We start from the raw sequence: 115,343 nt of genomic DNA on the forward strand, positions 1-115,343 counted from the left end.
GAAGCTCTGCAATGAAATTGCACACAAATTAAATACGCGCCCACGCAAAAGACTTGGGTATAGGACACCAACGGAGTATATTCATGCGCATCTGTAGCAAGTGTCGCACTTCAAACTTGATACTAAGGGTTGCTAATACTACGCCCGCAGCATTGCTTAGTCCAAGAACGCCACTTTCTACCGCAACGAGGAACGCTTCAAGTTCGGTTAGGTCAGCAATAATTCTATCGTCATTAATCATTGGATTAGTCTCTGTCTACTTCTGTTTTTACGACCACATTGAATCAACGGGTGGTTTAATCTTGCCGCTACTTTAACGATCATAGTGCTTAAATGCTACCGCCGCACCTTCATCAATGGCTTATACCTTAACCATTTAATCCTCTTTTCGACCATTCACTCCCGATTTTTTCCATTTGTCACATAGTGCTGCAGTCTTTTTGTTGTCTAGTTAGTCTTTCACTATCAAAACAGGCAAGGGAATAGGCAAATGAATTCAGCAAAATTAGCAAGTATCTTGGGTGTGAGCTTACTTATGGCGGCACATGTTATGGCTGCCCCAAGCGAAGAGTTGATCGCGCAATATAATCTCGCCGCAGAAGGCGATGAAGACAAAGTTGAACAGGTGTATCAGCAACTCGAACAACAGATTTCACAGCAAGGTGTTGATCCATTGAGCTTAGTTTATTTGGGCAGTACCCAAACCCTAATGGGCCGAGACGCGTTTATGCCTTGGAACAAGATGAAGTACACCGAGCAAGGGCTTGCGACCATCAGCAAAGGGTTGGACTTATTGCACGCTCAAGCCACACCTATTGAACAGCAAGACTATCGTCAGGGGTTACCTGAGTCGTTGCTTGCGAGATCGATAGCGGGCTCAACCTTTGCTTCTTTACCCGATATGTTTAATCACTTTGAACGTGGTTATGACATCTTCCTTGATTTGTTAGCCGATAACTCATTCACCACGCAGCACTACGACGCGATCTCTTGGGTTTATATTTACGCCATTCAAGCAGCACTTAGAGCGGAAGATAAGCCTCAAGCAAAAAAATGGGTAGCGGAGATGCAAGCTCGTAACCCTAACCACCCGATGACATTACAAGCAACAGCCATTTTAGATTCGGCTGCTTAAGGAGGCGTTATGATTCGTTTCGAGCAACTCAGTAAGACATATCAAATAGGGCAGCAGCAAGTTGAAGCCTTAAGCCAGGTCAGTGGTGAGATCAATAAAGGTGAGATGGTCGCGTTGTGTGGTCCTTCTGGTTCAGGAAAAAGTACTCTGTTAAATATACTAGGGCTACTGGATATGGACTATCAAGGCTCAATAGAGTTATCTGGCATCGCATACCCAAAAGATAACCTAAAAGCCGCTCAAATGCGTCGAAATCAACTGGGGTTTGTATTTCAGAAGTTCAATCTAATACCTGTGATGACGGCGTGGGAAAATGTTGCGTATCCACTGATGTTGAATGGTTACTCTCTTCAAGATCAGAAACGAAAATCCATCGAAATTTTGGACAAAGTTGGTTTGAAAGAATTTGCCAACCATCGCCCAGATAACCTCTCTGGTGGGCAACAACAGCGAGTTGCAATTGCCAGAGCATTGATACACAAGCCACAAATGGTGATCGCCGACGAACCAACCGCAAGTTTAGACAGCCACACCGCCTCGGTCGTTATTGATCTGATGAAAAGCCTTGGGCACGAGTTTGACACAACTTTCATTGTTGCCACACACGACCCACGTATGGCGGTGCAGTGTGACCGAAGCATCGACCTACTAGACGGTACGATTAATAAGGAGCCAATGAAATGGGCAAGCTAATTCCACAATCATTGCGTATTGCGTATCTTAACCTACAGCGAAATAAACGTCGTAGCGTTTTGTCGTTATTGATCATTGCGATCGCTATTTTTGCTTTAACATCGGCTGGTGGATTCGGGCTTTATACCTATGACTCTCTGCAAGAGTCGACGGCAAGAGATACCGGCCATTTGACTATTAGCCAGCCAAGATTTTTTGAGAAAGATGAAGAGATGCCACTCGCAAATGGTTTAGCTGACGGGACTCAACTTACTCAACGCATTTTAGCTAATAACAACGTTCGTGGGGTTCAGCCGAGAATTGAGTTTACAGGGCTTGTGTCTAACGGCAGTAAATCAACCATTTTTGTTGGCACTGGAGTCAATGAGCGTGAATTTGATATGAAGGGGCCATTTTTGGATGTGCGCCAAGGCAAAACGTTGTCGAGCATTCAATCATCACGTTACGACCCAAGTGAGCCAGAAGTGATGCTAGGTGTGGATTTGGCGCGCAACTTAAGTGTTGAACCCGGAGACTGGGTGACGTTATTGGCAACAACAAGCGATGGTGCGCTCAACGCCTATGACTATAAAGTAAGAGGCATTTACTCAACGGGTGTTCCTGAACTCGACAAGCGTCAGCTTTATATTCACATTAAATCTGCCCAAGAGCTTTTGAGTAGCGACAGGGTAAGTACATTGTCGGTATTCTTGTTCGACACAGAGCAAACACTGCCAATGAAACAATGGGTAGAAGAGCAACTTGCAGCGATGGATCTTAAACAACCTGTAGAAATCACGCCTTGGCAAGATCGCGCGTTTTTCTATACCAAGGTGAAAGATCTTTATGACCGTATCTTTGGCATCATGGGCGCGGTAATGGCTTTGGTCGTGTTTGTTGCGTTGTTTAATACCATGACAATGTCGGTCACTGAACGCACAAGAGAGATTGGAACACTTTCGGCTTTAGGTACTTACCCAGGTGAGATTGTATCTGGGTTTGTTAGAGAATCTGCTCTGCTTGCCATGATTGGAGCCTCGATTGGTGGGGTGTTGAATTTTATCGTTAGCTTATTGCTTATGGTGGTGGATGTGCAAATGCCACCTCCTCCTGGTCGAAGCGAGGGTTATCCGCTTAATATCTATTTTTCACCAGAGCTACTTATCACAACGGCAATAGGTGTGTTGATCATTTGTGTTGTCGCAGCATGGTTATCGGCATCGAAAGGAGTTAAGAAACCAATCACGGAGGCACTGATTTATGTTTAGTTCGATTAAAAAGATAGCTATTGGTATGTTGCTTGCCGCAGCGGCATCAACGGTGATGGCCAAAGATGTGGTGACTATGGTTAAAAATGCTGACCAATATCGCCTTGATACCGATGCAGCGAAAGTAGTCTCGTTGGTCAGTTTGTTTGAAAATGGCGAGCTAGATAAAACGCGTGAATACAATGTTTACACTCGCCCTAACCGAGAGTCTTTAGTCTTGTTTAAGTCACAGGTTGAAGCGGGGCAAAAGATGTTGATGTTGGGAGACAACTACTGGCTAGTGATGCCGAAAAGCCGCCGCCCGATTCGAATTACACCGATGCAAAAGTTGCTGGGTGAAGCCTCTGTAGGAGATATTTCAACGCTAACCTGGAGCGAAGATTACCACGCGACTTTTGTAAAACCTGAGCAGTTGGATGTAGATGGTGAATCGTTGCAAGTGAATCACTTACGCCTAAGAGCAACAACTAAGGGCGCCAGTTATTCCAAAATCGAATTGTGGCTAGATGAAAGTAATGATTTTCCGATCACAGCTGACCTTTACCTGCGTTCAGGAAAATTGGCCAAACAAGCTTGGTTTACCCCAGGAGAGCGTGACGGTCAGCAGCGTGTTGTCGCTATGATCTTACTCGACCAAATTCAGCCTGCGAAAAAGACGGTGATTGAGTATCAAGAAATCATGCCTTTTGAGCTTGAAGACAAGTACTACAATCCTGCCTATCTTACTCGTAATGCAGTATCGGAGTTGTAGATGAAACTGTGCTTTGCGTTAATCAGTTCAATGGTGCTTGCCACATCGGTAATCGCTGATGAAATCCGCTTTGATTGGGACTATACGCTAAGTGCCAACACAGCTGAACATCGTGATTCGGCGTTGCTAGGTTCTCCGGACGAAAAAAGCACCCAAATCGTCGATGCGCTTCTAGATTTACAACTAGAAGGGTATGGTTTTACTGGTCTGATTGCTGCTAAAGCAAACCAAATCTATAGCTCGGATTCATCTCAATCTTATGATGGTGAGCTGATAATCCAAGAACTATTTTGGCAAGGTGGTGTGGATTTGTTTAACACCCCAATAGATTTGACCTTAGGCAAAGTACGACTCGATTGGGGGGTAGGTTACGGCTATCGCCCACTTGATGTCTTTAAACCTTATCGAAGAAACCCAGTTGGGATTCAGGTGGAAGAAGGCACCGGTGTTGCGATGGCTTCGTACTTTGACATGTCAGGGGAATGGAGCCTTGTATACAGCGACTCTTCATGGACGCAGCAAAAGGGCAGCGAGCTAGAAGACGCGTCGGAGCAACAAGGTTTAGGCTTCCGGCGTTATGCTCTTTGGGGTAATAGTGAGTGGCAAATGCTTGCTTACTATGATGATGTTAGACAAGGTTTGCTCGGTGGTTCATTTGTTACGGTGCTCAATGATGCCTGGTCTGTTCACAGCTCCGTACTCTATCAGCGTAAGTACCATAGTTATGCACAAGGTGAAAGTAATATCCCTGTCAATTTGGTTGAGGAAAAGGATGGCTTTCAAGCGTTAGTTGGACTCAACTGGGCAAACGCAGTGGGTAATAACATCATCTTAGAGTATTGGTATGACAGTCGAAGTTGGAGTAAAGGGGAGTGGAATAATGCGTATGATCGCGTTGCTTCACTTTCTAACCATAATGAACTTAAGCCGCTGGCATCTTCTTATGCTCAGGGTTTAAACAATGCTAACCTCGTACAACACAACGTGATGTTCCACTGGTCTCTAGATTCTACAAGCTGGAGTCAGTGGGTATGGACGAACGAGATTCTATGGCTTGATAACCTGACCCCAACCTTTGATCTTTTATATTCGCCACAGGATCAGGGTATGATTGCTACCCAATGGTTAAATTATCGAGTCTACGATTCTGGCTCTGCGTCATTTTCTGTGGAACTTGCAGCCCGTTTTATGACAGGTGACAGTGAGTCTCTATATGCAAATTTATCTGATAAGCGTATGATTTTTCTTAATCTAAGAGGGAAATTCTAATGACCCAATCGACGACTGACACAGTAGGTGCTTTAAAAAGTTTTGGTTACACGAGCATCTTCTGTGCAGTGATTGCTGTGGTTACGAAAACAATCTGGCCGAGCGCGTATCTTGAACACCTCGTGATCAGTTTAGGTTTTGGTTATAGCTCGGTGGTAAGTTCTTTAGTTGTATACAGGTTTTGGCCGCAGCTATCAAAGCTAATAGTTACGGGGATAGCGATTACTTGTGCAATGGTAATTGGTACAGCCAATGCGTATTGGTGGTTAAACGACTATGAGACTTTCTCTGATCTCAGTCAGATGAAATCTGTTGTGATTCTTGGCTTTATATTTTCCGCGATCTGCTTTTTCTATTTTTATAATCACGAGCAGAAACTGATTGCTCAAAAGGAGTTAGAGACCGCTAAGCGTATTCAATCTGAGCAAGAGAAGGCTTTGGTGATGAGCCAACTACGCCACTTGCAAAGTCAGATCGAACCACACTTTTTGTTCAATACACTCGCCAATGTTAGTGCCTTGATTAGCCAAGATCCCAAGGCCGCTCAGCATATGTTAGAAAAACTAACGGATTTGCTTAGAGGGACGTTACAAAACAGCCGTCAAGAGACATCGACCCTAGGCGCAGAATTAGAATTAGTCGACGCCTACTTAGCCATTCAGACGATACGCTTGGGTGAGCGTTTGAGCTACACCATAAATAACTCGGTCAATGAAGAGGTCACTTTTGCCCCTTTGTTACTCCAGCCTTTAGTCGAAAATGCCATTCAGCATGGAATCGAACCCAAAGTTGATGGAGGCGAGATCTCTGTCGAAGTCTCGCAAAAAGAACAGCTTATGGTGATTGAAGTGGAAGATTCTGGTGTAGGGTTTGCGAATGCACCGAACAGTACTGGTCATGGGATTGGATTAGAAAATACCAAAGAGCGACTGAAAGCACTTTATGGCCCTCAAGCGAGTCTTACCATTAAGCAGTCGACATCGGGTGGTGTTCAGGCGGTGATCCAAGTGCCATTTGCTAGAGTCAGTTCTTAACAGGAAGGTTTCATGACGAATAAGGGATACAGCGCAGTAATTGCAGATGACGAGCCGCTATTGAGACATCATCTAAACAAAATGCTCGCCGACGTTTGGCCGCAACTTGAGATTGCTGGTCAAGCGAAAAACGGTAAAGAAGCTTTAGAGATGATCGAGCAATCAAAGCCCGATGTTGTTTTTCTAGATATAAAAATGCCTCAATTAGATGGTATGTCTGCTGCGAAAGCGTTAGGTAAAATGGGCAGCTGCACTCAAGTTGTGTTTATCACTGCATATGATGAGTATGCACTGCAAGCATTTGAGGCTAACGCACTTGACTATCTATTAAAGCCTTTATCCGAGCAGAGACTAGAGCAGTGTATATCAAAGATAAAGCAGCGCCTTGAGAGTGCATCTGCACCTCACCAGCCAGATATGGCGACATTGCTTACTCAAATTCAGCAACTTGGAGATCAATCGATACCGAGTTATTTGAGCTGGCTACGAGCCAGTAAAGGGGAGGATATCCATCTTATCTCTATCTCGGATGTGCTCTACTTTAAGGCGGAAGATAAGTATGTTTCAGTATTTACCAAAGAAGAAGATAAAACTGTTGAATACCTATTGAGAACGTCATTAAAAGAGTTATTGCAACAACTTGATCCAAAGAATTTTTGGCAGATACACAGATCAACCATTATCAATGTTTCGGCCGTCGAGAAAGTTAAAAAAGTCATTACCGGCAAAATGGTGGTTGTAATTGGTAACGCCAAACTGCCTGTCAGTCGAGCGATGCAAAGCCAGTTTACAAACCTTTGGTGATCTTGCTGTAAATTTGCTCACTGGAATTTAGTGCAATTTGATGGCAAGCGATTATGCTTAAAGCTATCAACAACACTCCGGAGCAAAGTGGATGGCCGAAAATAAACTCTACTACATTTATGATCCTATGTGTTCTTGGTGCTGGGGTTATAAGCCTGTGTGGCAGCAGATTTGCCAAATTTTAGAGGGCAAGATCGAAATTCAGTACGTAGTGGGCGGTCTAGCCCCAGACTCTGATCTGCCAATGCCAGCTGAAATGCAGCGACAAATAGTCTCGCATTGGCGAAAAATTGAAGACTTCCTCGGAACTCAGTTTAACTATGAGTTTTGGAACACTAACCTTCCTAGGCGTTCCACTTACCCTGCATGTCGAGCGGTATTGGCTGCGCGCAAACAGGGTGCGGAGAAACAGATGCTCAGTGCCATTCAATCAGCTTATTATCTAGAAGCGCGAAACCCAAGTGACAGTGATGTACTGATAGATCTTGCCGACAGCATAGGCTTGGATATCGAGCGGTTTGAATCCGATTTCGGCTCGGTCACCTTAAATGAAGAGTTTATGCGCGAGGTAGATTTCGCACGCAGCATAGGTGGTAATAGCTTCCCCTCGCTGTTTGTGCAAACGGCTGAAGGCATCGTAGAACTTCAAGTCAATTATCAGTCAGCCCAAACCACTATTAGCCAGATTGAACAATTGATCTAATTAGCGAGACTCAGTGGCCTCGCTAAGTGGTATCAAAATTGGGGAGTCTACCTGTTACTCTCTAACTGCAAATACTGGTAAGCAATATTGAGAACCCTTTTGTAAAGAAGTTCTCCTTCTTCATTCATATACTCTTGTGCTGTGATGTATGTACCTTCATCCAAACTAATGCTCTTATGCACTAGATTTATGGCATAAACGTCCAATTGCTGTTTGAGTTCAATAGATGAGCTTGCTTTAAGCTCTGTCAGCATTGACATTGCTTCTTCGTAAGCACTTTCCTTACTTTCAGTGCTTTCTGTATAAAGAGTAGTATTTCTTTCAATAAGTCTCTCAAGCGGGTGAGCTAGTGCCTGTGTACTAACGATGGATAATACTGAAGTAAGAAAGATAGTTGATAGTTTATTCATTTTGCATGTTTCCGGTGTTGTTTAGTTGAAGCAATAATAACGGTACTAACCTGACAGAAAAGGGTCGCAAAGATGACATTTTTGTCATCTTATAAAAGAGACCAAACTAAATAGCGATATAGGAAAGTTGACTTACAGCGGGGCTCATTGAGTTTGACATTCTCAGAATAGATCGGGTTTAACGTGTTTCTAAATCTTTTAAAGAAAGCGTGAAAGTCGTGTTGTTGTGCTCCGATGTTACAGATACGTCACCGTTATGTAGCTGAGCAATAGAACGGGCTATAGGCAAACCTAACCCTGAACCAGAACTGGTTGAATGAGCTCTCGACTTGTCCACCCGATAAAATCGACTGAAGAGATGAGGGAGCGATTCAGTGGGAATAGGATCACCCTCATTAGATATTGAAATTTCTGTTATGAGCTTAATCCTTTGTATCTTGATGGTGATAGTTGAACCTTCATTGCCATGCCTCACGGCATTTGATAGTAAATTGCTTATGGCTCGCTTAATCATCGTCCTATCACCTACTACTTCAGCATGGCCGACTAATTTAAAAGATAAAGATTTATCTTCACCTGCCAGTTCGTAATATCCAATAAGTTCTTCAGACATATTGGCTAAGTCAAACCTTTCAAGAGATTTCATAAGAAGGTTGTGATCGGATTTCGCTAGGTACAGGGTATCTGAAATGGTTTTATTCAATCGGTTTAGCTCTTCTGAGCTAGATACTAGAATATTTTGATACTCGTTTATCGAACGTACTTTAGATAGTGCTACATGTGTTTGTGTCATCATGTTCGCCAAAGGAGTTCTCAATTCGTGAGCAATATCCGATGAAAAATCAGACAGCCTTTCAAACTCACATTCTAATCTAGTAAGCATTTGATTCACTACATCAACAAGAGGTAGCAGCTCCTTAGGAAATGAAACTAGAGGGATTCGAATGTCGAGCTTATTGGTGGATATCATTTGCATATGAGCTTCTAGCCTTTTCAAGGGAGCTAGCTCTCTGCTAACGATTGTAAAGCCTAAAAAGCCACTGACTAGGCTAGCGATAATGGTTGAAAGCAAAAGCACTTGACCAAAGCTTTGCAGATATGCGCGATGATGGTCGATTCCTATACCTAAGATTGCGTATGTGTCTGGGCTATTTTCGAGTTTAAATAGCTGACCTCTATAGTAATTATTGCCAGTTGACCACTCTAACAGTGGGCTTTCAAGTGAGAAGTCGTTTGGAAGGGGAACTGGTTGAGATCGATAAATCAGCTCGTTATTAGAGATTAGCCAAAGCTTGGTTTCACTGGAAGAAAAGAAGCTGCCAAACTTACTAATAAAGTCTCCTTCTATGCGCAGTTTGTCAATTGTTGCAAACTTCTGAGTCAAGACATGGTGATCCTGTTGGTAGAAATGATGTTCGATTGAAAGAAATAGGACAGTATTAACACAGCACAATACAAGTAGGGAGGCGCAAAAATAAGAAACATTGAGTCGGCCTGATATCGAGTTGAACCATTTTTTTTTACTCATATTCGTTATCCAATAAGTAACCCATCCCGCGTATGGTATGGATAAGTTTGGGGTAAAAGTCGTTGTCTACTTTTGAACGTAGCCGCTTTACTGCAACATCAATAACGTTGGTATCACTGTCAAAATTCATATCCCAAACGGAAGAGGCGATTTGCGAACGAGACATCACTTCGCCCTGTTTTTTCATAAATAGCTCAAGCAATGCGAACTCTTTGGCAGTAAGATTTATCGCACATTGGTCTCGTGTGACCCTTCTACGAACGAGATCCATTGAAAGGTTGGCAACGGTAAGAGTTGTGCTCGCGTTCAAAGGGGTTGATTTTCTAAGTGCATTCCGAATTCGGGCAAGGAGCTCAACAAAAGCGAATGGTTTTAAGACATAGTCATTGGCACCCATTTCCAGTCCTTTCACTCGATCTTCAACGCGATCTTTGGCCGTTAGCATGAGCACTGGGACGTGAATATTACTACTTCTTAGGGTTTTCAATACTTGCCAACCATCGAGATTTGGCAGCATTACGTCCAAAATGATCAAATCAAATGGCTCACTTGTGGCTTTATACAAGCCATCCACACCATCTGGGGAATACTCACAATTAAATCCCGCTTCTGATAGCCCTTTAGCTAGGTAATTACCTGTCTTTACTTCATCTTCGACGATCAGTATTTTCATCATCATCCTCTCAATTGTCAGGTTATAGGCTAATTTCACCAAATTAAGGATGTATAAATAATGAATGGCACCATGAAATTAGGTGCCACGATATTTTTACAATTACGGGTTATGTAATTAAAAACGACTTCGAAACGTCAACCAGGTGTTATTATCTGAGTCACCGCTTAGCAATATAATATTGTCTTTGTTTACCTTGTACCCAAGTTGTACTTCAGCAGATAAGTCGCGAGTTTCTTCGCCATTCAAACCGTATGTATATTGGGGGACCAGTTGAAGGTAGAATTGATCTGCAAAATCGTATTTCAGGTAGTTAACGCTTGTTACGATATCCGTTTCTTCAAATAGGTCGTTCTCTTCCCAAGTCTTTCCATAGGTCAAAGCGCTATATAAATTCCATTTATCGGATAACTTAAATGCTTGCATTAAACCCACAGTCGCATAGTTCGTGGTTTTGTTTGGGTCAGAAAAATCATGTCCGGCATCAACAAAAAGGCCTGTGCCGGTTGTTCTGTTTGGTGCAAAAAAACGTGCACGGTAATTTTCAAAGTTGTTTTTGCTTTCGATTTTTCCTAATAGACCCCAATCCCCTTTATTTAGGCCGAATTGAAAGGTTGCACCAAGACCCTTATTTCCAGCAATGATCTCTCCCCCGGTATAAACCGCCATAGGATCAGACATATCTTGCTCACTGGTTTCGTTAGCATGCAAAGAAAAAGCAGATAACAGACCAGATATTATAATTAAATATTTTTTTATCATGAGTTTTTTCCTAGTATGGCAAGCAATATACCCTAGCCATGTGAGAGAGGTGGAATGCTTCTGATTACACCTGTTATTAGGTCAACTATGGCAACTACTACCACAGACATTATCCATTACTGACGACTCTCCACTTACCAACGAAAACTTATTTACTCTGTACTTTGTGTGGTCTGCTGAAATCTGTAAGTTGATGATTGCCATGCGATCTCTTGTTGCTAGCCTTACGGACTTATTTATGAGTAAATTTTCCACCACGACATTGGTTGATATCGGAAAAATAGAAATAATTTTTTCTATTTCTTGCCATGAGTAGATTTCCTGAGCCAGTCTTTGTTGCTTAAGGCCATCACTGGTTACTGCTTCAGAAAGGCAAGTAGCTTGAGTACTAGTCGCGTGATCCTGACACTCACTTAATGCTTGCTCTAGAGCGCCCACTGAGTCGTAAGTCTTGGCGGAGGTACTCATTGCTAATAGTGTAAGGCATGCGCCCAAAATCCAGCGGTAATCGATGTGCATAGTTGAGTTCCTGAGTTGCGCCCTGATTCTTAGGGCGCTCATTTAGGTTAAGCCTTTACTGGAACTTCGTAGACAATGGTCGGCTTCATCGTGTCTATCTCTCGAACGTCCTGAGGTGGTCTCCAGGTGTATAGAGAGCATGTAATTTTTTCTGGCGTAATATCCATGATGGTAAAACCATTCTTTTCCGTCGGTGGTAGAGCTGTGTTTACACCAATCATTCCCGACGCCTGACTTTCAATGCTGCGGATAAACGATGGGAATCCTAAATCTCCGGTTCCCAACGCGCCAGATGTAATTACATGAACTGGATTGTCTGATAAATCCAGACTACCGCTACGATGAATGCTACCTGCTGCACTGGCATGAAAGTCTCCCTGAACAATCAGTGGGGTGCGTTTCTTCTGAGCTGAAATAGCTTTAATTAATCGTTGGTGCTGAGCGAACCAACCTGCCTGCCAGCCTTGCTTTTGTTTGTACAATACGAGTTTGTTCGCCTGGGCATCTAACGCATCCGGATACCAGTCTCCTAACTTTCCGCTAGAGTATGCAAAAGGTAGTGAAGGACAGTGCATAAAGTGCTTCGTATCTTCAGAGTGGGTTCTGTTAATAAGCCAGTCTTCCGTCCACTGAGGCAATAACTGAGCATGATTCCCCTTATAGTCTGCATATCGGCGGCAGTCATAGAGAACCGCTTCAATCAGGTCACCGTAACGTATGGTTCCGAATACTGAGTTTGAACCTTCAGCAATATTTCGGTGATCCGCTCCTTGCAGCCACTCCGGCTGGTTGGCATCAGGCAAAAACTCTGGATAGTAGAGGGATTGAGTTTCCAGTCTGGCGCTTAACCCGTAGTCGTCTGGTGGCATAACGGCAAGATCGTTCGTGTACTCATCATTCTCAAAGTAATCGTGGTCGTCAGTGATGAAGAACGAAGGTGTCGAACGAAGCGTCACTCCATATAGCTCTGAGATTTGGTAGTCACATATGGCCAGAAACGTATTGATATTCTCTTTCGACAGCATAGGTCTGGAATAATCAATAGGGTCACCATACTTAGGCCAGAACTCGTTTTTCAAATAGTTGGCAGCAAACTCTTTGTTTAGAAAAGTTTTCATATCCCAATAGATATGGTCACCATTAGAAATCACGAGATCAGGTTCAAATGACATGGCCTTAGCTAAGAAGTGTTTGCGCACATCCATGTTAAGCCAGCTAGTTTTGCCTGGAATTGGAGACATATTGTCATCACCACCAGCACAGGTGTAGGCAAGTATTCTCACTTTTTCAGGCATTGAACCGTGTGCTGGGAATGTTTTCAGTGGCCAGGAGTCACATAAAACCGTACCACCGCTATTGACAAGCTGTAACTTGTACTGGGTATCTGGTTTCAGGTCGGTAATGTCAAACTGCCAGAATCGTCCGATGGGATCGCTCTGTTTACCTGGGATTTTTCTGCCGTTTATAGCCATATATGGCTGGCTCTTTTGCCTGCTATGAAACGAGACTTTAATTAAAAAACGATCAGCATTAGCTGTAGGAATAATGTGCTTAACATCACCAGCGTTCCATGCTTCAGTGCTATTATCCTGAGCGATTGCATTACCAGCTATAGAGCTACTTATGATCGTAGAACCCGCTGCAATTCCTGCTGCTTTGAGTAGGTTACGTCTGCCAATATCAATAGTTGAATTGCTCATGTCAAACTCCGAAGTTAATTGGTTTATTTATGGTTATTTCTGGTTTTAGTCTATAGACGAATATTGGTTCGCAGCCCAAATAAGAGGTTACTTGTATCGTCCATCGATTCGATGTATTGGACGTCTGCCGTGATGTTGACAGCAGGAGTCAATGCGTAGCTGTAGTAGATCTCCACTCCATTCTCATCTTCCAGACTTGAGGGGAGTTGTTCGATCTGCAATGAACTTTGTAGTTCATCTGAAACGTTGTTCTTGAAGTAACCAATTCCCCACTGATCTTGATGCCTGTCCGCAATAAATGACTTTCCACCTATTCCAGCAGTAAACGTACTTTCAAGAGCATTGGGGTTGCCATCGGCAGTTGCTGCGCGGGCATACACTCCCCATGAATGAGCCGGGTTGCTTTCTGATTCGAACAGATTGTGGGAAGCCTGCACTCGGAAGTTATATTTGCCATCTACTTTAGCGGTTCTATCAAACAATCTATCAAGGTCTTTCCCCTCTGAGTTTGAATAGGAACCGCTAACACTGAAATTACTGGTTCGTCCAAAGAGCTCTCGTGTATGTGAGACAGTAATAGACGCGGCAACACCATCAGAAAACGGGTTTGAAAAGCTATCTTCTGAGTAGCGATTTTTGGGGTCAAAAACCATGGCAGACCAGTCAAGTTTGTCTGTTTTCCAGTTAACCATCGCACCCAGAAATGCGGGTGGAATGATGCCGCTCGGAGGAGCAGAAAAAGCGAGATTCATGAAGCCATATCGCCCAGCACCACCATAGAATGTGCCATCTTTAAGTAGTTCAAAGGCATCAATTTTACCTACTAATAAACTGGCGCTTTCAAAATGATGGAGGTAATAGAAAGAAGAAAGAAATAGATCATCTCCCATAAAGCCAGCTGTATTAGAGTGGATGTATGGGCTGGAAACAAAACCGCGTTGACCGTTTTCACCATGATGTGCCTGTACCTGAAAATGCAGGCTGCCATCATTCCATAACCCCATCTGTGAGAGATTAAGTGTCGTCTTCAGATCAAGTCTGCCAAGAAGGGTATTTGTTGAGTCATCAGTATTGTCTGCCTGAAATACTGAAGTGTATTCCACATCAAAATATACGCCTAAGCTCTCGGTCTCTTTTTTCAACCCGCCCATATCTCCAAGAAGGCGATCTCTTTCTAAGATATCTTGCGCATACGCGTTATTCACAGCGAGTGATATAAGAAGTGGAAGGGAATATTTTGGTACTGTCATTGATGAGTCTCAGGTTTGTTTTGCTGCTGAGAACTCTAACAAATGCAGGGTATAAAATGGCTGATAGCGCGAATCAGGATAACTGATTCGCATATTGCTGAAACGCTAAACTAAAGCGTCGATGATCGTTTTTATTTCCTCGTATAACCAGTCTGCTATTGGGTTATTGCGATTTCTCTGGCTAGAGAAAAAAGAGAGGTTTTTGTTTAATATTTTTGGGTTTACTTCTGGAGGCGTTGCCATAGTGCGGATTCCTGATGGAAGGCATTTGGTGTGTAGCCTCGACGTTGAACCGATAAAGTCTGAATCTTGCAAAAGCTCAAACATTAAACTCATATTACTTACCCTCGCACTAATCTTCTTCTCAAGCTTATATCGTTTAATAAACATTTCCATCCTAGAACCTTCGGCAAACCCAGGAATGATAGTTACGCAGACAGGGTATTGCGAAACCTCACTTAACTGATTGTTTTGTATAGGATGGTCTTCGCGCATTACCAACATAAATCTATCTTCGTACAACAACTTGCCGATAAGGTTTTTACTGCTTTGAACGGGCTCATAACACACGCCCCAAGCGTTCGGGGATTGTTCTAGTTGGCGTACGGTGTTTTCAGTCCAAACAGAGCACTCAACTGTCGCGTTCGGTGCACTAATACAAAGCTTATTGACTAATGAGGGAGCGATTATATCAATCAGAGGAGAGGGCAAAAATATCTGTATATCTCCTTCCACACTGCTGATGTCCCATGAGTCCTTATCCAGATATAGGTTATCTAATCGTTCAAATAGCTCGGGTAACTGAGCAAGTATTTCTTCACATCTAGGGGTGGGTTCTAGAATGTTTTTATTCCTAATGAAGAGATTATCGTCAAACTCAACTCGCAACTTTTTCAGCATTGCACTCACTGTAGGCTGACTAATTTTTAGCTGCTTCGCTGCAAGTACCGTTTGCTTTTCTTCACTCAGCACCTTCAAAAACTTTAGTAAGTTAAGATCTTTTTCAATCATAGTAATTCTGGCCAGCTTAAACCTAGATTATGTACTGTGAGTAGCGATGTTTGAAACGCGTCGTCCCCAACTACCATACATTACGTAAGTCATACTTTTTAGTATTGGGTCATCATGGTACATTTTTTACATAGATTTATATAAATATTGCAACATGAGTTTTAGGATATTGATAAACGTCGCGTTTCTGAACTCATCTCAGATATTACATAGCCTACTAATTTATAAAACGATTGACTAGAGCTTAACTACGATAGATTCGAATGGTTCGAGGTCTATTTCATTGCTGAGCGACTCGAGTGAGTGACCGTTGCTGATTAAGGTCTTGACCTGCTGACCAACCAAGTGGTTGGGTAGCTCAACACTGATGGATTCAGCACTGAAGTTACTAAATACCACAATGTGCTCTTCAAGCCCCTTGCGTTCATAGGCGAACAGTTGTGGGTGATCTTCCAGTAGCGGGATGAAATCGCCATAGACAATCACTGGGTGTGCTTTACGCAGCGAGATAAGTTGCTGATAGTGATAGAAGATTGAGTCTTTATCGGCAAGTGCTTTAGCGACATTGATTTCTGTGTAGTTTGGGTTGACCTCTATCCACGGAGTACCATTGGTAAAGCCGGCATGATGGTCACTATTCCATTGCATTGGGGTACGCGCGTTGTCACGTCCATTTTCATGGATGGCTGTCATCATATGTTCATGACTGACACCGGATTCGGTTTTCACTTTGTAGAAGTTGAGTGTTTCAATATCTTTATATTGTTCAATGGTTTCAAATGCAACATTGGTCATGCCAATCTCTTCACCTTGATAGATGTAGGGCGTCCCTTTCATAAAGTGTAGGGTTGTTGCGAGCATTTTGGCTGATCGGACGCGGTAGTGTTTATCACAGCCATATTTTGATACGACACGCGGCAAATCATGGTTGTTCCAAAATAGCGAGTTCCACCCTTGGTTTTTTAACTCAACTTGCCACTTGGTCAGCACTTGCTTAAACGTATTTAAGTCGAGTGGAATAGGTTGCCATTTGTCGCCGTTTTGCCATGTGAGGGTGATGTGTTCAAATTGAAACACCATGGACAATTCTTGCCTTTCTGGATCACTATACAGTTTGGCAATGTCTGGTGTCGCTCCCCAGGTTTCGCCAACGGTAAGTAAGTCTTTGTTACCAAAGGTTGCTTGATTCATTTGTTTCAGCAGTGGGTGTAAACGTTCGCCATTGCCGGTGATCCCTTTATCGATTTCTTTTCCGATAAGGTCGATAACATCTAAACGAAATCCCCCGATGCCTTGATCAATCCACCAGTTCATCATCTCGAACACTTTATTGTGCAGATTGGGATTTTCCCAGTTAAGATCGGGTTGGCGTTTTGAAAATAAGTGGAAAAAGTACTGCTGATTTTCTTCGTTCCATTGCCAAGCGCTGCCACCAAAGATCGAGTCAATAGCACTTGGAGGCGTACCATCTTGATTGGCATCGCGCCAGATGTAGAAATCGCGATACTCACTGTTTGGATTACGTTTGGCTTCTATAAACCAAGGGTGCTCGTCGGAGGTGTGGTTCACCACTAAATCCATGACAATACGGATACCACGCAGTTTGGCTTGTTCAATAAGCTGTCGCATATCATCCATGGTGCCGAATTCAGGTGCGATGTCCTGATAGTCGGAGATGTCATAACCGTTATCATCCATTGGTGATTGATAAACCGGAGAGAGCCAAATGACGTCTATACCTAGATTCTTTAGATAGTCGAGCTTACAGATTATGCCTTGTAGGTCACCAATCCCATCGTTGTTTGAATCACAAAAGCTGCGTGGGTAAATCTGATATACCACACTGTCATGCCACCAACGCTTTTCCATTTTATACGCCCTAATTGAAATGGTTAACGATCCAAACTATAGCGAATGAACGTGAGTAATAATAATTGATTGTTTGAATTGGGCTATAGAAAAAATCAATATCACGCGTTACGCTTCTAGCTAACGAAAACTTCCGCGTAATATTATGGACAAGCAGTATCGCTATTTTTACGAAGTGGCTCGTCAGGGCAGCATTAAAGCCGCATCTGATAAGCTTTTTATCAGCCAGCCATCGCTCACTACCGCAATAAAAAAGCTTGAAGAACAACTTGGTACTGACTTGTTTGTTCGAAAGTCGAAGGGTGTGGAGCTTACCGAATATGGTTGGGTTTACTTTCGCTATGTTCAAGAAGTGCAAGAAAAGCACACCCAGATGATGCACCAGCTCTCTGACATGAAGCTTAGAAGTGGTGGCAAGGTCAAGTTGGGTATCGGTGAGGCGTGGTGGGAGTGCTTTGGGGCAGATGCCGTACAGCAATTCACCAGACAGTTTCCGAATAGTTCGATGCACATTGAGTTCGGCAATGGTTTATCAATGCTACATCATTTGATTCACGATGAAATAGATTTGTTTGTTGGCCATGAAGTGATAGGGATTAACTCACGTCACCGTGTGCGATTTATTCCGCTCTTTCAAGAAAGTGAAGCTTGGTATGTGAGACCACAGCACCCTCTAAGGGCAAAAGCCAGCATTGTCGAAAAAGCCACCGACTATCCATTAGTCAAGGTGACACCGGATCACGCGCGTCATGGTGATGTGCTGACAGAAGAAGGTGCAGAATTGTTTACGGTGGCTGCGCAAAACACCCAAGTTACCTACGAATTAGACTCACTTTCGGCCAGTATTGATGTGGTTAAAATGAGCAATGCCATTATGCCTTATACATCAAAGCTGGAAGAGTACTTTGTAAACCAAGGTCTAGCCTTACTGTGGCTAAATGAAGAGCAACTTGGTCAGGTAGGAATTTACACCAAAGTTGGGGATTTTACTCAGCCGACTCAAGCTTTGATCGATTTAATTGTAAAAAAAGCCGAGAGTTAAACTCTCGGCAAAAGGACTGAACAAGTCAAAATTAAAAAGTAGGTTGTTAAGATTCGCTATTTGACGATTTGCTTCGCCGCCGTATCAAGCGCTTGTTTAACGGTTTGTTTGCCTTGCATCGCATTGTCAATCGCTGCGCCTTCAGCGAACCAGTAAGCAGTCATTTGTGGAATGTTTGGCATGATCTCGCCATTTTCTGCGTTGGTCATGGTTGCTTTTATTCGCTCATCACTTTCAAGGATCTTTTGGAAGCTTTTCAGCGTTACAGCGCCAAGCGGTTTATCATCGTTCATTACTTTTAGAGCCTCATCGACAAACAAGTAGTTTTCCAAGAACTCTATAGCCAAGTCTTCATTTGGGCTGGCGGCATTAATGCCTGCACTCAGTACACCAACGAATGGATTCCCTTTACCTCCATTCAGGGTTGGCAGCTTAGCGACACCATAGTTGAGCCCCATTTTATCGAGGTTTCCCCAAGACCAAGGGCCGTTAATGGTCATGGCGACTTCCCCTTTACTAAATGCAGCCTCAGATACCGAGTAATCCATGTCCGGATTCACGACACCCTGATTGACCATGTCAACCAGAAACTGAAGCCCTTTAACGCCAGCTTGGTTATTAACGCCGGTTTTTTGTCCGTTATAGCCGCCTTCTATTTTCTCAAATGCGTAGGCACCTCCGGCTGAAATCATTGGCCAGGTAAAGTAGGCATTTTTCACATCCCACATGATTGCTTGCTTGCCTTGCGCTGCCATTTGTTTGTGAATACCGGCTAGCTCTTCCCATGTTCTTGGTGGTTCTGGCAATAAGTCTTTGTTGTAAATGAGTGACGGTGTTTCTACCGCCATTGGATAACCCATGATCTTGCCATTGACAGTGACGGCATCCCAACTAAAGTCGACAAGCTTATCTTTAAATTCTTGGCTTGGGTTGAGTTCTTTCAATAGCCCAGCCTCTGCATAGCCGCCGAATCGGTCGTGCGCCCAGAAGATAACGTCTGGCCCCATACCTTTTGCAGCGACTTTTTCGAAACGTTCTTCTAATGACTCTGGATGTTGAACAATGACTTTCACCCCAGTATCTTGTTCAAACTGTTTACCGATTTTCGCTAAGCCTTCATAGCTCTTATCACCGTTTATCCAAATCGTAATTTCGCCTTCGGTCATCGCTGCAACAGGGCTAGATGCGAGTATAGCCAGAGTTAGAATAGAAAGAGGTTTTAGGTACTTGTTCATCACTATCAATCCATGTCATTAACTTTAGTGCCAAGTTACCCCTGTTCTATCCAATGGGAAAATAGATATTCGAGAGTTGGCTATAGAAAAAAGCTATACCACAGATTAAAGGTGTGCTTGTGGTCAAATAAAGCGGCCCATTGTTTCCAATGTGCCGCTTGTGTGATTGTCAATAGTGTGAACTTAACTGGTTACGTATCCGCTGTTAGCAGTAGGCTAGAGCGAGGAGGGATAGACAGGTCTAACAATCCATTTGCAGCGTATGTCCTTTCTCCGCATAGCTCACCATGAAACTCGCAAGTGTGAATATCTGCCCGCCAGACAGGAAGCTTACGATGGACAGTTTTGTCGCTCAGGTTGAAAGCGCACAATAGGATGTCTTGGCCAAGTGTTCGCGCAAAGACAAAGCACTCATCATCATGATGAATGGGGATGTAGTCACCCTTTTGTAGTGCAGGGTGAGCCTTTCGAATCGCAATCAACTGTTGAAGCCAATCGAAGTACTGTGAGCTTTCCACTTGCTCCCATGGCATAGTACGTCGATTGTCTGGGTCATGGCTGCCCATCATGCCGAGTTCGGTACCGTAATAGATACAAGGCGTACCTACGTAGCTAAACAACAAAACACAGGCGAGCTTAAACAAGCGAGGATCGTGTTTTACCAGTTCAAGAAAGCGTGCAGTGTCGTGGCTGTCTAGTTGATTAAGTTGGGCCAACTGGTTTTGCCACGGCAGCTTGGCGCGTGCTTCCGCCTGCCAATCAATAAACTCGTTAATGCTGATATCGATAGGGTCAAAAGCAATATCGAGTTTGGCTAACAGTGCTCTTAGCGGATGAGCAAAACCGTAATAGTTCATCGCGCCATCTTCCTGATCACCTTGTAGCCACTGGGTAGCTTCAAAGAAGTGTTCACCTAACACATAGCAATCTGGGTTAACTTGCTTGGCCGAATCTCGAAACGCTTTTACATAATGGGCGTTGTTTGCTGCACCTTCACCTTCACCAAGCATATGGATCACATCAAAGCGCCAAGCATCAATTTGGTAGGGTGGTTTCAGCCAGTGCTTGATAACAGCATCGTTGGTGGCATATATATAATCTTTCACTTGTTGGTTTTCAAAGTTGAGTACGGGTAATGAACGTATTCCCTTCCAGCCGACGTACTCTTGGCTATCACCGTTGAAGAAATAGTAATCACGGTATGGAGATAGAGGGGATTGATAGGCACCAAGAGAATCTTGTCGCCCTTGCAAGTTAAACCACGGGTGTTCGGTTGAGGTGTGGTTGAACACTGCATCAAGCATGATCTTCATTTCTCGTTCATGCAGTTGTTGGCAAAGGTGAGCAAAGTGCTCATTGCTGCCTAAATGAGGATCAACCTCTAGGTAATTTGAGGTGTCGTATTTGTGATTACTTGGCGCAGTAAAAATCGGGTTAAGGTACAGCGCTGTTACCCCCAACTGTTGCAGATAGTCTAGTTTACTTTCTACGCCGTATAAATCTCCGCCATAGAATTCACAGCCGCCGTTACCACCGCTTGTATCTACAGGCTCTCCCCATTGTTTGGTAACGACAGGTTTTCTCCCACCAGATACCAAATACTCGCCATCTTTAACGCTGATTTCTGGTCGTCCATTACAGAAACGGTCAGGGAATATTTGGTAGAAAACTTGTTCTTGCACCCAACTTGGAGGTTGATGCTCGGCGTTGTATTTAAAGTGTGTTTCTTTAGGTGCAACTCGCTTTGAAATGCCTTTGGCATCAAGCCAATATTGTCCATTTTCAGTTAACAGTTTAAACACATAGTGAGTGACATCTCGATCTCTGTTGAGTTGAAAGCTAGCTTTCCAGTAGTTTAAATGGGCACTGCTTTTGCTTAACGTCAGCTCAACCAGATACTCTTCATTGTCCGGCTCATGTCGCAGCATAACTTTGGTAAAGTTAACCGCCTTCTCTGTTGCTAAGGTAACGGTAAGTTTTTTGTCTTCTAACGTTAGCCAATCAGAAGACTGTCCGTGATAGATAAATGGAAGTGACTTCATCTTAATCCCTCAACTGATTGAGATTATCTAAACATAGAAAATGGGTCGCGAGTGGGGCAAGGTCGATTTCAAGCACTGACTGTTCATTACTCACCTTTAATGAGTAGGTTTGATCATTAAGTTTATCAACCAATGGGTAAACCCCTATTTTCAGTTGCCACAAGTCCACTAATTCTGTAGGAATAACTAGCTCGACCTGTTTAGACTGTTGATCGCTAAAGTTAGTTACAATGATGATAGCTTGGTCGTCATTGGAGCGGGCAAAGGCATATAGCTTATCTTGCATTTCAGCAAAGTTAGCGAAATTGGCGGCATACAAGTCATGATAGTCACCGCATAGCGCAGGGGTGTTCAACGTTAGGTTAAGCAGCTTGCTGTAGAAGGTTCTCAGTTCAAGTTCTGATCTTGAAAGTTGTCCACCGTCAAAAAGGCCATTGTTCATCCAGCGTTGGTGGGCAGGGACACCAATATAATCAAAAATTGAGGTTCGCGAAGGTTGGCCAAATCCTGCCATTTCTGCACCCTTTTCTCCGACTTCTTGGCCAAAATAAATCATCGTTGGTGAGCTTGATAAACAAGCAGAGACAAGCATGGCAGGCTTGCCTTTTTCGCCGCTTCCAGCAAATTCTGGAGAAGCAACACGCTGTTCATCGTGGTTGTCGAGAAAGTGCAGCATTTGGTGCTCAATATCGCGTAGCTGATGCTGAATTCGGCCAATCTCTTTGGTTGAGCCTTTATCTTGGATGATATCTTTCAAAGCATCATAAAGGTCGACTTTATCGTATAAGTAATCCATCTTGCCCAATTGTATGTAATCACGATACAGGTGCGGTTGGTAAACCTCCGCCATAATAAAGGCCTCTGGGTTAACGTGTTTAATTGAGGCGTTCATAAAGCTCCAGAACTCAACGGGAACCATTTCTGCCATATCGTAGCGGAAACCATCGACGCCTTGTTCTAACCAATAAATAGCGATATCGCGGAACTTAACCCAAGAGTCTGGGACCTCTTTATCTAACCAGAACTGGTAGTGCTCACTGGCAGACTTAAATCGATAATTTTCAGGTAGCGCTGCAAAGTCTTTGCTGCCATCGGGTCTTACCCCATAGTTGACTTTAACGGTTTCATACCAATCATCGTGATTGGGCTTGGCAAGACGCGAACCATTGCCTGTCCATTTTGCTGGGTATTCATCAAATGGGTTAAGTAAGTTAGGGTGTTGTTCTCCCCCTAGTGGTGGTTGTTCAATTAAAGTATCAGGAAGTTCAAACGCTTGGTCTGGGATATAGTAAAAGTTGTTATCTTTAGCGTAGGTAAGGCTAGTATCATCATTCGCACCGAAGTCACTCACGCCAACTGGATTGTTCAGCCCTGTGTAAACGCGCGCAACATGGTTGGGTACAATATCAATGATTACCTTCATACCTGCGTCATGTGTTCGGGCAATTAGGTCGGAAAATTCTTGGTTACGATGGCTAGGATCATCGGCCAGGTCAGGGTTGACCGAGTAGTAATCTTTTACCGCGTAAGGTGAACCAGCTCGACCTTTTACAACGCTAGGGTGATCATTGCTAATGCCAAAATCACTGTAGTCACCAATGACAGCATGGTGAGGAACGCCAGTATACCAAATATGGGTGATGCCGAGCTTTCGGATCTCTTGCAATGCCTTTTCGGTGAAGTCGCTGAATTTCCCCACGCCGTTTTGCTCAATGCTTCCCCAAGGAGCATTGGTTTGATTAGTGTTGCCAAACAGTCGGGTGAAGACTTGGTAGATGTTTTGTTTATTCATTATGTAGGGTAGCCAATTGTTGTTTTGTCAAAGGCTAAAACAAGCTAAGAGGAGCGAACTCATCCCTTGTTAAACTATAGGGGGCGTAGAAAAGGAAAGTGTGATTTTAGTTAAACAATTTCTCCTGACCTACAAGATATTCATATTGATATCATGCATTGTATTGGCTGCGTTTATTGCATTGGCACTCGCATATACGAGTGGCAAATAACTTTAATAACAAATAGTTAATTACAATGGGGCATTCGCACACATCGGGAGTCAGAATGATGGTTACATTCAAACGAAATCGGTTTCTCAAGGTATTGTCAATAGCAACTTGCGCTGCTCTGCTTTCCTCAAATTCCAGTGCAGAGTTGCTTACGGCGCACCACGGAATGTATGAAGCAGAAAATGCTGACGCACAGAATATGTTCTTCTACGAGCAAGAGGGCAAGCAGTATCTGTATAGCTCATGGGGAGTTGTGCCGATTGAGGTCAATGAAAAGGGTGAGTTCAAAGCTGTCGACCCGAATATTCCGCTCACTGGCTCCTTTTATCACAAAGATGATCAGCAGTATCAGTCGGGGCGCTTTCAATACAGCCAGTTTACTAGTTCGTTTGGCCGAGCAGACAAGAGTAGCATTGAGCCTGACGTAGCTCTGCTGTTTGATGATTATTGGTGGAATTCGTTGGCCGACGTCAACAACTGCGACAACAAAGAGTGGCAAGCAGACACACATACTCGCTACAATCGTGAAGTTATTGAGTCACTAATTGCTACGAGCAAAGACCCGAATTCTAAGTATGCGAATACCGACAGTTTGTTGATCGCTAAAGACGGCAAATTGGTGATCGAAGAGTATTTCGGTGGCTGGCGGGCTGAGTTTCCCCATACCATTCAATCGATCAGTAAAAGCTTAACTTCTTTAGCAACAGGTACAGCTATCAAGCAAAAGTTTATTGGCGGTTACCAAACGAAAATTGCCGATCTAATACCGTCCTACAGCAAGCTTCTTCAAAACGAAAAATCACAGTTAACTTTACATCACTTCCTATCGATGGGAGCAGGACTGAATTGGGATGAATGGTCGATACCTTACGAAAACCCAAATAATGTGAGAGCCATCGAAATGGCAAGTCTTGATCCAGTTGAGTTTATCCTTGATCGCGATGTTGCCGTACAACCTGGTACTCAGTTTCAGTACAACGGTGGTTTAGTTACTGTGGTGGGCGACATTATTGCGAAGAAGAGTAGTACAAAGAACCTCGCGGACTACTGGCAATCTAGCCCAATTAATGCGCTTTGTTTCCGAAATGCCTATATGTCGATGCAAGCAGGTGGTGTAAGCAATGCAGCAGGTGGGGCTTATATGCGCCCTAGAGATATGTTAAAAGTTGGCCAGCTTGTTGCTCAAGATGGTGTCTGGCAACAAGAACGGATCTTGCCTGAAGGATGGATCGAGCGATCGACTGAGAAGTATCTAGATACCAACGATACAGATGTAAGTTATGGATATTACTGGTGGCTAAGTGATGCAGAGGTCAATGGGAAAACATATAGTGTCACTTATGGTTTGGGATATGGCGGTCAGATCGTCGCTGTGGTGAATGAACTAAACTTGGTTGTTGCGCGAACTGCTTGGCAAATGGCGGGGCCAACACCTTACCAAGAAATGATGCAAGACTATATTATTCCCGCATTCACTTCAGTTGAATAAGTCAGTAATGGTGGTGTAAAGTTGGGAAAAGCTCACAAAAACGCGAATTTTGTGGGCTTTAGTTTTTCACAAACTATTCTCGCTTCGTCTTTAATATCAGGGTTTAACGTTTTCTTAAGTTGTATTTTTTGGTACGAAAGTTAACTTTGACACTTGAGCTGTGTTTCCTAAGCTTAACTTGAGTAAAACGTCACAGGAAAGGAGAACACAATGGCGAAGATTCAACAGGACATCCCTAATCGCGTCACCGTATATCATGATGATATTGACCAAGAAAAAGCGTTAAAGAATGCGATGCTGCCCGAAAAGCCAAGATACTTTAATGGCTCCCCGACTTATGAAGCTTCCAGTATTGACGAATTCAAAACCAAGCTGAGCCAAATCGGCATGTCATTAGACGTATAACGAAAATCAGAACAATCTAGGCAGCCTGTAGCAGGCTGTCTTTGGTGTTTTTTGATAGACTAAACCAAACATAACTTCCCATCGGTATAGCGCAACCCATTTTCAACATCTTGTCCTAGTAATACCGGGCCATCAAGGTCTACGATTGCTGCACGAGTCGCGATCGGTAATGCCGCTTTCATGGCTATAGAAGTGCCTAACATACAGCCAATCATGATGCCAAAACCTAATACCCGCGCTTGGTCTTCTAGGGCGAAGGCTTGAGTGAGACCGCCAGTTTTATCTAGTTTGATATTGACCATTTCATAGCAGCCTTTCAGCACAAGGAGATCATCGATAGTGTGGCAACTCTCGTCGGCGCAAAGCGGGATTGGGTGTTCAATGCCATGCAGTAATTCATCGCAGCCAGCAGGAACAGGCTGTTCGATCATGGCAATATTGTATTGCACAAGGTGGTGAAACAGCGGCTCTAGATCCACATTTTGCCACGCTTCGTTGGCGTCGAGAACGATTTTACAGTGAGGGGCTGCTTGCCTTACCGCCGCAACTCTTTTCTCTATGTCTATATCGTCGAGTTTGACTTTGAGTAAGGTGGCACCTTGCTGAGCATATTCCACTGCTTGCCTGCTCATAGCCTCTGCATTACCCACTGAAACCGTCATTGCTGTTTCTATCTCTGACTTAACGTCAAAGTAAGGTGCAGGGAATGTTTGATTTTCCATATCACTGATTAGCGCCCACAAGGCGCAATCTAGAGCATTACGTGCCGCACCTGCGGGGAAGAGCTGTAAGCGCTGCTTAGCTTGTATGGGGGTGAAGTTTTTAAGTGCGACTTGCCATATTTTAATTTGCTCTAGCACAGATGCTACGCTTTCGTGGTAGCGAGAATAAGGAGTGCATTCGCCTAGACCTTGCCATTGGCCCAAACGGATCGTCACTCTAACAACGTCGCAGTGAGTCCGAGTACCTCTTGAAATAATAAAGGGAGTCGCCAATTTTAGAGAATGGGGTTGCGCTTCAATGTGCATGTTTATCACCTCTAAAGCGCTGTAATATGTAATGCAATCGACTCTATACCAAAGCGTACTGGATCGGTCACAGGGACATTGTATTGTTCTTGCCAGTCAGCGCACAGTGCTTGTGCATCTTCTTCGCTAATTGCTGACGTATTTAAACTGATGCCAGCAAGTTGCACTTTTGGGTTGGTCAATTTGGCTGCTGATAAATTGGCGGACAGCGTGTCTTCGATTGAAGGAACTGGGCAATGAGGCAAGTGACGAATATGTGGCCGTCCAATTTCATGACACAGTACAAGCGCATCAGCCTGAGCGCCGTGAAGCAACCCCATACTGACTCCGGCAAAAGAGGGATTAAATAGCGACCCTTGGCCTTCAATAATGTCCCATTCATGGTTGGTAAAGTCAGGGCTAATTTCTTCAACTGCTCCAGAGATAAAATCTGCAACTACCGCATCGACTGAAATGCCTGAGCCTTCAATAAAAATTCCGGTTTGCCCCGTAGCTTTAAAGCGAGCATCGACAGATTGTTTCTTGAGGGCGCTTTCAAGTGCGAGAGCAGTGAACATTTTGCCTACAGAGCAATCGGTACCGACGGTTAAGACGCGTTTGCCTTGGCGCTTTCTGCCATTACCAACGCTGAGTGTACCATCGAAGTGGCGTACATCGTGAAGTGTGCATATGCCTTGCTTTTGAAATGAGGTTAGCTGTGGAATTTCGCTTAGTCGGCTGTGCATCCCTGACGCAATTTCAAACCCCATCTCTGCAGCCTGAATCAAAGTGGGCTTCCAATTTTCTGGAATAACTCCACCAGCGTTTGCAGTACCAATGACTAAGGTTTTTACGCCATGCGCCTTTGCCTGCTTCAGTGTTAAGTTGGGTAATTCTAGTGAAACCGTGTCTTCTGTGAGCCTCAATTGTCCTTTGCATGCTTCTGGCCGCCACAAAGCAATGCCACGTGCTGTTTTGGCCGAAACCGGGTCTGTCACATCGCCGAGAAATAGCAGGTAAGGTTGAGCAATAGACATACGTATCCTTGTTATGAGTTATTTATAGTAACAAGAATCTACCTGCCGCTTATCTTGGGTGCGAATGCTTATCTGTTTAGGTGGTATAACGTTAAGTTATAGCTTTGAGTGAAGTTGTTCAACAAACCATTTAGCGGCAATGGAAAGTGGATAATGTTCCGCATGGAGTAAAGAGACAGAGACTTCGATAGAGGGGGTCAATCTCGCGCTTTGCACTCGATTTAAGTAGTGCTGCTGTGTCCAAGGGTCAACAATAGCGTAGCAGTTGCCTTGTGCAACAAGTTCCGCTGCGGCGCTGTAGCTCCTTACTGATATCCTAGGATGATAGCTTGGTTCGACGGAGTGAATGGCCTGATGGAGCTGCAGACCGAGTGGGTCTCTTGGATCTAGGCCGATTAATGGCTGGTCGCCATTTAATAGTTCGCAAAGGCTATAGACCTCTTTGTCAGAAGAACCTTGTGGCGCTAAGACGGCCATCTCTTTGCTTAGCAATTTACTTTGTACAATCGCAGGTGGTGCTTCATCACCAAAACTTATAGCTAAGTCGAGTTCATTTTTGAGCAAGGCCTCGCACAACTCATTGCGATTACCCGTAGAAATCTCGACGGTGTAGTCTGTTTCTCTGCTGATTCTATCAATGATAGGGGCGAGCAGTATTGTCGCAAGAATTGGGGGGGCACCGATCGTGAGATGCTTCTCGCCCGCTTTGATTTTATTGGTTAAGTTTCTAAACTGACCGAGCTGCTGATAAACCTTTTCTGCTTCAGGAAGGAGTAAGTTAGCTTCGCGTGTAGGCCGTAATCGCCCTTTAATACGTTCAAATAATGCAAAGCCTAATTGTTGTTCGGTGTGAGCCAGTACTCGCGTCACGTTGGGTTGAGATACGTAAAGGTGTTTTGCCGCGCCAGAGACGGTGCCTGTCTTCATTACTGCGTAAAATACTTCAAGTTGCCTTAAGTTCACCAACGAGGACTCCACATTCAAACGATTCTCTAATCACTTTAAAATAAATTGCGGATTTAAAAAAGAATTCTTGTACGCTATTGACCTACCAACCTGTGTACGTTTTACTACGCGGCTCGCCAAATTTGGGCAAAAGATTTCGAAACAGTGAAAAGGTGCAGCCACTATGTCTATTGGATTTGATTACGGAACCGCGAACTGCTCAGTTGCCACGCTAGTTGATGGACAAGTAAAACTGATCCCCTTGGTGGAAGAAGACTTCTATATTCCTTCAACCCTGTGTGCTCCGACATCAGAGGTGGTGTCCGAATATCTGTATAGAAGTTTAGGTATTAAGCCATCGGACGTTGTGGGCGAAAACATGTTAAGGCGTGCGATTAAGCTCAACGCAGAAGAAGGGTTAGATGTACGCAGTGACGACGTAAAGTTTGGTCACGAGGCATTAAGTCTTTATCTAGAAGATCCGCAAGATGTCTACTACGTTAAATCGCCCAAGTCATTTCTTGGAGCGATGGGGCTGCGAGATATGCAGTTGTCGTTCTTTGAAGACCTTGTTTGCGCCATGATGGCAAATATTAGGCAACGTACAGAGCGAGCACTAGAACAAGATGTGACGCAAACTGTGATTGGTCGTCCGGTTAATTTTCTTGGTCGAGGCGGTGAAGAGTCCAACATTCAAGCCGAAGGGATATTGCGCCGAGCAGCGAAACGTGCAGGATTTAAAGATGTTGAGTTTCAATTTGAACCCGTTGCTGCGGGGTTAGATTACGAAGCGTCTTTAGAAGAGGATAAAAATGTACTCGTGGTCGATATTGGTGGTGGTACGACGGACTGTTCATTTTTGCGAATGGGACCTACATGGGCGGGTAAGCAAGACCGTCGAGAATCCTTGTTGGCACACTCTGGGCAAATGGTCGGTGGCAACGATCTCGATATTTTTACCGCGTTTAAGCAGTTCATGACTCAATTTGGTATGGGTACCCAAAACCTATCCGGTTTAGAAGTTCCGACGACTCAATTTTGGAACCCGATTGCGATTAATGATGTCCAAGCTCAGCGCAAATTTTATGGCCACGAAAATAGAAAGCAGCTTCAACTTTTGATGAAAGACGCCAAACAGCCAGAAAAATTACGTCGACTGTTTGAAATATATCAGGGTACGCTTGGTTATGCGGTTATTAGAGAGGCGGAGCAGACTAAAATTGCTCTAGGAAAGGATGACAGCTATCAAGCGCAAATCCAACTGATAAGCGAGCGAGTCTCTATTCCGGTGTTAAAATCAGATATGGAAGAGGCAATCGCAGTTCCGACTGAAAAAATCAAAGCCTTGGTGAAAGAAGCAATAAACCAAAGTGGTATTGAGCCAGATGTTGTGTATATGACGGGAGGCTCTGCGCGTTCCCCAATATTAAGGGGGGCGGTGAGCTCTCTATTACCGAGCACAGCAATTGTCAGCGGTAATTTCTTTGGCTCCGTCACCGCGGGTCTAGCTCGTTGGTCAGACACGATTTATTCGTAAACTATCTATTCGTAATTTCCCCTGTCCCACTTTTGGGACGCTTTAAAGCTAAATCACATTTTACTGATTGATATCAATCACATTAATGATGCGTATATCATTAATGTGATTATTACCTTTCAAATCTGGATTTTTATCATATAACAGCCACAATTTAATTATAATTTTAATAATTGGTTAACGTTGGTGTGTTGTAAGTCGCCTTATAAATTATTGACAAAAAAAGGATTGTTTGTGATGAGGAATTTAGGGTTTAGAAAATTACTTCTTATCTCCATCATTGCTTTGGTTGTTTTTTCTGTCTCTGTTTCTAGCTATGTTGCCTACATTGAACAGAAAGAGACGTTGGTAGAATTGATCACCACTAGTAATCAAGAGTATGTAGAAGGCCAAGCAGAGCAGATTGCGAACAAACTCAATGAGAAGGTCGCCGGTCTAGATAAGCTTGGTAAACAGTTTGACAGTGAACCTATTACAGGTACGGAACAAGACTTTATTAAATTGACCCACCTGATCGCAGGAGGAATGAATCTGAATAGTTCGGTTGTTGGGTTTACCAATGGTGATGCCTATTGGAACCAAACCGCCAAGACTTGGCCAAATCATAAATATGATGGTGATGTTACAACGCGAAGTTGGTATCAGCTTGGTAGGCAAAGTTCGTCGGCGGGTCTGACTGAACCATACTTAGACAGTGACGGTGACACGTATTGGGTATCTATTGTTCGTAAAACATATAGCGGCATGATTTCTGCCGATATGCAGCTCGGTTTCCTCAATGAAATAGTGAAGAACGCCAATGAGATACCTGGCGCAATTGCGATGATCATTAACCACGATAAAACTATTCTTGCCTCATCATTTGAGCAAGTAAAAGCGGGTGAGAAATCGGATAAGTATCCTTGGCTAAGTGATGTATCTAAGCAAGCGATGGGCAGCAAAGATATCGTGTTTGATGGAATGATGGGGGATAAAACTAAGCTGTATTTTTCTCATCAAATCACTATTGCTGGTAAGAACTGGTACTTCGTTGTTGGTTTAGAAAAAGACGTAGTATTTGCAGATTTAGCCTCAGCGAAACAAACCTCGATTGTGACCGCATTAGTAGCCACAGTGATAAGTGTTATTCTTGCGCTTGTTATTATGAACGTGCTGTATCGGCCGATTCTGGCTTTAAAAGAAACTATTGCTGGACTGAGTCAGGGGAATGGCGACTTAACCCAACGCATCGAAGTGACAACGAATGATGATTTAGGCCAAATCTCGCAAGGCGTGAACGACTTCATAGCAAGTCTACAAGCGATGCTGTTAGAGATACGAGAGGTTACAGACCACTTGAACGAAAATGTAGATCGAATGAAAGATCAGAGTCAGCGGAACAGTGAGATTCTACAAAACCATGTTCAAGAGACAGAACAAGTTGTAACGGCCATCGAAGAGATGAACTCAACGGCTGAATCTATGGCAACAGATGCGGCAAATACGGCTCAGCTAACCCACAAAGCGAATGAAGCAAGCTCAGAGTCGAAGAAGACCATTAGCCATGCGCAGAACAATGTTCAAGAGCTTGTCGATGACGTAAGTAGTGCTTCTGAGAATGTAAATAGCATGGCGTCGGCCACTGATGGTATCAATACAATCCTAGGTGTCATTGGCGATATTGCTGAACAAACCAACCTGTTGGCTTTGAATGCGGCGATTGAGGCGGCGCGCGCGGGAGAACAAGGGCGTGGTTTTGCCGTGGTTGCAGACGAAGTGCGTAACTTGGCAAGTCGAACCAAGACAAGTACAGAAGAAATTGAAGCAGCCCTTGCGAGCTTATTGCGTGGCAGCCAGTCCGTGGTTAGTTCAATGGACTCGACCAAGCAGAAATGTGCGCAGACAGCAGATGGTGCGGGAGAGGTTGCAGAAAGTTTGGATGTTATGACTCAATTTGTCACGGATATTAATGATCTGAGTACACAGATTGCGACTGCGGCTGAAGAGCAAAGTAGTGTGACACAAGAGCTCAGCCGTAATATGTCCGCTATCAACGAAATAGTAGGGGAGTTGGATACGAATGCGCAGCAAGCCCTTGAAGAAGCAGTAAATATCTCGGATATGAATCAATCGCTTACCGGAATTGTGGGGCGCTTTAAGCTGGATTAGTGAGAGAACAAAAAAGAGGCACAAAAAAGTGCCTCTTTTTATTTATCTGAACGCGTTATTTAACGTCTTGCCCATACACCCCAGCGTACAATACCAATCACTTCGATTTCATCTTCATCAATGGTATTGATCGGGTTGCGATCTGTGTCTTCACCGTACCAAACATGGACTTTGTCGGCGATTTTCACCAAAGTGAAAAAATCTGGGGTTGGGTTTTTACCAATGCGAGCGAGAACAATATCATCATTAGCCCATTCTTTATCTTTGGTGATTAGTGCGTAGCAGCTCCACGTTCTTGAGACGGCCCCCGTTACTGGGTAAACCACACCAAAGCAATCTGCGTACTCTTTCTCTACAGGCATAGTATCGACGGGAACTGCATCACCTGATGTTAGGTGTTGATGCACGTCTGTACGCTTGTAGATATTAATGGTTGCAGCTTCTGAATCAGATAACAGATTAATGGTCTCTTTGTCCGTTGATTTATCGCCAATACCAAAGCACAACCAGTGTGGTTCTACGCCAAGGAAGCGAGCGATATCAGAAAGCTCTTCTAAGCTTGGGTAGGTCCGATTGCTTGATTTAGAGAGGTAACGGCCTATGGTTGCTTTACCTTTGCCGATACCTTGAGCCAGTGACGCGTTGTTTTCTCCACGCTCTTTCAGTAAAGCAATGATTCTGTCTTGATAATTATCTTGCATTGATGGAAACCTTAACGGGTAAGTGTTCTACTCAAATATGAAACTAAAAGAAAATATATGCTCTTTTTGAAAGCCACGCAAGTCGCAAGTTCTCAAAACTAATTGGGATGTTTCTGATTTGACTGAGAACTCATAAGTGTTCTGTATTTATTTCAAAAATGATTATCGGTGCAGCTAACATACTTTAGAGATGTTGATGCGAGCTTGGTCAAACGACATCGCATTGTATGGCTAGTGATGTCGAGGTTGCCTGCTTTTTCCATCGATTGCTTAGAGCCTTACACCACTTTACAATGTTCTCCCTAAATCTTGTCGATTGGCAGGGAAATATAGGAAAAGCGGATGAAAGATAAAATTGCGGTGACAGAAAAGCGTGCTTTAGTGTTGGGGATTATCGCTAACTTAATAATGGCATTTTCTGGTTGGGCGGCATATAACTTGTCTGGTTCTGAAGCCTTACTCCTTGACGGTAATATGTCGTTCATTCTGTTTATTACTGCGATTGTTGCGCTTAAGATCACCCAAATTAAATCACTACGCAATGAGACATACCCATTCGGTCTTTATGTCACAGAAGCTTTATATAGCTTCATGAAAGGTTTGTTACTCTTGGGGGTTGTGATATCTGCCATAGTCAGCAACGGTTCGAAGATTATTGGCTATATCAACGGGGCTACATTGCCAATCATTAAAACGGGTGTGATCGTTTACTATGCCATAGCTATGGTTACTATTTGTTGGGGACTATCCGCGTTTTATTATTTCCAAAACAAGAAGATCGCCAATAGCAGCTCTATGCTAAAAGTGGATCAAAAGTCGTCGTTGATAGACGGTGTACTTTCTGCTTCAACAGGCGCTGTTTTGGTTGTTATTGGCTATGTGGAGGCTGGCAGCAAATTTGATTTCCTGCTTTATATTGGTGATGCCTTATTAGTATTGACTCTTGCGCTGCTGATGATTGGTCAACCGATAGGCATTATACGCGAGGCCTTTGTAGAGCTAGCCGGAGGCAAACTGCAAAATGAACAACAGCATCAAGATATCTCTGATTTGGTTACGGAACACTTTGCTAAGCAAGAAATAGAAAGACTCAATATTAGTAAAACCGGATCGAGTTATTTGGTCGTAATTGGTGTGTCGTTGCAGCAGCTTCAACAACAAGACAAAGCTGTCTGGCATGAACAAAAAGCCCTACTGACCAAGGTGCTAGTCAGCAAATATCCCTTTGTCGATGTTGAGGTGGTCGTTGTTTAACGACCACTCGACCAAGGGAAAGCTTAAGAAGCCAGCAATGGCTTTAATTCGTTTCTTTGGCTTAGCCTAATCATCACGCCGACGGCGACAAACATAACGGCAGCAGCTAGCATAAACCCAAATTGAGTGGCGTTATTGTGAGCCAAGGCCGCGATGACAACATAGCTGATGCTTTGCACCGATGTTGAGAACATTGCCAGCCCTCCATCCACTCGACCACGTTGATTGACCTCAACGGTATGATGCATCCAATTGGTACGTGCGATGCGATTTAATGCGTTAAAGAAGCCAAAAAACAGAGTAAATAGTAATATATAGCTTGGGTGCTGAGAGAAACTCATTCCAATTAGGCTGAATGCTACCACCGCCATAGAGTACTGCATTGTTGTTTGGTGTGAGGTCAATGACAGCAATTTGCTAAGTAGCACGCCTGTGAGCAGTGAGCCTAAGCCAAAGGTGATGTTGTATCCTGCATACCAATCACCTGAAACCCCGTTCTCCGCAAACCAAATCGGAACCAACTTGCCTAAAAAGGTCAGGATCGGATAGGAAAGGCAAGAAAGCATAATGAAGGCGTAAAAGTGAGGTTCTCTTGCGAAAATGCTTTTGCTCTCTTTCATCTGTTCAATAAAGGGCACGTTGTGAGTACTACGTAACTTTCTTCGGTAGGGTGTCACCATATAGCTAAGCGCGGCGATGCCAGAGGCGCTAGCCGCAAAAGCAGCAAACTCCAACATTCCCCACTCTTGAAGTAATATGACTCCCAATGCGCCTGCACCGAGCGTCGTGCCTTGCATCACGATCTCTTGCTTGCCTGAGATAGAGGCGTATTCGTGCAGATCGTAGTTTTCTTGAGTAAACGCATTATTGGTTGTCCAAGCTAAATTGCTCGTTACCCAGAAGACAAGTTGTGCTGCGGCAAGTAACCAATGTGACCCATCATGCAACCAGTACGCAACGAAAACAGTTATAGCCGTAGTTGACTGAATTAATTGGACCAAAACCAAGAGTGACTTGCGCGAATGTCTGTCGATCAAAGTAGAGAAAAAAGGGGTTAAGACAAACGAGGTTGCGGTGCAGGCGAGTGCGATAAGGGCGACGAAGGTGCCCATGTTGTCCGACTCAAGCATGATCCAAGGCAGAGCCATCATAAACAAGCCTGACGAAATGCCATCAAAAAATCGCCCGGAAAGATAAGGCAAGGTTCTGCTATTTGCGAGTAGGTTCATTGAGTTTTCCTTATGTATATTCACCAACTTGGGTTACTCTAAAACCTCAAGCTAACTTGAGGTAAAGAACTTTATTCAATTAATTTGGAGGCTTATATGGAAATGAGCGTAGGGGAAGTAGCAAAGCGTGCCGGAGTTAAAGTCTCGGCACTTCACTTCTATGAGCAAAAAGGTTTGATCCACAGTTGGCGAAATCAAGGCAATCAACGGCGTTATCACCGGAGTGTTCTGAGAAGAATTGCGGTGATTAAAGCTGCGCAGGAAGTTGGTTTAACGCTAGAGGAAATTGTCCAATCTCTTGATCAGTTGCCTAAGCATCAAGCGCCAAATAGGGAGCAATGGGATCGCATGGCTTCGGGGTGGAAAGAGATGCTTGAACACAGAATTTTGCAGTTAAAAGCACTTCAAGACGATCTCGGTGGCTGTATCGGTTGTGGCTGCCTTTCTATGGAATCTTGCGCCATCTACAATCCTCAAGACATTCGTGCTGAAACATTTAAAGGCAAAACCTTGCTGACCAACCCTGAAGCGTGGTCACAAGGAGAGAGCGAACCCGAGTAACAAGGGCAGAGTTAAAATACTAAAGAAATTGCCAAATAAAACCATTGAAGCCACCTTGGTGGGCTCTATATGAAAGCGCTCAGCGAACAAGTAGTTCATTACGGCAGGTGGCAGCATGGTGAAAAGTACCATCATTTGTAACTGCATCGTTGGTAGTGGAATAAAGAAGTAAATAACCGCGAAAGCAATCGCGCCAGTAAACAGTGATTGTAGTGTGCATAGAATACCAACTTTCAGACCACTGAGTCTCATATTGCACATTTGAGCCCCTAAGGAGAGCAGCATAACTGGAACAGCAGCTTGACCGAGTAATGAAGTTGCTTCATACAGTGGAGACCAAACTCCAATGCCAGCTAAGTTGAGGATCAGTGCTGCGCTTGCCGCAAGAAAGATCGGCATCTTGATGATCTGTTTGAACGGATTCCCTTCACTGAGTAAAGCCAAGCCAAGGCTAATGTGGATACAGGCTGAAACCACAAACAGTAATACAGCGGAAGCGAGAGCAGTGTCGCCAAACGTGTAAGTAAAAAGTGGAATCGCCAAGTTACCGCTATTGCGAAACATATGCGGTGGAGCCCAAGCTTTATATTTAAGTTTAGACAATTTGCACACTGGAATCATCACCAACCCCGGGAGCAATACCGCGACGAGGGATGCCGTTAGCAAAGGCACTTGCTGTGTATCCAGCGGCATTGCAACTAGCGAAGAAAAGACTAGGGCAGGGGTAAATGCATCCATGTTAATGCGGTTGATCGGCTTGAAGTCGGGTTTTAACCAACGCCCCACCGAGTAACCCACAGCCACCAATGCAAAAACTGGAAAAAGTATCCCTACGACTTGCTGAAACATGTCCTGCCCTGAACTGTCTAAATTCTAGTCGTCAAAGTAACGGATTTTATTACAACAAAACAGAGCAAGAGAGGAAATAAGTGACCTGTCTACTTTGCGTTACTCTTGGCGGTACTTGTGCAGCAAACTGATTGGGATATGACAGTAGTCATTGGGAAAGCGCGTTAACCTATCTTGGTGTTCATCGTCACTTTGGACGTAGTTACTTAGTGATTTCACTTCGACGACGATTTTATCGCTATCTGAACGGTTTGATATATACCCACGTGCCGCAACTAAGTGTGCCTTATTCCGGCTGTACACACCCGTGCGATATTTGTCTCCAACATCTTGCCCTTGTTGATTGACACTGTATGGATCAATAATCTCAAACAAATAGTCCATCAGTTGCTCAACCGTGATTTTTTTGGGATCGAATTGGGTACGAACACACTCGGCATAGCCATCATAGTCGCTGGCGGTTGTATCGGTTGTACCATTGGCTCGCCCAGCTTCAGTCTTAATTACACCTGGTAGGTGCTTCATGAACTCTTGCACCCCCCAAAGGCAGCCCCCGGCGATAAAAATTTCTTCTAACACACTCACTTCCCGCTGTGGTATTGAGCTGCTATTAGAACAGATCGAGGTGCGAATAAACAGGCAGGAATGTGCAAATGCCAAAGTGCTCCACAGCTACGCGTAGGCGAGTAAAACTATTTTCTGGATAAGTGCATAAGAACAAAATGAAATGCATGCCTTAAACTGCCAATTTAACGCCTTAAATTGGCGATTTAGAGGGGTTTTAAGTTGATGATTTTTAAGGTTTTGTTTTTGTGGAAAAACAGCAGCTTACAGTGATAGTCTTGCGCCCAACAAGGAGACACTATGATTACAAGCGATGCGATTTTTGAATTTGAAGACTTCTCTCACCAAGACCTGCAAAACAGTGTTTTTGAACGTTGTCAGTTTATCAAATGTACTTTTGACCGAGCTGATTTAAGAGAAGCTAAGTTTGTCGACTGCCGTTTCATTGAACCCCAAGCTCTTGAAGCATGCAGCTTTCAACATGCCAACTTAAAAGATGCGAGTTTTTCCGACTGTATGCTCGCCATGTGCCAGTTCACGGGAGCGGATTGCTTTGGAATTGAGCTACGTAAATGCGATCTGAAAGGCGCTAATTTTCAACGTGCTAACTTTGCGAACCATATTAGCCATAAAGCCTATTTCTGTTCTGCTTTCATTACTGGGTGTAATCTGATTTACGCCAATTTCGAAAGGGCTTTGCTAGAGAAATGTGAACTGTTTGAGAATCGTTGGAATGGTGCCAACCTATTTGGTGCCAGTTTCTTAGGATCAGATTTATCGAGTGGCGAGTTTAGCTCAGAGCAGTGGGGGACTTTCAACATGGAACAATGTGACTTAACCCATGTGGATCTAGAGGGGCTTAACTTACGCAGAGTTTCTATGACTGGGGTAAAAATCTGCGACTGGCAACAGGCACAACTGCTAGAACCATTCGGTTTGATATTGGTTTAATGGTTTCTCAAGCCGTTATGGCGTGAGCAACGGCTGGCTCCGATTGACCTGTCATTGGAGCCATTCGCTGATGTCATGTGTTCCTTGCTCAGCGGATAGCTGAAGTTTACGTGCCAGCACCACAGTTACACTCCGCTTAGCTCGATAAGTAGCTGTTCGAGTTCGGAAAGGCTCATTAATGAACCTAGATTTATGCGCTTATTGCCATTAACGACAATCGTTGGGGTCGCGTTGATGTAGTATTGCTTGGTCAGCTGATCGAAATTTTCGATATCTTCACGTACATCTTCACAGCCGCTGCGAAAGTCAGACGCATCACCGCCGCAGCGCTCTATAAGATCTGCGAGATCTTCACGGTTTCTTGGCGCTTCGCTTGGGCGAACGTGAATACGCGAAATTAGCTCGTTGACATAGTCATGGCCGATCTCTTGGCGGTTGGCCGTTGCGATACTCGCCTGAATATCTTTACCTAGTGGGCCAAAATCGACCGGAACATCGACAAAGGTAATACCTGCACGCTCTGCCATTGTAAGCAAGGGTGTGTGAACAATCGCACATGGGCGACAGAATGGAGTGTAAAAGACCTTAACTTGCGGTTCTATGGTCGCTTCTTTATCAAGAGTGACATAATGAACATTCTCTTCAAAAGTATCGGCATAAGCTTTCGAGGAATGTTTCGCTACAACTGACATAACTAAAACGATACTAATTAGGTAAAAACAGGCGGTGTTTTTGACTTGCTTACTGAATTTCATAAATGACCTTTCAGGTAACAAAAAAGGCCCGTAGGCTCTTTGTCTAGGAAAAGAAGTGCCATCCATGGCACTCTAGCAGTTGCTCTTTACTTGAATGAGTATGTTAGGCCAGCTGCAGCCATAGTGTCTGCGCTCTTGTTACCTTTGTTTGATTTAGCGTAACCAAATGAACCTTTAGCCATCCACTGTTTCTCGTTACCAAATGCGTAACCCACACCCACTGCGATTGCATTAGAACCGTTGAAGTTTGCAACACCGGCACCAACACCGAAGCCATCGTGGCCGAACTGCATCTGAGTCATCGCACCAGCCATTGCTGCACCGTTGGATACACGGCCTTCAACGCTGTCGATTTTTGCGTCTAGGCGCGCAACTTCTTGCTTAAACTGTGTTTCAGCGTATGCAGCCCAATTGTTAGCGTATGCTTCAGCTTCTTCGATAGCCGTTTCAGCTTCCATCACATCGTTGTTTGGAGTCCAGTTGCTATCATCGATACGCTTTTCAGCATTGTTATTTTTAGAAGCATCGTCAGGTTTTTTAGCGTCTGAAGCATCAATATAAACATTGCCTTTATCATCTACAGCTACTTTAGAAACTTTGCGACCTTTGTCGTCACGAACGTACCCAGTACCTTCTTCGATTGTGTAACCTTTGTACTGACCTTTAGTAGCTACAAAGTGACTGCCTTCTTTGCGTAGTCCTGCACCGTTAACGATTTTAGTTGCAGTGCTGCGATCAACTGCAGCTTTAGAATCAGATCCGCCAGTAGTTACGTTAATGCTAGCAGTATGGAATTTGTCGTTAGAATCAGTTGCACGAACTTCAATTCTACCATCATTAACAACGAAACGAGCGTCTTTAAATTCGCGGTTTTCGCTAGTGAATTCAACAGCAACAGAATCTTTGTGATCTACTTTAAAAGTTCCTACTTCTTTACCTTGCTTGTCAAGAATTTTGTTTTGAACAATTGTGAAACTACCTGCTTCACGAACAAAATCAGTAGCGGTGACATCGATCGTGCCGTGGTTTTCAGCCATAGCAGCGCCAGAGAATAGAGTAGTAACAGTTAGAGCTAGAATTGTCTTTTTCATGATGTATCCAAATAAAAAATAGTAAAAATGTTAATGATTGCGTGGGTAGGTGTTTCTCCCCACGCTAGATTTCAGGAAATGGTTTTAGAAGCTGTACACAACGCCGACTTTGAATACGTTGTCGTTCTTGAACTTATCGTCAAAAGAGATATGCTTGTTGTCATTTGACGCACCACTACCTTCGATATGTGTTTGACCTTTATAGGTGTACTGAGCGTAGGGTTTTAAGTCGCCAAACGAAGTAAGAACTGCTTTTAGTTCAATCTCTTGAGATTTAGCGGTTGCATCACCGTTTCCGTTTAAACCAGCACTTTTAACCGTCAAATTTCCGTCTATATCAGCGCGCTTAACGATGTAGTTTGCTGAAAGGTCGACGGTATCCATCACGTTGTAGCCTAAAGTTAGGTCGACACGGTGAAGCTTAGATTTGTGGTTGCCGTTACCATTTGCTTTGCCTGAGTTGTCGTAAGCAGAAAACTCACCTTTGCCATCAGAAATTTCGTAGCGGTAGCGAGCGGCTGTGTATAGGCCATTGTCGAATGTGTAGCCACCCTTTAAACCGAACTTAGCAACGTTGCTGTCTTTGTATGTTGCTTCACCGTTTACACCATCTATTTCTGGAGTAGCGGTGTACTTGTACTCTTTTGAGTAACCAGACGGTACGGTTAGGTCGAAAGAAGGCATGATAAACGCCTGACCCATCTCGATTTTGTAATCCAAAGAGAAGGTCGTCTCTTTGTGGCGCTTAAGGTTTTCTGCGCCAACAATCTCGATACCACCAGCTAGTCCGCCAATCACTTGATCGTGAAATTTGAGTGTCGTTTCTTTGTTGTTGCCGTGCGAAGCTTCAAGATCGAAAGCTGCGCTTGAGAAAGAAGTTAGTGTTGCTAGAACTGCTGTTGCGACTGCTAGTTTTTTCATGTTTATACCTATGTAAAATTGATAATGAAAAAACCTTCCCTGGATAAATCAATACTGGAATAAATCCACTTTCCTGTATTAGTTTTGATTTCGAAAAAAATAATACAGTGTTAGTGTTCGTTTGTGAACCCTTTAATTGCATAAGTGATCCCTTAGGGTTTTGCTTATAGCCACTTTTTACATTTCCCTGACATTTGTCACTTTTTGGGTTTCATAAATGATTTGTCTGGGTGGGTAGTTGTTCGAAATCTGTCATTTGCCTGTTGTCGATAAAGAGGCTGTGCGTATCTTCATTGAGGTGGAGTTGGGCTTTGATTGTTAAATTCGAGTCTGGGTGCAAATTAGATGAGTACTAGTGAGCATAGCTAGATTAAGCTTTAGGTTGTTCTAGGTTCTCTTCTCCAACAACTACAACTTCGCCAGTTTCTTCATTTAGGTAAGCGCCAATTGGTTGTGGCTCAGTGATGGCAAAGTCGTAACAGATTTTCGCATCGACAATACCTGCAAGCTTATGTGATTCATCTGCTACTTAGCTAGGTAGGTTTTCTGCTAACCAGCCGCAGTGACACCACATTTAAGATTGTGACGTCTATCTGTTTCACGTTTAGATTGCGATATATGAATGTGATCTATCCCATGCTTTGATGGTATTTCGGGCAGATATTTAGACTAAGTTGAGCTGTCAGTGCCATTTTTCTAAATTATGGACTAAGTTTATATGTGCTAGGTTTCTTATGGAGCGGGTGTGTCTAGAATGCCGGTTTTCAAAAGTAAAAAATTGGCGCTTGTTGTATCTGTGTTGCTGTTGTGCACAACGGTTGTGAGCGTGATTATTGGGACTAAGTCAAAAGCAAGGCCATCGTCCTCACAAATTAAGATTGGGGTGTCATTAACACCTCTTTCTTCACCTTTCCTAATTGCGGAACAACTTGGTCTATTTAAACACTTTGATCTCGATGTCACTCTTTACCCTTGCTCAAGTGGCGTCGCATGCACGCAGTTAATGCTTGATCGTAGTGTGGATTATGCAACCGCATCAGAATCTGTTGTTATGTTTCAAAGTTTCGCAAGAGATGATGTCTCTTTACTTGTCAGTTTTGTCGAGTCAGATAATGACCTAAAACTCCTTACTCTAAACCCAGTCAATATTCAGAATGTTTCTGATTTAGATGGCAAACGAGTTGGAATAGTAAAAGGGACCGCTAGCGAGTTTTATTTTGACTCGGTGTTAATTAGCAATAGTGCTCAGCAGATAGAAATCGAAAAGATTTACTTACAGCCTCATGAGCTAGTACCAGCGCTTTTATCTTATCGTGTCGAGGCGATATCTGCTTGGGAGCCCATGGGGTTTGAGGCGGACTTATTATCAGTGGCGGAAGTATCAAACTTGGGTAATAAGGGCGTTTATCAACTTTCATATAACCTAATTACCCGAGCTCCTTACTTAGAGTTTGTGGGGGATGAGCCAGTTCGATTACTACGTGCACTTGACATGGCAATCGAATGGATAAATAACAATCCTGATAGAGCACTGAGTATCATTGCACAAAGGTTAGATATTCCTCTTAGTCAAGTTGAATGGTCTTGGGATGATTACTTGTTTCGACTGTCTCTTGGTAATTCACTGCTTTCTAACCTTCAACTACAATCTCGCTGGGCGATAGAAAATGGACTTGTCGCCAACTCCCCCCCAGATTTTCGCGAGGTATTTTATACCTATCCGTATCAACAAGCCGTGTCATTAAGGGATTGAGTGATGTTGGATTCGCTATTTAAGAAGATGTTTGTCTTATCAACAACGACCATGATTTTGACGTTGTTTATTGTAGTCTCCTTTTTCAAGATAAATGAGCAACAAAAGGTGACTAAAATTGAGCTTGATCAGATCATTGATTTGCAATTATGTGTCGATTTACTACGGAGTCAGTTGTGGGTGTTTAAGCAGTTTGGTGATGCTTCGAGCCTTGATCAAGTGGAAGTCGCTCAAGCAGAATTATCGACAAAGCTGACTGTTTATAAGGCTAGCAATATTCAGCTCGATAATATTCAGCGCATGAATCACAGCTTGCACACGTTACTGATGCAGGAAAAAGAGTTTTTTCCTGTATCTCACAGCGAAATCAATAATGAAACGGTCTTCAGTCTCAATGGACAAAGCCTTCTTCATTCTCGTTATAACATGATTATACAAAATATGACCGAAGAACTGGCTTACGTGCATCAGCGAGTGCTCAATAGAAATGCTTCCTCATTAGAAAATGTTATGTCAACCACTGCAGCGTGGCTTATCCTGTGTTCGATTTTAGTTAGCGTGACGGCGTGGTTAATTCTGTTTCGTTTTAAATCTGGAGCAGAAGCAATGAAAGCCGCCATTCTCAACTTGGCGAAAGGTCAATTAGATACCAAAGTTGAGGCGGTACAAATGGACAGTGAGTTTCGAGTTATCGCCAGTTTTTTCAACCAAATGACCGTCTCTCTATGTCGCACTACGGTGACGAAACAAGAACTAGAAGAAGAGATAATCCGCCAGACTAAACAACTGAAACATAAGCAAGAGCAATTACTGTTTTTATCTGAACATGATCCTTTAACCAATTTAATGAACAGACGTGCATTCGACAAGCAGGTTGAGTTGTCGATTGTTAAGGCGAATCGAACTGGTCATAAATTTGCGATTTTGTTTATTGACCTCGACGATTTTAAAAACGTGAATGATAGGTACGGTCATGAGGCAGGGGATTACGTTTTAGTACAAATTGCTGAGCGATTATCTGATTGCGTCCGAGAATCAGACGTTGTTGGTAGGTTAGGTGGCGACGAGTTTGTGGTGTGCTTAGATTTACTTAAAGATTTAGAAGGGGTGCCAAGTAAAATCGAGCAGATTAGTCAGGTCATCAAATCTCCGATAAAGTTTGGTGGAAACACGCTGAGTGTTGGCTCCAGTATAGGCATTGCTTGTTTCCCTGAGCAAGGGACAACAAAAGATGAGCTAATTTGTATCGCCGACAAAGCGATGTATGTGCAGAAAGAGTGTAAAGACCAAGTTCTTGTCGATGGTGACAATAATCAAATCTCAGACCATTTGAAGAATGTGGTTGAATTGTTTGCACAAGGTGATAAGCAGTAGGATAGTGTAAAAATGGATTAACACTATTAAAGTATGTGATTTATCACTAGTTCTAGACTTCTTTGTCAATAATCGACATTTTATGCAGGTTTGATTCACCCTATTTGGTGAATCGCTAAGGGATAGGAAGTCTAAAATGGATAAAGAACATAGCTTGCGCGAGAACCTGCTTGCGCTCATTCTCGGTAGTGCCTTGGTATCTTTGGGTGTTATCTTTTTCAGTAAAGTGGGGCTTCTCACTGGAGGGACTGCGGGTTTAGCGATATTTCTGACCAAAGTGAGCGACTTTAGTTTTGGGCAGATTTTTTTCGCCCTCAATTTGCCGTTTTATGTTCTGTCGGTCACTCGTATGGGGTGGCGTTTTACTCTCAATACGTTTATTGCGGTCACACTCGTATCTTTTTCGGTGGACTATTTGCATCATGTGATTGAGATTGCGCGTATTGACCCTTTTTATGCCGCTCTGCTAGGAGGGGGAATGATTGGTATCGGGATGCTGGTTATTTTCCGTCATAAGATGAGTCTTGGTGGTTTTAATATTTTGGCACTATTTCTACAAGAGCGATTTGGTATTCGTGCCGGCAAGGTTCAAATGGTACTCGATTGCACCATTGTTGTTATGTCACTATTTATTGTTGATATTTCCTTGATTCTGCTTTCAGTAATGGGCGCGGTTGCTACTAACTTGATATTGGCGATGAACCACAAGCCAGGGCGTTATCAACCCCAAGCGAAGACCGCCTAGACGATAAGAATCTATTTAGGCTTAGCTGTTGCTAAGCCTTTTGTTTACACCAAGTTTAATGCTTTGTTAAACAGCACTAAATCATCTTGATTAATGGCGTAGCCGTTGTTGCATGCAGCGTGTAAGTTTGCGGTATACTCGATGTTGAAATAGCGAAATAGACCCGTAAAAAAACTATCGAAGATTGGACAGATCTCAGATTTTCCAGAGCTGGTAATAACAAACCCGCGTTTAGATTCTAAGGCCCTCGCTTTGGGCTTTAATTCTGCTACATCTAAGAGTTCAGTCATTCGGTCGACCAAAGCTTTCATAGGAGCGGTAACCGAGTACCAATAGATAGGTGAGGCAAAAACAAGGTTGTCTGAAGCGAGCATTTTGTCAACTAAGGGGTAGAAGTCATCTGCTGGATAGTCGTTTTCGTAGCAATAAGGCGTGATGGCCAGTGAATCAATGTCAACCACTTCTACATTGTGATCGGCTTGTACATATTCGATAGTTTTCGCCGTATTGCCTTGCTTGTTCGCACTAGAGAATAATATTAATGTCTTCATTTAACAGTCCTTTTCGATAGATCATTGGGCTTGGAGAAAGGACTATAAAACCTCAACCTTACTTTAGGTAAAGGGCTTTTATTGTTCAATTGCTAACAATTGCGAAAGACGTTCAATACTAATGATATCTACAGGTAATGGTGATTGTTTTGGGTTGTAGTAAATGGCGTTCAATCCTGCTTCGAGCGCAGGAAAAATGTCTTTATCTAAGCTATCGCCAACCATAGTGATTTCAGAGGCTTTATCTCCCAATGAATCGAGTATTGCTCGATAAAACTCTGCACTGTTTTTCTCTAGACCTAAATTTGCCTTGCAGAAGTAGCCATTGATGTACGGATCAAGACCTACTCGTTCAAAGGCCTGCTGAATCTCAGCTTCAGTAGAGTCTTGGGCACTGGTGGCAACGTAAATCGTATGGTGTTGGCTTAACTGCTTCAGGGTTTGCTCAGCTTCAGCAACAGATTCGACATAAGGCCAGAGGTACATTTTTCCATTTTGTTCAGGGAAGTCAATCATGAGCGTATCGCCCCAGTCGAAGAGATATACATGGCTCATCCTAAGCCTCCTGCCTTAATATCCGATGGTTAATTCTCATTCTATATCTACTATGGCAAATTTCACCAACTATTGCATATATTTACCATGTGAATGGGCTAGGTTGATTGTTGGATTTCATAACCAATTGTAATTAAAGGGAATTATATTTGGCATCTGATTTGCTATTACATATGGCATTATAAAAGCGAATGCATTACAAGCTTGAGATAATTTATTTATATAAATTTCATCGGGCAACTGGATAGTTTCGCTCAAATTGATGTCGAAGCATCATCTGTGTGTAATGATAACGATATTAGGGTCATCAGACCCTATAACAACAAGGAATTCTCATGACGACTAAGCCGTTACGTTGGTTGGTACCTATTATTGTTTTGGGTGGTGCGTATGCTGGCTACTCAGCTATTGCATCTAGCGCCCCTGAACCTTTAGAGAACAAGCCCCCCAAAGCAGCACCAATTGTAAAAGTCTCTAAGGCGGTGTCTAGTGATCACAAAGTCGTGATTACGAGTCATGGGGAACTACAACCAGTTGAGGTGACGCAGCTCTCGGCGCAAGTATCTGGAGAGGTGGTGAGCTGGCACCCAAATTTTGTCGTTGGAGGGATTGTTAAAAGAGGAGAGGTGCTATTTCGTATTGAAAGAGATAACTATCAAGCCGCAGTCCTCCAAGCCGAGGCTCAATTAGCGAGTGCAGAAGCTGCTTTAATTGAAGAAAAAGCGAAAGCGGAAGTAGCAAAGCGACAGGCCAAGAATCTGCCACACAAACAGGTTACGGATCTTTACCTGCGCAAACCCCAGTTACTTAGCGTTCATGCACAGGTTAAATCAGCACTTGCCGCGCTCAAACGTGCTAAACGTGATTTAGCCAACTGCAAAGTGATCGCGCCTTACGACGCATTGGTGGTATCGAAAGAGATTGGGGTTGGTCAATTTATTTCAGCAGGTGCCCAAGTTGCGACGCTAAATAATGTTGAAGCGGGTGAGATTCATATTCCCATCGCTGGCTTTGACAGTGCCTTTCTTCCTCAAGACTATGCAGGGCTCCCTGCGAAAATCATTCAGCGAGGGATCGAGAATACTTTGCGAGTAGGGGTTATTGACCGGGATCTAGGTATTATCGACAGTAGTACACGAATGATCAACATGGTGGTGCGAGTGGAGAACCCTTATGCAATTGAGAGCGATAAAGCACCGATGAAGTTTGGATCTTATGTTGAGGTTCAGTTTGCGGGTAAAGAACTCAAGCATATCTATCGCCTGCCACAAGAGTTGGTCAACAACCGCCAGGTGTGGATTGTAAATGGTGAAAACCAACTAGAGCCACGTACGGTCAACGTCTTGCGCGCAGAGAAAGAGTTTATGCTGATCAATCAAGGGCTAAGCGACGAAGATAAGATTGTTTTAACCGTACCTGAGTATCCGCAAAAAGGGTTGCAGGTCGAAGTAGCACTTCAAGACAACCCATCAAGTATGTAGAGACAAATCATGGAAGAGACTAAACAGAAAGGGTTAATCGCCTATTTCGCTAACAACTCTGTTGCAGCTAATTTGCTGATGGCATTTATCTTGATTATCGGTACAGTCAGCTTCTTTTTTATCCAACGGCAGATGTTCCCCAATATTGAGGTGAACTACATCAATGTCAGCGCTCAGTATCCGGGGGCATCCCCCCAAGAGATTGAAGAAAGTATACTGATTAAATTGGAAGAATCGTTAAAAGATGTCACTGGCATCAAAAAATCGGTGTCAACAGCTTATCGAGGTAGCGGTAACATTGAGCTTGAAATCAATGTTGATGAGGATATTGATGCGGTGCTTGATAAGGTAAAGCAGAAGGTCGATTCAACGTCTAACTTTCCCGATGCTATGGAGCCAATTCAAGTCTATCAATATGAGTGGCGCCAAGATGTCATTGAAATGGCTTTGGTGGGGGACCGTTCTCTGCTTGAGCTTAAGCCCATTGCAAAACAGATAGAAGATGAACTGCTTCAACTTAATAACGTTGCATTGGTCGAACTTGGTGCTCCACAGTACGAAATTGCGGTAGAAATCGAACCGCGAGTGTTGCAAAAATACAGTTTGACCTTGAATGATGTCAGCAACGCGATTAAGCGTTACTCTGCGAACTACTCGGCCGGTGAAGTAAGAACGAATGCAGGGATGATCTCGGTTCGAATAGAGAACCAGTACTACAAAGGTGAAGAGTTCAGAGATATCCCGGTAAAAATTGGTGCTAATGGCGGTAAGGTACTGCTGCAAGATATTGCGACCATTAAAGATGGCTTCACTGAAGATGATCGCTACTTCCGTTACTCCGGGCAAAATGCGATGTATCTATCGGTGAAAGCCACCAAAGATCAAAACATGGTCACCGTTGCTGAATCGGTAAAAGCTTACATCGAACAAAAAAATCTAACTTTGCCTTCTGATCTTCAAATCAAGACCTTAGTTGATATGACGTACTACCTCAATGCACGTCTTGATATGATGCTCAAAAACTTATTGCAAGGTGCGGTTCTGGTCGCTCTTATGCTCAGTCTGTTTTTGCGCGTTAAGCTTGCAATGTGGGTGATGATAGGGCTTCCGGTTTGCTTCTTGGGGGCGGTAATGTTGATGCCAGCGATTGGTGTGAGCATTAATATCATTTCGTTATTCGCCTTTATTATGGTGCTCGGTATCGTCGTTGATGATGCGATCGTCATTGGTGAAAGCGCTTATAGTGAAATCGAGAAAAATGGGGGTGGCGTTGAGAACGTGGTTCGCGGTGTAAAACGTGTCGCGACACCCGCAACATTTGGTGTCTTGACCACGATGGCGGTGTTTGCCCCATTCTTAATGTCAAAAGGTATCGAGCGTGCGTTTTTCTTCGGTATCGCTTCTATCGTGATTCTGTGTTTATTTTTTAGTTTAATTGAGTCCAAGCTGATTTTGCCTTCGCATCTAGCCCACTCGAATTTTAAACCAGTCAAAAAAGGCAGTTGGCGAGATCGATTCAACACCCGGTTCTTTGGCTTTATCAATGGTCCTTACAAAAGCTTCATCAAGTGGTGTACTTATTGGCGCTGGAGCGTATTTGCTGGGTTTGCTGCTGTGCTTGCGATCAGTGTAGCTATGGTGATGGCGAGCTATGTCAGGATTGTACCTTCGCCAAAAGTCCCGCATGACTTTCCGAGTATCAAACTAGTCATGAATGACAATGTATCGAGCGAACAAACTATCGAGGCGTTAAAGCTTATAGAGGCGACTGTGCTGACGATTGACGCTGAGGTCGAGCAAGAAACAGGTCAGAAAATGGTGCGTGATATTCTCACTTTCAGTAAAGGGAGAAAAGAAGGGCGACTTGTCATACCGCTCGTTGATGAAGAACTCAGACCGTTTAATACCTTTGAGTTAGCAAGGCGTTGGCGTGAACATATTCCAAGTATCCCCGGCCTAAAAATGCTCAATGTCTCTGACAATGTCAACGATGATGAAAAAGGTGATGAGTTTGGGTTCTTATTATACGGCTCGGATATGGAGAGCCTAAATGCAGCTGGTCGCGAGTTGATCGCCAAATTACAGCAGCAGAAAGGTTTATTTGATATCTCGTCGTCGATTGACTCTGGTAGCCAAGAAGTGCTCTTGTCTTTAGCGCCAGTGGCCTATGACCTAGGCTTGGATCTGTTCGATATTGCGACACAAGTTGGCGGCAGTTTCTACGGTGGTGAAGCACAGCGCGTATTGCGTAACGGAGAAGAAATCAAAGTCATGGTGCGCTACCCGCAGCTAACACGAGAGGCATTCTCTTCACTGCGTTATGCCATTATCACTACTCGAGAAGGCAAGAAAGTCATGCTTGGAGATGTGGTTGAAATCAACCAAAAACCAGGTGTAAGTAGTATTCGTCGCGAAGGGGGTTATCGAAGTGTTTATGTTTATGGTTCTATTGATGAAGAGTTAGTTCAGCCAAACCAAGTCGTAGAGAAAATAAACAACGAGATCATCCCTGACATTCTAGCTGGTTACACTGGCGTTAAAAGCGAATTGGGCGGATCAATTGAAGAACAGCAAGCGCAGCAAGATGAGCAAATCATCTTCTTTATTGCAGGAATGATCATTGTGTACATCCTGCTTGCCGTTCCGCTAAAAAGTTACACTCAGCCATTAATCATCATGTCGGTGATTCCATTTAGCTTAACCGGGGCAATATGGGGCCACTATTGGTTTGGGTTAGACCTAAGCATGATGTCGACGTTTGGTCTTATTGCGGCGGCAGGTGTTGTGGTAAATGACTCCTTGGTAATGACAGATTATGTCAACCAAGTGAGAGCACAAGGCGTAGCAATCAAAGAAGCGGTCATTGAAGCTGGGTGCGCGCGATTTCGAGCGATTACGTTAACATCAATCACTACCTTTGTTGGTGTACTGCCGATTATGTTCGAAACAAGCCTACAAGCTAAATTTGTTATTCCGATGGCTGTTGCGCTTGGTTTTGCCGTACTGTTTGCCACATTACTAACACTGATACTGGTGCCGTGTTTGTATCTAATGTTAGAGGATATTAAAGGGATATTTATTAAGGTAAAGGGTTTCGCAGTGCGGAAGGGATCCAATTCAGAAATGTTAAGCTAACGAGAAAGCGGGTCGAATTGACCCGCTTTACTCGCTAAATTTCCTCGTGTTTATGTACTAATCCAAAATCTGCAAGCACTGCGTAAGCGGCGGGGATCATAAACAGCACTAGTAAGGTTGAGGCGAAGATACCAAATACAATTGAGATGACTAAAGGTTGAATAACTTGAGCCTGCAAGCTAGTTTCCGTCAATAGAGGGAGTAAGCCAGCAGCGGTAGTCATTGAGGTTAGGAAAACCGCTCTAAATCGTTCTCTGCTTGCTTTCACTACTGAGTCGTGGACGCTTTCGCCTTCGTCTACGTGGTGGCGAATGTACTGAACGAGCAAGATGGAATCGTTCACCACGATGCCAGCAAGTGATACAAAGCCCATCATACTAGGCATACTCAGTGAATGACCGAGCAGAATGTGTCCCCACACAACACCAATGAACGCTAGTGGAATGGCGAGCATGACAACAAATGGTTCAAGATAGCTACGGAATTGATAACTTAGTATCGCGAATACGCCAAATAGGCCAAGTAAGAAGCCTTTCCCCATTGAGGCCCCCGTTTCTGCGGTATCTTTTGCCTCTCCTTCAAAATCAAAACGAAGTCCCGGGTATTTGGCCAATAACTTAGGTGCTTCATCGCGCTGAAATTGAGCGATAATCGCGGTTGAGTTGGCTTTAGTATTGTCGACATCTCCAAATACACTAATGGTTCTCAGGCCGTCAATACGTTGGATTCGTACGTAATTACGTTGAAAGTCTAATGTTGCTATAGTCGCAAGAGGAATCTGACTACCATCAGACATAATGATCGGGAAGTTGGCCAACTGTTGTAGATCGCCAGCTTGTACTTTATCTAAACGTACTTCAATGGAGATGTTTTCTACACCGACTTGGATTTCATCAGCGGTCTGGCCAAAGAATGCGGCGCGAAGCTGATTGGCAATAAGCTGACCATTGATGCCATAAGTTTCGGCACCAGGGCGAAGTTTGACCAGAACTTCTTCTTTGCCCATGCGCATGTCATCAAGCACACCGTGAACTCCGTCGAACTCGTTAAGGTACTGTTGAATATCAATCGAGGCTGATTTTAGTGCTGCAAGGTCGTCATGTTTGGCACGAATTTCAATTGCTCGTCCACCTGGCCCCATTGTTGGTTGTTTAAATACCAGCGAAATGGGATCGGCCAGTTCACCAATATCTGTTCGCCAGGCCGCAATAAAATCGTCGATAACAGTATTACGGCTCTCGGCACCAAGTAAGTCGAGTCTGACAGTTGCAATGTGAGGGCCAGATTCATTGGCATCGGCATTGGCATTAAACTGGCTGGTAATGTGTTGGACAAGAGGAACACCATTTTCGACACTTGCGGTCCACTCTTTATCGAGTTTTTGTGCCGACGCTACAATTTTATCGACCACCGCTTCCGTTTGAGACAAAGATGACCCAGGTGGCAAAATGATTCGAGCTTCGGCAATATCACCATCGAGATCGGGAAAAGGTTGAAACTTGAGTAGTCCGCCTGCAATCGTTGCGACCGAGATAAGCAGCAGAGCTACAACACCACCCAAGAAGGCATAACGAAACTCAACGACTTTCTCTACCGCTTTAATCAGCGTTGTGTTTCTAAAGTTCTCGAAACGGTCAAGCAGCTTCTTCTTGAACTTCGCGGGTGGTTTTTCCTTTTTCTCTTTATGCAGTGAGTGAGATAAGTGATTTGGCAGAATCAAGAAGGCTTCGACTAAGCTAAGCGTTAGAACCAAAATTAATACTTGAGGTACAGCTCTGAGCACAGCCCCCATCTCACCTTGTAAGAAGAGTAAACTACCAAAGATACAGATGGTGGTTAGGAAGGAAGAAATAACCCCGGGTAAGACTTTCTTAACGCCTTTGATTACTGCGTCATCGACGTTTTCTCCTCGATCTAGGTGAGCGGCGATTGACTCGGCGATGACGATGGCATCATCCATCATAATACCGATCGCCATAAGCAAACCAACCAGAGACATGATGTTAATCGAGAGCCCCAACTGCGCCATCAGGAACAGGCCGCCAAGAAATGCGACAGGCAATCCCGCCGCAACCCAGAACGAGTATCGCAAACTAAAGAATAGCCACATGGTCGCAAATACAAGTACGATACCTTGCCAACCGTTGCTCACCATCATGGTTAAGCGATCCCACAAAACTGACGATAGGTCGTTGGTCAGTTCTAGTTTTACACCGTCAGGTGCAATGGCTTGCTGCTCTTCGACAAATTGCGCCACACGTTCTTTAATACGTAGTGCATCATCTTCTTTGTTTTTGCTTACTTTAAGCAGAGCGGAAGGGTGCCCATCAAACAGCACTTTTTGTTCGTCAAGCTCAAAGCGATCGGTAATTGTCGCAATATCTTTGAGCCTGATCAGGGAGCCATTGGGGCCAGAACCAACAACAATACTTTCAAGCTGCTGTGGTGTTATCCGCCTTTCATCAAAGCGGATCAGAAAGTTCTTGTCTGGTGTCTCGACATTACCACTTGGCAGTTTAATATTCTGACGGCCTATCTGAGTCGCAATATCACCGACACTTAGTCCTAGCTGACGCAAGGCCCGAGAGTCCAATTCAACGCGAAACTGGTGATCGGAAAACCCCGCCACATCAACCAGTGAAACATCATAATCAAGTTTTAACGTTCGTTTAAGCTGCTCTGCATAGGCTTTTAGTTCTGGCCAAGTTGTATCGGCTGTAATGGCGACATCGACAACAGGTTCATTCCAGTCTAGTTCTTGAACAATGGGAGACTCTATCTCTTGCGGGAAGTCATTAATGGCGTTGATTTGAGTCTGGACATCGACCAGCATTCGGCTAATGTCTGCTTTCTCGTTGAGTTTGAGAATGAGTCTTGCAGAGCCTTCAATTGCTTCACATTGTGTTTCTTCGATATTAGCTAGTCCGTCGACCGAGTCTTCCATGCGAACACAAATGCTCTCTTCGACTTCTTGTGGTGAGGCGCCAGGGTATACGACACCCGCCATAATGTATGGAGGATCAAACTCCGGAAAGGTTTCTCGCTTGATATTTGGTAGCGATGTTATCCCTAATACCAGCAATCCAAGCATCAGCAGGTTGGCCGCGGTCGGGTGTTTGGCGAAGAATCGAATCATAGCGACGACTCCTCATCAGACCCATTTGCATGTTTCAATAGCATTCCATTAATTGCGGGTAACAGATCGTTAAGAATAAGCCTGTCACCTTGGTTTAGTTCCCCATCAATAATGACTTGATTATCGCGACGATATAGCACTGAAACTGGTTTGATGACGAGCTTGTTGGATTCATCCATTAAGTAAATTTTGTTGCCGTGAAGCGCCCGTTCAGGGATGACCCAGCTAGGGTTTGCTTGACCTTCGATAAATGCACGTACAAACATGCCATTAACGAGCGGAGGCACGGAGGTTGGGTTTAGATTTCGATAGTCTTGTTGAATCTCTAGAATAACCCCTGCGGTTGCTTGGTTTGGGTCGACGGTCTCGCTGATTCTACTCACTTTCGCAGGCCAACTTGCAGTCATATTACCGCTACTAAGCTCAATACTAGCGTTTATAAATGTCATATCCGGTTGTGGGATACCTGACTCATCGCGATTGAACTCTCCAATACTAGAGGCGAGGGTACGCATATCGTGAATTGATAGCTGTGCCTCTACCTCCATCACTTTCATTCCATGAGCCGTGACCATGGTTTGCTGCAAGTTAACCACCTGATTTTGTTCTATATCAACGGCAGCAATGCGTAAGTCGTAAGGGAGAACGACGATGGTTTTCTCGAGTGAGCGCTGTGCTTCTTCTACCTTGGAAGTGTTCACTTTGACCAAGGCTTCAGCAACGCGCTTTTCGTCCGGCATTAAGCCGATTTGGTTTTCTATATCGAGAACAAGCTTTCGCTGCGACAAGGTGCTTTGCTCTTGCTGATCAACATCAGACTGAGAGGTTAATCCTTTCTTACGCAGATTCTGTTTACGCTCAAGTTCTTTGTTGGCAATGGTCAGGCGATTATTTTCGATCTTTAGTGTTTGTTTTAGATTTTGTTCTTCTTGGTACAGCTTGGCTAGAGAGGTTTGGGCAGATTTGAGGTCAGCCTGAGCCTGTACCAACTTTAATTCATAGTCGAGTGGATCGATACGAAGTATTTCCGTTCCTGCTTGAAGGACTTGCCCTTTTTCCAACCGAGGGTGGCGATAAACGACTTTGCCAGTAACTTCCGCAATGGCCTTCCACTCGATTTTTGGTGCCACTTTACCAAAACCAATCGCTTGTGGAGCCATGGCTCTTAGCTCTAAAGGTATGGTTTCTACCAAGCGGGCACGGTCTCCTGCAGGTTTGATGGGAAGGTCTGGCTTCATTTTTATAGCGATCACCAATGCAACCATGCCAACCGCGAGCACTGGGAAAAATAATAGCGTTTTACTGATTTTCATGTCTATTGCTCCTGCGGTTCGTTGGTGGTTAGAAACCCATGTGTCATTAACTTGATGTTGTGCTCAATCAATTGATCCAAAAACTCTTCATTGAGTTGAATACCGTGTACGGCAAGAAGTGCTGGTGGAGCAATAAAAGGGAAGACCATTAAACTGATGTAAGAGACTTTGCAGAGTTTTGGGTTGGCATCTGGTCGTAATATATTGCCATCGTTCAACTTTTCGAACATGACCGTTTGCATCGGTTGGCTAATATCAAAGAAGACTTTTTCCAATAGTTTGCGTTGCGTATCTGACGGGTTCATATGCATGACTTGGGCGACCAAACGTGGGAAAAGTGGTACTTTGATCATTTCACGATAGTAGGTTCTCATAATATCGAGAAAGTTCTTTTGCGAACTATCTTTTAGCAAAATATCCATTTGCTTTTTCATTGGTGCAAGGGTTTCGCGCAGCATGGTTTCGAACAACCCTTCTTTGTTACCGAAGTAGTAACGAATCATGGCGACATTGACGCCAGCACGACTGGCCACAAGACGCGTTGACACTTTGTCGTAAGCCATAACAGTAAATAGTTCCCGAGCGTGTTGGATGAGCTTTTGACGAGCGTCGATGCTGTCATTGGGGCGACCCACTTTCCTTGATGTTACTGCCACGCATTTCACCTTTATAATTAAACATTTGATTAATTATAGGGTGGTTGCCAACTGTTCGATATGACATAAATTAATCAATATTTAAACAAGTGATTAATTAAGGGTGAAAGCCCCCATGTTTCGGGAAAAAGAAGACCAAGAAAGAAAAATGCCCGCATAGTGGGCAACTATGCGGGCTAAAAAGGGCAACAATTTTTGTTGTTTATTTGGAGATTGTTGGTTCAATATCCATATCCAAGCTGTTATCAAGAATCTGTGGTCTTTATCAGTTCTTTATGGCAGTGTAACCAATAGCGTTTAAAGTAACACTTTTGTCACGAATGGGTAATTAATAAAACTGCAAAGATAAATTTCAGATATGGAAGGGCCGGGCTACAGACTCTGCGCCTGATGTCACTTAAAAACGTGATATAGTGGCCGCTTCTATGCTGTAAGGGTGAATAAACATATGCCAGTTTTCAGAACGTTTTTTAAGCGTCGTGCGTTAAGAAAAATGATGACACTGATGGTTCCCGCTCTAGTGAAAGGTTATGGTTCACGAGAGTTTTATACAGTTGGTCAAGTGCATCAGGCTGCTATGCTTGTTGGAACATCGAAGCGCTACTTTCATTACAATCTTGCTTTGTTTTGCAATAAAATCGATTTAGAGCAAAGTGGTAAATTCGAGTTAAGCCAGAATAAGCTCAACGGTCTGCGTAACGAGTTAAGTGACAAAATCTTTTCTGGTGAGGATTATACAGCGTTAGACGTTATAAAATTGAATGCTCCCATAAAATGGAAAGGCGGAAGCATTCAAGATCATTTATCTAATCACCACGGTATGAACAGTCGATTCTAGGAATAGCCTTTAGTGACCTCGATAGTTGTTGTTTAGTGGTTGCCATGAGATGGGATCTGAATCTTTTAGCAGCGCCAATATCGATTGTTTCGCGATTTGGTGTTGCTTTGTTTTAAACGGCTTGCCAGAGAAGTTGGCGATGATTTTACTTCCGTCACTAAACTGTGTTTGCTGCACTTCTCCCGTGTCATCTAACCACTCGAAACTGACTAGTTGTTTGTCCCATAGTTGTTTATGAAGTGGTTTGTACCCCTGTTGATAATTTCGCAATTCGATTAAACGTGGGCTACTAGGTGACGTCACTTCATCTCGGCTTAAATGAACCATTGCTGGCACGTTATAGAGCATTGCCGTTAGGTCGCGCTCAATTTTTACATCGCTGAATTTTAGACTATCTGAATGCCAATGATGGCTGTTTATGACCTCGTCGTGAAATACGGCTTGATATAGAGGGATTCGATATTTAGGTGAAAACAGCAAAGTTTTATATGGCTCTTTTACCCGTGCTGGCTTAAAGAAGAATTCGGGTTTGTAGTCAGGGTACCAACGGCCAAGGAAATAGGGAGAGTTACGGTCTTTCTTCATTTCTTTGTCGCGCCAGCCAAATCCAACCGTTTCTAAGCCGTGCGCAAAGGCAATGCCAGATGTGGTCAGTGAGTTGCCATCTTCCGAGCCTAATACGACATCATTACCACTTACTATAGTTTGCATTCGAGTGTTGAAGCCTTCGAGCATGTTCGATTCACTAGTTGATAAATGATAGTCTTCTCTTACCATTGAAGTTGCATCAGCATCGATAAACAAGCTATCAAAGTGACCAAAGCGCAAGATATCAGCGATACGCTTTTTTACGTATTTCATTTCACAGCTTGGATTGAGGTAGTACCCGTTTCCACGAAACCCTTTCTTTTTACTGCCATCCGCTTGCTCTATCGCGCATTGGTTGCGCATTTGTTTTGGGAGTTGAGCGGTTAGCCAACCATTATTAAGTCCGCGTGGAATAGCGGTATTGTAGGAGTCATAGGTGCCAACCAGATAGCCAGCTTTTTTTGCCTGATTGACCACATTGGGTTGGTAGAATGCAGGCATCCAATTGTCAAAACCAAGCCACAGTCGGGTTAAACCAGCATCTTGCAACTGATTGACCATATCCGTTGAAATAGCTTGTCCCCATGTTGCTGGTACAGCTAAATACTGCCTTGCGTTTTTTGCGAGCCACTGCCTCTTGTTTTGTGCCGCTTTGAACTGATCTTCGATGGTATTGTTTGCCATGGTTGGTGCAGGGGCTTGAAACATTTCGTTCAGAGCTAGGTTGATAGAGTCGACCATTAACTGTTTATGGTAGCGACTAAGCCAATCTTTACCTTTAGCTAAATCTTTTAACTCTTTTCTTACAGACTTTTCGATACTAAGCTGAGATTGCTTAAATAGCCATGTGTGTAAGCCCCACCAATCGCTGACGTCTTGTACACTAATTCCATCAGAACCGAAAAGGTAAACTTGGCTCGCTCCAATGAGTTTTTCGATGTTTGGGTTTGCTTTCTTTTTTTCGGCTAAAGTTGACGTTAAGTCATTGTCTATGCGCCATTGTCGGTATTGTTTGGCGCCACTTAGCCAGTTATTTCCAATACTGACTGAAACAGTGAAGGGTTGGTTGAAGTTGAGAGTGGTAAACTGATGTGAGGCCGCCATATCTAGCTTGTTAGCCTGCTCAGAGAAGGACAGTTCGTTATTTGTCGCGGTTAAAAGGTGCCAACTGATGTAGCGTGTACCTTGTTTAGCAGTCCAAAACGGCATTTTTAGATCTTGGGTCGTATTAACACCATTCCAGCTTTCTGATAAGTATTTTATCCATGTGGAATCAGCCGTAGGAACACGCATCCCTTCACTAAAAGGCAGGTAGAGCTCATTTGTTTTGTCTTCTGGTAGGTTGAGCCAGTTCACTGTAACAGGTTGACCTCTTGTAATTGGCTGACTTTTATCATAAGTGAAAGACAAAGTAAGCGTATCAGTAAGTTTAGCGTCAACGACGATATTGCTCGGCTTTAAAACCCAACGGGAACGAGAACCTGACAAATGCTCTATTTGCTCTGCTCTCTGAGGTGACCCGTCAACAGCTAACCCGGATTGATTGACAAGCGTGTCGTTCCATTTAATAGCTAATGAGTTCGGGTTGATGGAGATCGCATCTTTGTGCTCTTTGAGGGTCACCGTATCAGCTCCCCCAATAGCGTTGGTAGAAAGAATACTACTCGTAAGCGCGGCTAACAAAGGGAAGGTTTTTGTTGGTTTGAAAAGCATATTTTACTCCTTGCTGGTTTCAATATGCTCATTAAACACCGTCGCCGTTGTTTATTTGTCACCTATTTGTCTCTATTGGGGAACGGCAAGGAAACTCGGTGAATATACTCGACCTTCACCCTAGGTTGGTATTCGTAGATTAAAACTGATGCACTGAGGTATTGAGCTTCGGGTGGAGGATTTAGTTGACCTAATTCTACTCGTTGATCTATTTCCTTAAGTGGTTTTTTTGACCCCACTTGATGATAGTTTGAATCAAACCACTGCAATCTGACAATGGGCAACGCACAGTTATTATTTAGCTTGGGAAGTTGTGTCTGTAATGCCACTGGGTTTTGGTTTTCCCGTTTAATCCAGTGGCTGCTGTCGTAAGTTGAGATAATAATAGGTGTTTCATTCTGATTGAACTTGAGAAAGTAAACACCAGCAACGGGTCGATTGATGAGTTCGCTTGTTTCCCATTCTTGGTATTGTTTGTCTGGCTCGACCGTATTCGATAAAACGGTGTTGCCTTGTGGAGACAACAACTCAAAAATGCCACTATGTCCGACTTGCTCCGTTGACAATTTGACTTGATAGCCGCTACTAGAGAAGTCAGAGCGACTGATAATCGATAGGGTAAACAGAGGACTTCCATTGTTCGGTTCAACGAAGAGGTTATGACCACACTTCGATTGGGCGAGAATCGCTTCTTTTACTGGTTGCCAATGCTTAGGTTGAATGGTGTTCTGGCTCAGCGAGAGTATCAGCTCTTGCCATGCTTGCTGTGGTTGACCATTCATTAGGGCATCTAGGGAATTCTGTATTGGTGTGTCTCGAAACCATGAAGCGTCATTTGCGCTACTACCTAAAGAAGACAACAGGACGAGAAGTAATGCGGACGTGCGCAACCTAAGACACTTCATGAATCTGCCACCAAACGATAGCCAATGCCGCGGTGAGTTTCTATCGCTAGGCACGGGATTGCATTGCGTAAGCGAAGAATGTGGTTGTCTACCGTACGAGTGGTTGGGAACGCTTGATACCCCCAAATTTTATTGAGCAACTCTTCGCGGTGGAACACGCGGCCTTGATTTTGTACCAAGAGTACCAGAAGTTGGAATTCTTTGGGTTTCAAATTAATTGGCGTCCCGTCATTGTGAATCACTCTTGTTGAAACATCTATTGATAGGGTTTTGTAATTGATGGCACTAGACCCTAGTGGCCGCAGATGAGTGACAATTCTTGCCAATAACTCCTCCTGAGCAAAAGGTTTGGTCATATAGTCTTTTGCACCGCTCATCAATCCTTCGACTCGCTGCTCTACCTCGACTTTAGCCGTTAAGACGATCACTGGTAGCGCTTTTGTTTGTAGCCAGTTAGGTAGGTGCCGAAGGCTATCACCATCTTGAAGTTGTCTGTCTAATACAACAAGATCGGCGCTAAACCAATGCTTGTTGGCTTCTTTTGCACTGGTGACCCAAGTGCATTGGTAACCATTTGATTGCAATAAGGTTTGGACTCCTTGTCCAAGGAGGTGATCGTCTTCAACTAGCAGAATCGAGTTCATAGAGGAAGCTCCAAAGTAATACGAGTTGGTCGTGTTTGCACAATGAGTTTTCCACCAATATGCGTCATCAGGTGACGGACTAAACCTAAACCAATGCCCATATTGCGTTCATTTTCTTTTTGTTTTGTTTTCCATTTATACCAACGAGGCGGAAACTGACCACAATCCGAGACGGTGACATTCAGCTTTCCATTGATTGAAACATCAACCTTTATCGGGGGGATTCCGTGTTGTTTGGCGTTAATGATTAGGTTGTTTAAACAGATACTGAGCCAATAAAAGGGCAGCTTGAGTGATTGGTCTCGGTCTAAGTTGAAGCCGACATTGTGCTCAGAGCAGATGTGTTCTAACCAGTCACTGACGTATGCTTCTTGATACATTATATCAGTATCCTTTTCAGAGTTAAGGTAGCCTTTGCTGGCTTGGGTCAGTTGAGTTAATCGCTGATAATCCTCTAGCAGTCTCCACATCGCTTGCTGAGCGTTGTCGTTGAGTTCATCAAACTCATGCTTAAACATATCAACCGTCATTCCAAGGCTAGTAATTGGTGTGCGGAGTTCATGTGTTAACAACTGCAATACAAAACGCTTATGACGATGTTGTTGACGTTTCAAGTAAAGGGTTCGAGCTAGGATCAAAGCCAGCAAGAGAGAGAGTGCAGAAGATGTAACAACCACTAGATTCGTGCTTGGTTTATATTTGGCAATGCAAAGATTGTTGTAGCGGAAATCACACTGCTGCGCATTGATTGTTAGATTTAGGTCTTGTGCTATCGGTTGCCAAATCTTGTTTGGAATCCGTTTCCATCCTAACTCTCCATTTAGCCACAAAGCGTCGGGCTCTAGCCACGCTCGATAGCCATTGAGCAAAGAGTCCCTGCCCGTATCAGACAACTGAGAAAATACCTTACGTAATGGGTGTGCAGGATTATCACCAGAAAGCAGAGTTGCTATATTGGTGTTGATTGGGTGGTCATCTGTTGGCTTAAAGTATCGGTCAGCGAAACTACCACCCGCTGGATGAAGCTTTTGGTTCTCTCCAAACCAAGCGTTTGGGATAACCTCGCTTTTGCAGAGAAGAAGTTCAAACTCAATAGCTGTTTCTAGTATCGGGCTATAATGCGTTGGTCGCTCGCACCTCTGTTTGGTTCGCGCAACTTTTTCAAGATCTTGCCAAGAGTATCGCTCGAAATTAGGGTACTGGGCGTCTGAAACAAGCAGTTCATGTGAATACTGAGCAAGTTGCTTTTGTGACAATGTCACGCTTAGCGTTGACCAACTGCGCTGGTAAAATTGCTGCCAGGCTTGCTGCGTGGAAGAGGCAAAGGTTTGGGTTGCAAACAAGCAAAGGATGAGAGCAGTAAAAGAGCGAAAGATCATCTAAAACGCATTTATGATTGAGTGAGTCACATTTCAATGGTAGCGACTTTTGAGCCAGAATTGTAACCTCAATGTCAACAAATGCGTTTCAAAGGTTCTTTAAGGGCAAGCGTGGCCTTGTATATCAAACAGAATAGGTGGTCTGTAAACATAACTGACCACCTTTAAGCGCTACAAAATACCCTGTTTACGCGCCATTTGATTGGCAATGTTTGGTGCATTCCATAAGCATGGCAGCAGGATGAATGAAACCGGGACTGCTGTAATTACAATAAATGACTGTAGAGCTGAGATACCACCTGAACCAATCGATATCAGCGTAATGGCGACGACGCCCATTGCCACCCCCCAGAAGACGCGCATAGTCGAATTTGGCTCAGTTGAACCAGTAATGACGACACTAATGGTATAAGTCATTGAATCACCAGTAGTGACGATAAAGGTAGTGGTTAGAATCAAAAATAGTAGTGAAATGATCAGTGGAAATGGCAACTGAGCAGTAATGGCAAGCAAAACAGCAGGCAGATTGAAACCTTCAAAAGCACCGGAAATAAGGCCAGGGCTGGCGAGTTCGAAAGCTAAACCACTGCCACCAACAATGCTGAACCAAAAACAGGTGATCAGTGGAGCGGCAATACTGATTGAAAGCACGAGTTGTCGAATTGTTCGACCACGAGATATTCTAGCAATGAAGATCGCCATCATTGGCCCGTAGCCAATAAACCAGCCCCAGAAGAACACAGTCCATCCACTCAGCCACTCCGTATCTTCGCGAAATAGTGCCATTGGAAAGAAGTTGTCGACCATCTTGCCGATGCCTTGCATATACCCATCAACGATAAAGCTTGTTGGACCAAAAATTAGCAGGTAACCAATAAGAGCAAGCGACAACAATATATTGTAGCGACTAACAATTTGGATGCCTTTACTTACTCCACTCAGAGCCGATAGGGTGTAAGCGGCAATGGCGAATACGATGACAATTGTTTGAGTAGTAAAATTGTCTGGCACATCAAAAAGAACATTGAGAGCATAGCTGATCTGTAATCCAAGGAAGCCAATTGGCCCAATAGTTCCTGCTGCGACAGCAATTACGCTGGTAGCATCTGCAACGTGACCAATCCAGCCATTGATCGCTTTGTTACCAAAGATAGGGTAGAGCAAGGTACGCGGCTTTAATGGCAGGCCTTTATCGTAATGTAAATGCATCAGGACGATAGAAGACAAGCAACCTAAGATCGCCCAAGCAAGAAATCCCCAGTGCATAAAAGATTGGGACAAGGCGTTAATCGCCATTGAGTGAAGAGAGGTTTCACCATAGATTGGAGGTGGTGAAACGAAATGAGCAATAGGTTCAGCAGCAGCCCAGAAAACCCCTCCACCTGCAAGTAGAGTACATAAAACGATAGAAAGCCATTTGAATGTCTCGAGTTCTGGGCTAGCGACTCCACCAAGTCGGACACAGCCTGTTCTACCCAGTGCGATAACCAGACCAATGATAAAGTTGAGTAACAGCAGAACTTGCCAAAACGCTCCAAAATACTGGGTAGATGACGAAAACCCGATATTAACCCACTCAGACAGCAATGTGGTGTCGAATAGAGCGAGAGCAACAAAGAAAGCAAGAAAGCTTCCACTTAGTAGAAATACGGGGTTATTCAGTTCAAATTTATCAAAGGTGGAGGATAAGCGTGTGCGATGATTTGTAGCAGTTTCATTTGAACCTTGGCTTAAGGGACATGGGATTGACTGCGTCAGGTTAGGCATTAATAAGTTCGCTATTTTGTCGCCAATAAGTTCAACTGGCTATTGCATTTCCCTCACTCCATTTCGTAAGAATTGTGAGGTGTGTCAAAAAGCGGCGTATGCTAACACAGTTATTTATAAAAAGCGCAACCTTTCTCCAGTGAGGGTGGGTATTACCATCACCTTTGCAGAAAGAACTAACTTGATAAGTTGGGTAAGGTAATATAACTATGTTCCTTGATCGTTACGCTTATTGAGAGAACCACTCAGCGCCACCTTATCTTTTAGCCAAGGCAACTGGTCATGTAGGGTGCTACTTATTTGCTCAGGTTGAACGGGCTTAGATAAAAAATCGTTCATGCCTGCTTCGTAGCACTGCTCTCTGTGCTCTTTCATAACGTTTGCGGTTATGGCGATAATCGGTACGGTTTTGGTCCAACCGTTGCGGTCTCGGAGAGTTTTTGTTGCCTCGTATCCGTCCATTATCGGCATATGGCAATCCATTAAAATGGCATCAAATGTTTGCTGTTCACATAGGTCGATTGCCTCTTTACCATTACTGGCAATCACGGCTTCAATACCGAGTAGGTTAAGCATTCCTTTAATTATTTGCTGGTTAACGCGAGTATCTTCGACAATAAGTACTGATACGCCTTGGCTTACTTTCTGATGTACAACTAATTCGGGGGTATTTGGTGGTTTGGGCTTGAAGTTGATTAGATTTTGCTGAACAGGTATAGGTTGAGTTTGAACTGATGTTGTCGTAGCACGACTGACATGGAGTGGTATAGCAAAATAAAAACTACTCCCAAGACCCAGTTCACTGATTACTTTTAGCTCGCCACCCATCATTTCGACTATTTTTTGGCTAATAGCGAGGCCTAGCCCTGTTCCTCCATACTGGCGAGTAGTGCTGCCATCGGCTTGCTGAAATTTTTCGAAGATGGCTTCGAGTTTGTCTTTGTGGATCCCGATACCAGAGTCTTTGACTTCAATATATAACAGCTTGGCTTCTTCACTGATAGATGTGGTGACTTTTAACTCTACAAACCCTTGTTCGGTAAATTTTAGTGCGTTACCGACGAGGTTATTGAGTACTTGTTTAAGCCTTGCAGGATCCCCATTGACGCAATCTGGCAATCCAGAGTCTATGTTACATCGATATGTCAGTTCTTTTTGAGTGGCACGTAAATTGAACTCGTTGGAGAGTTGCTGAAGTAACTCGTTGATATTGTACTGGGTGTTATCAAGTTCAAAATGACCGGCTTCTATTTTAGAAAAATCGAGGACCTCGTTGATGATATCGAGCAAGGTATCCGAAGAAGATAAAAGAATATTAATATAGTTCTTTTGAGTCTCGTTTAATTCGGTACTCTTAAGCAAGGCTGCAATACCGACAATACCATTCATAGGAGTGCGAATTTCGTGGCTCATATTGGCGAGAAACTCGCTTTTTTTAACATTGGCAACTTCTGCTTTTTGTTTGGAATCTAAAAGCTGACTGTAATTGACTTCAAGCTGCTCGATACACTCATTATATTTGCTGCGTAGAGTGGTTAATTCATCATTAAACGGTCTCGTCGTATTTGCAATCTTAGGTGGTGTTGCGCCGTTTGAAAAATCTGACATGGTGCTAGAGATCTCTCTTATCGGTTTTATAATTAGTTTAATGACTAGCACAAGTAAACTGGTAACTATGACACTAGTTTGAAGCAGTGTGACCCCTAGTAAGAACATAAAATCTTTCCACAGCTTGGCATGAATTGGAGCTAAGTCTGTTTCTACTACGAGTGAACCAAGGTCAAACTGCTTTTCTCCGAGTGAATGGGTCAATGGCCATTGCCTAGAGAGCTTTTTTGAGCCTTCAATGTTGCCCAATGAGATCAAAGTAGAGGCGCTGTCCTCGATGATGACAGAGTCGATATGGGGAAGCTGAAAAATGCCTTGGGCTTGGGTTTCAAGCAAAGCGGTATCGACCACCCACAGGCTAGAATTGAGACTACTTAGGTAACTATGTTCAACTTCAGAGAACTTCTGCTCAAGAGATTTTAATTCGCCCTGGTAACCCAAATAAAAGTTAACGCTTGCAATCGCGACAGCAAGCACACTGCTGATCAGCAACGTAGCGACAACCAACTGTTTAGTAATGCTTAAGCTTCTAGAATGGCTCACATTTTTTCCTTTTATGTGCAAGGTTTCCTATAAATAGCCTAGTATTACAACAATGAATTTGCGTACGAATTTGTGAAGAATAATTAACGGAGGTAAGGATGCCCAAGTTTTACCATTTGCTATTGTGTGTGATTGGCGTTTTATTCACTAGTCAGTCTTATTCTGGGGAAAAAGTAAACTACTACGTTATTGCTAACCAAGCTCAGCCATTTCAGATTGAACGTAATGGAGAGCAACACTCCGGGATTGTGTCAGATATTGTGGCTGAAATTTTTACTGATAGTCGTTACGATTTGGTTTATCACACTTACCCATTTAATCGCATGATTTCTATCTTAGAAGCAGGAGGAACAGAAAACTGGATTACTTACGGTAGCCCGAAGTGGGGGAAAGTGCAGTCAGAGAACTTATCAGACTTGCCAATATATACGGTGCGTCATGCCATAGTCACTAGCCAAATTACGCCTTTTATTTACCAAGATATTTCTTCATTGGGGAGTAAAGGGATGGTGCTACTGCTTGGGTTCGATTATCCGGAATTAATGCCGTATATAAAGCAAGGAAAGATGGAAGAGATACGCGTTAAAGATTATCAGGCAGCGTTCAGTATTTTAAAGCGTTTACCTGAAGATACGGTTTTTGTCGAAATGGAATCTCGTGTGAAATATCATCTTGGCCGTCTTGGTCTGCCTCGTTACGAATATAGGATTGATGGTTTTAGTGATGTGATCCCTGATTACCCGATCCATCTTGCATTTTCATCGTCTATAGATCCTGCTATACAGAAATTCATTAATCGCAGGCTAGCTGAAATAGCGGAAGATGGAACGTTGGAAGAAATAGTCAACCGCTACATATAATCGATTTTTAACCCATACTTTTACAGTCTGTGTAGTGAGGAATAAGCATTGTTAAAGCGAGGGTTATTTTGGCTGATAGTATTTTGCCCTGCCTTATTCTGGCTAGGGCTTTCTTTCTATGAGTCTACATGGTGGATTGAAAACCTAGTTGCTTTTCCAGCGATTTTCTTGGTTACCTACTGGATTATGTTCGGCGTATTGCTTAGTTGTAAGCAATGGGCAGCAGCGCTTGTCTGTCTAATCCCGTCTGGAGTGTTTTATTTGCTAACACCAAATTCGACTCGAATCCTAACCGCCAATTGTGTAAACCCCATTACAGTGACGCAATTCAATCTCTATTACGACAATGATAACGTAAACGGATTCATCAACTATTTGCTCGTCAATCCAAGTGATTTAGTAATTTTGCAGGAAGTTGCACCGGAAATAGGCGACAAACTTAGAATGCTTGATGACGTCTATCCCTTTTATTATGGTGGTCAAGAGGGGATTGGCTATCCATCAAGTCAGATGGTACTCAGTCGGTCACCACTCAAAGAAATGTCTGTTTTCATGACACCTGATGAACAAGCGATTATTCGTGGAACATGGCACCCCAATAAGCACATTGATATCACTCTTATGGTTGCTCATCCGACTTCACCAAGGACGAAGGAACTGTGGTATCGACGTAATGCAATTATTCGTACTATTGAGTCGTTAAACCAGCTTTATCCTAGTGACGAGGTGCTGGTTGTTGGAGATTTTAACCTCTCATCTGTGAGTCTTCGATTTAGCAAGATGTTTCCTAGTTTTCAAACCGCCCCTGTAGCGAGCTGGCCAAACTGGGCGAATCAGTTTCAAACTCCTGATTTTACGATGATTGCAATTGACCATTTATGGTTAAAATCGAGTCAAAGTGGTAGAAGAATCTGTGAGCGTAGAAGTATAGAAAAACCAAATGGCTCCGATCACAAGATAGTTGTGACGAAAATTGGTTATTGATATCGATTCTCACTTGCAAACAGGGTATCCTTGCTCATCTAGTTGATTTTGCCGAGAGAAAGGAAGCTCACCATGAGTAATTTAGCTATCACAGAAATTAAATCGTTTGTTCCAAGTAAAGACTTCAATGAATCTCAACGATTTTATCAAGCACTGGGTTTTGAAGTAGCCTCTGTATTTGGTGATGTCGCTTACTTAAGGCGCGAAAGCCATGCGTTTTTACTGCAAAACTACTACAACGTTGAGCATGCAGAAAACACCATGATGCACATACTGGTTGAGGATGCGAACAGTTGGTTTAGCCATGTCAAAGCCTCGCAGATAGAGCAAAACTTTAGTTGTAAGGTGACTAACTTGATCGAACAGCCATGGGGGATGCTAGAGTTCTGCGTGATTGATCCATCTGGCGTGTTGTGGAGAATTGCGCAAAATATTCGTTAAATCTATATCAGTTGAAGTCGAGTAGAGCTAGCTATAGAATTGCCGCTCCTTTCACATCTCATTTGTTTGAGGACTTATGAACAGTGCGCAAGTTGCGGCGTTATTCTCGCAAGTAGCCGTTTCACCTAAGCGTGAAGTGATGCTAAGAGAGTTTTTGGCGTTAGCAAAAATGGCATCGGCGATTGCCTTACCATTTTTGCTGTTGTCTCTGGCTTGGATTTAGTCCAGAGCACACAACACAAGGATGTGTGCTTTCTGTATTGACCTACCAAATACGTTATTCAGCGACACCACCTTTAGTGAGCTTAGTTGGGTTCAACAAACGCTCTAGTGTTGCACGATCCAAATCGGTTTCACGTTCAGCAACATCAATAATCGCTTCACCTTCTTTGTAGGCCTTTTTCGCAATATCTGCTGCTTTCAGGTAGCCAATCACTGGGTTTAATGCTGTCACCAGAATTGGATTTTTTGCCAGTGCTACTTCGAGATTGTCTCCACGAACTTTAAATGTTGCGATTGCTTTATCTGCCAGTGCTGTTGCGCTGTTTGCTAGTAAATCAATACTTTCAAGTACGTTATGGGCAATAACTGGTAGCATAACATTTAATTGAAAATTACCTGATTGGCCAGCAACCGTGATTGTTGTGTCATTACCGATAACTTGTGCTGCTGCCATGGCTGCCGCCTCTGGAATCACAGGGTTCACTTTTCCCGGCATGATAGATGAACCAGGCTGAAGGCCTTGAAGTTCGATTTCCCCCAAACCTGCCAGTGGGCCAGAGTTCATCCAACGTAAATCGTTGGCTATCTTCATTGTGGCTACCGCAGCTGTTTTAAGCTGTCCCGAAAGCGCGACAATTGCATCTTGGCAGCTTAGGTTATAAAAGAAGTTCTCGCTCGAAGTAAAATCAATACGTGTTGCTTGCGCTAGATTGTCTGCAAACTTAGTAGCAAATCTAGGGTCTGCGTTAATACCCGTTCCTACAGCAGTACCACCTTGTGCTAACGCTTTGACTGCAACGAGAGACTGTTCAATGCCGGCTTTTGCTTGTTCGATTTGGAACTGCCATCCACCTAATTCTTGGTCGAAAGTAATTGGCATCGCATCCATAAGGTGAGTTCGCCCGGTTTTTACACTCTCACCAACTTCAGCTCGCTTATCGGTTAGCACCTGTGAAAGGTGCTCTAACGCTGGGATAAGCTGCGTTTGTATGGCTAATACTGAGCTAATTTGGATCGCGGTTGGGACAACGTCATTACTACTCTGTCCCATGTTAACGTGGTCGTTAGGGTTCACATCACCGCCAAGTAGCTGTGAGGCGAGGGTCGCGATTACTTCGTTTGCGTTCATGTTTGAGCTCGTGCCAGACCCTGTCTGATAGACATCAATTGGGAAATGTTCTAGATGCTGTCCGTCTATGATGGTTTGTGCGGCATCACCAATGGCCTGGGCGATATCACCTTCCAACAGCCCAAGCTGCGCATTGGTAAGGGCGGCAGTTTGTTTAATGTAAGCGAGAGCTTTAATAAAGCCTTCTGGCATTGTATGTTTGCTGAAATGAAAGTTATCAACCGCTCGTTGTGTTTGTGCTTGATAGAGAGCATTAAGAGGGACTTTTACCTCTCCCATACTGTCTTTCTCGGTACGAAATTCTTGTGCAGTAGGGCGTTGAGTCATTGTTAGCTCCTTTTGAATTAGTCTAATGGCGCTTGTATGCGCTGTAGTTGTTGTTTTAGGTGCAAAAACTGAACATCACCATCTTCCCATTGATAGTAGTAGCGCTTTAGGCACATCAATGGGGTATGGATAGAGTCTAGGCTGACTCGACGAAAAATTCGGCTGCGTAATGGATCTTGAATCGCATCAAGCAGGTGAAAATAGAGTTGGCGCAGGAAAAGCTCACACAGAAGTGGATTTTCGTTGTCGGATCCGGACTCGTATTGAGACGCCAGCAACATACCCCAATGTATGTAGTCGTGAATGACATCAGGCTCAAATCCACATTGAGTATAACTATCAAGAAATCGATCCTGTGATTTGTAGAATGCGTTATAAAGTAACTGTTGATTATCCATATGCACCTCAACTTAATGTAATGATAATTATTATCAATTAAGCTCGTCGAATCAACCCTATGTTTTGTGGTTGATTTCGGTTGTGAGGGGTGGGGCTCAATTCTTTGTTGTGGACAAAATAAAAGCCCTGCTAAATGTCTAGCAGGGCTTTAAGGACTGTCTTAAATAGGACTAGGATTTCAGTGCCAGCACTTTATCAATGTCTTCAGCACTGTGGCGCTCAGGAACTTGCTCCCAATCCTCACCCCAAGAACGGTTAACAATACGACCGCGTTGCACAGCTTGTCGAGCTTCAATTTGCTCTGCCCAGCGCTTCAAGTTTTTGTAGCTATCAACATCTAGGAATTCTGCAGCATCATAGGTTTTACCTAGCACTAGGTTGCCATACCAAGGCCAAATTGCGATATCAGCAATACTGTACTCTTCACCCGCGATGAAAGTGTTGTTTGCCAGCTGTTTGTCGAGAACATCTAACTGGCGTTTTGTTTCCATTGCAAAGCGATTGATCGGGTATTCGAACTTCTCCGGTGCGTAGGCGTAGAAGTGACCAAATCCACCACCAAGGTAAGGGGCAGAACCCTGAAGCCAGAACAACCAGTTCATGACTTGAGTTTTTGCAGTAACTTCACTTGGCAGGAAGTGGCCGAATTTCTCTGCAAGATAAAGCAGAATATTGCCTGACTCAAAAACATTAATCGGAGTATCGCCTGATTGGTCAACTAATGCAGGAATTTTTGAGTTTGGGTTTATCTCAACGAAGCCGGAACCAAACTGGTCGCCTTCGCCAATATTAATTAAGTATGCGTCGTACTCGGCTTCCTTCACGCCGAGTGCAAGCAATTCTTCGAGCATGATTGTGACTTTCTGACCATTTGGAGTACCCATTGAATGGAGCTGGATAGGGTGCTGACCAACAGGTAACGTTTTTTCGTGACGGGCACCAGAATCAGGACGATTGATGCTTGCCCATTGGCCGCCATTCTCGTCGTCTATTTTCCAGACTTTGGGTGGTACGTATTGGTTTGTCATTGTTATTCCTTATTCAGATTGTTATCCGGCAATACTAAAGGTTGGGATATATCGAACGGATAAAAAGCCCACATGGAGCTTTTTATTAGAACAACTGGTTATTGAAGGTTGGCAAAGGATATAAGCAATGACTAAAATGCCAATTCTATTGAACCCAACAGCAATCAGCGATTTGCTTTCAAGTAGGTTAGCACATCCGATAAAGAGGGTAAGATTTGGTGTCCAAGTGCCTTTACTTCTTCGCACGGTTCGACAAGGTCTGGGATCTGGAAACTTGTCATGTGGGCGGCCACGGCACTGCGAATGCCGTTATTTGAGTCTTCAAATGCAAGACACTGATCTGCGTGGACATTCAGTCGCTGCGCAGCAAGCAAGTAAATTTCTGGATCAGGTTTACCGTGCGCAACTTCACAGCCACAGGTTAGGCAATCAAAGTATTTCGACAACCCAGCTAGTTCAAGTTTAACTGTTGCAACCTCGCGATGGGTAGAGGTTGCCACTGCAGTTGGGACTTTATTCTTTTTGAGCCAATCTAATAATTCGATCACTCCGTCTTTAACGGGAATTGCTTGGTGTTTCACAATTGCATCGTAGTCTTTTCGCCATTCTGCGTGAAGTCGGTCTAGGTCCTTACCGTAGGCTTGGCGAAGGATCGTGTCGATGCCAGCTGAGTTTCGACCAATGATCGATAGATACACGTCTTCATAGAAAGGGAGATTGACCTTTTCACATGCTTGTTTAAAAACACGCATACACACGCGCTCTGTGTCGAGTAGTAGGCCATCCATATCAAAGATGGCAGCTTGAAAGTTCATAGGTACGGCTTAATCCATAACAGTGTGGTCGAACATTCTGGCACACAAATAATTATAGTAAAAGCGATAGGTTAGGGGAGTAGCGAGAGTGAACTTGTTAGATAATGTGCAAAAGACCTAAGCACAATTAGGCCTTTTGCACGGCAGTTAAATTACAGCTTCCACATTCTCGCCGTACGGGCAGGTATAGTGAATTGATGGTAGCGCGAGTTCACAGTCGTTGTGTCTGAACTCAATGTATCTTTATAAGGCATGTTCCAGTTAAACTCATGTTGGTAGGTATCCACAGTAACGGATTTGCTTTCACCACATTTGTTAATGCCAACCACCCCTTCTTTGCCACGTTTAAACAGCAAAGTACATTGGTCGCTTTGCAGCATGGTCATTGGCTTACCTTGCATAGCGTTGTGGAACTTCAGCATGTTTACCATATTTGAGTCGTTCCAGACATTTGCCCAACGGCCATTATCTTTATCTTCACTGTCGGGTAGCTCATCGCTGTAAATAAGTGGTGTACCCCCGTCTTTACCGAGAATATAGGCGTAGGCGAGTTTCTCGTCTGTAGGGTCCATAATCTGATAGCGGAAACCATCATTGGTTGGAATATCATGAGTGATAGTGAAAGTAATCGCGCGTGCATCTTCCAACGCTTGTCCATACGCTTGTGGATCATGTAACTGATTTAGACCACCACCAAATGAGAACGCACCACGAATTGAAGCGAAAAGTGGGAAGTCGTATGCAGCATGGTTGGTATTGTTTAGGTAAGGCGCCAAAAATGCTTCGTAGCCAGAGTCACCTTTCCCTCCACTGGTAATTACTTCACCAAATACATGCATTCCTGACGTAACATCGGAAGAGAAGATTTGATCGATTTGATACTGGCTCATATGCTTAACAGCATCGATTCGAAAGCCTTTGATTCCCATGGCTTTAAGAGCTTTTAGGTAACTCTTTTGTTGGGCTACAACCTTGTTGTTTGGATCAAGATCAGGTAGACCTGTGTCACCATTTTCACCGCATAAGCGCCAGTACTGAACGTGACCTGGATCATTCCAATTCGTTATACAGCCTGCAGGGTGAAAATCTGATGAAGAGAATAGGTTTTGACTTAAGTCGCCAAACAATTTTTGGTTAACGTAGTAGCTCGCACGAGTAGAGTAATCGCTGAGTACTTCGGTACCTGGGTAGTTAAGATCACTGCGTTTCCATGACTCATTCGCCATGTGGTTGAGTACCACATCAGCATAAACGTCGACACCTTGAGCTTTTAATGCTGCAATCATGGCCTCTAGGTCCTGTTTATTGCCTAACGGTGAGTCGATAACACGTAAATCTTGAGGTTGGTAGCGTGCCCACCATTGAGTTCCACTTGACTTCATAGCAGGTGAAATCAACACTTTCTTATACCCGTTGGCAGCGATTTGCTGGGCATTGCTAGTAACGTCTTGATACTTCCAGTTGAAAGCGTGGAGTATAGTATCGGCACTGGCAGCTTGTGAAACACTGAGTGCGGCTGTGACAGCGAATAATGATGTTATTTTTTTCATAGGGTTTTCTCGTTATTGGTATTCATAATGATGATATTTTTGTCGCTCACTATTTGTAGCGTTTAAATGTAAACCCGGAATTCTGCTCACGCTCTGTAGGGGTGAAATTTATAAAATACTTACTAAGGTATCATTTATGAGTAGGCGAAAAGTACCAATGCAATTTCAGTTTTCTATGCTAGTGATTGGCAAAACGAATGTTATATGTTTTCATGCAGCCTGCAATATTATGCAATTGAATTTACAAAACTTATTGGATAACCATTGAGCGACGCAAACTTACGTAGACTACAGCAGCTACTACTAAAATATGAACCGGAAAAGGTTTACCATTTGGCGATCGAAGAGTTAGAGGTAGCTTTCTCGACTTCGCGACGAAACACGTCAAATATTATTAAAAGCTTGTCTGATGAAGGCTGGATTTGCTGGGTACCTTCGAAAGGCAGAGGTAATCTGAGTCAGTTACAAATTAAGGTGACCCTATGTGGTGTGCTAGAGAAGCTATTCGTTGCAGAGCTTGAGCAGGGCCGTTTTTCCAATATTACTCGAATGATGGAGCTTTTCGGCGAAACCGCCGTTAAAGCGCTTACCTTAGCTACAGAAAAGCAAAACCAGCTTAATGAGGAGTGCGGAAACTTACTAATAACCCAATACCCCTGGGTTGATAGGCTTCAACCTGCCAGTACATATAGATTGGCGGAGCTACAAATACTGCGCAGTATATACAACACATTGCTAGAACAGGATCCAGAAGGGAAAGTTCAAGCTGGACTAGCTCACTGCTGGCAAGTTGAGGGACGGTTTATCCATCTTTGGCTAAGGCCTGAAGTTATATGTCACAATGGCAAGCGCTTGGAAGTGACGCAAGTTATGGATTGTTTAAATCAGTTGATGCTGATTGACGGGCCAGTTAAATACCTACTTGAACAAGTTTGCGACATCAAAGTGGTTAGTCGGAACCAACTTACAATTGAGCTCTATCAAGCGAATCCGTTTTTTCTATACATACTATGTCTTCCGCATACTTCGATATACGGGGAAGACAGGATAGAGTTTGCTAGTGGACTAAGCGTAAATGTTGGAACTGGGCCGTTTTTCGTTAAAGAGTGGGATAGCGAGCGCTTGGTTTTAAAAAGGCATAATAAGTATTACGGCCATAGTGCACTGCTTGATCAAATTACTCTGACTGAAGCTTCTGAGTTAAACGATTACAATTTGAGTTTTAATCATAAAGAAGGTGTGGTGGAAGAGAGTATGATCAATGCTCTTTCTTACTTAGCGATCAATTATCGAAATGACGCAGAAATTACGCAAGCTACCATTAAAAAGCTTCTTGATTATGTGCAGAGTCAACGAAAGAATTTTGACTCCGATTTAGTCGTTGATGATCTAAGTTTTTCGCAACATAAACACAAGATAATGCAGGCTGTGCCTCCTTGCTTAGAAGGGCATCTAGTAATCACAAAGCCTAAACTAACGATTCCGCTGTTAAAGAAAACGGTCGCTTGGTTGAAAGATGTAATTGAGAAAACGGGCGTCACAGTGGATATAAAAACACTTGAAGATATCAGTGACCCTGGTGCGATGAGAGATCAAGCTGATATCTTGTTCATCGAGGAAATTATCGAGCAACCTCAAGAGTTTGGGCTATATGATTGGCTACTTGCCTCATCAGGTCTGCGGTTTATTTACGATGATGAAGCGATGCAAAAACACTGTGAAGCCGTTCAACGGGCAGTAAGTCACCAAAACCCATACCAAGCTTTGAAAGAAATTGAGCAATCTTTATGCCGCCACCAACAGTTATTGCCACTATTTCATGGTAAAGAAAAAGTTACCTGTAGTGTGGAAGTTCAAGGCGTTGAAATAAGCAAAGGTGGGTACAGCGACTTCTACAATCTTTGGATTAATAAAAATATTTGATAGAAAACATGCACTATCCCTCCTAATTCCTTTCATGTTTTTTCTTGTTGAAGGTAGTTAATATCAGACTCGCGTTCATTACTGCCATGACGCCACGCGCCATTCCCCCAATGGCGCGTTTTTTGTCTCTCATTGTAATTCAGGATTTTTGTCATGAATCTAAAACTTATTGCTGTAGTTTCACTCTCTGCCGGCGTTGTCGCGTGTGGGGGAGGTGGTGATGGTGGCTCATCAACCCCAACTACTGCGACGCAAACTCGCAGTATTAAGGGTGTCGCAATCGACGGTTACATTTCTGGTGCAACAGCATTTATCGATCTTAACTACAACGGAATACTGGATTCTGGAGAGCCTAGCGCAATCACGAATAAAGAGGGTAGTTATAGCCTCTCGTTGGCTGGTGCTAATTCTGATTGTATCGATTTTGCACCAATTGTGGTTAATGTGCCTGTAGGTGCGATTGATGCAGATAACCCGAACACACCGATTACAGAACCGTATAAACTGGTTTTTCCTCCTGCGATGACTCTGAGCAGTGAGCATGAAATTAAGTCGACGACTCCATTGACTACTGTGCTATGGAATCAAATTCAGGCCGACTTACATCAAGGCGGAATTACGAGCTGTACGCAATTGAAATCCGCAGTAAACACGCAAGACAAAGTTATTCAAAATGTGAAGCAGCTTGATCAACGTATTGCTCAGCGATACAACATTGCGGTGGATAAAATATACGGCGATTTCATTAAGGAAAAGGATGATACGGTTTATCAGCTTGCCCAAAAAATGATGCCAGCGATTAAGAAGTCGTATAGCGATACTAAATCAATTCAAGCCGTAAATGCTGGAGCGCATCAAGCTTATGTTGATTACTATTGGAAATACTGGGATGACGTGAAGAAGCAACAGGTAGACAAGTGGTACAAAGTCATAACTGTTATGACGGATACAAAACTTGTTCACAAAGAATATGAGGTTTCTGAAGATTTACAAACCGAACTTTTGCTGACTAGGCAAACTGAACGAAATACCCAGCATAAAGATGGTTTAGATTATTCCAAGAACGCGACGATTTGGGTGCGTGACGATAAAACCTATACTTGTGATATTAAAGAGTCCCTTGAGCAGGTTGTGCGACCTGATGCATTAACGACATACAGTTTAACAAATAGTTCGTACACTCAAGAACCCGACTGGGTGAGTTGTGCGAATAAAAATGTTGGAGCAGGTTATGCTCAGACATTGAAGGCAACTGTTGTGAATAATTATCGAGATGGTTACATCTTAGCAGATGCTTCGTTTAGATATGAAAATGATAAAGTTCCATATGCTAGGTTGGTTAACGTCGCAGACCAAGTCGCAGGTTTTAATCGTAGCACTTTGGATCATTTGAACTATCTGTCAACAGATTTTAACGATAGTTCTGTGCACAGTGCGGACTCTTGGTGGAGAGCTAAGCACCAACACATTGCAATAACACCTTTTAAATACAATCAGATTAGTATTTCTAGAAACTCTCATGGTCAGTGGTGGAAAAATACCTATTACCATAACGGTACCTCTCTTACAGAATGCTCTAAGGATCAAGGCGTTACGTGGTCTAAAGATTGCGGTTAACCTTATTTACTGATTGACTAAGCCCCTAAATGGGGCTTTTTGCTATTAGAGACTTATCTTTCGGATTTCTAGTGAACTAGAATAGAAATGTTTAGTAGACTGTCTCCCTAACTATAAAATTCAAAAGGAGATAGGGATGAGTCAGCAAAAAGTAGCCTTTATTGGTTTAGGTGTGATGGGCTATCCAATGGCTGGGTTTTTAAGCAAAGCGGGTCATGAAACTCAGGTATTCAATCGTACTAAAGCCAAAGCAGAGCAATGGGCTAATGATTACCAAGGCACTGCGTGTGAGACGCCAAAACAAGCCGCACAGGATTGTGACATTGTATTCGTCTGCGTGGGTAACGATGATGACGTGCGCAGTGTTATCTACGGTGAAGATGGTGTACTTGCAGGGCTAAAAGAAGGGGCAGTATTAGTTGACCATACTACGACTTCTGCTGAATTAGCGGTAGAGCTAGCAAAAGCGGCTCAAACCAATGGCAATCACTTTATTGATGCGCCAGTGTCTGGCGGCCAAGCCGGGGCTGAGAATGGCGTACTTACCATTATGTGTGGTGGTGAAAAGGCGATATTTGATCAAGTTGCACCAGTCATGGATGTTTATGCCAAACAGATGACCTTGCTGGGTGAAAATGGTCAAGGCCAGCGCTGTAAAATGGTTAATCAGATTTGTATCGGTGGCATCTTGCAAGGCTTAAGTGAAGCGCTGCTACTTGCGCAGAAGTCAGGCTTAGATATTGAGCAAGTCGTTGAAACATTAAAGCACGGTGCAGCAGGCTCGTGGCAGATGGAAAATCGCGCAGTGACAATGTCACAAGATAAGTTTGATTTTGGCTTCGCGATTGATTGGATGCGTAAAGACTTAGGCTTCTGTCTCAAAGAAGCAGAGCGCGTTGGAGTAGAGCTACCTTTAACTAAAAAGGTGGACGAACAATACGCCGAACTGCAGCAAGATGGCTTCGGGCGTATGGATACGTCGGTACTGATGAAAGCGGTAGCGAAACATCAGTAATAGATGAATAGTTCTTTGGTATCAAACAACTTAAAGAAATCGAAGCCTTTCATAACCAACTCTCCTCACTGGTAACACTTACTTTATAGATTATGAGGCGTTATGTGCGCCTCGTTTCTTAATTTTGGTTACTTTATTAAAACTAGTTCAACTTGGGCGATTTTTCCAAGCGATTAACCACTTTCAATAGTTCGTTTATGCCTCCACTACTCGCTGAAGAGAGTGGAGGCGATTCAAGTTACGGTTTTAAATCGAAACGGTCTGCGTTCATGACCTTAGTCCAGACTTTGACAAAGTCTTGAACAAACTTCTCTTTATTATCGTCTTGTGCGTAGACCTCAGCGTAAGCTCGCAGGATTGAGTTCGAACCAAATACCAAGTCAACGCGAGTTGCAGTCCATTTTTCTTCGCCGCTTGTACGTTCAATAATTGAGTACGAGTTGCGACCTGTTGGCTTCCATGTATAACGCATATCTGTCAAGTTGACGAAGAAGTCGTTAGTGAGTACGCCAACCTTGTCCGTGAACACACCATGTTGAGTGTCTGAATGGTTTGTGTCGAGCACTCGCATACCACCAATCAGTACAGTCATTTCAGGTGCGGTTAGGCCTAGCAATTGAGCATGGTCTAGCATCAGTTCTTCCGGGCTGACAGCGTAGTGTTTCTTCTGCCAGTTTCGGAACCCGTCAGCCACAGGCTCAAGCACCTCAAATGAATCGATATCGGTTTGTTCTGCTGTTGCGTCACCACGACCCGCAGCGAAAGGAACCGAAATATCTACGCCTCCGGCTTTAGCCGCTTGCTCAATCCCGACGTTACCTGCCAAAACAATAGTATCTGCAACGCTAATCCCGAACTCTTTCGCAATGCCTTCTACTATCGGTAACACTTTAGCCAACTTCTCCGGCTCGTTGCCTTGCCATTGGTTTTGAGGTGCAAGGCGAATACGTGCGCCGTTAGCCCCGCCGCGTTTATCGGAATTGCGGAAGGTGCGCGCACTATCCCAAGCAGTAGAAACCATCTCACTGATGCTTAAGCCACTTTGAGCGATTTTTTCTTTTACTGCCGCGACGTCATAGTCACTTTTTCCTAGAGGAACAGGGTCTTGCCAAATTAATTCTTCAACTGGGACATCTGGGCCAAAGTAGCGAGATTTTGGTCCCATATCGCGGTGAGTCAACTTGAACCATGCACGGGCAAAGGTTTGTGAGAAGTACTCTGGATCGTTGTGGAAACGCTCGGAGATTTTACGATAGTCAGGATCGAATCGTAGCGCCATATCCGCGTCAGTCATGATAGGGTTATGCCGAATACTTGGATCTTCTACATCGACTGGCTTATCGTGCTCTTCAATATGAGTTGGTTCCCATTGCCAAGCACCAGCAGGGCTCTTTTGTAGCCACCAATCGTAATTCAGTAGCAAGTGGAAGTAACCATTGTCCCATTGTATCGGATTGGTAGTCCAAGCACCTTCGATACCGCTTGTCACTGTATCGCGACCAACACCACGAGAGGTATGGTTGTTCCATCCTAAGCCTTGCTCTTCTAATTCTGCACGCTCTGGTTCTGCACCGAGTTGTGACGCATCGCCGTTACCGTGTGCTTTTCCGACTGTATGTCCACCCGCTGTAAGGGCAACGGTTTCTTCATCGTTCATACCCATTCTTGCAAAGGTAACGCGCATGTCTTGGGCTGTTTTAAGTGGATCTGGTTTGCCGTCGACTCCTTCAGGGTTGACGTAGATAAGCCCCATCATCACTGCTGCTAGTGGATTCTCTAGATCGCGTTCACCAGAATAACGACTGTTATCTGAACCGCTGGTGGCTAGCCACTCTTGCTCCGCTCCCCAGTAGATGTCCTTTTCTGGATGCCAGATATCTTCACGACCAAAGGCAAAACCAAATGTCTCTAATCCCATTGATTCATAGGCCATGTTACCTGCAAGAATCATAAGATCAGCCCAGCTGATTTTGTTGCCATATTTTTGTTTGATTGGCCAAAGTAGGCGGCGAGCTTTATCAAGGTTACCGTTATCTGGCCAAGAGTTAAGAGGAGCAAAACGCTGATTGCCTGTATCCGCGCCGCCGCGACCATCACCAATACGATACGTACCTGCAGAGTGCCATGCCATACGAATCATCAAGCCGCCGTAGTGTCCCCAGTCCGCGGGCCACCAATCTTGGCTGTCCGTCATCAAGGCTTTTAGATCGTTTTTAAGCGCGTCTACATCCAGCTTTTTTAGTTGCTCTCGATAGTTAAAATCAGCGCCCAATGGATTAGTTTTTTGGTCGTGTTGATGAAGGATGTCGAGGTTAAGCGCATTTGGCCACCAAGCGACATTGGATGAATTTGAAGAGGTTGCGCCGCCGTGCATTACTGGGCATTGACCACCATTGTTGCTATTTTTGTGTTCCATGATTTTGCTCCTTAGTGTCGCGTACTTTCAACTGTCTGGTTGATTCTTGTTTTGTCGGTGACAGTCGAATTGTTCATGTTTAACAAGTCTTGCAGGACTGTTTATCTACGACAGAGAATAGTTGGCAGGGGCTTAGATATAAAACTGATTGTAGCTATGTTATCGATAGATAATTTCTATCTTGAGGGATGCTAAGAGGAAAAATAGAACATAAAAGGCCGGGTAATAGGCTGCCAAACTGAGTTTGGCAGCTTGAAAGCGAACAGGTTATGAGAACTTGAGTTCTAGCTGCTGCGCTTTTTGCCATGTTTCATGGCTAGCAAGTTGCTCTGCATAGTTCGTGATATTGGGATAGCGCTCTAGCAAACCAAAGTTGGTGAGAATATCGACGATGAAAGACATCATAATGTCGGCACCAGTGAGCTTGTCAGCAACCAGATAACGCTTGCCTTCAAGTCGTTGATCAATATAACTCATCACTTTATCCAGCTCGATTGCCGCGTAATCAGGTAAAAAGTTCATCGAAGCGCCATCTTTCTCAACGAAAACTTTTAGTAATAGCGGCAGAGCAGCGGAGCTTTCCGCAAAGTGAAGCCACTGCAAATAATCTAAGTGATCGCCGGTCCCCCTTGCAGGAGCCAGTGTATCCGCCGCGTATTTGTCAATCAGATACTCTGTGATAGCACCAGACTCAGTGATCACTCTCCCCGTTTCTTCAATAACCGGAGATTTCCCTAGTGGGTGAATGGACTTGAGCTCCGGTGGTGCTAGAAATGTCACACTATCACGACGATAAGGAACGATTTCATAGTCTACGCCTAGCTCTTCAAGCAACCAGATAATACGCTTGGAACGAGATTGATTTAAATGGTGTAACTTAATCATGTTAGTTCCTTATAGTGCGTCGTTGGTCTTGATAACCAGTTTGCCAAAATTCTTACCTTCTAATAGGCCGATAAATGCTTCAGGAGCCTTATCAAAGCCTTCTACGAGGTGCTCACGGTAATGAATTTTTCCTTCGGCAAGCCATTGGCCCATATCTGCTGCAAACTCTCCGTAGCGGTGCCCATAGTCGTCAAAAATAATGAAACCCTGCATTTTGATTCGTTTGATCAAAAGCTGAGCCATCAGCATCGACATTCTGTCTGGACCTTCAGGCAAAGAAGTAGCATTGTACTGAGAGATAAGGCCACACAGAGGAACACGAGCACCTGTGTTGAGTAACGGCATAACAGCGTCGAACACCTTGCCACCCACGTTCTCAAAATAGATATCGATGCCTTGATCACACGCCGCTGCTAATTGCTGTTCAAAGTCATCTGCTTTGTGATCGAGACAAAGATCAAAACCCAATTTTTCGACTGCGTAACGGCACTTTTCTTCACCACCGGCCACACCAATAACGCGGCAGCCTTTTAGTTTACCAATTTGACCAACCATAGAGCCTACAGCCCCGGTTGCCGCAGCGACAACAAGAGTGTCACCTGCTTTAGGCTGGCCAATATCAAGCAGTCCCATGTAAGCGGTAAAGCCAGGCATCCCCATTACGCCGAGTGCATAAGATGGGTGAGCAGGATTTTTGCCCATTTTGATCAGCCCTTCACCGTCTGAGATACCGTAGTCTTGCCAACCAGTAAAGGCTAATACCCATTCACCAACTTCGTAATCTGGATGATTTGAAGCTTCAACTTGGCAAACGGTCCCTCCCACCATCACTTCATCTAGGGCAACAGGATCAGCGTAGGATTTAGCATCGCTCATACGACCACGCATATAGGGATCCAGAGATAGATAGACGCTACGAAGTAACATTTCGCCTGGCTGTGGTTGTGGCTTCTCTGACTCTTCTAGGCGGAAGTTTACAGCTACAGGGGCACCTGTAGGGCGAGAGGCGAGTACAATACGTCGGTTTACGTTATTAGTCATTGAGTGATTTTTCCATTATTAGACCAGTCGTCTAGTTGTTATTTCAAAAAATTCCCGTAGGACATTTCAACTACGGGAATTGTGCAATTAAGAGTTTAGTAGCGCTTTGGTTGTTTCTAGGCTGTGCTCAAGATGGGTATGATCTTGAACCAGCTTGTTAAGTAAACTTGCGCCAAGCCACTGTTGATATAGCTGCGTAGCTGTCGCGTGAGGATTTACCGCTGATATCGAGCCATCTTTAATACCGGCTTGAATGCATTGAGCGATCGATTCAATGATTCGCTCTGCGCCAGCTGCTAAAGCGACGCGCATAGTCTCAGACAAATCTGAAACCTCAGCACTGAGCTTTACGACTAAACAGCGATTGGCATTACATACGCCGTTTTCCACTTCAAGCCAGCGAGAGAAATAACCAATTAGCCGCTCGTTAGCCGTGCCTTCTTGAGAGTTAAAAAATGCATTAAGTCGCGCAAGATAGGTTCTGAAGTAGTCTTCGATTAAGGTTTCACCAAACTGCTCCTTAGACTTGAAGTAGTGATAAAAAGAGCCTTTGGGTACATCCGCGGCTTTTAATAGTTGTGACAAACCAACAGCCGTAAAGCCTTTGGTCACCACTAATTCATAGCCCACATTGAGTATATGCTGGCGAGTATCGTTCGTTTTTTCGTTCATGGTCTGAACTATAAATGAAATTAGACCAGTCGTCTAGTGGTGCGAATTGAGGATATCTGAGAAAAAGCGCTCAACTTGAGAGAGTGAGCGCTTGTATTTGAAGCGTACGTGCTTGTTTTAATATGGGCCCATCCACATGTCTAACATCACGCGAAGTACATTCATTGGTAGCCAATCATCATATCCATGCCAGTGCGAGTATTTTTCTAACTGTATTTTGCTTGGAATTTCTTCAAAAGGTGTCCCTTTTTGGAATTCAGCGATAATGGCTGCTTCTAGATCTTCGATATATTCGCGCTCAAGGGTCACATCTTGCTTAGTCCCAAGAGGAGAATTTGAGTGAGAATGAGAGAAAATCGCAGTGTCGAAATCCATTTTTTCAATCTCTGTTAGCGCTTTTTTCCAGCCTTGGATGTGGAAATCAGGAACAACAGTAAACATAACTCGCTCGGGGGTAACCAAGTCAGCGATGAAAGCCACTTTCTCTTTTGGGAGCAGTGTTACCGTCATACCCAATCCGTGGCTAGGTCCCATGTATTTCAGTACAATTGTTTTGTCTCCAACGATTAACTCTTTAGTCTCGCCAGACCACAGTTCAGTGGGTAACGTAAGGTCTGGATGAGGGTTTGCTTTCATCCATTGATAGGCTTCTTGGTGGGCAAGAACGGTAGCGCCTTCATCACGGAAAACCTTTCCGCCACCAGAATGGTCCCAGTGGTTATGGCTTTGAATCACGTAGCGAATTGGCTGGTCCGTAACTTCACGAATTGCGTTTAGCATTGCTTGGGAGTGTTGACTGTTTGCCGGGTCAAAAACAATGACGCCATCGCTACTTACGACAAACATCGAGTTGAATCCATGCCCTTGCGTGTATTGATAAACGCCTTTAGCTGCTTGGGTGACTTGAGTTGTTGCCCAAGCACTGGGGGCTAATACCAGACTCGTAAAAACTAGAGTCATTAAAATTCTGCTTTTCATAGTTACATCCTCATGTGTCGCTTTGTATTGATGAAGCTAATTTTGTATGGTTCTCGATTAGTTTACTAGATGGATAAATTGAATTACTCTGTTCTCAATAAGTGAACGGATGGGCAAGGTATGGAAGAATTAAAGCGGATAGGAGTTTTTACTAAGGTTGTTCAAGCAAAAAGCTTTTCTGAAGCTGCTCGAAGGTTAGGTATCGCTAAGTCGGCGGTAAGTAAACATATCCGGTTATTGGAGCAAGAAGTCGGAGTTAGATTGATCAACCGATCAACACGTAAATTGAGCCTCACTGAGGTGGGAGAAGTTTACTATCGTCATTGCCAGCAAATCGTTGATAGGGCTGAAATCGCGCTGAATGAGCTTCGCCAGTATCAAGACCAGCCTACAGGAACACTGAGGATTTCTAGCCCAGTCGCTTTCGGACGTGCCATGCTGATTCCGGTGATTAAAGAACTGCGTTCACTTTATCCTAGTTTAAATATTGACTTAGAGTTGAATGATGAAGTCGTCAATATGGTAGAAGAGGGGATCGATCTTGCTGTTAGAGTTGGGCAATTGAAAGACTCATCTTTAGTTGCCCGCAAACTATGTGACATTCCAATAGTCACGTTTGCTTCACCCGAATATCTTGCTGTTAACGGTACTCCGCAGCGGCCATTGGACTTGATTGAGCATCAATGGCTAGCATTGTCTTTTTTGCCAACACCTATCGTAGGTCAGTTCAAAGATAAACGAACGGGAGAGTTTGTTGAACATCGAATAAATAGCGGTCTAAAGAGTAACTCTATTGATGCAATTATTGATGCTGCTGCCCAAGGGTTGGGCATTTCAGCTTTAGTGAAAGCAACGGTAGAAGAACATCTCAAAGCAGGCCGTTTAGTTTCAGTGTTAAATGACTACGAGCTAGAGCCAAGAAGCGTTTACGCAGTTTATCCGCATCGAGAACACCTACCTCCTAAAGTGAGGGTGTTTATGGAGTTCCTAAAAAAACATTGCGAAAATGCTTCATGGGTATTAGATAATAAACCTTAAACTAGCTCATAGCTAATTTCGAACAAGGTGTCCGTGTTAGGATAGATTTCACGAATTAACTTTTTCAGCTTGGCTAGTTCAATGTACTCTTGCTGCGCATGAAACTCGTTAATGTCATCAAAGTGAAGCGGTTTTACAGACAAGATTTTAACCTCACACACTTTTTCATCAGTTTCTAGGGTGAAAACCTCAACCTTGGTGCCTGGTACGTAGTGAGACTCTGATTCATCGCGAATCGTTATGGTCTTCTTACCTGAGGCGACTAACGGAGTCAGAAACTCGAAGAAGGTGATTTTTGTTGGGGCAGTCATTTAATCTTCCTTTTGCTGACGCTTGTGTTTAGGTACATAATTCAAAATTGAAATGGGTACAGGTTTTCGTGGGGCGAATCCTTCAACTTCACGGCGCTCTATGAGATGGCCCAAGCGTGATTCGATCATGCAAAGGTTTTTGAAGTTGTCTTTGGATACGAAAGAAATCGCTTCACCTTGAGTATCAGCGCGACCAGTACGTCCGATACGGTGCACATACTCATCGGCAGGGAACGGCAAATCATAGTTAATCACACGCGTTAAACCTTCTATGTCGATACCGCGAGCGCCAACTCCAGTTGCGATCATGTACTTAATCTTACCTGCTTTGAAGTCTTCCAGAAGCTGTGAGCGAACCGCTTGACTACGACCACTGTGAAAAGCTTCAGCAATAATGCCGCGCTTTTCGAGCTGAGTGGCGAGCTTGGCTGCGCCGTGTTTTGTTTCGATAAATATCAGCGCTTGGTCCCATTCATTTTCATTGATTAGGTGGCTCAGTAGGGCAGATTTCTTGTCTTTATCGACGGTAATCAGCCATTGCTCAATGTTCTTCTTCGAGGCTTGATTGGCTGCAATGGAGATCTCGTAAGGGTCGTGTACCGCTGTTTTTGCTAGGTCTCGTACCTTGTTTGAAAGCGTGGCAGAAAACAGAAGATTCTGAATATCTGTTGGTAAGCGATCAAGGATTTTGTTGATATCATCAATAAAGCCCATATCCAACATGCGGTCTGCTTCATCTAGCACCAAGACTTCGACTTCTTCAAAATGTACCGCGCGTTTGCCGTACATATCAATCAGGCGGCCCGGTGTTGCAACGAGAATATCAACACCTTCGATCAATGCTTGTTTTTGAGATTGTTCGTCGACGCCACCGTACATCGCGAGAGAGGTCAGAGATAGGTGCTGACTGTAATCTTGAATCTTCTGTTCAACCTGAACGGCTAGTTCGCGAGTCGGAGTCAGAATTAGAGCCCGGATGCGCTTTTTACGTTGTGTTTCGCCTTGGCTAAGTTTCTCTAGAATAGGTAATACGAAGCTTGCGGTTTTACCTGTACCGGTTTGTGCCGCAGCAATCAGGTCTTCACCACGGAGAATGACTGGGATCGCTTTGGTTTGAATTTCGGTTGGCTTTTTATAACCAAGTTGAGAAATTGCGTCAGTGATGGGTTGGCTTAAGCCGAGTTTCGAGAAAGACATGCTTACACTCTGAATCTAGATTAAATCAGGGGGAGAGCCCCATAGTTGCAGCAGAGTGTAGCATGAAGAGGGTGACGACAATTAGCTTTGTTTTTCCAGATACCAGCTGCCTTTGCAGATGCCGTTTTTTAAATGCCATTTACGTCGACTCTACGACCTATCCATGGCCCATCAAATTCGTGTGTAACAGCAAAATCTGGCAGCGAAGGTAATTTGGGGAAGGTATCAAGATTGCTTGAGCCGAATAGTTTAGGTTGCTGACCGACAATAACAAAAATGCTGAAGCTAACAAAGAACGCGATAAGATGTAGCATCTTCATCAGTACTCCATCTGGATAACTTCAGTGGTAATTTCTGTTTTTACTGAGTTTGCAATAAAACAGTGCAGGTGAGCTAAATGATGCAGCTTTTTAAGCTGGTCGAGGCTAGGCTGTTTGTCACCAGTAAAGATGATTTTTGGACGCAGTATGACTTTACTGACGGAGCTTCTTCCTGATTGTTCCTCCTCGAGAAAACCGACCGCTTCATCAATATAACTGTCTATGACGTAGCGCTGTTTGGCGGCAATACCAAGAAAGGTCAGCATATGGCAGCTGGAAATAGAGGCGATAAAGGCTTCCTCTGGATCAACGTTCTCTTCTACTGACAGCGGTAAAGGGACAACATCAGGGGAAGAGGAGGCGGGAACAACCACACCGCCGTCGAAGTGCCACGTATGACCACGGCTATATTTATTGTCGTTGAAGGCTTCGCAAGGGCCTCGTTGCCATTTTACTGCGGCGCTAAATTTAGACATATCGACCAATCCTTTGCGGGAATGTATTCGTGATAACTTTGGTCTAACATGAAGTAGCGCTAGTCTAGAAGGCTAATAATGTAAAACTACAGTGCGTCTCACAAGATTGATTAGAAAGCTCTACTCAAATGGTAGAGCTTCTCTTTAGCGGCTTAAGCGCTCGCTACTGTTTATATTTACCTTCAATCGAAGCTTGTCTGTATTCGTCAAGTTTACCTGCTGATTCCAATTTGGCTAAACCGCGATTAAATGCTTCTAACAGTTCTTGGCTGCGTGGAGATTTTTTAGAAATGATCACGAAGTAGTCTCGCTCCGTAAGCATCTTGCTATTAGGTTCAATCGCACCAGTGAGGCCAAGTTTAGTGATGGTTTCCATGCCGACGTCCATATCTTCCAAAACCACATCTAACCGACCTGCTTTGAGCTTTTTGTAGTTGTTCTCAGCGCTAGCGATACGTTGGACCTTCACCGTTCCGGCTTTTTCTAAATCTTCAATACCATAGGCGTAGCCAGTGACCCCCCCGACTTTCAATGCAGATAGGTCTTCGCGGCTGCTCCATGTTACAGGTTTGCTTTTTTGCTGAAATAGAGCGGTACTCAAAGTAATTACTGGATCGGAATAGAGGAAGTGTTGTTCGCGATCGGGGTTTTTACTCCAGATCAATGAACCGTCATAGTTACCTGATTTGGCTTCTTCAAATCCCCGCTTCCAGGGCATATAGTCAAATTCTACGCTGTAGCCCTCTGCCTCAAAGGCTTCTCGTACAATTTGTGTCATAAAGCCGCCCTCTTTGAGAGACTTAGATTGATATGGAGCCCACTCTCCATTGGCGAGCTTAACGGTGTTTGCATATGAGAAATTAGGCAGGGAAAGGGCAAAGATTAAAGCGACTAACTTGAAGCTTTGGTTGAACATGGCGTTATCCTCTAGAAAATGTCAGTACCTAAAGGATAGTTGCTGATATTCACATCACCAACGTAAGGTTGATGATATGAATAAGCGAAAGTTTAAAAGCTCTCTGGTGCTTCGAAGGTCATTGGTCGTTTAGAATAGGGGTGTTCAAGCTCTAGGCGCTCGGCATGCAAGTGTAATCGGTCAGATTTTTCACCATACAAGGTATCACCAACCATAGGTAAGTTAAGCCCTAAATGATGAGCGCAATGAACTCGTAACTGATGAGTACGACCCGTTTTCGGGTACATATAGAGTTTGCTTCTACCATCGATAGTAGATATCTCTTCCCAAGAGGTTTGCGCCGGCTTACCGTGTTCAAAGCAAACCAATTGACGAGGGCGATCAACCGGGTCACCGCGCATTGGAAGATTGATTTCTCCGCTGGGCTGTAATACTGCACCTTCAAGCAATGCTACGTAACGCTTTTGCACACTGCGAGAAATAAACTGTTTTTGCAGACTTTTATTGGCGCGCTTAGTTAAGGCAAACACCAATAAACCAGATGTCGCCATATCGAGTCTGTGGATGACAAAAGGCCCTTCGACATCAGGGTAACGCTCTTGAAGTCGGGTGTAGGCGGAGTCCGTGATGGTTTTTCCCGGCACAGATAACAACCCCGAAGGTTTATTTACAACGACCATGGCGTCATCTTCAAATAAGATCTCTAGTTCTTTATCTTCCGCCCAGTTTTCTTCGAGTGGATTGTCGTCAACCAACATTCCTTCAAGCATATGACCAAGGATCGGTTGGCATTTACTGTTACACGAAGGATAGAACTTGGTGTGCTGACGAATTTCAGACTTGGGTGAAACTCCCCACCAAAATTCTGCTAGAGCGAGCGGCTTAAAGCCATGCTTAAAGGCATAGTGGAGCAGTTTAGGCGCTGCACATTCACCTGCTCCTGCTGGTGGAATAGGAGAGGCAGTGGGCGCAAATATTGATTTTAGAGAGCGCTCTTCGCCGCGAATGTTTAAAAAGCAGTATTGTTCAAAAAGCTTGTTCTGCAAAGCATTAGAGAGCTGTTTACGTTTCTCTTTTAAATCATTCAGTGATGCCGTCAGTTTATCGAGTTTTGAGCTGACGCCAGCAATTTTCTCTTCCCACTCTAACTTTAAGTACTTAAGAACGTTTTTCTCAGCCACGCTTTGTTTACTCAATTCAATGAGTAGTGCATCAAGTTGGCTAGAGTTGAGGTTGGCTTCGCCTTGTTTTCTCTGTTCTTTTCGCTTAGCGCGCCCTTTAATAATCGCGTCACGTTGCTTTTGCTCCGCCTCGGCATGACCTTGTTTTAACTGATTTAATGCTTGTTTAAGCTGTATCAGTTCTGGATTTGATTGTTCTGTTTTAACCGCATGATTGAGCTGAGTGATCTCAGCGAGATCGGTTTGAAAGAAGCTCTCTTCCGCTAACATATCAAACACGGGTGGAACAAAACCGGGCAACAAGTTTTGATCGGCGATTTTGCCAGAGAACGCAGAGAAATAGCCTATTTCACCTTCAGGAGACTGAACGAGAAGCACGCCGAACATCTTACCTGTACCTTCTGGATTACCATCGATACCAAAATCATGACACCAAGCTTGCTGTACTGTGAGGTGGCGTTGCAACTGCTGCGCGGCTAGGACACACAGTGGATGCGGCTGGTAGTAAAAAGGAAAGGTAAACTTCTCGGGTAGTGGATACGATTGGATATCACTATCGAAATGAGTGAAAAGCTGGTTTGGGTGGTGCATTAAAGTATTCACTACAGGTAAAATCAATTGAGCGTGATTCTACCTGTTTGTGAGCATATTTCTAGTTTAGAAAACTAGGTCAACAGACCCTAGCGAACGTAATTGATTTGCGCCGAAATAAACCAGTGCTGAACGGTGCCATCGGCCCTTTCAACCCAAAGGTCATTGTCTAACTGCTTCACACGACCATTAATCGTGATTGATAGTTTATTCTCATCCGTTTGGCTTACTTTGATGAAAGGGTCTGAAGTGATAAGAAACGGGGTCGCATCTTTTACCGAACTGTTTTCATCGATTAGAAAGAAGTGATTCAGTTTACCATCTTCGGGCTTGGTCGAGATTGCCTTGTGACCGATGAGCTTGAACCCTTCACCAACGGGTTGATTAAGAATTTCGCTACTGAGTCTGACATGGGTAGGGATAAAAACCCAAGCGAGAACAAGGGCAACAGTGACCAAGGCAGCGCCTAGAGAGATTTTGAGTTTCGACATGCTGTGTTATTGAGATGTTTGGAACAGAGGCATATTTTAGCACAGTTCTTTACTGCAATTCGCGCTAGGCATGGCGATTTGCTAAGTGGTATTACTGTTACAATTTTGCAATAATGACTGAAGTTTAACAAGACAATATTACAGAAATCACTATGGCAAATTGGGAAGGAGTGAGCGAGTTTGTCGCGGTTGCAGAAACTCAATCTTTCACCTCTGCAGCAAAGAAGCTCGATACATCGGTCGCACAAATAAGCCGTAAAGTCGCTCTGTTAGAAGAAAGACTGGCCGTTAAGTTGTTCAATCGCACCACACGTAGAGTCTCGGTAACGGAAGCTGGGCAACTCTATTATCAGCAGTGTAAGCATCTCGTCGAAGGACTAGAACTGGCTGAACTGGCAGTTACTCAAATGCAGTCGACACCTAAAGGTCTGCTAAAAGTGACCGCACCAGTCACTTTCGGTGAACAAAACCTCGCGCCGTTATTACACCAATTTTTAGAACTCTATCCGCAAGTCGACTTGGAGCTAATGTTGACCAATCAAAAGCTTGATCTGATAGAGGTAGGCGTTGATGTCGCGATTCGTTTGGGGAAATTGCAGGATTCGAGCTTAATTGCCAAGCGTTTGTCGAGTCGGCAGTTGTATGTGTGTGCTAGTCCTAGCTATCTAGAAAGGTATGGCGAGCCGCATACTTTATCCGAACTCAACCATCATCAGTGTCTTGTTGGGTCGGTCGATTACTGGCGTTTTCGTGACTCTAAAAGTGAAAAATCGATACGGGTTTCGGGAAGAATACACTGTAACTCGGGCTATGCGTTGCTTGATGCAGCAAAACGCGGATTGGGATTAGTACAGCTTCCCGATCACTACGTGAAAGAAGCGTTAGAGGCAGGTGAATTAGTCGAGGTACTTTCGGAGTATCGTGATGAGCGAGAGGGGATCTGGGCACTTTACCCGCAAAACCGGAATCTCTCGCCAAAAGTCCGCTTGTTGATTGACTTCTTGGCGGAGAGTTTTAATTAATACCTATTGGGATAAATAGGTGAACAGGTGTATGTTCCGGTTGGTATAAAACCAAGAGAAGGCGCCTCTTGGTTTCGTCGAACAATAAACCCTTGTATTAAGCTTCTTGCTCTTCAGCGTCTTGGCGCTTAATCACCTTGTGGCCGTCCTCTGAAACACCTTGTTTCCAGTAGCTACTAATGTAGATGTTTTCGCGCTCGACTTCTTTCTCGTTGCGGAAGTACTGACGTAACGCGCGCATAGAGTCGAACTCACAAGCACACCAAACAGAAGCTTTGCCAGCCAGCCAAGGCAGAGCGCGAACCGCTTGTGCCAAGTCATCGTTATCAAAGATCCATTGGACTTCAAAATTTGCTGGGGCTTCGATGAGTTGAATATCTTGCTCAGAGACAACTTTAATCACAGCATAACCTTTTGCATCTGTAGGTAGACGTCGAATCTTAGCCGATAGGGCAGGTAGGGCTGTCATATCTGCTGTCATAAAGAACCAATCAGCGTCTGTGCTCATGTCTTGAATAGTGCCTGGGCCTGCAATATGAATAGAATCACCAACCTGAGCCTTCATCGCCCAGCGAGCTGCGAAGCCGCACTTAAGGTCATGAGTGATGTGTTTAACAAAGTCGACTTCGATTGTTCCCTTTTTCTCGTCAAACTTACGAATGGTGTAAGTGCGCATTACTGGGCGCTCATCGCCAGATAACTGCGCCAGATCGGTTTCACCTAAGGGGGTAAACAGTAGCTTGATATAGCTACCCTCACAGTTATTTGGAAACTCTTTTAGCGCATCACCTTGAAAGGTAATGCGCTGCATGTTTTGAGTGACAGACGTTGTTGAAGATATGGTAACGTGCTTTGGCGATGGCTTTTTCATGTGCTAACCCGAGAAGTATTCTTGTTCTCATCTAGGTTAACAGCACACCACTTACTTAGATAGCATCTTTAACTAAATTTACATTCCTGACATCTATATCATAGGTAATGTAGAGCCGACCAATAACCCGGCCATCAGAATATTAAAACTGCGGACACGCAAAGCACTGGTTAGCCAACGCTGAAGTTCTCGGCCTGCCAAAATCCAAAATGAACCAGATGGGAAGTTGACCAACAAAAAGGTCGCGGAAATGATCAGTAATTCCATCCACCCGCCACCATTGCTATATAGAGTGACTGAACTTAGCGCCATAGACCAACCTTTTGGGTTTACCCACTGAAAACTGGCTGCCCCTAGGAATGTCATAGGGCGAAAATTATCGACGTCTTTTGCGCGTCCACTTAACGCGATTTTAACCGCCAAATAAGCAAGATAAGCCAAACTAACATACTTCAACACAAGGTGAGCGATTGGGTAAGCTTCAAACACCGCTGACAAGCCAAGCCCGACAAGCAAGACCATAAACGCAAAACCAAATGCGATTCCGCACATGTGAGGTAACGTACGCATATAGCCAACATTTGCACCTGAAGTCATTAGCATTAAGTTATTTGGCCCTGGAGTAAAGGTCGAGACAAAGGCAAATATCACAAGGGCAGTGAGTTGTTCGAATTCCATCAGATTTCCTATTTGTATAGTGAAAGCAATAATATTGCGTAGTAACGCTTGTCTTGACCGGTCAACCATTATATTAGGTGGAATAGTGCGCAATTATGTGTTTATCTTCGAACGACTAGGACTAATTTCGCAATAAAGGTGAGAAATGGATAAGTTCGACGAAAGAATATTGCAAGAACTCAAAAGAGACGGAAGAATCTCCAATGTGGAGTTAGCAGAGCGTATTGGTTTATCGGCTTCAGCCACTCTTAGGCGAGTCCAAGATCTTGAAAAACGTGAGGTGATTAAAGGCTATCGAGTCATGCTTGATAACAGCCAACTTGGCGTCGGCTTTGTCGCTTATGTCTCTATCGGCCTTGCCAGTCATAGAAAACAAGCCCAGCTAGAGTTCGAAGAACACGTCAGATTCGTTGATGAAGTTGTAGAGTGTCACAACATCACAGGCGCTAACGAGTATTTACTTAGAGTTGAGACCAAGGACTTGCCAAGTTACAAGAAGTTTCACGCGGACGTGTTGGGTGAGTGCGCTCAAGTACAGTCTATCACTACCATGGTGGTTATGGATTCGCCCAAAGATGAGCGCTAGGTTTTTACAATCATGATTGTATTGCGTTTGTATGAAATTTAACTGGTTGATTTTATTTATCTTACTGTAATCAACCATAAATATAATCGACATTTAATCGTAATTGATTAGCAATCAAAACGTCATTCTGCCCATCTAATTTATCTCGCATCAACAGTTCGAGCACAGAAGCTCATTCTAAATGTAAAGGGTAAATAAGATGAAAAAAGCAGTGGCAGCGTCTGCAGTATTTGCAGCACTAGTATCGGGTTCTTCACTTGCAGCAACGGTGTACAAAGCTGATGGTACTGAGCTTAAAGTTGGTGGTCGCGTAGAGTTCCGTGGTGACTTTATTGGCACAAGTAAAGGTGCGGAGATTAAAGGCACGATGGATGACAGCACTCGTGCACGTCTAAATCTGAAAGGTAAATCTGAGATCACTGAAGGTGTGTCGGCTTTTGGTGTCTATGAAGCAGAGCAAGACACGGGTAAAGATGAGTTTGAAAACCGTTACATGTACGCAGGTCTAGATTTTGATGGTCATGCACTGTCGTTTGGTCGCCAAGACATGGCGGCTGTTATCGTTTCAGACTTGACAGATATCACTGAATTCTCTGGTGTTCAGCAGGTTATCAACTCCGCTAGCGACAAAGAAGACAGTGTAATCGCTTACCGCGGCGCGTTTGAAGCGTTCCAACTAGAAGCTACTTACCAAGCAAATAGTGATGAAGACACTGATGGGTACGGCATCTCAGGTCTTTATTCTGCGCCTTTTGGTCTGGATTTTGGTTTGGCTTTCTCTGGTGCTGATTTAGGTAAAGGCTTGGGCAGTCAATCACAGATTCTAGGCGGGCTAGGTTACACACTAGAATCACTATATCTAGGTGCGACCTACTCAGTGGGTGACCTTGACGACAAGGCAACCGGTACAACCGACAAAGAGTTCAAAGCACTGGAAGTTGCGGCACAATATAAGTTTACTAAACAGTTTTCAGCCGCAGTACTTTATACAAACCAAGAAAATGAAGCAGCAGATGGCACCAAAGCGGACAAAACTGATGGTGTTGAAGTCGTAGGTTACTACAAATTCAATGGTAACTTCCGTACTTATGTTTCCTACTTTTCAAACGGCATTAAGTCGACAGATGCAGACGCAGATGGTTTTAAAGACACGGGTGAAGATACACTTCGCTTAGGTGTTCGTTACGACTTCTAAACACAGAGTTGCCTGAAATTCTGTCCCGTTGGCCAAGCACTCGCTTGGCTTTTTGTTGTTTAAGCTGTCATCACTAAATTGAGTAGCGAAAGTAGCTTATTAAGACTGCTTCTTGGTGTTTTTGATAAATTTCTTGGAAAACATGGCGATGAAAAAGCAATAAAATGTGACCTTGGATTTGAATAAGAGGATGCAAAAACGCAGTTTGCTCAGATATCAGTCAGCATTGTAACGAAAAGGATTGCGCAAACGGTTAGCAGGCTTTGAGTTAAGTAGTTGTTTTTAAGGAAGAAGAGCTAAAGTTTGCTGAGGAAGGAGTAACTTAGGTATGCAACTTAACCGAACTGTATCACAAAAAAATTAGAAATATCAGTCTTGCGGGAAATAAATCACGACCTATAATGCTGAAAACCGGAGCGTCTGCCAACGCTCCGGTTTTTTTGTGTCCGAAACTCAGTAAAGCGTCTGCCAACGTTTACCGAAAACGCACGACACGTAAATTTGCTTATAGGAAAATTTATCATGCGTATCGAACAAGAACTTAAGTTAGGCTTTAAAGATGTACTATTCCGCCCGAAGCGTTCTACTCTTAAAAGTCGTTCTCAAGTTGAATTAACCCGCGATTTTACATTCAAGCATAGTGGTCGTCAATGGTCTGGCACACCAGTAATTGCAGCAAACATGGATTCAGTCGGCAGCTTCGAAATGGCGAAGGCTCTAGCTGAACATGGCGTGATGACAGCAATTCACAAGCATTACACCGTAGATCAATGGGCTGACTTCGTAAAATCAGCTGATCAAAACACACTGAACAACGTGTTTGTGTCTACTGGTACTTCAGATGTTGATTTCGAAAAAACAAAAGAAATCATGGCACTATCTGAAGATCTTATCTTCATCTGTATCGATATCGCGAACGGTTACTCAGAGCATTTAGTTGAGTACGTAGAGCGCGTGCGTGCTGCATTCCCAAATAAAGTGATCTCTGCGGGTAACGTTGTAACAGGCGACATGTGTGAAGAGCTAATTCTAGCAGGTGCAGATATCGTTAAAGTGGGTATTGGCCCAGGCTCTGTGTGTACCACTCGCGTTAAGACAGGTGTTGGTTATCCTCAGCTTTCTGCAATCATCGAATGTGGTGATGCTGCGCATGGCTTAGGCGGTATGATCATTGGTGACGGTGGCTGTTCATGTGCGGGAGATGTTTCAAAAGCCTTCGGCGGCGGCGCTGACTTCGTTATGCTAGGCGGTATGCTTGCAGGCCATGAAGAGTCAGGCGGTGAAGTGATTGAGCAAGACGGTAAGATGCTCATGAAGTTCTACGGCATGTCTTCTCAGTCGGCTATGGACAAGCACTCAGGCGGTGTTGCAAAGTACCGCGCAGCTGAAGGAAAAACCGTACTATTGCCATACCGCGGCAGCGTTCACGGCACTATCTCAGATATCCTTGGTGGTGTACGCTCAACTTGTACATACGTAGGCGCAGCAAAGCTTAAAGAGCTAACTAAGCGTACGACTTTCATCCGTGTACAAGAGCAAGAGAACAACGTTTTCGGTAAAGAGTAATTCGATAACTCTTCGGAAATTACGAACTATCAAGAGCCGCTTTTAGCGGCTCTTTTTTTGCCTGACAAAGTGTTTAGTGATTGAAAGCACTCCCAGCGTGACCACCTAAGTTGGGTGCCGTCTTAGCCGGTGGCCCACTGTTAGATGTGAGAGAAATGGCGATATAACCGCCTAGTGGGGTATTGCGATATAGCTAGTAATCCTAATATTCCATGAGTGACATGGTTAACAGTTTCATATCAATTAATGCGCCTAATAAAAGTGTGGAGTTATCATCGATGGATTATCTTCCGAACTTTCAAGGGTTTCGTAACCATGAAGCTAAATCAGGTATTAAATCACACCAATCAAGTAGAGCGTTCAAAGTTCATAAATTGTATCGATAAGCTATGCCAAGACAATAAAGGTGATCCTGAGCTAGCAAAGCAATTAGATAAGATTGACGGTCAACTAAAGGCTGCTTCGGGGAATGAAATCAATCAGCTTTTCGGCTTGGTGAAGGAGCATTTTAAAAAGCATATTGTCGAGCAAGTCGCTATAGGCGGCCCACAGGCATCGTTACTCATCAACATCCTCGCGCGCGATGGAAACTGTATTGCTACTGTTCCTTGGATTGAAAGTTTGTACGCCAAAGAGTACTCAGAGATTCATGCCTTGAGCAGTGCTTTAGTTGAGGAAATTGAAGTCAATGAGTCTAATGATTATGACAGATTAACGCGGCTTGATATCTATCGAGATTGCATGCGTACGGCCTTTAATAATGACCTCAAATCCAATAGGACTGCAAAGATTTCTGAAGATGAACGTGGTGTTCTAAATGTTCTATCTCAACGTTTAGGGCTTTCGAGGGAGGAAGTTAATGCGATTGAGCATTCAGTGGACCCTATTCCCGAGCTAGGCATTGAAGGTTCTTTGGAGTATTTACGAGAGAACGGAATCATCTTAATTAACCGTCGTCGTTCAGAAATAATGGTAGCTGATGAAGTAGTCGAAATTCTCCATGAGGTACTAGGAAAAGAAATCCACGATAAATTTGTACTAAGAATTCTGAGATCTCTTTCGGACGCTGAGTTGTCCAATGTACTCAAAAATCATGGGTACAGAACAAGAGGTATTGAGAGACAGGAAAAGATTTCTACGATCGCTCATTCTGGTCTATCAATCAGAAGTATTCTGATGACCGATATTCATAATGATGATGCGACGCAAAACCAGAGAAAAGAACGTATAAAGCTTTTGATTGAAGATATGGATTTGGACATAACGCGAATTGGCACGCGTCTTCAGGATCGAATAGATGTTCTTATCGATTACCTTAAGAGATCTGAAGAAGATGAGTTTAATGCTCTCAGCGTAAGTGGATATAAAGAGCTATTAGAGTCGCTCTCACAAACGGCCCCAAATGTAGAGGATCGAATCAGAGCCGATTTTGAGATAGAGAATAAAGAAACACTAGACCCTGAAAGATTGAAAGCCCTAAGCATTACCCCACTAGATATTTTGTACTTATATAGCAATGACGAAATCAAGACGATAAGGAATGATATGGGGCTGCCTCGAAGAGGTAATCCACGTAGTCAAATTATTGATAGCTTTGCAAGTGCTAATGATAGGCTGATTGAGAATTATCACCTGTTAGCTTGCCGTGATCTGCAAGGGTTGCATGCTGCAGGTATTGATATCAAAGAAAGCGATATTGGTGTTAAGTTTGAGGAAGCGACACGTTCAATCCTTGAGCAGTTGGAAATGAATGTTGATGAGGATCTTCGGAAAGATATTAACACTGCAAAAGATAAGGCTGACATTATCGTCTCGCTAGAAAATGATGATGTCATTGTTGGAGAAGCAAAGTCATTTAAGAATGGTCAGTTTGCGAAATATTCCACGACTTCAAGACAAGTAAAAGCTTATGTTAAACGCTGTGAATCAAATGGTCACAGAGTTGCTCAAGTTCTGATTATTGCGCCAGAGTTCTCTGAAGATTTTATTGATGCAGCGGATATGGATACTGATATTAATATATCTCTACTAGAAGCAGCTGGACTACAAAAAATATTGGCAGCGTTTAAACAACGTCGTAATCCTAATTTTTCACCTAAGTTACTGACTAAAGGTGGACTGCTTAAAGCTGATTTGATATCCAAATCTATCTAATTTGAGTTTGAACTTGAATTACACGACGTTACTAAACCTTTCACATCGTTAACTCGCAACGGCACTGGCAAAAACCAGTGTCGGGTTTAGACCCTCTGAGCGATGATTTAGCGAGCTACACCTCTGAAGGACGTCATGTCTAAGGTTACTATGGTGCCTTGTCCTGTTAACTACTACTCAATGAAGATAATTGAGCTACATATTCCCTGTATTTGATTTGGAACACCTTTCTTTTAACTAGTAATAAGAACGATCTGAAAGGTGCTACTTGTTGACTATTTTAGTAGAATTTCATGATTTACTAAATGAAAGAGATAATTCAATGAGTACAATGGCTTACCTGTCAATTGAGAGTATATCTAGTGGCTGTCTATCTACTGGTTGTAATACGGCTTACTCTATGGGCAATAGCTATTAGCTAGGCCATGAAGATGAGATTACAGTGCTTTCTTACTCTCACTCTGTAGCGCATGATAATCGCTCAATTCACAGCCCTATTCAGATTGTAAAGAAGGTAGATAAGTCTTCTCCTATTTTGGCTCAGGCTTGTTCTGATGGAGAAGAGTTGAAATGTCGTCTTGTGTTTTATCGTCCTAACCCTAAAGGTGGAAGTGAACTATTTTATGAGATTCATTTAACTGGTGCACTAATAAGATCAGTATCTAGTCATATGCCACATGTAATTGACTTTAATGAGAACGAAATGACTGAGACTGTTCTAATCGCCTATAGAGATATAAATTGGCGACATGTAGGTGCTAATACAGCAGCTTTTGCCTCATGGTTACAGCCTCTTTCTCAAGCGACGGAGAAGCTCCAGCAATGAGTCAAACGAGGAAGAGCATGGAGGAGGACGAAGTAAGGTTAGCAGTACGTGGCCTGCTTCGTCAGGCCAATATGTACAGTATGAGCCACCTCAGCAATCCACAGATACAACATAACTTTAGAGAAGAATACCGTTTTCTTGGTAAGTGTCTAATCAATGACTATAAAAATGGAATTTTAATCAGAGATAAAGTTGTAGGCCTAGTTAAGCAAGAGCGACAAAGCTTGATTGATCAGGCTACTGAAATAGGTAAGTATGGTGTAGGGTTAATTGCAGGTGTCGGTCAACTTTCTACAGGTTACGGATTGTGTATTACTAGCTCAGTTTTCTCTATCGCTGGAGCATCTTGGTGCTCTAGTGTGGGAGCTCCCATGGTAGCTCATGGTGGTAATAATATCTATGAGAATTCATACAATATCACTGGGAACATAGTTCAAAACTGGAAAGGGCAATACACGGGTGACTACGGTAACAGTAGCGGTTATCTAAGAGATGCTTATCAATCAGCGGCAAAGTACATGGGTATGAATGCACGTGATGGTGATTTAGCGTATGCTGCTGTAGATATTGCAACTAGTGCATATGGTTTAAAAAATACTTTAAAGACTGTTCCAAGTGCGAATGTACCTAACGCAAAACAATTTAAGTTGTTTTATCATATGTCTCAAGACTTTAGTAAAGGGTGGCGGACTATGACAGGTTCTGCACTGGGAGTTGAAGGTGCTGCTAATTTTCAGACTATCAGGAGTGCAGCATACCCATATTTGGAAGAAGAGAGTGAGTAGTGGATTATATACTGTATTTGTTGGTTAGCTTTGTATCTTTATACTTGAGCCATCGATTATCTATGAAGTACACAGAAAGCCAAAGTAACATTATATTTTGCGTGTACTTTTTGTTCATGGCTTACACAGGTAGCCAACATTACAATATCTTCTTTAATGGTACTTTCTTTGAAAGCTGGTTCTTTGTTGAGTTTGATCAGATTCATGTAGATGGTTTATTCAAAACTATTAGTCTCATAATGCTGATTCTAAATGTTATGACAATCCCACCATCAAAGTTTAGAAGAGTCTCTAACTTGCTTAGAAAATAATCTCCCTCTTTCATTATTTAGAAGAGCCTGAATGATAGTAAGTTTGTATTTAGTAATTAGCTTGATTGGCTTATATTGCTTGCACCAAGTATCAGAAATTTATAGCAAAAAGCAAACAAATATCTGGTTTTTAAACTGGTTACTAGTTTTTGTTTTCTTCAATAGCCAACAGTATTCGATGCTCTTTGATAGAGAGGTTTTGCCCTACTGGTTTTTCTATCTATCTGAAGATAGCTTTACGGTAAATGATTATTTTGTAGGTTCTGTAACCCACCCTGTTTTAGTGGCACTCTAAATTAGAGATTTTCCTACTGTATTGAGTGAGCTGAGAGCCGTTAAGTTGCGCTGCCTCGTTCCAACGCGCACCAGTGGCAAGGCAAAGCTTAACTATCTGAGCATATCCTCTCTAGTGTGCAGGGCGACTAATTCCAATAGCAGGGCAATTTGCTCCTTATGTTAGCCCACGAAGCCAAATATCTCCGTCATGCAATGGAACTGTGTCGTAATGAGATAGCACCTTACCCTACACCTGAGTTCCCAGTTGGAAATTGCAAGTTTGCTTCTCTCCTATTGGCATACCATTACTTCCAACTTGTTGATGATATTGAAATCGTTATGGTTAGTGGCTTTTCTGACAACATGGTTTCTCATGTGTGGTTAGAAATTGGTGGTTATGTGTTTGATGTAACTGGTGACCAGTACAACACCATTGACGATTATCACTTAAACCCAACAGTCATTGCAGCTAGACCATACCCAGCAATTCATGTTGAAGAGGTAAAACTAAGTTATCTCTACCGACTCTTTGGAAAACTAGAGTACCTATCGCTCGATAGGGGGTTCTCTGCCTTTAAGGCCCGCTTCGTAGCGAAGATGGGGAGTTCTCACGAATACCTAATTGCGATAAAGCCAGAAGTCTAGACTACGGATATTTTGAATAAATGAACCTAATTCCTGAAAAGCGACTAACGGCTTTACTCTATATCATTCCAGAAAGAGAGATGCCCTTTGCAACCAAAAGGGCTGCTTGGCTGGTGTTTGAGTCAGGCTTCACTTATGAGCTGGCAGCACTCAAGACAGGGGTATCGAGTAAGCTCATCTCGTTGACCGTTCGTAAGTTGAATGAAATGGATGCAATCTTGTTTGAAGCTTATCTCCTAGGGTAAAATAAACATCATTACTCAACTATACTCATATTAATTGAGTGAGATAGCACCCATAGGAATCGGCTATTACAACGCTAAAGCGTTAACCAAAAATAACCCGTTTCGCGATTGTAATTTTGGAATGTTCATTCATCCACGGGTGATCCCGTGGTTTTCTATACCGACAAAATAAACAAAAAAGGCTAGGTAAATAATGAGTATGACATTGTATGATGCAAATAAGTATCAACCGGATATTTGCAAATCTTTAACAACCGCATGGCTAGGTCAAATGATGCGGGGGACAAATTACGGTGAGTTGTGGTGTGCAGCCGCTCACGCGGCGACCGAGAATGATGCGTTTTATCAATCTCATTTACAGCAACAATCACAACTTGAATGTAAGGAACAGTTAAAGGCGCAGAAAAATATACAAATGTTGTTAACGAAAACAAGTTTTGGGCAAGACCATGCTCATGAAGCAATGGCATTGGTCATGGCGAGAACAGCACCTCTCGATTCGTTAACCTCTCAGAAAACAAAGAAAATCATGTTAATGAGAGTTCGCAATATGAAGGTAGTGAGATCAACTGACAAGATTGACTTGACGGGATTAGGCGCTGAGTTTGACAAATTAAGTAGTACAGCACGTTATTATCTGATATCAGTGAGAGCGGATAGTGGCTCTCATGCGATTGCTGTTGTATCTACAAAAGCGGAAGGTTTGTTTAGCCCTAAGGGATATCTGTACTATTACGATCCGAACTTAAATAAAGTGGTTCGCTGGAGCAGCCGGGCAGATATGAAAGGTTTTTTAAACAAAACTTTACTTAAAGACTATCGGTCGATAAATGGAATTTGGCAGGTACAAGCAATGTAGCGTTCTGTCGCAACGTTTATACATGAACCACATTTATCTTCATCGTACTTTTGGTGGAATAGGCTAGAAGTAAGCCTGACAATCCCCCTGCCCCAAATTAAGGGATCGCGATTTGTACAAAAACGAACGATCGCGATCTTTTACGATCTCTAGATTTGCAATCTAAAACAGCTCTCGGTGTAGATACATCGGGGGCTGTGCTTTACTAACCCTATCGAAACACGATCACTTTAAAAACCGCAAAATTACAGTGCGGAGTTTTAGCGCGGGGAGGGTTACACAGTCTTTGTCACCTACACATCCGTTCACCGGATAATCGAACCTAGTGGCGATCAATCTGATCCAAAACTCCAACCTGAACTGTGTAAAGGAGACTTGGACCAGCTGGAGATGTTTATTAAACCAAACGATTAGTTACATGCTTCAAACCAAGTGAAACATCGCTGGATTCGCATTAATTGGATTCCTGATAAAATAAGCGAAGTAAATGTTATCGAAAGGAAAACTGTACGTAAGCAAGTTAAAGCTATTTTGCTTTAGTAAAGGTGTAGACCATAACCTTGAATTGTTTTGAAGGAGAGACTTCCGATAATGGCCGTTTAAGTCGTATTCAAACGTACCATACTTGAAGGCGTAATCTATCACACGGTAACGTCTAATATTATGTTCTAATAGTTCAATAGTTTTTTCTACGCTGAAGCCGCAGGCGCTAGATGCGAAATCTATGCAATTTCCCAAATAAGTTCTATCGCTTAGCTCAAGTGCAACTGAGTTTGGTTTGCCATTGTATTTTTTATATAGTTCAAACAAAGCGAGTGGAGTACGTAATTTTACGTTTAGGTATGCTCTCACGCTTCCGGAAACGACTTTACCAGGCAGGGTCTCGTGTTTGCTTTCTAAAAGTGTATGTGGAATAACCGATGAATAAACCACGATCCTAGATAACAAATCTAATTTGCTACACGTTTTTAAAAACTTGGGGTCATTAAAAAAAGGCTGAAAAGTACTTATTTCTTTTAACGGGAGGTTTTTTGTTTTGCTTGCCCCGCCAATTGCTGTCCCTATATCTAACATGTAAGGGCTAATTTGCCCGATTTGGTTGTTATTACCAAATTGGATACTGTGACTGTGCTTGCTAAGATCGTAGTTAAATGGTTTTCGCGCAATTTTCATATAAGGTTGACTGATTTCTGTTACGACTAGCATTTGTTTATCTACTTTGTCTTTTTGACTTTGTAGTACTTCTTTTATCTTTAAAGAAAAATCATAGATTTGTTTTATAAAGCCAGTTGGCTGTTGGGGATATGGAGTAGCAAAGCTTGGAGCTAAACCAATTCCATTCATTAGCGCCTTCTCTTTATTCGTATTGTAAAGATTACACATTTTATCCTCCTTGAATGATTAGTTTAAATGATACTAGTGTGTTCCTAATTGTTTCTGTGATGATGGTTCGTGCAGAATAGCACCGTAAAAAATAAATCTAACAACTAGTGTCACGGTAGACAAAGCCAAGAGTGAGAAGGGGACAGAGCTTAACTTGTTGATGATTTGATGGCGCTAAGCCGAAACCACAACTCTTTGATGAGTAAGGTATGTGAGGATAGCCTCAAGTAAATCAAGGGGCAAAAACAGAATAGAGCAATCAAAGTATAAGGCAAGTAGCCCGTTTTAAAGAAAAACGCCGGGCTTAGGCTCGGCGATGTTTAAGGCTACTTAAGTTGTTTTTTACGAACTAGAGCAGAAGGTGTTGCTCTATCACAATTAAGGTGAGTTCCGGGTAACCTTAGTGTCATTGAATTGCTACTATGTGGTTCGACAGTTATATGAATCATTTCTTCTAGAGTGCTTTCATTCTCTAGCAGCCTCGTAAGTTTCTTTCTGAAGGCTTCTTTATTTGTCTCAACCTCAAATTTGTGGTGGAACTCTGTTAAATCTGTAATGAAAGGGTCTCGCATCCAAACACCTTCGCTTTTAGCCGATACCGTGAGGGGAGAGTCTAGGTGTTCATTTGGCATGGTTAACTCAGCCGTTACTTGTAGCACTCCATTTTCTTGGTAGTTTCGATGAATCTGTATATCGGTGAAAAGTGCGAAGTCGTCTTTGTATTTCGGAGCACAGTTCCACTCCCCAATGAAATACTTTCTGTCGAGTTCTACATTTTTGTTGTTTTCTTCATAGTGTGTAGTACTGCAACCAAAGAGCGACGCTAGTAGAAGTACGGATAGGACTTTTTTCATAGTTTAATTAGACCTTAATTATATTCATGTTATTCATAATACCAACTTGAGAAACTTCTGCTTTTGCTACGAACCATAATTACTATGGTGCCTGTCCTGTTAACTTTTAGCGAGCATATCTTTTGCTCAGGTGAACACTATAAATAACATGGTGCCCACTATCGTACTTGAATTCTGTTCGAATGCTCACAAACATGTCGATTCGATTATGATTAGCCTGAAATTAATTCGCATTACCAATAAATGCAACTAGATTCATATTGGTTCGGTGTGAGGTATCAACGATTTCTATCAAAATTGAAAGGGAAACATTATGACTTTTAGCGTAGTTAAACAGGTATCTAGCCGTATTACCAACATTGAGATCAATAAATCTTCTCCAAGCAAACTGAGTATTAGTTACGATACATCGGTGACCAAATCTTCGTCGGGAGCAACCTTTGAGAATAACTCGATCGCTGTATACAGTGGCTTAAATAACCCTGTTGGGAGAACACCTATTTTTACTCAGCATAATGTTGTTTCGTCACATGAGGGGAGCGTAGAGTTGGACGTTTCTGGCTGCAACTTCTTATCTGGGGAATACACTATTGCTCTTTGCGTCGGTGGCACCCCTGAACGCACGATTTGTTCTTACAGCCACTTAAATCATGGGGCAGTGGTTGCACCCATGAGCTGCGCTATCTCGCTGGTAGAGCCAATTGCGCAGACTCAAACGGGTTTTAAATTGAAAGTGAAGTTCAGCCTTCTAGAAGGAATGGATCCGAAAGCCAATGGCGACACCTTGTGTTTATATGATATCACGGGTAATGAGTTTAAATCGGCAGGCTTCTATAGAATCGAAGAAACTCAATATGCGGGCTACTGCGAGTTTGAGGTAGATAGCTTGTATGCTGGTGAGCAACTAACGTTAGGGTACTATCTGGGTAATTTTCTAGGTGCTTGTGCTGCGCACGAGACAGTAATAATTGATAGTTTAAACTAAGTGTCTTAACGTAATACCGATAAAAGCCTAGGTGCAATCTAGGCTTTTATATATTTTTCTGTCACGACATCCATCCCCACAAAATCATTCAACTATGCAAAACGTACGTTGAAGCGCAAGCGAATTAATTTGTTTCGAATAGATGGCTAGGCGCTGTCGTTCCTTTAGCATGAATTTCAACCAAACTAAGTGCTAGTTTGGTGCTTTACTCTTCCTGTTTTTCTCCAAGATATTGAATTCCTGTCAAACTTCATTGGAAAAGCTCAAAATAATTAGGTATTGGAACTTCTAGTGCAATTTATCATGACTAATATGCAAGACTGTAGTAGGGGTTACTATGGTGCCTGTCCTGTTAACTGGTGAAGGGAGCGTGGTTTAAACTATAGGGTTAAGAGCTGGAACAAATTGTGAGTCTGTGCGTCGTTCTAACTAAAGAAAAACGCCGAGTTTAGGCTCGGCGATGTTTAAGCGTTTATGGTGTATCGATGAAAATATGGCGAATATCTTCAGATTCGTCATTTAAAGAACAAGAGCCTGTTGAATACGTTATTTTCTGTAGCAGGTCAGCTTTTCGTTATCACCGCTTTCTAAGACAAGTTTATTGTTGTCGAGTGAAAGCACTTTAGACATACCTCTTTGACCTTTTTTCGGCATCAAAGAGGACATAAAACCTTTGATTGAGGCTGTATATTCATTGGTAGGTTTAAAATTGATTTCTTCGTAAACCTCATACAAGTTATCTTTGTTCAATTCCCAACTCGCAGTTCCTGAGATATCAAAGGACAAAACATCGTCAGTCTCTTCCACCTTCATGTACATGGATGTATCAACAGAAACTTGTCCATCTTTACTGTAGACAAGAACTGTATCTTCCTTGAAATACTCATCTATAGATCCACACTTCCAACTCCCTAGTAGTAGGTTATTGAATTCGGATGTATCGACAGTCTCTTGAATAGGCGAGGTACATGCCGCTAAGAAAAAGGCACTAGATGCGAATAAGCATTTTTTAAAGTTCATTTAACACACCAACAGTTTATAACGTTGTGATTGAGAGCTGTAACTAGATGATTTCTTGGTTATAGCGCACAGATTAAAAGTAAGATTTGCTGAGGCGAGATTCTAACTTATTGATATGTTGCATGGGAAGTCTGGTATATATTATCCATTGCATTAATGCTGATTAGTATCACAGGTATTGATAGATAGGTGGGGCTGATCGGCTAGATAATGGCGGCACTCATTAAAAAATAGCGTAAAATAGAGTGCTAAATCGCTACGTTTTCTGTACATGTGAAAATCAATAGATAACTGATTTATTTGAAATGTGGTGTTGCCAAGTACTTCGCAGTCGAAGGAAACAATGTAATTGCAATTCCTTGGTTCTATTTTGAAGTTTTCTTACATCAATAAACCACCTAGTGAAAGCTGATATTGTGTCACACAACCAAATCCTCCTCCATTGACCTAGCTCAAGTACCAACCTGAACTGTTATGAAATAAGTCACATTAAAGTGGGGTTATTTCGTGCATGCTAAAATTATCTTCAATGAAAACTGAAGTTGGCCTTTATGCATAGAGTGATTCGTAAAATGACATGGAAGTCGAGCAGGCGGTAAGCCCGCCACTCCATTGCTATATACGTATGTTCCGTCACTCATCTTGCAAGGAGGCTCTATGCCTATCAATCAAATTCGAAATATTGCGTTTGTTGGTCAAACGGGTAGTGGTAAAACCACACTTATAGAAAATCTTCTCTATACCTGCCAAGCCACCAAGAGCTTAGGAAGGGTGGATAAAGGTGACACCATTACTGATTTTGATGCTCAGTCAATTCAGTATCAGCACAGTATTGAAGCCACCCCTGTAACCATGCGTTATGAAAATCACCGCTTGAACATTATTGATACTCCGGGGCAAAATGAACTGCTTGGTCGGGCGTTAAGCGTCTTCCCCGCAGTAGAAACCTCAGCACTAATCATCGATCCTCAACAGCCCATCACTCAAACCTCTAAACATTTATTCGCCTTTGCTCAAGAGCAGAAGAAATGCCAAATGATCATCATTAATAAGCTTGATGTTGCGGCAACTAAGCTCACTCAGATACTAGATGAGATCACCGAGAAATTTGGTGATTACTGCTTGCCAATTAACTTACCTGCAAGTGATGGAAAGACAGTAGTCGATTGTTTTTTTGAGCCAAATATGAGCGCAAAGACTCTAATCAATGATGTCGAAGCAACTCATGAAACGCTGATAGATCAAGTGATTGAGGTTGATGAAGAGTTGATGGAACTCTATTTAGAGCAAGGTTCGGAGCTTACGCCGCAGCAACTGCATGATCCATTTGAAGAGGCACTAAGAACGGGACATATCATCCCAATTTGTTTTGTATCAGCCGAGACAGGCGCAGGGGTAGAACTACTACTAAAAACGCTGTCTGAAATTATGCCGATGCCAAATGAAGGCAATCCGCCTTTGCTAGAGAAAAATGGTCAAAAGATCAAAGTGAACTGCGAAACATTAGATCACGCTGTCGCGCATGTTTATAAGGTAAGTGTTGACCCTTATCTGGGTAAACTTGCTTACGTTCGTGTTTTCCAAGGTGAAATCAATGCAGGTAGTCAGTTGTACGTGGGTGAGAGTAATAAATCGTTCAAAGTAGGCCACCTATATCAATTGCAAGGAAAAGAACGTAAAGAGATCTATCAAGCACTGGCTGGGGACTTTTGTGTTTTGGCTAAAATTGATGAGTTAGAGTTTGATTCAATTTTACACGATTCCCACGATGAAGATGGCGTCGAGCTTAAAACCCTCAACTTCCCCCAGCCTATGTATTCATTATGCTTAAAACCAATAAAACGTGGAGACGAGCAAAAACTAAGCGATGTACTAAGTAAGATCGCTTCTGAAGATCCATCTTTGCGGATAGAACATAGATCGCGGAGTAATGAAACCATCATTAGTGGACAAGGTGAGTTTCACCTTAAAGTTGCGTTAGAGAAGATGCAATCTGTTTACAAGCTAGAGGTTGAAACGACACAACCAAGCGTCGAGTATTTTGAAACGATCACTAGACCCGCAGAAGCTCAATATCGTCATAAGAAACAAAGTGGCGGCGCTGGGCAATTTGGTGAGGTTCATCTAAAAGTATCGCCACTTGAGAGAGGTGCAGGCTTTAAGTTTGTAAACAAAGTTGTCGGAGGCGCGATTCCAACTGCGCTCGTTCCAGCGGTACAAAAGGGAATTAAGCAGGCGTTAGAAGAAGGCGCGATTTCAGGTAACCCGATTAAAGACATCGAAGTGACGGTCTTCGATGGTAAACATCACTCTGTAGATTCGAAAGAGATCGCGTTTATTATCGCGGGTAAGAAAGCCTTTTTGAATGCAGTTTTAGACGCTGAACCTATTGTGCTTGAGCCTATCGTGCATATGGAGCTGACGATTCCAACTCAATATGTTGGTGATGTTTCGGGTGATTTGTCTGGCAATCGCGGTTTAATTGAGGGTACAGAGCAGATTGATGCGAACTATACTTTGCTGCAAGCCAAGTCACCAATCAATGAACTACAAGATTACGCAAGGCGATTACGCTCAATAACTGGTGGTGAAGGTAGTTTCAACATGAGCCTAAGCCACTACGAGTCTGCGCCACCTAACGTACAAAAACAGGTTTGTGCGGAAACATAGCAAGTTTACGTCAATATCTTTAGCCAACAGAGATTAAAAGCCGTATTCGCGGCTTTTTTTGTTGCTTGATTAGGATCAAGCAACCCGATTTGAATGCCTCCGGAGTCGAGCCCGATAGTTCAACTAAAACCTAACTAATGGGTGCCCACGAGGAGTCTCGTAGTGAATTACTGCTAACGGTGGTGTATCAAGTCTAGAGCAGCCTAGCATATGTAGCTCGTGAGCTACTCACATCCAAAAAATGTCAGTGCCCTTTATGTGTTTTGTTGAATATTTTACTGGTCAAGCGTACTCTCTCACTACCTAGAGAGTGTCATCAGATGGATACAGCCGGAGGATAAATGTCTATCTCAGTTATTTCTTGGAACATGCAAGGTGGTGTAGCGAATAATGCCGACAAGGAGCTGACTTTAAAAACGATGTGTGCACTGTATGACGTTGTTATGGTCCAAGAGTGCGGGACTATCGCGACGCTAAACCAATTTGCAGGAAAGAGTGTTATCGGATCACTCCAAGCTGGAGCATTGAACAATCGGTGTTCTGTGGCGATCATTACGAATAAACATTCTAAGTACGATATAGCGTACCTTTCTATCTCGGGTCGCCCGATAATTAGCGTTTTGGTTGGCGATGTTTGGTTATCGACGATACACGCAACGTCGGGAGGTATCGGTGGTACGGATCTTACAGCTACTTTGGCGTACGCTACAAAAACCTTGGTTGGGGCAGATGGTAAGTATTTGTTGGGAGGAGATTTCAACATTCTTTTCAATGGTGAAGAGAACAGCATTAATGTTGGATCCAGTTATCGTCAGGATAACTATAGTCTTCATACGTTCAAAAGGAGAACGCACAGTAGTGGCGCTAGCCTTGATGCGTTCGCATCTAGAGCTCTAGAAATAAAAAGTGGGCCGAGCGTTGTCGTAGAAAAACTATCGGACCATTATCCAATAACAACCAGCATAGCATAGTGAAACGCTCGTTGAGTATAGTCCTGTCATACCACGGCAACGCATACGAGGTAGTTTTCGTACGATTTATAATGACACACAAGTGGTGAGAAGGCTTTTCTTTTTAGTAGGCTAGGTGATGGAGAAAACACTAGGTGATCTGTTTTTACATCCACTAACTCAACTACATCGAAATTGAGCACTTCCTTCACTTGTGGATAAATCGCTTTATACAGTGCTTCTTTTGCAGAAAATATCAACGTCACTTTCTGTTCAATCGACAACCTTGTCGGTTGCAGTTTTTCTAGCTCTAGTTCGCTGCAAACTATGGTTATGACATCTCTTGCTTCTACAGCAGATAACCAGTGTTGAATATCGACTCCAACGTTTCTATCTGGAATCAGATCACGAGGTATCACAGCCGAAACCGCTAGATTTTTGCTATGAGAAATGGAACCAGAGAAGTGGCTCGGAAACTGAGGTGAGCGATCTTGGTTTACACCTATATTGTGTACTTCATGATACTTGTCCATTGAATACTGAGCGGCCACTCTACCTGCAATGAACTCAGCTTTGCGCTTTTTGCTAGCGCTTTTTAGTGAAGGTGGCAAATAGAGTGCAGTATTAATCGTTTTCGGATACAACTCTACGTCGTACTCTACGGCGCTAAGATGTACCAGATTATTATCGACATTTATCGAAATGTCAGGAAGCTGTGTTAGCCAGTATAATGAATAGCTTCGATTTGCTGTGACTAGATTCATTGTGTACTTAATTAAGGCTTCATCTGTTCCCATTTAATACCCCTAACTATCGCATAACCAAATGCAAATGAAAATGGTTTGCATTTATGTATTTACTGTTATATAAATTCCACCTTGTTAATCAGTCGTGTTCTATTGATTAACCCTATGTAAAAAGAGAGTTTAAGGGAAAAGATATGCTCGAAGCTAGAAAGCTAGCATTTAGCGTTGGTGACAGAGCGCTACTGTCAGGTTTTGATATGAATTTTGAACCAGGAAAGATATACGCACTTGTCGGCCATAATGGCTCAGGTAAATCGACGTTACTTAAACTCCTTGCTCAACAACAAAAATCAACCGATGGGGATGTCGTGTTGCAGGGCAAATCCGTCTCTCAGTGGTCTGATAAAAAATTCGCTCAGCAAATTGCATATCTTCCCCAACACCTTCCGCCAACCGATAGCTTATCGGGCAAAGATTTGGTTAGTTTTGGTCGCTATCCATGGCACGGCTTACTTGGGCGTTTAACTAGCCAAGACAAGCATTTCATAGAACAAGCCATGCAAATGACCGATACCATCAAGTATGCAGATCGTCTTGTGGATACACTGTCGGGCGGTGAAAGACAACGAGTATGGCTTGCCATGCTATTGGCGCAAAGAACGCAATATTTGCTACTCGATGAACCTTTGTCAGCGCTTGATATTGCTCATCAAGTTGAAATGCTCGAACTGATCAAAAAGCTCGCGACTGAGCTTGAGTTGGGCGTGTTAATCGTGATTCATGATATTAATATGGCGGCGCGCTTCTGCGATCATATTGTCGCGCTGCATAGCGGTAAGATGATTGCGCAAGGTTCGGTATCGGAAGTTTTCACTGAACCTCAATTGCACGATATCTACGGAATCAAAATGCAGATAACGGATCATGCGGCAGGTTATCCGGTGGCAATGCCATGCTAGGTTTTAAAGCAATCACTGCTATTTGCCTGCTAGCGTTCTCCACGGCGACGCCAGTACTGGCGGAAAATAAGCCTTCAGATGGTCCATTGCGAGTTATGTCGATTGACTGGTCTCAAACAGAAACTATGATTGCGCTAGGCATCACGCCAATCGCGTCTGCACAGCAATCTGATTACAACGATTGGGTTAGAAGCCCTAAGATTCCTGCTGAAACTGTCGATGTAGGTCTGAGAACTCAGCCTAATCTAGAAAGGCTTTCAGAATTAGAACTCGACACTATTTTCCTTTCTCCTCGATTCTCTTCACTCGAAACTCAGCTTTCTCGTATTGCGCCAGTAAAAATTCTAGGTTTATACAAGGTGGGAGAGGTGAACTGGGAGGCCGTAACGGATTTTACTCGCCGTATTGCAAAAGAAGTGAAGGCGGAGAGCCAAGCCGAACAGCTAATCGCTGATAGTGAGCAAGAGTTAAAAACACTTAAGAGCAAACTGCCGACTGAGCTTGCTCCGGTGTTACTTGTTCAGTTTATGGACACCAAACATGTGCGCGTATTTGGAGAAAACAGCATTTATAAAGTGGCGTTGAACCAACTCGGCCTCCAAAACGCTTGGAACAAAGAAACCAATGCGTGGGGTTTCAATTTAACGGGTATTGACAAGTTACAGGGTATCGAAGGGCAGATTGTGGTTATTGAGCCGCTGCCTGCGGGAGTTGAAGAGCACCTAGCACAAGATCAATACTGGCAATATTTGGTTAAGCAAACAAGCTACCCTCCATTATTGGTAGAGCCGACTTGGAGCTTTGGCGGTCTACCTTCTGCGCTTCGTTTCGCCAATCTGCTCGCGGCTGCATTGGCTGAAGAGGTAACACAATGAGAATTCTATCTCTGAGTCTTGTTGCGATACTTGCGGCATTTACTCTGGCAATCGTTGGATTCCAATTAAACGCATCAGGTAATTTTTCTGCGGGTGTTGGCAGTTTGTTTCAAGCGGATTGGATGTCTCCCGAATCTGTGAAGCTTCACCTAACTTGGTGGCCTAGATTCTTTACGACATTAATTGCTGGCGCGGCACTAGCCGCCGCTGGGGTTTTGATGCAGCAGGTTCTGCGTAACCCACTGGCTTCTCCATCCACTTTAGGCGTTGCTAGTGGCGCAAGTTTTGCGCTGATGTTGGCAACCTTGTATGCCCCATGGTTGCTGACTTTTTCCAAGTCTCTTATCGCGCTTGCTGGTGGTGTGGGTACCATGGCCTTGGTGTTTGCGCTATCATGGCGCCGTGCACTTTCACCGACAGTAGTGGTGGTTTCGGGCCTAGTCATTAACCTTTATTTTGGTGCCCTCAGCACTGTTTTTTTGATGATGAATCAGGATAAGCTGGCTGGCTTAATGATTTGGGGAGCAGGCTCTCTCGTTCAGACAGGATGGGCAGATATCGCCTACCTTGCACCAAGATTAGCGTTGGCGATCGGAATCTCTTTTTTATTCGTTAAACCAATAACTTTACTGGAGTTGTCGGAGGAAGGCGCCAAGAGTCTAGGAGTGTCTCTAGCGAAGTTGCGCGTCATATGTCTTGGTCTCGCAGTGTTACTTACATCTTGGGTGGTTGCCAAAGTCGGGGTGATTGGTTTTGTTGGTCTTGCTGCCCCCGCGATTGCTCGTGCGACTGGTGTGCATCGTCTTGTACCTAAGTTAATCGTATCCATGCTGTTAGGTGGTTTACTACTGACACTCACTGACTTACTGATTCAGCAGCTTCCGGGCATTGCAGCAATGATCATTCCTACTGGTGCAGCCACTGCTGCACTTGGCGCACCTTTATTACTTTGGCTGCTGCCTAGATTATCAATGCGTAGTCAAACCCAGACGCAAACAGTGATGACGCGCCATAGTGAGCAAGTGAAATCGCTTAATCGAAATGCGATCGCCTTGGTTGCTATTTTACTGCCCATTGTTTTGTTTGTTTTTAGTACCACTTCGATTCAGAGCTCAGGCTGGCAATGGTTGGTCACCTCTGGTGAGTGGAACTTGTTGGAATGGCGTTGGCCCCGACTTGTTGCCGCTGCCCTAGCTGGTGTGATGTTGGCTACAGCAGGTACTGTGATCCAGCGTTTAAGTGGTAACCCGATGGCGAGCCCTGAAGTGATCGGCATCAGCTCGGGCACCGCTTTGGGGTTAATCATCGCGATGTTCTCTGGCATTGGCGTTAGTCTCGTTGGCTTGTATTTAGGTGGACTTGTGGGCGCGATGGCTTCGCTCTCCGTGATTGTTCTTTTGAACCGTAAGTCTGGCTTCCAGCCTGAACGAGTACTGCTGACAGGGGTGGCTATCACAGCTCTGATGAATGCGGTACAAAGCTTCGTATTGGCGGGCGGTGACCCACGTAGCTACCAAGTCCTAGCCTGGCTTTCAGGTTCAACTTATTACGTTACCGAAGCAACACTTATTCCTTTGGCTGTCGCTGCTGTCGTTCTAGTCGGACTGAGTTTTGTTACCGCTCGATGGCTAGATATTGTGCCACTGGGAGAGGCAAGTTCGCGTGCTCTGGGTGTTAAGGTCAGTCAGGCGAGAGGCTTATTATTGATACTTGTTGCGTTGTTGACAGTGAGCGCGACGTTGGTTGTTGGCCCTCTTAGTTTCATTGGCTTGATGGCGCCGCATCTCGCTCGTTTGTTTGGTTTTAGCCGAGCTAGAGAACACCTCATTTGTTCAGCGCTTGTCGGTATGGGACTAATGTTACTTGCTGATTGGTTAGGGCGCCAAATGTTGTACCCACAAGAAATCCCAGCTGGTTTGGTTGCGTCTTTGATTGGCGGTATGTACCTGATGTGGGGACTTCGTAGACTCTAACTTTTAGTCATGAGGGGGCAATGCTCAGCTTCCCTCAATGCTGTTTTAAAACTTGATGATAATGATAATCACAATAATAATTAACACATGGATTTGAGATGAAATTACTTTTTCAGTTGGCCCATAAACAACATAAAGCGCTCGCTTTGGTTATCTTGTTGAGTGTGGCAAGCGCCTTTCTCAGTATTGGCGTGATTGCTTTTATTCAATATGAACTGTTGAGTCAGACCACGAGTGTACATAGAGCCATCTGGCAGTTTGCTGGATTATTGGCGCTG

General features: G+C 43.5%; 104 protein-coding genes and 2 pseudogenes (1 of these 106 running past the window's edge). 48 read left to right on the forward strand and 58 right to left on the reverse strand.

What is annotated here, in order from left to right; genetic code table 11:
• Nucleotides 1–28 precede the first annotated feature (28 nt).
• Nucleotides 29–241, reverse strand: a complete 213-nt coding sequence (locus tag ZX61_RS17835) for a hypothetical protein (protein WP_049845949.1) — start codon at nucleotides 239–241, stop codon at nucleotides 29–31.
• A gap of 249 nt (nucleotides 242–490) precedes the next feature.
• Here ZX61_RS17835 and ZX61_RS17840 point away from each other — a divergent pair, with 249 nt between their 5' ends.
• From ZX61_RS17840 to ZX61_RS17875, 8 genes are all read left to right on the forward strand, one after another.
• Nucleotides 491–1,135, forward strand: coding sequence for a hypothetical protein (locus ZX61_RS17840; protein WP_049845950.1), 645 nt, complete (start codon nucleotides 491–493; stop codon nucleotides 1,133–1,135).
• A gap of 9 nt (nucleotides 1,136–1,144) precedes the next feature.
• Nucleotides 1,145–1,828, forward strand: a complete 684-nt coding sequence (locus ZX61_RS17845) for an ABC transporter ATP-binding protein (RefSeq protein WP_049845951.1) — start codon at nucleotides 1,145–1,147, stop codon at nucleotides 1,826–1,828.
• Nucleotides 1,816–3,075: an ABC transporter permease gene (locus ZX61_RS17850; RefSeq protein WP_049845952.1), complete on the forward strand. Its 1,260-nt coding sequence runs from the start codon at nucleotides 1,816–1,818 to the stop codon at nucleotides 3,073–3,075. Before ZX61_RS17845 ends, ZX61_RS17850 begins: the two co-directional genes overlap by 13 nt.
• A gap of 25 nt (nucleotides 3,076–3,100) precedes the next feature.
• Nucleotides 3,101–3,826 (forward strand): outer membrane lipoprotein-sorting protein, encoded by a 726-nt coding sequence (locus ZX61_RS17855; protein WP_443083330.1) that lies wholly within the window; start codon nucleotides 3,101–3,103, stop codon nucleotides 3,824–3,826.
• The gene (locus tag ZX61_RS17860; RefSeq protein WP_049845954.1) at nucleotides 3,827–5,095 is read left to right on the forward strand and encodes a hypothetical protein; all 1,269 of its coding nucleotides are present in this window, start codon (nucleotides 3,827–3,829) and stop codon (nucleotides 5,093–5,095) included.
• Nucleotides 5,095–6,129 carry a sensor histidine kinase gene (locus tag ZX61_RS17865; protein WP_049845955.1) on the forward strand — a complete coding sequence of 345 codons (1,035 nt, stop codon included), beginning with the start codon at nucleotides 5,095–5,097 and terminating at the stop codon, nucleotides 6,127–6,129. Before ZX61_RS17860 ends, ZX61_RS17865 begins: the two co-directional genes overlap by 1 nt.
• A gap of 12 nt (nucleotides 6,130–6,141) precedes the next feature.
• Nucleotides 6,142–6,933: a LytR/AlgR family response regulator transcription factor gene (locus ZX61_RS17870; RefSeq protein WP_049845956.1), complete on the forward strand. Its 792-nt coding sequence runs from the start codon at nucleotides 6,142–6,144 to the stop codon at nucleotides 6,931–6,933.
• A 91-nt stretch (nucleotides 6,934–7,024) separates the two neighbouring features.
• A complete protein-coding gene (locus tag ZX61_RS17875; RefSeq protein WP_049845957.1) occupies nucleotides 7,025–7,636 on the forward strand; it encodes a DsbA family protein in 612 nt (203 codons plus the stop codon).
• A 47-nt stretch (nucleotides 7,637–7,683) separates the two neighbouring features.
• Here ZX61_RS17875 and ZX61_RS17880 read toward each other — a convergent pair whose 3' ends face one another.
• The 9 genes from ZX61_RS17880 to ZX61_RS17920 form a co-directional block, all read right to left on the reverse strand.
• Nucleotides 7,684–8,046 carry a DUF3316 domain-containing protein gene (locus ZX61_RS17880; RefSeq protein ID WP_049845958.1) on the reverse strand — a complete coding sequence of 121 codons (363 nt, stop codon included), beginning with the start codon at nucleotides 8,044–8,046 and terminating at the stop codon, nucleotides 7,684–7,686.
• Between the two features lie 178 nt (nucleotides 8,047–8,224).
• On the reverse strand, nucleotides 8,225–9,574 hold the full coding sequence (locus ZX61_RS17885; RefSeq protein ID WP_049845959.1) for a heavy metal sensor histidine kinase: 1,350 nt from the start codon (nucleotides 9,572–9,574) through the stop codon (nucleotides 8,225–8,227).
• Nucleotides 9,567–10,247, reverse strand: coding sequence for a heavy metal response regulator transcription factor (locus tag ZX61_RS17890; protein WP_049846312.1), 681 nt, complete (start codon nucleotides 10,245–10,247; stop codon nucleotides 9,567–9,569). Before ZX61_RS17890 ends, ZX61_RS17885 begins: the two co-directional genes overlap by 8 nt.
• A gap of 117 nt (nucleotides 10,248–10,364) precedes the next feature.
• A complete protein-coding gene (locus ZX61_RS17895) occupies nucleotides 10,365–11,009 on the reverse strand; it encodes a hypothetical protein (RefSeq protein ID WP_049845960.1) in 645 nt (214 codons plus the stop codon).
• Between the two features lie 81 nt (nucleotides 11,010–11,090).
• Nucleotides 11,091–11,528 (reverse strand): hypothetical protein, encoded by a 438-nt coding sequence (locus ZX61_RS17900; protein ID WP_049845961.1) that lies wholly within the window; start codon nucleotides 11,526–11,528, stop codon nucleotides 11,091–11,093.
• 47 nt (nucleotides 11,529–11,575) lie between these two features.
• A complete protein-coding gene (locus ZX61_RS17905) occupies nucleotides 11,576–13,228 on the reverse strand; it encodes an alkaline phosphatase D family protein (RefSeq protein ID WP_049845962.1) in 1,653 nt (550 codons plus the stop codon).
• A 50-nt stretch (nucleotides 13,229–13,278) separates the two neighbouring features.
• Nucleotides 13,279–14,433, reverse strand: a complete 1,155-nt coding sequence (locus ZX61_RS17910) for a carbohydrate porin (RefSeq protein ID WP_235431354.1) — start codon at nucleotides 14,431–14,433, stop codon at nucleotides 13,279–13,281.
• Between the two features lie 150 nt (nucleotides 14,434–14,583).
• Complete coding sequence (locus tag ZX61_RS17915) at nucleotides 14,584–15,489, reverse strand: LysR family transcriptional regulator (protein ID WP_049845963.1); 906 nt, start codon at nucleotides 15,487–15,489, stop codon at nucleotides 14,584–14,586.
• Nucleotides 15,490–15,726: 237 nt separating this feature from the next.
• The gene (locus ZX61_RS17920; RefSeq protein WP_049845964.1) at nucleotides 15,727–17,358 is read right to left on the reverse strand and encodes a glycoside hydrolase family 13 protein; all 1,632 of its coding nucleotides are present in this window, start codon (nucleotides 17,356–17,358) and stop codon (nucleotides 15,727–15,729) included.
• Between the two features lie 145 nt (nucleotides 17,359–17,503).
• Here ZX61_RS17920 and ZX61_RS17925 point away from each other — a divergent pair, with 145 nt between their 5' ends.
• Nucleotides 17,504–18,400 (forward strand): LysR family transcriptional regulator, encoded by an 897-nt coding sequence (locus ZX61_RS17925; protein WP_049845965.1) that lies wholly within the window; start codon nucleotides 17,504–17,506, stop codon nucleotides 18,398–18,400.
• A gap of 56 nt (nucleotides 18,401–18,456) precedes the next feature.
• On the opposite strand, the gene malE is transcribed toward ZX61_RS17925, so the two are convergent.
• From malE to ZX61_RS17940, 3 genes are all read right to left on the reverse strand, one after another.
• The gene (gene malE / locus ZX61_RS17930; RefSeq protein WP_049845966.1) at nucleotides 18,457–19,635 is read right to left on the reverse strand and encodes a maltose/maltodextrin ABC transporter substrate-binding protein MalE; all 1,179 of its coding nucleotides are present in this window, start codon (nucleotides 19,633–19,635) and stop codon (nucleotides 18,457–18,459) included.
• Nucleotides 19,636–19,826: 191 nt separating this feature from the next.
• Nucleotides 19,827–21,677: a maltodextrin glucosidase gene (malZ, locus tag ZX61_RS17935; protein WP_049845967.1), complete on the reverse strand. Its 1,851-nt coding sequence runs from the start codon at nucleotides 21,675–21,677 to the stop codon at nucleotides 19,827–19,829.
• Nucleotide 21,678: 1 nt separating this feature from the next.
• Nucleotides 21,679–23,469, reverse strand: coding sequence for an alpha-amylase family glycosyl hydrolase (locus ZX61_RS17940; protein ID WP_049845968.1), 1,791 nt, complete (start codon nucleotides 23,467–23,469; stop codon nucleotides 21,679–21,681).
• A gap of 266 nt (nucleotides 23,470–23,735) precedes the next feature.
• Between ZX61_RS17940 and ZX61_RS17945 the strand changes: the two genes are divergently transcribed.
• The gene (locus ZX61_RS17945; protein WP_049845969.1) at nucleotides 23,736–25,169 is read left to right on the forward strand and encodes a serine hydrolase domain-containing protein; all 1,434 of its coding nucleotides are present in this window, start codon (nucleotides 23,736–23,738) and stop codon (nucleotides 25,167–25,169) included.
• A 210-nt stretch (nucleotides 25,170–25,379) separates the two neighbouring features.
• Nucleotides 25,380–25,574, forward strand: a complete 195-nt coding sequence (locus ZX61_RS17950) for a hypothetical protein (RefSeq protein WP_049845970.1) — start codon at nucleotides 25,380–25,382, stop codon at nucleotides 25,572–25,574.
• 59 nt (nucleotides 25,575–25,633) lie between these two features.
• On the opposite strand, the gene ZX61_RS17955 is transcribed toward ZX61_RS17950, so the two are convergent.
• The 3 genes from ZX61_RS17955 to ZX61_RS17965 form a co-directional block, all read right to left on the reverse strand.
• The gene (locus tag ZX61_RS17955; protein ID WP_049845971.1) at nucleotides 25,634–26,602 is read right to left on the reverse strand and encodes an enolase C-terminal domain-like protein; all 969 of its coding nucleotides are present in this window, start codon (nucleotides 26,600–26,602) and stop codon (nucleotides 25,634–25,636) included.
• An 11-nt stretch (nucleotides 26,603–26,613) separates the two neighbouring features.
• Nucleotides 26,614–27,618: an N-acetyltransferase DgcN gene (gene dgcN, locus ZX61_RS17960; RefSeq protein ID WP_049845972.1), complete on the reverse strand. Its 1,005-nt coding sequence runs from the start codon at nucleotides 27,616–27,618 to the stop codon at nucleotides 26,614–26,616.
• Between the two features lie 96 nt (nucleotides 27,619–27,714).
• Nucleotides 27,715–28,581, reverse strand: coding sequence for a LysR family transcriptional regulator (locus tag ZX61_RS17965; protein WP_049845973.1), 867 nt, complete (start codon nucleotides 28,579–28,581; stop codon nucleotides 27,715–27,717).
• A 166-nt stretch (nucleotides 28,582–28,747) separates the two neighbouring features.
• Here ZX61_RS17965 and yegD point away from each other — a divergent pair, with 166 nt between their 5' ends.
• Both yegD and ZX61_RS17975 read left to right on the forward strand, forming a co-directional pair.
• Nucleotides 28,748–30,100, forward strand: coding sequence for a molecular chaperone (yegD, locus tag ZX61_RS17970; protein WP_049845974.1), 1,353 nt, complete (start codon nucleotides 28,748–28,750; stop codon nucleotides 30,098–30,100).
• 237 nt (nucleotides 30,101–30,337) lie between these two features.
• The gene (locus tag ZX61_RS17975) at nucleotides 30,338–32,248 is read left to right on the forward strand and encodes a methyl-accepting chemotaxis protein (RefSeq protein WP_049845975.1); all 1,911 of its coding nucleotides are present in this window, start codon (nucleotides 30,338–30,340) and stop codon (nucleotides 32,246–32,248) included.
• Between the two features lie 59 nt (nucleotides 32,249–32,307).
• On the opposite strand, the gene ZX61_RS17980 is transcribed toward ZX61_RS17975, so the two are convergent.
• Nucleotides 32,308–32,949 (reverse strand): helix-turn-helix domain-containing protein, encoded by a 642-nt coding sequence (locus tag ZX61_RS17980; RefSeq protein WP_049845976.1) that lies wholly within the window; start codon nucleotides 32,947–32,949, stop codon nucleotides 32,308–32,310.
• A gap of 342 nt (nucleotides 32,950–33,291) precedes the next feature.
• Between ZX61_RS17980 and ZX61_RS17985 the strand changes: the two genes are divergently transcribed.
• Nucleotides 33,292–34,203: a cation transporter gene (locus ZX61_RS17985; RefSeq protein WP_049845977.1), complete on the forward strand. Its 912-nt coding sequence runs from the start codon at nucleotides 33,292–33,294 to the stop codon at nucleotides 34,201–34,203.
• A gap of 23 nt (nucleotides 34,204–34,226) precedes the next feature.
• Here ZX61_RS17985 and ZX61_RS17990 read toward each other — a convergent pair whose 3' ends face one another.
• Entirely contained in the window at nucleotides 34,227–35,432 is a 1,206-nt protein-coding gene (locus ZX61_RS17990; protein ID WP_049845978.1) for an MFS transporter, read from the reverse strand.
• 96 nt (nucleotides 35,433–35,528) lie between these two features.
• Here ZX61_RS17990 and soxR point away from each other — a divergent pair, with 96 nt between their 5' ends.
• The gene (soxR, locus tag ZX61_RS17995) at nucleotides 35,529–35,993 is read left to right on the forward strand and encodes a redox-sensitive transcriptional activator SoxR (protein WP_049845979.1); all 465 of its coding nucleotides are present in this window, start codon (nucleotides 35,529–35,531) and stop codon (nucleotides 35,991–35,993) included.
• On the opposite strand, the gene ZX61_RS18000 is transcribed toward soxR, so the two are convergent.
• Both ZX61_RS18000 and ZX61_RS18005 read right to left on the reverse strand, forming a co-directional pair.
• Nucleotides 35,967–36,842, reverse strand: a complete 876-nt coding sequence (locus ZX61_RS18000) for an AEC family transporter (RefSeq protein WP_049845980.1) — start codon at nucleotides 36,840–36,842, stop codon at nucleotides 35,967–35,969. The two genes, soxR and ZX61_RS18000, sit on opposite strands and share 27 nt — an antisense overlap.
• 99 nt (nucleotides 36,843–36,941) lie before the next feature.
• Nucleotides 36,942–37,421, reverse strand: coding sequence for a peptide-methionine (S)-S-oxide reductase (locus ZX61_RS18005; RefSeq protein ID WP_200904255.1), 480 nt, complete (start codon nucleotides 37,419–37,421; stop codon nucleotides 36,942–36,944).
• A 285-nt stretch (nucleotides 37,422–37,706) separates the two neighbouring features.
• Between ZX61_RS18005 and ZX61_RS18010 the strand changes: the two genes are divergently transcribed.
• On the forward strand, nucleotides 37,707–38,357 hold the full coding sequence (locus ZX61_RS18010) for a Qnr family pentapeptide repeat protein (protein ID WP_049845982.1): 651 nt from the start codon (nucleotides 37,707–37,709) through the stop codon (nucleotides 38,355–38,357).
• A 125-nt stretch (nucleotides 38,358–38,482) separates the two neighbouring features.
• On the opposite strand, the gene ZX61_RS18015 is transcribed toward ZX61_RS18010, so the two are convergent.
• The 3 genes from ZX61_RS18015 to ZX61_RS18025 form a co-directional block, all read right to left on the reverse strand.
• Nucleotides 38,483–39,112, reverse strand: coding sequence for a disulfide bond formation protein DsbA (locus ZX61_RS18015; RefSeq protein WP_049846313.1), 630 nt, complete (start codon nucleotides 39,110–39,112; stop codon nucleotides 38,483–38,485).
• 86 nt (nucleotides 39,113–39,198) lie between these two features.
• Complete coding sequence (locus tag ZX61_RS18020; RefSeq protein WP_049845983.1) at nucleotides 39,199–40,203, reverse strand: YadA C-terminal domain-containing protein; 1,005 nt, start codon at nucleotides 40,201–40,203, stop codon at nucleotides 39,199–39,201.
• 84 nt (nucleotides 40,204–40,287) lie between these two features.
• Nucleotides 40,288–41,124: a hypothetical protein gene (locus ZX61_RS18025; RefSeq protein ID WP_049845984.1), complete on the reverse strand. Its 837-nt coding sequence runs from the start codon at nucleotides 41,122–41,124 to the stop codon at nucleotides 40,288–40,290.
• 754 nt (nucleotides 41,125–41,878) lie between these two features.
• Between ZX61_RS18025 and ZX61_RS18030 the strand changes: the two genes are divergently transcribed.
• The 3 genes from ZX61_RS18030 (at nucleotide 41,879) to ZX61_RS18040 (ending at nucleotide 44,996) form a co-directional block, all read left to right on the forward strand.
• The gene (locus tag ZX61_RS18030; protein WP_049845985.1) at nucleotides 41,879–42,877 is read left to right on the forward strand and encodes an ABC transporter substrate-binding protein; all 999 of its coding nucleotides are present in this window, start codon (nucleotides 41,879–41,881) and stop codon (nucleotides 42,875–42,877) included.
• Between the two features lie 3 nt (nucleotides 42,878–42,880).
• A complete protein-coding gene (locus tag ZX61_RS18035; RefSeq protein WP_049845986.1) occupies nucleotides 42,881–44,251 on the forward strand; it encodes a diguanylate cyclase domain-containing protein in 1,371 nt (456 codons plus the stop codon).
• Between the two features lie 136 nt (nucleotides 44,252–44,387).
• On the forward strand, nucleotides 44,388–44,996 hold the full coding sequence (locus tag ZX61_RS18040; protein WP_049845987.1) for a YitT family protein: 609 nt from the start codon (nucleotides 44,388–44,390) through the stop codon (nucleotides 44,994–44,996).
• A gap of 44 nt (nucleotides 44,997–45,040) precedes the next feature.
• Here ZX61_RS18040 and ZX61_RS18045 read toward each other — a convergent pair whose 3' ends face one another.
• Together ZX61_RS18045 and ZX61_RS18050 are read right to left on the reverse strand one after the other, a co-directional pair.
• Complete coding sequence (locus ZX61_RS18045) at nucleotides 45,041–45,547, reverse strand: flavodoxin family protein (RefSeq protein ID WP_049845988.1); 507 nt, start codon at nucleotides 45,545–45,547, stop codon at nucleotides 45,041–45,043.
• A gap of 78 nt (nucleotides 45,548–45,625) precedes the next feature.
• Nucleotides 45,626–46,102 carry an HAD family hydrolase gene (locus tag ZX61_RS18050; RefSeq protein ID WP_049845989.1) on the reverse strand — a complete coding sequence of 159 codons (477 nt, stop codon included), beginning with the start codon at nucleotides 46,100–46,102 and terminating at the stop codon, nucleotides 45,626–45,628.
• A 335-nt stretch (nucleotides 46,103–46,437) separates the two neighbouring features.
• Between ZX61_RS18050 and ZX61_RS18055 the strand changes: the two genes are divergently transcribed.
• Nucleotides 46,438–47,583, forward strand: a complete 1,146-nt coding sequence (locus ZX61_RS18055; protein WP_049845990.1) for an efflux RND transporter periplasmic adaptor subunit — start codon at nucleotides 46,438–46,440, stop codon at nucleotides 47,581–47,583.
• A 9-nt stretch (nucleotides 47,584–47,592) separates the two neighbouring features.
• A complete protein-coding gene (locus ZX61_RS18060) occupies nucleotides 47,593–50,718 on the forward strand; it encodes an efflux RND transporter permease subunit (protein WP_049845991.1) in 3,126 nt (1,041 codons plus the stop codon).
• Nucleotides 50,719–50,752: 34 nt separating this feature from the next.
• Here ZX61_RS18060 and ZX61_RS18065 read toward each other — a convergent pair whose 3' ends face one another.
• The 3 genes from ZX61_RS18065 to ZX61_RS18075 are packed head-to-tail and all read right to left on the reverse strand — an operon-like array spanning nucleotide 50,753 to nucleotide 55,823.
• Nucleotides 50,753–53,854 carry an efflux RND transporter permease subunit gene (locus ZX61_RS18065; protein WP_049845992.1) on the reverse strand — a complete coding sequence of 1,034 codons (3,102 nt, stop codon included), beginning with the start codon at nucleotides 53,852–53,854 and terminating at the stop codon, nucleotides 50,753–50,755.
• Nucleotides 53,851–55,167 (reverse strand): efflux RND transporter periplasmic adaptor subunit, encoded by a 1,317-nt coding sequence (locus ZX61_RS18070; RefSeq protein WP_049845993.1) that lies wholly within the window; start codon nucleotides 55,165–55,167, stop codon nucleotides 53,851–53,853. Before ZX61_RS18070 ends, ZX61_RS18065 begins: the two co-directional genes overlap by 4 nt.
• Nucleotides 55,168–55,169: 2 nt before the next feature.
• A complete protein-coding gene (locus ZX61_RS18075) occupies nucleotides 55,170–55,823 on the reverse strand; it encodes a TetR/AcrR family transcriptional regulator (protein ID WP_049845994.1) in 654 nt (217 codons plus the stop codon).
• A gap of 448 nt (nucleotides 55,824–56,271) precedes the next feature.
• On the opposite strand from ZX61_RS18075, the gene ZX61_RS18080 reads away from it, so the two are divergent.
• A complete protein-coding gene (locus ZX61_RS18080; RefSeq protein ID WP_049845995.1) occupies nucleotides 56,272–56,661 on the forward strand; it encodes a DUF6559 family protein in 390 nt (129 codons plus the stop codon).
• Nucleotides 56,662–56,670: 9 nt separating this feature from the next.
• Here ZX61_RS18080 and ZX61_RS18085 read toward each other — a convergent pair whose 3' ends face one another.
• The 6 genes from ZX61_RS18085 to ZX61_RS18110 all read right to left on the reverse strand — a co-directional run bounded on the left by ZX61_RS18085 (nucleotide 56,671) and on the right by ZX61_RS18110 (nucleotide 65,808).
• Nucleotides 56,671–58,962 carry a glycoside hydrolase gene (locus ZX61_RS18085; protein ID WP_049845996.1) on the reverse strand — a complete coding sequence of 764 codons (2,292 nt, stop codon included), beginning with the start codon at nucleotides 58,960–58,962 and terminating at the stop codon, nucleotides 56,671–56,673.
• 62 nt (nucleotides 58,963–59,024) lie between these two features.
• Nucleotides 59,025–59,867 carry a DUF2861 family protein gene (locus ZX61_RS18090; RefSeq protein ID WP_049845997.1) on the reverse strand — a complete coding sequence of 281 codons (843 nt, stop codon included), beginning with the start codon at nucleotides 59,865–59,867 and terminating at the stop codon, nucleotides 59,025–59,027.
• On the reverse strand, nucleotides 59,864–60,511 hold the full coding sequence (locus ZX61_RS18095) for a response regulator transcription factor (protein ID WP_049845998.1): 648 nt from the start codon (nucleotides 60,509–60,511) through the stop codon (nucleotides 59,864–59,866). The genes ZX61_RS18090 and ZX61_RS18095 overlap by 4 nt, the downstream gene beginning before the upstream one ends.
• Nucleotides 60,508–61,890, reverse strand: a complete 1,383-nt coding sequence (locus ZX61_RS18100; RefSeq protein WP_049845999.1) for an ATP-binding protein — start codon at nucleotides 61,888–61,890, stop codon at nucleotides 60,508–60,510. The genes ZX61_RS18095 and ZX61_RS18100 overlap by 4 nt, the downstream gene beginning before the upstream one ends.
• Nucleotides 61,891–62,061: 171 nt before the next feature.
• Entirely contained in the window at nucleotides 62,062–63,657 is a 1,596-nt protein-coding gene (locus ZX61_RS18105; protein ID WP_049846000.1) for a BCCT family transporter, read from the reverse strand.
• Between the two features lie 207 nt (nucleotides 63,658–63,864).
• Nucleotides 63,865–65,808 carry an ATP-binding protein gene (locus ZX61_RS18110; RefSeq protein WP_082173517.1) on the reverse strand — a complete coding sequence of 648 codons (1,944 nt, stop codon included), beginning with the start codon at nucleotides 65,806–65,808 and terminating at the stop codon, nucleotides 63,865–63,867.
• A gap of 98 nt (nucleotides 65,809–65,906) precedes the next feature.
• On the opposite strand from ZX61_RS18110, the gene ZX61_RS18115 reads away from it, so the two are divergent.
• The 4 genes from ZX61_RS18115 to ZX61_RS24385 all read left to right on the forward strand — a co-directional run bounded on the left by ZX61_RS18115 (nucleotide 65,907) and on the right by ZX61_RS24385 (nucleotide 68,316).
• On the forward strand, nucleotides 65,907–66,668 hold the full coding sequence (locus ZX61_RS18115; RefSeq protein WP_049846001.1) for a substrate-binding periplasmic protein: 762 nt from the start codon (nucleotides 65,907–65,909) through the stop codon (nucleotides 66,666–66,668).
• Nucleotides 66,669–66,716: 48 nt separating this feature from the next.
• Nucleotides 66,717–67,652 carry an endonuclease/exonuclease/phosphatase family protein gene (locus ZX61_RS18120; RefSeq protein WP_049846002.1) on the forward strand — a complete coding sequence of 312 codons (936 nt, stop codon included), beginning with the start codon at nucleotides 66,717–66,719 and terminating at the stop codon, nucleotides 67,650–67,652.
• Nucleotides 67,653–67,724: 72 nt separating this feature from the next.
• Nucleotides 67,725–68,093: a VOC family protein gene (locus ZX61_RS18125; RefSeq protein WP_049846003.1), complete on the forward strand. Its 369-nt coding sequence runs from the start codon at nucleotides 67,725–67,727 to the stop codon at nucleotides 68,091–68,093.
• Between the two features lie 76 nt (nucleotides 68,094–68,169).
• Entirely contained in the window at nucleotides 68,170–68,316 is a 147-nt protein-coding gene (locus tag ZX61_RS24385; protein ID WP_049846004.1) for a hypothetical protein, read from the forward strand.
• A 54-nt stretch (nucleotides 68,317–68,370) separates the two neighbouring features.
• Here ZX61_RS24385 and ZX61_RS18135 read toward each other — a convergent pair whose 3' ends face one another.
• From ZX61_RS18135 to ZX61_RS18155, 5 genes are all read right to left on the reverse strand, one after another.
• Nucleotides 68,371–69,771: a class II fumarate hydratase gene (locus tag ZX61_RS18135; protein WP_049846005.1), complete on the reverse strand. Its 1,401-nt coding sequence runs from the start codon at nucleotides 69,769–69,771 to the stop codon at nucleotides 68,371–68,373.
• 17 nt (nucleotides 69,772–69,788) lie between these two features.
• The gene (locus tag ZX61_RS18140) at nucleotides 69,789–70,169 is read right to left on the reverse strand and encodes a hypothetical protein (protein ID WP_049846006.1); all 381 of its coding nucleotides are present in this window, start codon (nucleotides 70,167–70,169) and stop codon (nucleotides 69,789–69,791) included.
• Between the two features lie 171 nt (nucleotides 70,170–70,340).
• Nucleotides 70,341–71,198 carry a glutathione-dependent disulfide-bond oxidoreductase gene (yghU, locus tag ZX61_RS18145; RefSeq protein ID WP_049846007.1) on the reverse strand — a complete coding sequence of 286 codons (858 nt, stop codon included), beginning with the start codon at nucleotides 71,196–71,198 and terminating at the stop codon, nucleotides 70,341–70,343.
• A 164-nt stretch (nucleotides 71,199–71,362) separates the two neighbouring features.
• A complete protein-coding gene (locus ZX61_RS18150) occupies nucleotides 71,363–72,013 on the reverse strand; it encodes an HAD family hydrolase (protein ID WP_049846008.1) in 651 nt (216 codons plus the stop codon).
• 152 nt (nucleotides 72,014–72,165) lie between these two features.
• Nucleotides 72,166–73,563: an alpha-amylase family protein gene (locus ZX61_RS18155; RefSeq protein ID WP_049846009.1), complete on the reverse strand. Its 1,398-nt coding sequence runs from the start codon at nucleotides 73,561–73,563 to the stop codon at nucleotides 72,166–72,168.
• Nucleotides 73,564–73,827: 264 nt separating this feature from the next.
• Between ZX61_RS18155 and ZX61_RS18160 the strand changes: the two genes are divergently transcribed.
• The 3 genes from ZX61_RS18160 to ZX61_RS18170 all read left to right on the forward strand — a co-directional run bounded on the left by ZX61_RS18160 (nucleotide 73,828) and on the right by ZX61_RS18170 (nucleotide 78,118).
• Nucleotides 73,828–75,486: an ABC transporter substrate-binding protein gene (locus ZX61_RS18160; protein ID WP_049846010.1), complete on the forward strand. Its 1,659-nt coding sequence runs from the start codon at nucleotides 73,828–73,830 to the stop codon at nucleotides 75,484–75,486.
• A 153-nt stretch (nucleotides 75,487–75,639) separates the two neighbouring features.
• The gene (locus ZX61_RS18165) at nucleotides 75,640–77,103 is read left to right on the forward strand and encodes a hypothetical protein (protein WP_049846011.1); all 1,464 of its coding nucleotides are present in this window, start codon (nucleotides 75,640–75,642) and stop codon (nucleotides 77,101–77,103) included.
• A gap of 136 nt (nucleotides 77,104–77,239) precedes the next feature.
• On the forward strand, nucleotides 77,240–78,118 hold the full coding sequence (locus tag ZX61_RS18170) for an NAD(P)-dependent oxidoreductase (RefSeq protein WP_049846012.1): 879 nt from the start codon (nucleotides 77,240–77,242) through the stop codon (nucleotides 78,116–78,118).
• 238 nt (nucleotides 78,119–78,356) lie between these two features.
• Here ZX61_RS18170 and katG read toward each other — a convergent pair whose 3' ends face one another.
• The 5 genes from katG to ZX61_RS18195 form a co-directional block, all read right to left on the reverse strand.
• On the reverse strand, nucleotides 78,357–80,534 hold the full coding sequence (katG, locus tag ZX61_RS18175) for a catalase/peroxidase HPI (RefSeq protein WP_049846013.1): 2,178 nt from the start codon (nucleotides 80,532–80,534) through the stop codon (nucleotides 78,357–78,359).
• Between the two features lie 267 nt (nucleotides 80,535–80,801).
• The gene (locus tag ZX61_RS18180) at nucleotides 80,802–81,419 is read right to left on the reverse strand and encodes a glutathione S-transferase family protein (protein WP_049846014.1); all 618 of its coding nucleotides are present in this window, start codon (nucleotides 81,417–81,419) and stop codon (nucleotides 80,802–80,804) included.
• A gap of 9 nt (nucleotides 81,420–81,428) precedes the next feature.
• Nucleotides 81,429–82,460, reverse strand: a complete 1,032-nt coding sequence (locus tag ZX61_RS18185) for an NADP-dependent oxidoreductase (protein ID WP_049846015.1) — start codon at nucleotides 82,458–82,460, stop codon at nucleotides 81,429–81,431.
• An 87-nt stretch (nucleotides 82,461–82,547) separates the two neighbouring features.
• Nucleotides 82,548–83,132 (reverse strand): TetR/AcrR family transcriptional regulator, encoded by a 585-nt coding sequence (locus ZX61_RS18190; RefSeq protein ID WP_049846016.1) that lies wholly within the window; start codon nucleotides 83,130–83,132, stop codon nucleotides 82,548–82,550.
• Between the two features lie 117 nt (nucleotides 83,133–83,249).
• Entirely contained in the window at nucleotides 83,250–84,110 is an 861-nt protein-coding gene (locus ZX61_RS18195) for an MBL fold metallo-hydrolase (RefSeq protein ID WP_049846017.1), read from the reverse strand.
• Nucleotides 84,111–84,230: 120 nt separating this feature from the next.
• On the opposite strand from ZX61_RS18195, the gene ZX61_RS18200 reads away from it, so the two are divergent.
• Nucleotides 84,231–85,148: a LysR family transcriptional regulator gene (locus ZX61_RS18200; protein WP_049846018.1), complete on the forward strand. Its 918-nt coding sequence runs from the start codon at nucleotides 84,231–84,233 to the stop codon at nucleotides 85,146–85,148.
• Here ZX61_RS18200 and yqfB read toward each other — a convergent pair.
• The 7 genes from yqfB to ZX61_RS18235 all read right to left on the reverse strand — a co-directional run bounded on the left by yqfB (nucleotide 85,145) and on the right by ZX61_RS18235 (nucleotide 90,631).
• Nucleotides 85,145–85,459 carry a N(4)-acetylcytidine aminohydrolase gene (yqfB, locus tag ZX61_RS18205; protein ID WP_049846019.1) on the reverse strand — a complete coding sequence of 105 codons (315 nt, stop codon included), beginning with the start codon at nucleotides 85,457–85,459 and terminating at the stop codon, nucleotides 85,145–85,147. The genes ZX61_RS18200 and yqfB overlap by 4 nt on opposite strands.
• Nucleotides 85,460–86,656 carry a DEAD/DEAH box helicase gene (locus ZX61_RS18210; protein WP_049846020.1) on the reverse strand — a complete coding sequence of 399 codons (1,197 nt, stop codon included), beginning with the start codon at nucleotides 86,654–86,656 and terminating at the stop codon, nucleotides 85,460–85,462.
• A 128-nt stretch (nucleotides 86,657–86,784) separates the two neighbouring features.
• Complete coding sequence (locus tag ZX61_RS18215; protein WP_235431356.1) at nucleotides 86,785–86,976, reverse strand: hypothetical protein; 192 nt, start codon at nucleotides 86,974–86,976, stop codon at nucleotides 86,785–86,787.
• Nucleotides 86,976–87,452 (reverse strand): OsmC family protein, encoded by a 477-nt coding sequence (locus ZX61_RS18220; protein WP_049846021.1) that lies wholly within the window; start codon nucleotides 87,450–87,452, stop codon nucleotides 86,976–86,978. Before ZX61_RS18220 ends, ZX61_RS18215 begins: the two co-directional genes overlap by 1 nt.
• 163 nt (nucleotides 87,453–87,615) lie before the next feature.
• The gene (locus ZX61_RS18225; protein WP_049846022.1) at nucleotides 87,616–88,368 is read right to left on the reverse strand and encodes a substrate-binding periplasmic protein; all 753 of its coding nucleotides are present in this window, start codon (nucleotides 88,366–88,368) and stop codon (nucleotides 87,616–87,618) included.
• A 92-nt stretch (nucleotides 88,369–88,460) separates the two neighbouring features.
• Nucleotides 88,461–90,140, reverse strand: coding sequence for an RluA family pseudouridine synthase (locus ZX61_RS18230; protein ID WP_049846023.1), 1,680 nt, complete (start codon nucleotides 90,138–90,140; stop codon nucleotides 88,461–88,463).
• A gap of 89 nt (nucleotides 90,141–90,229) precedes the next feature.
• A complete protein-coding gene (locus tag ZX61_RS18235; RefSeq protein ID WP_049846024.1) occupies nucleotides 90,230–90,631 on the reverse strand; it encodes a hypothetical protein in 402 nt (133 codons plus the stop codon).
• A 152-nt stretch (nucleotides 90,632–90,783) separates the two neighbouring features.
• Here ZX61_RS18235 and ZX61_RS18240 point away from each other — a divergent pair, with 152 nt between their 5' ends.
• Nucleotides 90,784–91,653, forward strand: a complete 870-nt coding sequence (locus ZX61_RS18240) for a LysR family transcriptional regulator (protein ID WP_049846025.1) — start codon at nucleotides 90,784–90,786, stop codon at nucleotides 91,651–91,653.
• Between the two features lie 97 nt (nucleotides 91,654–91,750).
• On the opposite strand, the gene ZX61_RS18245 is transcribed toward ZX61_RS18240, so the two are convergent.
• Nucleotides 91,751–92,524: a siderophore-interacting protein gene (locus ZX61_RS18245; protein ID WP_049846026.1), complete on the reverse strand. Its 774-nt coding sequence runs from the start codon at nucleotides 92,522–92,524 to the stop codon at nucleotides 91,751–91,753.
• A gap of 93 nt (nucleotides 92,525–92,617) precedes the next feature.
• Complete coding sequence (locus tag ZX61_RS18250; RefSeq protein WP_049846027.1) at nucleotides 92,618–93,202, reverse strand: LysE family translocator; 585 nt, start codon at nucleotides 93,200–93,202, stop codon at nucleotides 92,618–92,620.
• A gap of 145 nt (nucleotides 93,203–93,347) precedes the next feature.
• Between ZX61_RS18250 and ZX61_RS18255 the strand changes: the two genes are divergently transcribed.
• From ZX61_RS18255 to ZX61_RS18290, 7 genes and pseudogenes are all read left to right on the forward strand, one after another.
• Nucleotides 93,348–93,788 (forward strand): Lrp/AsnC family transcriptional regulator, encoded by a 441-nt coding sequence (locus tag ZX61_RS18255; protein ID WP_004746945.1) that lies wholly within the window; start codon nucleotides 93,348–93,350, stop codon nucleotides 93,786–93,788.
• A 199-nt stretch (nucleotides 93,789–93,987) separates the two neighbouring features.
• Nucleotides 93,988–94,983, forward strand: coding sequence for a porin (locus tag ZX61_RS18260; RefSeq protein WP_049846028.1), 996 nt, complete (start codon nucleotides 93,988–93,990; stop codon nucleotides 94,981–94,983).
• Between the two features lie 522 nt (nucleotides 94,984–95,505).
• Nucleotides 95,506–96,549: a GMP reductase gene (locus tag ZX61_RS18265; protein WP_049846029.1), complete on the forward strand. Its 1,044-nt coding sequence runs from the start codon at nucleotides 95,506–95,508 to the stop codon at nucleotides 96,547–96,549.
• A gap of 315 nt (nucleotides 96,550–96,864) precedes the next feature.
• Nucleotides 96,865–98,703, forward strand: a complete 1,839-nt coding sequence (locus ZX61_RS18270; protein WP_049846030.1) for a hypothetical protein — start codon at nucleotides 96,865–96,867, stop codon at nucleotides 98,701–98,703.
• Between the two features lie 433 nt (nucleotides 98,704–99,136).
• Nucleotides 99,137–99,529, forward strand: a pseudogene (tssD, locus tag ZX61_RS18275) (type VI secretion system tube protein TssD); the annotation flags it as partial.
• A 17-nt stretch (nucleotides 99,530–99,546) separates the two neighbouring features.
• Nucleotides 99,547–100,314, forward strand: coding sequence for a DUF4225 domain-containing protein (locus tag ZX61_RS18280; protein WP_235431358.1), 768 nt, complete (start codon nucleotides 99,547–99,549; stop codon nucleotides 100,312–100,314).
• A gap of 342 nt (nucleotides 100,315–100,656) precedes the next feature.
• Nucleotides 100,657–100,920 (forward strand): hypothetical protein, encoded by a 264-nt coding sequence (locus ZX61_RS18290; protein WP_049846033.1) that lies wholly within the window; start codon nucleotides 100,657–100,659, stop codon nucleotides 100,918–100,920.
• Here ZX61_RS18290 and ZX61_RS24595 read toward each other — a convergent pair.
• Nucleotides 100,921–101,081: pseudogene (locus ZX61_RS24595) on the reverse strand (site-specific integrase); the annotation flags it as partial. It abuts the gene before it with no gap.
• Here ZX61_RS24595 and ZX61_RS18295 point away from each other — a divergent pair.
• From ZX61_RS18295 to ZX61_RS18305, 3 genes are all read left to right on the forward strand, one after another.
• On the forward strand, nucleotides 101,079–101,546 hold the full coding sequence (locus tag ZX61_RS18295; protein ID WP_049846034.1) for a hypothetical protein: 468 nt from the start codon (nucleotides 101,079–101,081) through the stop codon (nucleotides 101,544–101,546). The pseudogene ZX61_RS24595 and the gene ZX61_RS18295 overlap by 3 nt on opposite strands.
• Before the next feature lie 20 nt (nucleotides 101,547–101,566).
• Nucleotides 101,567–101,791: a hypothetical protein gene (locus ZX61_RS18300; protein WP_049846035.1), complete on the forward strand. Its 225-nt coding sequence runs from the start codon at nucleotides 101,567–101,569 to the stop codon at nucleotides 101,789–101,791.
• A gap of 193 nt (nucleotides 101,792–101,984) precedes the next feature.
• Nucleotides 101,985–102,650, forward strand: coding sequence for a hypothetical protein (locus ZX61_RS18305; protein ID WP_049846036.1), 666 nt, complete (start codon nucleotides 101,985–101,987; stop codon nucleotides 102,648–102,650).
• Nucleotides 102,651–103,073: 423 nt separating this feature from the next.
• On the opposite strand, the gene ZX61_RS18310 is transcribed toward ZX61_RS18305, so the two are convergent.
• Both ZX61_RS18310 and ZX61_RS18315 read right to left on the reverse strand, forming a co-directional pair.
• The gene (locus ZX61_RS18310; RefSeq protein WP_049846037.1) at nucleotides 103,074–104,033 is read right to left on the reverse strand and encodes a hypothetical protein; all 960 of its coding nucleotides are present in this window, start codon (nucleotides 104,031–104,033) and stop codon (nucleotides 103,074–103,076) included.
• A 326-nt stretch (nucleotides 104,034–104,359) separates the two neighbouring features.
• Nucleotides 104,360–104,887 carry a hypothetical protein gene (locus ZX61_RS18315; RefSeq protein WP_049846038.1) on the reverse strand — a complete coding sequence of 176 codons (528 nt, stop codon included), beginning with the start codon at nucleotides 104,885–104,887 and terminating at the stop codon, nucleotides 104,360–104,362.
• A 313-nt stretch (nucleotides 104,888–105,200) separates the two neighbouring features.
• Here ZX61_RS18315 and ZX61_RS18320 point away from each other — a divergent pair, with 313 nt between their 5' ends.
• Complete coding sequence (locus ZX61_RS18320; protein WP_049846039.1) at nucleotides 105,201–105,872, forward strand: hypothetical protein; 672 nt, start codon at nucleotides 105,201–105,203, stop codon at nucleotides 105,870–105,872.
• Between the two features lie 546 nt (nucleotides 105,873–106,418).
• Here the strand turns inward: ZX61_RS18320 and ZX61_RS18325 are convergent.
• Nucleotides 106,419–106,892, reverse strand: a complete 474-nt coding sequence (locus tag ZX61_RS18325; protein ID WP_049846040.1) for a hypothetical protein — start codon at nucleotides 106,890–106,892, stop codon at nucleotides 106,419–106,421.
• Nucleotides 106,893–107,549: 657 nt separating this feature from the next.
• Here ZX61_RS18325 and fusA point away from each other — a divergent pair.
• Together fusA and ZX61_RS18335 are read left to right on the forward strand one after the other, a co-directional pair.
• On the forward strand, nucleotides 107,550–109,562 hold the full coding sequence (gene fusA, locus ZX61_RS18330) for an elongation factor G (protein ID WP_049846041.1): 2,013 nt from the start codon (nucleotides 107,550–107,552) through the stop codon (nucleotides 109,560–109,562).
• A gap of 341 nt (nucleotides 109,563–109,903) precedes the next feature.
• Nucleotides 109,904–110,533, forward strand: a complete 630-nt coding sequence (locus tag ZX61_RS18335) for a hypothetical protein (RefSeq protein WP_049846042.1) — start codon at nucleotides 109,904–109,906, stop codon at nucleotides 110,531–110,533.
• A 26-nt stretch (nucleotides 110,534–110,559) separates the two neighbouring features.
• On the opposite strand, the gene ZX61_RS18340 is transcribed toward ZX61_RS18335, so the two are convergent.
• Nucleotides 110,560–111,309 (reverse strand): 4'-phosphopantetheinyl transferase family protein, encoded by a 750-nt coding sequence (locus ZX61_RS18340; protein WP_049846043.1) that lies wholly within the window; start codon nucleotides 111,307–111,309, stop codon nucleotides 110,560–110,562.
• Between the two features lie 143 nt (nucleotides 111,310–111,452).
• Here ZX61_RS18340 and ZX61_RS18345 point away from each other — a divergent pair, with 143 nt between their 5' ends.
• From ZX61_RS18345 to ZX61_RS18360, 4 genes are all read left to right on the forward strand, one after another.
• Nucleotides 111,453–112,217, forward strand: coding sequence for an ABC transporter ATP-binding protein (locus tag ZX61_RS18345; protein WP_049846044.1), 765 nt, complete (start codon nucleotides 111,453–111,455; stop codon nucleotides 112,215–112,217).
• Nucleotides 112,211–113,092, forward strand: coding sequence for an ABC transporter substrate-binding protein (locus tag ZX61_RS18350; RefSeq protein ID WP_049846045.1), 882 nt, complete (start codon nucleotides 112,211–112,213; stop codon nucleotides 113,090–113,092). The genes ZX61_RS18345 and ZX61_RS18350 overlap by 7 nt, the downstream gene beginning before the upstream one ends.
• Nucleotides 113,089–115,065, forward strand: a complete 1,977-nt coding sequence (gene fhuB, locus ZX61_RS18355) for a Fe(3+)-hydroxamate ABC transporter permease FhuB (RefSeq protein WP_049846046.1) — start codon at nucleotides 113,089–113,091, stop codon at nucleotides 115,063–115,065. The genes ZX61_RS18350 and fhuB overlap by 4 nt, the downstream gene beginning before the upstream one ends.
• 98 nt (nucleotides 115,066–115,163) lie before the next feature.
• Nucleotides 115,164–115,343: the start of a multidrug ABC transporter permease/ATP-binding protein gene (locus ZX61_RS18360; protein ID WP_049846047.1), read on the forward strand. The gene runs 1,476 nt beyond the window's last position; 180 of the gene's 1,656 nt are visible here — the first part of the coding sequence; it begins with the start codon at nucleotides 115,164–115,166; its stop codon lies off the right edge, out of view.

Origin of the sequence: Vibrio sp. VPAP30, from assembly GCF_001188205.1 — a bacterium.
GTDB lineage: Bacteria > Pseudomonadota > Gammaproteobacteria > Enterobacterales > Vibrionaceae > Vibrio > Vibrio bivalvicida.

Excerpts from the sequence above, each read along its gene's own strand:
- ZX61_RS18210 (WP_049846020.1), bottom strand. The coding sequence starts at position 86,656 with ATGTCTTTCTCGAAACTCGGCTTAAGCCAACCCATCACTGACGCAATT.
- ZX61_RS17845 (WP_049845951.1), top strand. The coding sequence starts at position 1,145 with ATGATTCGTTTCGAGCAACTCAGTAAGACATATCAAATAGGGCAGCAG.
- ZX61_RS17985 (WP_049845977.1), top strand. The coding sequence starts at position 33,292 with ATGAAAGATAAAATTGCGGTGACAGAAAAGCGTGCTTTAGTGTTGGGG.
- ZX61_RS17925 (WP_049845965.1), top strand. The coding sequence starts at position 17,504 with ATGGACAAGCAGTATCGCTATTTTTACGAAGTGGCTCGTCAGGGCAGC.
- ZX61_RS18020 (WP_049845983.1), bottom strand. The coding sequence starts at position 40,203 with ATGAAAAAGACAATTCTAGCTCTAACTGTTACTACTCTATTCTCTGGC.
- yghU (WP_049846007.1), bottom strand. The coding sequence starts at position 71,198 with ATGACAAACCAATACGTACCACCCAAAGTCTGGAAAATAGACGACGAG.
- malE (WP_049845966.1), bottom strand. The coding sequence starts at position 19,635 with ATGAACAAGTACCTAAAACCTCTTTCTATTCTAACTCTGGCTATACTC.
- ZX61_RS17895 (WP_049845960.1), bottom strand. The coding sequence starts at position 11,009 with ATGATAAAAAAATATTTAATTATAATATCTGGTCTGTTATCTGCTTTT.
- ZX61_RS17890 (WP_049846312.1), bottom strand. The coding sequence starts at position 10,247 with ATGAAAATACTGATCGTCGAAGATGAAGTAAAGACAGGTAATTACCTA.
- ZX61_RS18045 (WP_049845988.1), bottom strand. The coding sequence starts at position 45,547 with ATGAAGACATTAATATTATTCTCTAGTGCGAACAAGCAAGGCAATACG.
- ZX61_RS18070 (WP_049845993.1), bottom strand. The coding sequence starts at position 55,167 with ATGAAAATCAGTAAAACGCTATTATTTTTCCCAGTGCTCGCGGTTGGC.
- ZX61_RS18225 (WP_049846022.1), bottom strand. The coding sequence starts at position 88,368 with ATGTTCAACCAAAGCTTCAAGTTAGTCGCTTTAATCTTTGCCCTTTCC.
- ZX61_RS18185 (WP_049846015.1), bottom strand. The coding sequence starts at position 82,460 with ATGACTAATAACGTAAACCGACGTATTGTACTCGCCTCTCGCCCTACA.
- ZX61_RS17870 (WP_049845956.1), top strand. The coding sequence starts at position 6,142 with ATGACGAATAAGGGATACAGCGCAGTAATTGCAGATGACGAGCCGCTA.
- ZX61_RS17860 (WP_049845954.1), top strand. The coding sequence starts at position 3,827 with ATGAAACTGTGCTTTGCGTTAATCAGTTCAATGGTGCTTGCCACATCG.
- ZX61_RS18235 (WP_049846024.1), bottom strand. The coding sequence starts at position 90,631 with ATGTCGAAACTCAAAATCTCTCTAGGCGCTGCCTTGGTCACTGTTGCC.
- ZX61_RS24385 (WP_049846004.1), top strand. The coding sequence starts at position 68,170 with ATGAACAGTGCGCAAGTTGCGGCGTTATTCTCGCAAGTAGCCGTTTCA.
- ZX61_RS18040 (WP_049845987.1), top strand. The coding sequence starts at position 44,388 with ATGGATAAAGAACATAGCTTGCGCGAGAACCTGCTTGCGCTCATTCTC.
- ZX61_RS17975 (WP_049845975.1), top strand. The coding sequence starts at position 30,338 with ATGAGGAATTTAGGGTTTAGAAAATTACTTCTTATCTCCATCATTGCT.
- ZX61_RS18165 (WP_049846011.1), top strand. The coding sequence starts at position 75,640 with ATGAATCTAAAACTTATTGCTGTAGTTTCACTCTCTGCCGGCGTTGTC.
- ZX61_RS17850 (WP_049845952.1), top strand. The coding sequence starts at position 1,816 with ATGGGCAAGCTAATTCCACAATCATTGCGTATTGCGTATCTTAACCTA.
- ZX61_RS17840 (WP_049845950.1), top strand. The coding sequence starts at position 491 with ATGAATTCAGCAAAATTAGCAAGTATCTTGGGTGTGAGCTTACTTATG.
- ZX61_RS18100 (WP_049845999.1), bottom strand. The coding sequence starts at position 61,890 with ATGATCTTTCGCTCTTTTACTGCTCTCATCCTTTGCTTGTTTGCAACC.
- ZX61_RS18310 (WP_049846037.1), bottom strand. The coding sequence starts at position 104,033 with ATGTGTAATCTTTACAATACGAATAAAGAGAAGGCGCTAATGAATGGA.
- ZX61_RS18240 (WP_049846025.1), top strand. The coding sequence starts at position 90,784 with ATGGCAAATTGGGAAGGAGTGAGCGAGTTTGTCGCGGTTGCAGAAACT.
- ZX61_RS17880 (WP_049845958.1), bottom strand. The coding sequence starts at position 8,046 with ATGAATAAACTATCAACTATCTTTCTTACTTCAGTATTATCCATCGTT.
- ZX61_RS17955 (WP_049845971.1), bottom strand. The coding sequence starts at position 26,602 with ATGCACATTGAAGCGCAACCCCATTCTCTAAAATTGGCGACTCCCTTT.
- fusA (WP_049846041.1), top strand. The coding sequence starts at position 107,550 with ATGCCTATCAATCAAATTCGAAATATTGCGTTTGTTGGTCAAACGGGT.
- ZX61_RS18095 (WP_049845998.1), bottom strand. The coding sequence starts at position 60,511 with ATGAACTCGATTCTGCTAGTTGAAGACGATCACCTCCTTGGACAAGGA.
- ZX61_RS18155 (WP_049846009.1), bottom strand. The coding sequence starts at position 73,563 with ATGAAAAAAATAACATCATTATTCGCTGTCACAGCCGCACTCAGTGTT.
- ZX61_RS18125 (WP_049846003.1), top strand. The coding sequence starts at position 67,725 with ATGAGTAATTTAGCTATCACAGAAATTAAATCGTTTGTTCCAAGTAAA.
- ZX61_RS18115 (WP_049846001.1), top strand. The coding sequence starts at position 65,907 with ATGCCCAAGTTTTACCATTTGCTATTGTGTGTGATTGGCGTTTTATTC.
- ZX61_RS18055 (WP_049845990.1), top strand. The coding sequence starts at position 46,438 with ATGACGACTAAGCCGTTACGTTGGTTGGTACCTATTATTGTTTTGGGT.
- ZX61_RS17915 (WP_049845963.1), bottom strand. The coding sequence starts at position 15,489 with ATGATTGAAAAAGATCTTAACTTACTAAAGTTTTTGAAGGTGCTGAGT.
- ZX61_RS18010 (WP_049845982.1), top strand. The coding sequence starts at position 37,707 with ATGATTACAAGCGATGCGATTTTTGAATTTGAAGACTTCTCTCACCAA.
- ZX61_RS17945 (WP_049845969.1), top strand. The coding sequence starts at position 23,736 with ATGATGGTTACATTCAAACGAAATCGGTTTCTCAAGGTATTGTCAATA.
- ZX61_RS18315 (WP_049846038.1), bottom strand. The coding sequence starts at position 104,887 with ATGAAAAAAGTCCTATCCGTACTTCTACTAGCGTCGCTCTTTGGTTGC.
- ZX61_RS18150 (WP_049846008.1), bottom strand. The coding sequence starts at position 72,013 with ATGAACTTTCAAGCTGCCATCTTTGATATGGATGGCCTACTACTCGAC.
- ZX61_RS18000 (WP_049845980.1), bottom strand. The coding sequence starts at position 36,842 with ATGTTTCAGCAAGTCGTAGGGATACTTTTTCCAGTTTTTGCATTGGTG.
- ZX61_RS18065 (WP_049845992.1), bottom strand. The coding sequence starts at position 53,854 with ATGATTCGATTCTTCGCCAAACACCCGACCGCGGCCAACCTGCTGATG.
- ZX61_RS18200 (WP_049846018.1), top strand. The coding sequence starts at position 84,231 with ATGGAAGAATTAAAGCGGATAGGAGTTTTTACTAAGGTTGTTCAAGCA.
- malZ (WP_049845967.1), bottom strand. The coding sequence starts at position 21,677 with ATGAAGTCACTTCCATTTATCTATCACGGACAGTCTTCTGATTGGCTA.
- ZX61_RS18090 (WP_049845997.1), bottom strand. The coding sequence starts at position 59,867 with ATGAAGTGTCTTAGGTTGCGCACGTCCGCATTACTTCTCGTCCTGTTG.
- ZX61_RS17855 (WP_443083330.1), top strand. The coding sequence starts at position 3,101 with ATGTTGCTTGCCGCAGCGGCATCAACGGTGATGGCCAAAGATGTGGTG.
- ZX61_RS18025 (WP_049845984.1), bottom strand. The coding sequence starts at position 41,124 with ATGAAAAAACTAGCAGTCGCAACAGCAGTTCTAGCAACACTAACTTCT.
- ZX61_RS18305 (WP_049846036.1), top strand. The coding sequence starts at position 101,985 with ATGAGTATGACATTGTATGATGCAAATAAGTATCAACCGGATATTTGC.
- ZX61_RS17940 (WP_049845968.1), bottom strand. The coding sequence starts at position 23,469 with ATGAATAAACAAAACATCTACCAAGTCTTCACCCGACTGTTTGGCAAC.
- ZX61_RS18140 (WP_049846006.1), bottom strand. The coding sequence starts at position 70,169 with ATGGATAATCAACAGTTACTTTATAACGCATTCTACAAATCACAGGAT.
- fhuB (WP_049846046.1), top strand. The coding sequence starts at position 113,089 with ATGAGAATTCTATCTCTGAGTCTTGTTGCGATACTTGCGGCATTTACT.
- ZX61_RS18280 (WP_235431358.1), top strand. The coding sequence starts at position 99,547 with ATGGAGGAGGACGAAGTAAGGTTAGCAGTACGTGGCCTGCTTCGTCAG.
- ZX61_RS17980 (WP_049845976.1), bottom strand. The coding sequence starts at position 32,949 with ATGCAAGATAATTATCAAGACAGAATCATTGCTTTACTGAAAGAGCGT.
- ZX61_RS18340 (WP_049846043.1), bottom strand. The coding sequence starts at position 111,309 with ATGGGAACAGATGAAGCCTTAATTAAGTACACAATGAATCTAGTCACA.
- ZX61_RS18030 (WP_049845985.1), top strand. The coding sequence starts at position 41,879 with ATGCCGGTTTTCAAAAGTAAAAAATTGGCGCTTGTTGTATCTGTGTTG.
- ZX61_RS18295 (WP_049846034.1), top strand. The coding sequence starts at position 101,079 with ATGTTAGCCCACGAAGCCAAATATCTCCGTCATGCAATGGAACTGTGT.
- ZX61_RS18255 (WP_004746945.1), top strand. The coding sequence starts at position 93,348 with ATGGATAAGTTCGACGAAAGAATATTGCAAGAACTCAAAAGAGACGGA.
- ZX61_RS18325 (WP_049846040.1), bottom strand. The coding sequence starts at position 106,892 with ATGAACTTTAAAAAATGCTTATTCGCATCTAGTGCCTTTTTCTTAGCG.
- yqfB (WP_049846019.1), bottom strand. The coding sequence starts at position 85,459 with ATGACTGCCCCAACAAAAATCACCTTCTTCGAGTTTCTGACTCCGTTA.
- ZX61_RS18215 (WP_235431356.1), bottom strand. The coding sequence starts at position 86,976 with ATGAAGATGCTACATCTTATCGCGTTCTTTGTTAGCTTCAGCATTTTT.
- ZX61_RS18300 (WP_049846035.1), top strand. The coding sequence starts at position 101,567 with ATGAACCTAATTCCTGAAAAGCGACTAACGGCTTTACTCTATATCATT.
- ZX61_RS18245 (WP_049846026.1), bottom strand. The coding sequence starts at position 92,524 with ATGAAAAAGCCATCGCCAAAGCACGTTACCATATCTTCAACAACGTCT.
- soxR (WP_049845979.1), top strand. The coding sequence starts at position 35,529 with ATGGAAATGAGCGTAGGGGAAGTAGCAAAGCGTGCCGGAGTTAAAGTC.
- ZX61_RS18260 (WP_049846028.1), top strand. The coding sequence starts at position 93,988 with ATGAAAAAAGCAGTGGCAGCGTCTGCAGTATTTGCAGCACTAGTATCG.
- ZX61_RS18270 (WP_049846030.1), top strand. The coding sequence starts at position 96,865 with ATGAAGCTAAATCAGGTATTAAATCACACCAATCAAGTAGAGCGTTCA.
- ZX61_RS18060 (WP_049845991.1), top strand. The coding sequence starts at position 47,593 with ATGGAAGAGACTAAACAGAAAGGGTTAATCGCCTATTTCGCTAACAAC.
- ZX61_RS17885 (WP_049845959.1), bottom strand. The coding sequence starts at position 9,574 with ATGAGTAAAAAAAAATGGTTCAACTCGATATCAGGCCGACTCAATGTT.
- ZX61_RS18105 (WP_049846000.1), bottom strand. The coding sequence starts at position 63,657 with ATGCCTAACCTGACGCAGTCAATCCCATGTCCCTTAAGCCAAGGTTCA.
- ZX61_RS18080 (WP_049845995.1), top strand. The coding sequence starts at position 56,272 with ATGCCAGTTTTCAGAACGTTTTTTAAGCGTCGTGCGTTAAGAAAAATG.
- ZX61_RS18250 (WP_049846027.1), bottom strand. The coding sequence starts at position 93,202 with ATGGAATTCGAACAACTCACTGCCCTTGTGATATTTGCCTTTGTCTCG.
- yegD (WP_049845974.1), top strand. The coding sequence starts at position 28,748 with ATGTCTATTGGATTTGATTACGGAACCGCGAACTGCTCAGTTGCCACG.
- ZX61_RS18050 (WP_049845989.1), bottom strand. The coding sequence starts at position 46,102 with ATGAGCCATGTATATCTCTTCGACTGGGGCGATACGCTCATGATTGAC.
- ZX61_RS18320 (WP_049846039.1), top strand. The coding sequence starts at position 105,201 with ATGACTTTTAGCGTAGTTAAACAGGTATCTAGCCGTATTACCAACATT.
- ZX61_RS18335 (WP_049846042.1), top strand. The coding sequence starts at position 109,904 with ATGTCTATCTCAGTTATTTCTTGGAACATGCAAGGTGGTGTAGCGAAT.
- ZX61_RS18290 (WP_049846033.1), top strand. The coding sequence starts at position 100,657 with ATGATAGTAAGTTTGTATTTAGTAATTAGCTTGATTGGCTTATATTGC.
- ZX61_RS18015 (WP_049846313.1), bottom strand. The coding sequence starts at position 39,112 with ATGAAATTCAGTAAGCAAGTCAAAAACACCGCCTGTTTTTACCTAATT.
- ZX61_RS17905 (WP_049845962.1), bottom strand. The coding sequence starts at position 13,228 with ATGAGCAATTCAACTATTGATATTGGCAGACGTAACCTACTCAAAGCA.
- ZX61_RS17835 (WP_049845949.1), bottom strand. The coding sequence starts at position 241 with ATGATTAATGACGATAGAATTATTGCTGACCTAACCGAACTTGAAGCG.
- ZX61_RS18265 (WP_049846029.1), top strand. The coding sequence starts at position 95,506 with ATGCGTATCGAACAAGAACTTAAGTTAGGCTTTAAAGATGTACTATTC.
- ZX61_RS18170 (WP_049846012.1), top strand. The coding sequence starts at position 77,240 with ATGAGTCAGCAAAAAGTAGCCTTTATTGGTTTAGGTGTGATGGGCTAT.
- katG (WP_049846013.1), bottom strand. The coding sequence starts at position 80,534 with ATGGAACACAAAAATAGCAACAATGGTGGTCAATGCCCAGTAATGCAC.
- ZX61_RS18230 (WP_049846023.1), bottom strand. The coding sequence starts at position 90,140 with ATGCACCACCCAAACCAGCTTTTCACTCATTTCGATAGTGATATCCAA.
- ZX61_RS18190 (WP_049846016.1), bottom strand. The coding sequence starts at position 83,132 with ATGAACGAAAAAACGAACGATACTCGCCAGCATATACTCAATGTGGGC.
- ZX61_RS18195 (WP_049846017.1), bottom strand. The coding sequence starts at position 84,110 with ATGAAAAGCAGAATTTTAATGACTCTAGTTTTTACGAGTCTGGTATTA.
- ZX61_RS18220 (WP_049846021.1), bottom strand. The coding sequence starts at position 87,452 with ATGTCTAAATTTAGCGCCGCAGTAAAATGGCAACGAGGCCCTTGCGAA.
- ZX61_RS17900 (WP_049845961.1), bottom strand. The coding sequence starts at position 11,528 with ATGCACATCGATTACCGCTGGATTTTGGGCGCATGCCTTACACTATTA.
- ZX61_RS17950 (WP_049845970.1), top strand. The coding sequence starts at position 25,380 with ATGGCGAAGATTCAACAGGACATCCCTAATCGCGTCACCGTATATCAT.
- ZX61_RS17865 (WP_049845955.1), top strand. The coding sequence starts at position 5,095 with ATGACCCAATCGACGACTGACACAGTAGGTGCTTTAAAAAGTTTTGGT.
- ZX61_RS17920 (WP_049845964.1), bottom strand. The coding sequence starts at position 17,358 with ATGGAAAAGCGTTGGTGGCATGACAGTGTGGTATATCAGATTTACCCA.
- ZX61_RS18135 (WP_049846005.1), bottom strand. The coding sequence starts at position 69,771 with ATGACTCAACGCCCTACTGCACAAGAATTTCGTACCGAGAAAGACAGT.
- ZX61_RS18350 (WP_049846045.1), top strand. The coding sequence starts at position 112,211 with ATGCTAGGTTTTAAAGCAATCACTGCTATTTGCCTGCTAGCGTTCTCC.
- ZX61_RS18085 (WP_049845996.1), bottom strand. The coding sequence starts at position 58,962 with ATGCTTTTCAAACCAACAAAAACCTTCCCTTTGTTAGCCGCGCTTACG.
- ZX61_RS18345 (WP_049846044.1), top strand. The coding sequence starts at position 111,453 with ATGCTCGAAGCTAGAAAGCTAGCATTTAGCGTTGGTGACAGAGCGCTA.
- ZX61_RS18180 (WP_049846014.1), bottom strand. The coding sequence starts at position 81,419 with ATGATTAAGTTACACCATTTAAATCAATCTCGTTCCAAGCGTATTATC.
- ZX61_RS17990 (WP_049845978.1), bottom strand. The coding sequence starts at position 35,432 with ATGAACCTACTCGCAAATAGCAGAACCTTGCCTTATCTTTCCGGGCGA.
- ZX61_RS17875 (WP_049845957.1), top strand. The coding sequence starts at position 7,025 with ATGGCCGAAAATAAACTCTACTACATTTATGATCCTATGTGTTCTTGG.
- dgcN (WP_049845972.1), bottom strand. The coding sequence starts at position 27,618 with ATGTCTATTGCTCAACCTTACCTGCTATTTCTCGGCGATGTGACAGAC.
- ZX61_RS18035 (WP_049845986.1), top strand. The coding sequence starts at position 42,881 with ATGTTGGATTCGCTATTTAAGAAGATGTTTGTCTTATCAACAACGACC.